Raw genomic sequence first — 115,343 nt, 5'->3', positions numbered from 1 at the left:
GAGAAAAACGCCGTATACAACTGAAAAGAATAGTCTTTCACAAGATAAACTATTATATACAAGTTTAAAATCAGAATTCAGTTCTTTCACACAAACATTTAAAAATTTAGCGGCTTTTAAAGGAAATGAGAAAAAAGTAACAACATCACAAGACGGTTATATTAATGTCAAAGCTGATGGTGGCGCGATCGCTGGAACTTTTAATATGACGATTACACAACTTGCGCAGCGTCATCAAATAGCTTCTGATGAAATTAAAGATATAAATGCAAAGCTGAATAGAGATGAAACATTAAAACTAGGTGGTAAAGAACTAAAAGTAACATCTGATATGACATATAAAGATTTAATTAATAAAATTAATGATGGAGATTATGGTGTATCAGCTTATACGCTTGGAAATAAAATTTTTATGACCTCAAAAAAAGAGGGAGAAGATGGAGTAATTAATTTTAAGGACAATACATCTACATTGTTTCAAGATATAGGGTTAGCTAATAAGGATGGCGAAGCGGTTAATGTAATCAATAAAGCGCAAAATGCTGAATATACGATTAATGGTATCGAAGGCAAGAGCTCTACCAATACAATTGAAACACTTCCAGGTGTGAAAATTGAATTATTGAAAGTAACTGAGCCGAAAGTAGAAGGAACACCAGATGCAGGTACAACAACAGAACCAAAAGCAAAAGGCATAGATCTAAAATTTACAGTAAGTGACTCAAACGTAACAGACGCAGCAAATGTTATTAAAAAAATGGTTGCGGATTATAATAAAGCTGTTTCTACAGTAGATATCTTTGCTGGTAAAGGCGGGGCGTTCCAAGGGCAAGCTATTATGCAAAGTGTGCGTCAAGCTATGAACAATGTTGTAACATTTTCACAAGATGGTAATTACTTATTCTCATTTGGTATTCAATTAAAACAAGATGGAACGATGGAAGTTAATGACGAAGCATTAACGAAAGCGTTAAAAGAAAAACCGGATGCAGCGAAGCAGTTTTTCTTTAGTTCTAACGGTTTAGGAAAAATGATGGAAGAGCCACTTGATAAGTTATTTGGTGATAAAGGTGTAGTCGGAGAGAGAGTAAAAAGCATTGACTCACGTGTAAGTGATTTAGATAAAAAGATTAAAGATATTGAGACGCAAAACTTGCAAAAACAAGATGAAATTGTGAAGAAGTATCAAAAACTAGAGAGTACATTAGCGGCGCTAGATAGCCAATTAAAAACAATTAAAGCAATGACAAAACAAAAAAGTGATGATTAATGAAAGGTAAGGAAGTGATTGTATGCAAGCATGGCAACGTTATATGCAAAATGATATTATGACGAGTAATCCGATTAAAAATACAATTTTTATTTATGAAAGATGCATTGTAGAGTTTCGTAATTTAGAAGAACTGCTACATGCTTTTAAACTACAAGAAGGAGATGCACTTCTTGAAAAGTTAGAACGTATTTTTGAAGAATTGAAGCTTCAATTAAATCCTGAAATTACGAAGGATTTATATGATAGTTTATATGGCTTATATGATTGGATTAGCATTCAAATTCAAACAATGAAAGTAACGCGTGAAGCAAAAGACATTGATGCGATTGTGAAAGTGTTACAAGATTTAATAGATGGTTACCGCGGAGCACTTGAAAATGAACAATGATATTTATCGGACGTTTGTCGGCTGTTTTAATGAAATCGGTGAATTGCAAGTGTCAGATGAAGAGTTTGCTGAGAAGAGTGAAATGTTAAATCGCTGGATGATGACATTGGATGAGGAAACGCGTGCGCAAGTTGCAGCAGAAGTAAGTCCATTCATTATTAAGGCGGCACAGCATATTCGAGATAAGCAAAAGATTTTGGAAGAAATGATTATGACAAATGATGGGCGCATGAAAGCTAATTCATTTTACGGTAAATTTTAGTGATAGAGTATAGAAACGGATTCCCCCTTTAAGAGGGGATCCATTCCTTTATTTAAATAAAGATTTCCGCTGATTGAGGTTTCATTTTATGACTGTAATGAAAAAATAGTAGTAATCTAAATAATGTGAAAATAAACTTTAGTTTGTAGACCATATAGTGAAATGTTTTATAGATTATTGCGTATATACAGTTTTTTTGTATTCTTTTTTATATTTTTGTATTTTTCTAAAGACAACAATGGAAAAATGGAATAAAATATGTAAGGGTACATGATTGTTAATATTTTAATAAACGCATATAAGAAAATAAATAATGAAGTGAAACTTCCATCAGTGGATCATTAAGTTAAAAAAGAAAGGGTGTGGAATATGCCAGATTTAGTGAGTGATGTAGGCCATTATATGAATTATTTAGTGACGAAACGAAATACTGTTTCTAGTAATATTGCAAATGCGAATACACCCGGCTATAAAGCGCAAGATGTAACATTTGCTGAGCAAATGAATAAAAGTAGTGCATTATATAAGAACAATGCTGCAGACTTAAAGGGCAATCCAGATTTATATCAAACGAATGAAATGCACTTACCGACAGTAAATACGAAAAATACATATGCAAAGATTCAAACAAAATCAATGCAAACGAATAAAGATGGAAATAGTGTGGATGTAACGACAGAAATGCTAGATTTAATGAAAGCAAATCAGTTATACGGTATTTCAATTAACGCGATTAATACACAATATGCAATTAACCAAGCGGCACGCGGACGTTAAAAGTAGAAGGAGAGACAACGATGTTTCAGGCAATTAATGCAAGTGGCTCAGGACTAACGACAGCCAGAAAGTGGATGGAAGTTACTTCAAATAATATTGTAAATGCAAATACAACGGCGGCTCCGGGGGCAGATTTATATGAGCGTCGTAGTGTAGTGCTAGAATCAAACAATGGTTTTGCAAATATGTTAGATGGGTCTCCTACTAATGGGGTAAAAATAAAAAGTATTGAAGCAGATAAAACTGAAAACTTAGTGTATGACCCGACACATCCACATGCAAATGAAGAAGGATATGTACGTTATCCAAATATTGATGTGACTGCTGAAATGACGAATGTAATGGTTGCCCAAAAAATGTACGAAGCAAATACAAGTGTATTGAATGCGAATAAAAAAATGCTTGATAAAGATTTAGAAATTGGCCGAGGATAAGGGGGAATATAGTAATATGAAAATCCAACCAATGTTAAATACGCAACCATTTGGAGCAATTCAGTCAATTGGTGCACCGAAAACTTCTCAAACATCAGTAGTTGAGGGGAAAAAGTTTATCGATTTATTGGAAGATATGAATCAAACACAAAACAATGCGCAAACAGCGGTATATGATTTACTAACTAAAGGGGTAGGAGAAACGCATGACGTTTTAATTCAGCAAAAGAAGGCTGAGTCTCAAATGAAAACGGCTGCTCTCGTACGTGATAATCTTATTGAAAATTATAAGTCACTAATTAATATGCAAATTTAGGAAAGTGGACGGGTGTGTTTAAATGGAAAAGATAAAAAATGTTATCCAATCGTTAAAAACGTGGCATAAGTTAGTAATCGGTGCTGCGCTTTTAGCGATTGTAACAGGAGCACTTTTATACTTCACCTTGCCAGATAAATATGTTGTTGTATATCAAAATTTAAATGATGCAGATAAGCAAGAGATTACAGCAGAATTATCAAAGCTAGGTGTCGATTATCAGTTAGCGGCCGATGGATCGATTCGTGTGCAAAAAAATGATGCTCCATGGGTACGAAAAGAAATGAATGGGTTGGGCTTACCGTTTAATTCTAAAAGCGGTGAGGAAATTTTATTAGAAAGCTCGCTCGGTTCAAGTGAGCAAGATAAAAAAATGAAGCAAATTGTCGGTACGAAAAAGCAATTGGAGCAAGATATTGTAAGAAACTTTGCGACAGTTGAAACGGCGAATGTTCAAATTACATTACCTGAAAAAGAGACAATTTTTGATGAAGAAAAAGCAAAAGGAACAGCTGCGATTACGGTTGGTGTAAAACGTGGTCAATTATTAACTGCTGATCAAGTTGCGGGTATACAGCAAATGATTAGTGCAGCAGTTCCTGGGGTGAAAGCAGAAGAAGTAAGTGTGATTGATAGTAAAAAAGGTGTCATCTCAAAAGGGGCAGATGAAGCGCATTCTACTAGTTCCTCTTCTTATGAAAAAGAAGTAGAGATGCAGCATCAAATTGAAGGTAAATTAAAGCAAGATATTGATGCAACGTTAATGACGATGTTTAAACCAAATGAATATAAAGTGAATACGAAAGTATCTGTAAACTATGATGAAGTTACACGTCAGTCAGAAAAGTATGGTGATAAAGGTGTGCTTCGTAGTAAACAAGAGCAAGAAGAGAGCTCTACTGCACAAGAAGGAGCAGAGACGAAGCAAGGCGCTGGTATTACAGCGAATGGCGAAGTACCAAACTATGGTACGAACAATAATCAAAATGGTAAAATCGTCTACGATAATAAAAATGGTAACAAAATTGAAAACTATGAAATAGATAAAACAGTTGAAACAATTAAGAAACACCCAGAATTAACGAAAACAAATGTTGTAGTATGGGTAGACAACGATACGTTAGTAAAACGAAAAATAGATATGACTACTTTCAAAGAAGCAATCGGCACAGCTGCTGGGCTTCAAGCTGATCCGAATGGAAACTTTACAAACGGTCAAGTTAACGTTGTAACTGTTCAGTTTGATCAGCCGAAAGAAGAGAAGAAGAAAGAACCAGAAGAAAGCGGCATAAACTGGTGGTTATTCGGTGGAATTCCAGCTGGTTTATTAGCGATTGGTGGTTTAGTATGGTTCTTCTTAGCAAGACGTAAGAGAAAGAAAGAAGAAGAAGAGGAATATGAAGAATACTTAGAAGAAGAGGAAATTGCTGCAAGTAATGAAAGTATTATGGAAATTCCTGAAGAGAAAATAGTACCAGAGCCAAAACCAGAACCAGAAGAACCGAAAGAACCGACGTTAGATGAACAAGTGCAGGATGCTACGAAAGAACATGTAGAAGGAACTGCAAAAGTAATTAAAAAATGGTTAAATGGACAGTAAGGGAGGAACAACGATGTTAGATGAAATCTCCTCCAAAGAAAAAGCTGCCATCCTTATTCGTACATTAGAAGAAGGGGTGGCAGCAAAAGTCATTGAATATATGACGGCTGAGGAAAAAGAAGTATTACTTCGTGAAATCGCGAAGTTTCGTGTATATAAACCGGAAACGTTAGAAAATGTACTAGGGGAGTTCTTGTATGAATTAAATGTAAAAGAATTAAACCTAGTGACTCCAGATAAAGAATATATTCGTCGCATATTTAAAAATATGCCAGAAGACGAACTAGAAAAATTATTAGAAGATCTTTGGTATAACAAAGATAATCCGTTTGAATTCTTAAATTCACTTACAGATTTAGAACCACTTCTTACTGTACTCAATGATGAATCGCCACAAACGATTGCGATTATCGCTTCTTATATTAAACCGCAGCTTGCTTCTCAATTAATTGAGAGATTACCAGATCATAAGCGAGTAGAAACGGTAATGGGGATTGCGAAGCTAGAGCAAGTAGATGGTGAATTAATAAATCAAATTGGGGATTTATTAAAATCAAAATTAAATAATATGGCGTTTAATGCAATTAATAAAACAGATGGCTTGAAAACAATAGTAAACATTTTAAATAACGTTTCACGAGGTGTTGAAAAAACAGTCTTTCAAAAGCTGGATGAAATGGATTATGAGTTATCTGAGAGAATTAAAGAAAATATGTTTGTCTTTGAAGACTTACTTGGTCTTGAAGATCTTGCGCTTCGCCGTGTATTAGAGGAAATTACAGATAATGGTGTTATTGCGAAAGCACTTAAAATTGCAAAAGAAGAAATTAAAGAGAAATTATTTACATGTATGTCTTCAAACCGTAAAGAGATGATTCTAGAAGAATTAGATGGCTTAGGACCGCTTAAGATGACGGATGCTGAAAAGGCACAGCAAACGATTACAGGCACAGTGAAAAAGCTAGAGAAGGAAGGAAGAATTATCGTTCAAAGAGGTGAAGATGATGTCCTTATTTAAAAACAGAATTCCGAAGAATTCTGTTTCTTTTTCTGAAGAAACGTATGAATTACAATTTCCAAAACCAATACCAGTTCACGTAGAAGAAGAAATACAAGTAGATCATGAAGAACTTCTTGCGCAGCAACAATCGTTACATGTTGAGTTAGCTCAGCTAAGACAAGAGCAGCAAATATTAGCACGAGAGCGTCAGCAGTTATTACATGATCAAGAGCAATTTCAAATACATGTACAGCAACAGATGAAAGAGATAGAATCCGCACGTATACAGTTTCAAAAAGAACAACAAGAAACAGCGTACGAATGGACGGAATTATTATGGGATCAATCTTTTCAACTAGCCGAAAAAATTGTGAATCAAGCAGTAGATGCTAGATTGCTTGATGTGTTACCTATTTTAACTGGCATCGTTCAAACATTGCCTACTTCGTTTGAAAAACTAGTTATTACTGTACATCCAGAAACATTTGAACGTATTCAAGAAGAGAAGGAAAATACGAAAGAATATTGGTTACTACAATTAGTAGAATGGAAATATGATTTCTCCTTACAGTTCGGTGAATTTGTTCTAGAAGAAGAGAAAGAGTTCTTTGAATTTAAATTTGCACCTATATTTGCGAAACTTCGCCAGAAATGGGAAGAAGAGAAATTATTTGAGGAGCAAAATGTATGAATCGACTATTAATGAATGAAAACCAAAAATGGAATACATTTATTGAAACGCCGTTTTATACGAAAGTCGGTAAAGTTCATAGTGTACAAGAACAGTTTTTCGTAGCGAAAGGGCCAAAGGCGAAAATTGGAGATGTTTGTTTCGTTGGGGAACATAATGTTTTATGTGAAGTGATTGCGATTGAAAAAGAGAACAACATGTTACTCCCGTTTGAACAGACAGAAAAAGTATGTTACGGAGATTCAGTTACACTAGTTTCAGAAGATGTTGTTATACCTAGTGGCAATCATTTGCTCGGAAAAGTGTTAAGCGCAAATGGTGAAGTGTTAAATGAGAACGCTGAAAACATTCCATTGCAAAAAATAAAACTAGATGCCCCGCCTATTCATGCATTTGAACGTGAAGAAATTACCGATGTATTTGAAACGGGAATCAAATCTATTGATTCCATGTTAACAATTGGCATCGGTCAAAAAATTGGTATCTTTGCAGGTTCTGGTGTTGGTAAATCTACTTTACTCGGAATGATTGCAAAAAACGCAAAAGCTGACATTAATGTTATTAGTTTAGTAGGAGAACGTGGCCGAGAAGTAAAAGACTTTATTCGAAAAGAATTAGGTGAAGAAGGAATGCAAAAAAGCGTCGTTGTTGTAGCGACATCAGATGAAAGTCACCTAATGCAACTTCGTGCAGCGAAGCTTGCGACATCTATTGCTGAATATTTCCGTGATCAAGGTAATAACGTACTACTTATGATGGACTCTGTTACTCGTTTTGCTGACGCGCGTAGAAGTGTTGATATTGCGGTTAAAGAGTTGCCGATCGGTGGTAAAACACTCTTAATGGAAAGTTATATGAAGAAACTATTAGAGCGCTCTGGGAAAACACAAAAGGGATCCATAACAGGTATTTATACCGTACTCGTTGATGGAGACGATTTAAACGGTCCTGTACCAGATTTAGCACGTGGTATTTTAGATGGACATATTGTATTAAAGCGTGAACTTGCAACGCTGAGTCATTACCCTGCTATTTCAGTGCTAGACTCAGTGAGTAGGATTATGGAAGAAATCGTTTCGCCAACTCATTGGCAACTTGCAAATGAAATGAGAAAAATCTTATCTGTTTATAAAGAAAATGAATTGTATTTTAAATTAGGGACGATTCAAGAAAATACAGAAAATGCTTATATTTTTGAATGTAAAAACAAAGTAGAAGGTATAAATACGTTTTTAAAACAAGGTCGATCAGATCGTTTCCAATTTGATGATATTGTTGAAGCGATGCACCATATCGTATAAGACCTCTGCCCAAGAGGTCTTATTTTTTTGTTTTTTAATATTTCACAGATTTTTTTGGAAAAAAACTATATAATAGAAAAAGAGAGCGTTATAATAGGAAGGGGCTATAAAAACAGGTGGATAAGCAGCAGTACGACACGATAAAGTTGCAAATAAATCAAGAAAAAGAACAGATTTTGAAAGAAGTGTATGAATTAACAGCTGAAAAAAGAAAAATAGAACAAAAAAAAGAATATGATTTATATGTAGTAAAATCGCGTAGTAAAGTCGTACAAACTGGGCAACGTATAATGGCTGGTATGCTTTCCTCACATACGTTTTCACCTGAAAGAATAGAAGAATGGAATCGGAAAATTAAAAAAACGGAAGATTTTATTCAAAAAAATGAAAGCCTTTTAGAACAAGTAAAAGAAAAAGAACGTGTCATTGATGAGATGTATCAAGAAGGTTGTAGAAAGCTTGCTAAAGTACGAGAAAAGCAGGAAGAAAAAATGCTTCTTGATTTGAAAATGTGTATGAATGGATGAGGTGAATATAGTGATACAGTCTGTATTACCGGTGCAACAAAGTTTACCTCCGCAAAAAGAAAAAGGGCTAGAAGTACAATCAAAAAGTGAAGATTCTTCATTCGATCGTACGATGAGAATGGAAAATAAAAAGCAGCCGAAAACGGAGAAAATGAAACGAGAAGAAGCACCAAAAGAAGAAAAAAAAGAATATATTCTTTCTAAACAATCAGTAACGAAAGAAGAGCCAATTGTAAAGAAAGAAGAAAAAAAAGAGACAGAACAGTTGTTATTAGCTGTATCTGAGCAAATGGTTGCAATTGAACAATTACGTGTGCAGCCAGAATTGTTATATCAATACATACAAAAAATACAAGAGCTGTATAAAGAATATGGAAATATAAAACTTAACGAATTACCTGCAGCTGAATTACAACAATTACAAGAGCTCCTTTCAAATATGAATATCAAAAATGCTATATGTTTAGAAGATACAATGCAAACGGTATTAGATAAAGTGACGATGCCAGAGCAAACGATGCAAGTATTGAAAGTAGTAGAAACAGAAACTTGTAATATTGCAAAGAAACAAGAAGAGTCCAAAGAATTAGATGGAGATCTTCCGAAAGCTGAGAGCGATGATGTAAAGATAGAGTTGCCAGAAGGTGATGTATTCAACGATTCAAGTTCTGCGGGTGCGGAGTTATTAAATAAAGCAACGAGTACCGATTCAATAGGGAAATCTAATAGTGGCGCTGAGAAAGTTTCATTGCCTGATTTAGGAAAGAAAATGGAAGCACAAGTAGAAGCACTGCAAAAATTTGTAGTGAAACAAGAACGTGTTTTATTTCAGTTAAATCCAGAAAAACTCGGTACATTAACAGTGTTTATGAAAAAGCATGGAGATCAAATTGATGTTCACGTAGAAATGGAAAAACACGATGCGAAAAAACGGGTTGAAATCATTTTTGATGAATTGAGACTGAAGTTAAAAGAAAAAGAAATCAATATTCAAATTAGCTATTCAGATAAAGATGAAAATCGAAAAGAACAGCGAGAACAAGAGCAAAGACAAAAACAAAAATTAGCAAGTCCGAAACATGAAAAACAACATGCAAAAGAATTTGCGGGATTATTGGAGGAATAAAGTGTGCCAACAGTTGGATTAAATACAACGAGTACAAATCATATTCCGTTACAAGCAGGAGCACAAACAAAAAATGCATCTTTTACTGGTGCACAGTCGACAGCTCAACAAGCAAACGGAGTATCAGCAAATACTCAAAAAACACCCGGTATTATGGATAAAGATGATTTCCTGAAACTTTTCTTAGCAAGCTTTCAACATCAAGACCCGTTTAATGCGATGGATATGAACCAAATGATGAACCAAACAGCACAGCTATCGCTTATGGAGCAAGTACAGAATATGACGAAAGCAGTAGATAAACTGCAATCAACGATGTATTCGACGGCTCTTGATGGAGGGATGAAGTTTTTAGGAAAGTACGTTAGAGGTGTAAGCAATAATGGAAAGCAAGTGACTGGTCAAGTGGAAACAGTTCGACTTGCTGAAAATAACGATGTGCAACTTATTGTTGATAATCAAGTTGTCTCACTTCGTTTCATAGAGAGGGTTTCTGATAAACCGATAACAGAAACTAATCCGGAAGATGAGAAGAAAGATGATATAGAAAAAAATGAAGAGGTTAAGCAAGATTAATAAAAGGAGTGTACAAAGGTTATGATTAAAGCGTTATATACAAGTATTACAGGGATGAATGCAGCACAAAATGCATTAAGTGTTACTTCAAATAATATTGCAAATGCACAAACAGTTGGCTATAAAAAACAAAAAGCGATTTTTGATGATTTGCTATACAATAATACGGTTGGTTCACGTGGTGATGGTGCTTATGCTGGCACGAATCCAAAGAGTATTGGTAACGGTGTAAAGTTCAGTGGGACATCTACAGATTTTAGTGATGGTTCTATTACTTTAACTAGTGATAAGATGGAGACAGCGATAGAAGGAAACGGTTTGTTTTTAGTTGGTGATCGTAATGCTGGAAATGTAGAGTATACGAGAAAAGGGTCTTTCGGTGTATCGAAAGATAACTATGTTACAACTACAGGTGGACAGTATGTGCTAGGTTATGGTGTGAAAACAGGAACACAAGAAATAGATTTTTCTTCACGACCAAGCCCAATTCATATTCCGATGGGATCAGCTGTTGGTGGGATTCAAACAGATAAAGCGACAATAGGTGGAAACCTTCCTAGAAACCAAAATGCATTATCTCACGAATTCACAGTTTTTGATGCGGAAGGAAACTCGTTAACGTTACGTGTAAATATTAAACAAAAGACTGAATCAGAAACTGTAGATGGTAAAGTAGTTGAAAAGCCGAAGGCAGGTGAATATACATATTCAGTTTCTGTAAGGAATGATTCTAAAAACGAAAAAGAATTTAAGCCTATTGAAGGCATGCCGGACGACAAACCCCTTATATTTGATAATTTAGGAAATTTAAAGCAAACAGATGAACCTGTACAAAAAGATCCAGTAACTGGTGAAATTACTAAAGGTGGATCGATTAAAATTCCTTTTGGTAGTGGTCTAACACTTGATTTAAGCGGATTAACAAATTATCCAACGGGGAAAACTCTTTCTACCACAGAAGTAACGGGGCGTCCAGCTGCAATTGCAAATGACTACTCTATTTCTGACGGTGGTTTCGTTATGATGAAATATTCAGATGGTAGTATGAAAGTTGTAGGACAACTAGCTGTAGCTACATTCCCGAATTCAGGTGGATTAATGAAAACAGGGAATGGAAATTACGTTGCGACACCATCAGCGGGTATTCCAGGAATAGGTGTTGCTGGTGAGAATGGTGCAGGTAATGTACGAGGGTCAGCAAAAGAAAGTTCAAACGTAGATTTATCTGTAGAATTTGTTGATTTAATGCTTTATCAACGTGGATTCCAAGGAAATGCGAAAGTAATTAAAGTGTCAGATGAAGTATTAAATGAAGTTGTAAACTTAATTCGATAATATATCATAAAGTAAAATTGTAATGTAGTAGAAAGGGTTTTTTATTCGTATGACGACAAGACAAGAGCGAATTTTACAATTGCCTTTTTTCGAAAATAAACGTGAACTTGCTGAGCAAGTGTTAAAAATGGAACGAGAAGAGCATATATATTTACCTGATCAATTTGAAATTAAGCAAGTACCTCCATATTCATTTGGCGAAAAGCAATCAATCATTGGCCGTATTCATGAGTTTTATTTCGTAAGTGTTGGTAGTGAAGGAGAATGGAAGTATCAACTGTTTAAGGACGAGATGAAGTGCCGTGAGTTTTTTATTACACTATCAGGGATAACGGATCAGCAGATTGCATTTTGGTTCAATAACATCGAGTTATTGAAAAGGTCTTAAAAGACTTTAAAAGCTCTTTTTTAGGTTTTGAGAGAGGTCCTGGCGGAGTGTGGTGGCGGTTAGTGCCTATGTGGTGCTCGACTGGTGTGTAAGACCAGAGATATGGAGAGTTACTAGGGTAGTTTAAGAGGATTTAAGCGAAGTGTAGTTGCAAAAATGGATCGATGAAAGGTTACTGGGATGGTTAATCGTTTTATGGCAGACCAGTGCCTTTTGGATAGTTTGTGATGATAGATTTTTATAAAAGGAGAGGTGAGGAGGATGGCGCAGAATAAGTATCGCGTTACATTCATTTCGCCAAGTGAGGTTGAGCAGCGGACTGTTATGGCGGCGAGTAGTTTGCCGGATTTAATTCGTAAAGTAGAGAGTATTATTGCAGATCCGAACGGTTATTTTGTAAATGATAAAAAAAATAATTGCTATTTTAAAGTGATTAAAGATAATGTTACGTTTATTCAATATGAGTTACTATTTTCGGATAAGGAAATTCATATTGAAAAATTAAAACATATAGCACCAGCTATATTGAAACAATTATTTAAAAAAATAAATGATCCAGAATTATATGCACTTGCGCTACTTGATGTTGATATAGCCACGAAAGAATATGTGCTAGAAGAAATGGATCCAGAGCTAAGAATAAGGGTAGAAACGGAGCTTTCGAAAAAGTGGGAAGCAATGCCGACAGAAATTGTAGGAGCACAAGAAGTGTTATTAGAGGCACTTGCTTCGTTTATACAAGATTAATTGTCTTTTGAAATAAATGAATCGTCCAACTATCTATATTTTTTATATAGATAGTTGACTTTTTCTCTTTTATAAAGCTTAATAATTAGATATACGGAATTAATGGAAGGGGAGCGACACCTTTATGTCACAAGCACAAAGTATTTTATTAGAAAGCGGAACAAATGAATTAGAGATTGTTACATATACTGTTGGTGAAAACCTATTTAGTATTAACGTAATGAAAGTACGTGAAATCATTAATCCATTCCCTGTTACAACTGTGCCAGAATCTCATCATGCAGTTGAAGGTGTTGTTCAAGTACGCGGTGAAATTTTACCTGTTATTAACTTAGCGACAGCTCTTAATTTAAAATCGACAAAGCCACTTGATCAAACGAAATTTATTATTTCAGAATTAAATCAAATGAAAGTTATTTTCCGTGTTGATGAAGTGCATCGTATTCAACGTATTTCATGGGAACAAATTGATGAACCAGCTTCATTGTCTATGGGACTAGAAGAAACGACATCTGGTATTGTAAAGCTAGATGGGCAAATTATTTTGCTATTAGATTATGAAAAAATTGTATGTGAAATTAGTGGTACTGGTTATGACAATAAATCACTTGCAGGGTTAGAACAGAAAACAGATCGAGCTGAAAAAGTGATTTATATTGCAGAGGATTCAGCAATGCTCCGCCAAATATTAGAAGAAACATTATCATCAGCTGGATATACGAAAATGAACTTCTTCAGCAATGGTGCAGAAGCGTTAGCACAAATTGAAAAATTAGCGAAAGAGCAAGGGGAAAAAATGTTTGAACATATTCACTTGCTAATTACGGATATTGAAATGCCGAAAATGGATGGACATCATTTAACGAAAGTGGTTAAAGATAGTGAAGTAATGAATCGTTTACCGGTCATTATTTTCTCTTCATTAATTACAAATGAATTATTCCATAAAGGCGAAGCTGTAGGAGCAAATGCTCAAGTAAGTAAGCCAGATATTCAAGAGTTAATTGGTTTAGTAGATAAGTTAGTGCTTTAAAAGCTTCTTTTTAGCTGGAATAGAGGAACTAGCCATGTGTGGAGCGGTCAGTGCTTAATAGAGCCCCATGCCATGTGAGACCAGAGATATGAAGTGGCTTTAGGTAAATGGGGGAAGTTGGGCATCAAGAGAGTTTGAGAGGAACTGGTGTACCATTTCATTTTATTTATCAAGTCGAGAGTAGAGTATCTAGCTATGTGTGGTGGCGGTCAGTGCCTAATAGAGCCCTATGCGATGTGAGACCAGATATATGGAGTGGTTTTAGGTCAGTAGAAGAAAAGAGCCTTTAATTGAGGGTTTGAAGAACTGATATACAACTCTATTTTTTTAGTAGGGAGGAGGAACTAGCCACGTGTAAGTAGTACTGGCTAGTTCCTTTTTTGCATTCTATACTCTGCTGTACAGGTAGGAAGATTAAACGTTTCTGGAGTGTTTGTGGCTTTATGAATAGTCTCTACTTCGAGATTTTCAATTCGTTTAATGAATAAATAGCGAACTTGTTTTTTGAAAATATAAGAGAGCGTACGTTTGGAATATGCTAGTAAGTTTGCGTAGTAACGCAAACTTTTTCGGTGAAAATACATCCGAAATACCATATAATATAATTAATATGTAATTATGCATATTAATTAAAAATAATTTTTCTATTTCTATACTTTCTATACATTTTTGTATGTTTATTATTTGACAGATAATTTCGAAATGTTATAATATGGATATGAAAAAATTGCTATTTTCTGAAAAGACATGGGAGTCAGATGAGAATTGTGAAAGGATGAGGGGAGAGTGACACAGATTATGTATCACCACACAGCAATCAATGTATTAAGTCTTTTACAAAACATGTCAAATAATAAAATGAACGATATGCAACTAGAAGCGGAATTTAAAAAAATAGAAAAACAATTCCAAGTAAAATATGAAGAACTAGTTGATTTATATAATAGAATGGTATTATTTCAAATAGATATAGAAAAACATGGCGGGATGCGAGCATATGAAAAATCAGAGATTACATGGCTGAAGTCTGAGCTAGAGTTACTGTATGAAGTGTATCAATTTTCCCAACGTCACGGTTTAAACATTATTAATATTTCAAAATACGTTAGTAAAAAAGAACTAAATCTTTTTCCAAAAACAGAAAGTCAATTGCAAAATACGTATTACAAATTAAAAAAATGTGAAATACCGTTTGAAAATATTGAAAAACAAAAACCAGGACGAAAGCGAAAATATACACCTGTAAAAGAATCGATTGTTGAGATAAAAAAAGAAAACAAGCAAGAGTTAAGAGAAGAGGTTCAAAATACAGAGAATGAAAAAAGCCTTGTAACAGTTATATCTGGTATTGTTGATAATTTTGAAACGATAAGCCATTGTAGTGAAAGAAAAGAGCATGAACTACATCAGTTTATGGAAGGAATCTATAAGCTTTCTAGCATGGCTGCAGAGCGTTCAAAAGATGAAAAGAATGCTCGTGGTCTCGAAGGCGAATTACATGTATTACGAGCTGAAAATGAAAGGATTAAGCGAGAAAAGGAAGAGCTTGTTCATGATATAAAAGAAATGACGCATCATTTAATTCATTTCATTACGAGTTCTGATATCGATCAAATTCGCACATTGCCTTTCTTTGTAAAAGAATGTAAACAAGATTTGCATAAATTAGGGTTATATAACGCACAAGACGGTAAAATGAAAATTATGGTTGATCGCAGTGGACAGGTTATGACTGTAACGCAGTAATAAAATTTGGGTACAAAATAAAAGGGAGATACATAGTTTATATGTATTTCCCTTTTGTTTTGTATGGAATCGTTTCAAAGAAGGAAGATGATTTTTTTAAGATTGTAGTAACTTGGAAACCATTTGCGGTATTTGATTTGCTTGTGAAACCATACTAAGTGCAACTTCAGTTAACAATTTAAACTTTAAAAAATCGCTCATTTCCTGCGCCATATCCGCATCTTCAATTCGGGATGCAGCATCTGTTAGGGCCATACTTTGGCTATTTAAATTTTCAATATTAAACTGTAAACGGTTGATCATAGCCCCGAGGTCAGCGCGGTGAAGTGATACATTTTGTAAAGCTTCTTCAATTTTACGAATCGCCGCTCTTGCTTCTTGTTCTGTTGAAATGTTGATGTCATGTTGTGTAGGGGAAGGGGAGATATGTTTCGTTACATTTACCGTATGACCAATATCATCTAACGTAACAGGCCGGTTTTGTCCGTCAAATACGGATAAATCATTAAACTCAGTCGTCTGGCCAATATAGCCAATTTGTTCTGTTAAAGACTGAAACTCTTTATTCAGTGAATCACGGTTTTTATTTGAATTTGTACCATTAGCAGATTGAACAGCTAAATCACGCATACGCTGTAAAATATTCGTCACAGTTTGAAGAGCAGCTTCTGCTGTACGTAGCATCGATATCGCATCCTCATTATTTCGAATGGCTACGCGCATACCACTCGCTCGTGCATGCATACGAGTCACAATTGCAACATTAGCTGGATTATCAGAAGCATGATTCAACTTCTTACCAGTCGCCAAATGCTCCATAGCAACATTCATACGTTTTTCATTCTCATATAGTGATTGCCTAGCATTCATACTCAAAACATTCGTACCAATACGCATAATAGACACTCCTTATCTTATAGATTTATATATGGGCTTAAAGCCTATAAACAGCTAGGAAAAGAAAAAGAGACTTATGCTTATCTTCTAGTTGTGTTTTAACATGAGAGGGGATAAAGATAGGCACTGACCGCTTCTACGCCACGCGGATGCTCTCTCCCATCAAAAAAAGGAAGGTTTTACAAAAAATAAACCTCTCCGCAAGCAGAGAGGTTTATTCATGAAGCTAACTCAAATGGTTTATTGTAATAATTTAGAAACCATTTGTGGAGTTTGGTTTGCTTGAGAAAGCATGCTGATACCAGCTTCGTTCAAGATTTTGAACTTAGTCATTTCAGACATTTCTTTCGCCATGTCAGCGTCTTCTACTTGAGAAGCAGCAGATGCCATGCTTGATGCTTGGCTCTTAAGGTTGTTTACGTTAAAGTCTAGACGGTTTAACGTAGCACCTAGAGTCGCACGATTGTCAGCAACTTTTGTAAGGGCAGCGTCAATTGCTGCAATTGCATCAGATGCATTTGGTTTAACAGCAGCTTTAGTAATTTCTTTATCTGCTGCAGGTTTCATTGAATCTGCAAACGTTGTTCCAATAAGTTGAGCAGCAGATAGAGTTGGAGAATTTTCATCGAAAAGATCAATCTTATTTTGTACTGTTGTAATATCTGCATCACTCATTAAAGGTTGGATATTTTTAAATGCTTCTTTGAACTCTTTAACAGCATCTTTGATAACAGCATCTGAGCTACCTGTACCAGGCTGAGGTGTTCCATCACCATTTAAAGTAGGCCCTGTTAAATCTGCTAAAGCTTGTTTTGCGTTCGCAAATCTTTCAAGGTCGCCTTTTGCAGAATCCATTTGTTCAGCAGTTATTTTAGAAGTTTCGTTTTTACCTGCAATTGGTGTTGTGCCACTAATTGTCAGTGTATTGATTTCTAGTGCTTTAGTAGAAGTATTGGATAAATTAATATTAATTTGTTTGCTAGTATCGGCATTATCTAACGTTTGAACTGCGATAGATTTGTTAGAACCATCAAGTAACTTTTTGTCATTAAACTCAGTATTTTTAGAGATATAATCAATTTGTTCTTTCAATGCATTAAATTCTTTATCTAATGCTGCTTGGTTTTTATCTGTATTTGTGCCATTTGCAGATTGGTTAGCAAGGTCACGCATACGAAGTAAGATGTTAGAAACTGAGTTCATTGCTGAGTCAGCTGTACGGATTAAAGAAATACCGTCTTGTGTGTTGTTAGCTGCAACACCTAATCCGCTTTCACGTGCACGCATACGAGTTGCGATTGCAAGACCTGCTGCATCGTCAGAAGCGTTGTTAATTCGTTTACCGCTTGATAAACGGTCCATAGCAGTACTCATTTTAGCTTGGTTTTGGCGCATGTACTCTTGTGTACGCATGCTATTAATGTTTGTATTAATTCTCATGATTAAGAACCCCCATTTTTTTATATTGACTTTTCTGCAAATTGAAAAACGGTAATATGCGAAAAAATCAATTTCGAGATTTATTGTAATCCCTGTCATAGCGGGTGTCAACTAAAAATTCGAATTAATAAATATAAAAAAATAACAGTTTAACAATATATTCATTTTTTTATTACAATATTATTAAAAGGATTATTGCAAACTTTAAAAAAAAACTCTAATATTAGATTATCTTTGTTTACCGAAAAGGTGATATTATGATAGTTGGAAATATAGTAAAAGAAGTGCTTGCATATAAGAAAGGACAAATTCAGCAAAAGCTAAGTAGTCCACAAGCATTCGTTAGTAGTCGTTTTCAAGAGAAGTTGCAGAGTGAACCTGCGAAGGAGACGAAGGCTACTACGCAGCCGGCAAGTGTAGAGGATATGAGTCAGCCGGTACAATCTACGAAAATAGAAACGGTCGTAAATAAAACGGAACAATCTATTCATAAAGTAGAGGAAGCGAGTAAGTCTGAAGAAAAGGCTGAAATGAAGAATGTAGATGAAGTGCAAGTCGCGCAAAAAGAGTTTGAACGACGTTTCCCAGAAACGAAAAATGAGGCTGCTGATACGTGGGGATTAACGAAGAAGTATAATATTCAAAAAATACGTTCTTCCAATGAAGGGAAGTATGAGGATATTATTGATCTTGTAAGTCGTACATACGGAATTCCGAAAACGTTAATTCAAAAAATGATTGAAGTAGAATCTGATTTTAATCCGAAAACGGTGTCACATGCAGGTGCGAAGGGTCTTATGCAGCTTATGCCAGAGAATGTGAAAGAGATGGGTATAAAAAATCCATTTTCACCAGCTGAAAGTATTGAGGGCGGCGTGAAAGAGTTAAGCGGTTATTTGAAGAAAAATAACGGCGATCTCGTACTAGCGCTTGCATCTTATAATGCAGGTCCTGGTAATGTGAGAAAGTACGGGGGCGTACCACCATTTAAAGAAACGCAAGGATATATTAAAAAAATATTAAATATCGACGTTTCAAAATAAGAGGTTTCATATATAGAGAGAACATGAAATTTTCGTGAACATGATATGGGAGTTGGCTAGATTTGAAATTACAAGATGATATTCCGTTAACAATTTATTTTGAAATCGGAAATACGAAAAAGAAAATTGAAGATTTGCTTCATATTACGAAAGGTACATTGTATCGTCTTGAAAATTCAACGAAAAATACGGTGCGTCTTATGCTTGAGAATGAAGAGATTGGAACCGGAAAGATTTTGACGAAAAACGGGAAGATGTACGTTGAAATCGTTGAATTGAAAAGGTAGGGAAGGGGATTGTCATGAGTGGCGAAAAATTAAGCCAAGAGCAAATTGATGCCCTGCTGAAGGCGGTAAATGAAGGCGAGGAAATGCCAGCTTTCGCACAAGAAGCAGGAAAGCAAGAGAAATTTCAAGAGTATGATTTTAATAGACCGGAGAAGTTCGGTGTTGAGCATTTACGTAGCTTGCAAGCAATTGCTTCTACATTTGGTAAACAGACGTCACAGACGTTGTCAGCGCGTATGCGTATTCCGATTGAGTTAGAGCCTTCTACGGTTGAGCAAGTTCCATTTACGAGTGAGTATGTGGAGAAAATGCCGAAAGATTACTATTTATATTGCGTTATTGATCTTGGCCTTCCAGAGCTTGGGGAAATTGTTATTGAGATTGATTTAGCATTCGTTATTTATATTCATGAATGTTGGCTTGGCGGAGATAGTAAGCGTAACTTTACGATGCGCAGACCACTTACCGCATTTGAGTTTTTAACACTGGATAATATTTTTATGCTCCTTTGTAAAAATTTAGAGCAATCATTTGAAAGCGTTGTTGCGATTGAACCAAAATTTGTAACGACGGAGACAGACCCGAATGCATTAAAGATTACGACAGCAAGCGATATTATTTCATTATTGAATGTAAATATGAAAACGGATTTTTGGAATACGACGGTGCGCATCGGAATTCCGTTCTTATCTGTTGAAGAAATTATGGATAAGTTAACATCTGAAAATATTGTGGAACATTCTTCAGATAAACGTAAGAAGTATACGTCTGAAGTGGAAGTGAAAGTAAATCAAGTGTATAAACCTGTTCACGTTGCAATTGGTGAGCAAAAGATGACAATGGGTGAGATTGAACAAATTGAAGAAGGCGATATAATTCCGCTCCATACGAAAGTTTCGGATGAATTACTTGGTTATGTAGATGGAAAGCATAAATTTAATTGTTTTATTGGAAAAGATGGAACGCGTAAGGCGCTCTTATTTAAAAGTTTTGTAGAGTAGGAGGATCCATATGAAGCATGAAGTATCTCCTGTGTCATTAATGGGATTAGAAGATTTTGCAGGAAAGCGAAATGAAGTAAGTAAAGCACATATTGATACTGTTTCAGATATTTCGATTGAGCTTGGTGTAAAGCTTGGAAAGGCATCTATTACGCTTGGTGACGTGAAGCAATTAAAAGTTGGCGATGTTCTGGAAGTAGAGAAAAACTTAGGACATAAAGTAGATGTATATTTAAGTAATATGAAAGTCGGCATCGGGGAAGCAATCGTAATGGATGAGAAGTTCGGTATTATTATTTCTGAAATTGAAGCTGACAAGAAGCAAGCTGCGCTTATGAAAGCGCAAAGTCAAATGCAAGATAAAGAGTAGAGGAGGAGTCATATGTCGTATATGACGACCTTATTTCAAGTCGTTTTACTGTTTGGTGCGCTCGGCTACGGTGCATATTATATGACGAAAAAGACGCGCAAGCAGCAGTTTTTTAAACAAGGTGAAAATGGCCATATTCAAGTGAAGGACGGCGTTTATTTAAATCATCAAACGAGCGCCTTTTTATTTGAAGTAGACGGCAAGCAAGTGTTCACTGTTATTAGTAATAACGGTGTACAGTCTGTGCAATTAACAGGAACAGGAAATCAGTTTCAACAAGCGCTAGAAGACGCGGTGAAGAGTGAAACGAAAAAAGTAGAGGATCCATCATGAGAATAAAGAAACAGTTATCGTTATTAGCCGTTATTTTCGTATTTTCTATCGTTTTTTCAATTATTTTTGTAAATCCAGCGTATGCAGCCCAAAACGGTTTTATTAATTTCGAAAATGGAAAAGAGTTTACGAGTAATTCAAGTGTGCAGTTATTTGCGCTCGTTACCCTTTTATCATTATCTTCATCTATCGTTCTATTATTTACACACTTTACTTATTTTATGATCGTTCTTGGGATTACACGTCAAGGACTTGGGGTAATGAATTTACCACCAAACCAAGTGCTCGTTGGACTTGCCTTATTTTTATCACTCTTTACGATGCAGCCTGTACTTGGGCAGCTAAAGAGCGATGTGTGGGATCCGATGACGAAAGAGAAAATAACAGTAAGTCAGGCTGCGGAAACGACAGCGCCGATTATGAAAGAGTATATGTCAAAGCATACGTATAAGCATGATTTAAAAATGATGCTGAAAGTGCGCGGAGAAGAGTTGCCGAAAGATTTAAAGGATCTATCCTTATTTACGCTCGTACCATCCTTTACGTTAACGCAAATCCAAAAGGGATTGTTAACAGGGATGTTCATTTATTTAGCGTTTGTATTTATAGATTTGATTATTAGTACACTGTTAATGTACCTCGGGATGATGATGGTACCGCCGATGATTTTAAGTTTACCGTTTAAAATACTCGTTTTCGTATATTTAGGTGGATATACAAAAATCGTCGACATTATGTTTAAAACGGTCGCCTGAAGCGTTTGATGCTATGTGATAGGAGTCATATAAATGAATACGTCACCAATTATAGATATTTTTCAAACCTTTTTTTATAAAGGGGTTATGATTTTAATGCCGGTTGCCGGCGTTAGTATGATTGTCGTTATTATCATCGCTGTCATTATGGCAATGATGCAAATTCAAGAACAAACGCTGACGTTTTTACCGAAAATGGCGAGTATTGTACTCGTTATTATCATTTTAGGTCCGTGGATGTTTCAAGAGTTAACGACGCTTATTTTAGATTTATTTGATAAAATTCCATCGCTATTGCGTTCGTACTAAGATAGGGGAACTGAAATGAATATGGAATTATGGGCGGCGACGTTTTTTGCGTTTTGCCGCATTACTTCATTTTTATATTTTTTACCGTTTTTCTCAGGTCGATCCATTCCAGCGATGGCGAAGGTTACATTTGGACTTGCACTTTCCATAACAGTTGCCGATCAAGTTGATGTCTCTCACATAAAAACAACTTGGGACGTTGCAGCTTATGCTGGTACGCAAATTGTAATTGGATTATCACTTTCAAAAATTGTAGAAATGCTGTGGAACATTCCGAAAATGGCCGGGCATATTTTAGACTTTGACATCGGTTTATCACAAGCAAGTTTGTTTGATGTAAACGCAGGTTCACAGTCTACTTTACTATCAACCATTTTTGATATATTTTTTCTCATTATTTTTATTTCACTTGGCGGCATTAATTATTTCGTTGCCACGATTTTAAAGTCGTTTCAATATACAGAGGCGATTTCAAAATTGCTGACGACTAGTTTTTTAGATAGTCTACTCGCAACGTTATTATTTGCGATCACATCAGCGGTTGAAATTGCTCTTCCGCTTATGGGAAGTTTATTCATCATTAACTTTGTTTTAATTTTAATCGCAAAAAACGCTCCGCAATTAAACGTTTTTATGAATGCGTATGTGATTAAAATTACATGTGGTATTTTGTTTATTGCGATGAGTGTACCGATGCTCGGTTATGTGTTTAAAAATATGACGGATGTATTGCTTGAGGAATATACGAAACTATTTAACTTTTTCTTAACGAAGTAGGGGGACGCACATGGCAAAGGATAATAAAACAGAAAAGGCCACCCCGCAGAAGCGTAAGAAATCGCGTGAAGAAGGGAATATTGCCCGGAGTAAAGATTTAAATAATTTATTTTCCATACTTGTGTTAGCAGTTGTCGTTTACTTTTTCGGAGATTGGCTAGGGTTTGAGATTGCCAATTCCGTATCGGTGCTGTTTGATCAAATTGGAAAAAATACAGATTCGACCGAGTATTTTTATATGATGGGGATTTTACTACTAAAAGTATCAGCTCCGATATTAATACTCGTATACGCTTTTCATTTATTCAATTATATGATTCAAGTCGGTTTCTTATTTTCTTCTAAAGTTATTAAGCCGAAAGCATCACGTATTAACCCGAAAAACTATTTTACGAGATTGTTTAGTCGTAAAAGTTTAGTAGATATTTTGAAATCACTGTTTTATATGGGGTTAATTGGTTACGTCGCTTACGTGCTCTTTAAAAAGAATTTAGAGAAAATCGTGAGTATGATTGGATTTAACTGGACGGCGTCACTTACTGAAATTATTAGGCAAATTAAATTTATCTTTTTAGCTATTTTAATTATATTAATTGTTCTTTCTATTATTGATTTCATTTATCAAAAGTGGGAGTACGAACAAGATATTAAGATGAAAAAAGAAGAAGTAAAACAAGAGCATAAAGATAATGAAGGGGACCCGCAAGTAAAGGGAAAACGAAAAAACTTTATGCATGCCATATTGCAAGGAACAATTGCGAAGAAGATGGATGGCGCAACGTTTATTGTAAACAACCCGACCCATATTTCGGTCGTACTCAGGTACAATAAACACGTTGATGCAGCACCAATTGTCGTTGCAAAAGGGGAAGATGAACTCGCATTATATATACGAACGCTTGCCCGTGAACAAGAAATACCAATGGTGGAAAACCGTCCGCTTGCTCGTTCTTTATATTATCAAGTCGAGGAGGATGAGACGATTCCAGAAGATTTATATGTAGCTGTAATTGAAGTTATGCGCTATTTAATTCAAACGAATGAACTTGAAGTGTAATAGCGCGTTTGGAGGAGATCTCTTTGTTTAAGATAGATTCTGCAAGAACCTATTTTTCTATCTTTTTAGCAGCGTCATTCGTAGTGGCGCTCTTAATTCCACTTCCACCATTTATACTTGATATCATTATCGTTTTTCTACTAAGTATGTCAGTGCTTATTTATATGCGAGCGACAAGTATTAACGAGTGGGATGAATTAAAGTCATTTCCGACGATGTTGTTATTAATCGGGATTTTCCGCGTATCGATTAACGTATCGACGACGCGAGCGATTTTGACAAACGGAAATGCGGGTCATGTTATTGAAGAGTTCGGTCAATTCGTAATTGGCGGGAACTTATTAATTGGTATCGTTATTTTTACAGTATTAATCATATTCCAGTTTATCGTTGCAAACGGTGCATCTCGTACAGCTGAAGTTGCAGCTCGTTTTACACTTGATTCTTTACCAGGGAAACAAATGTCAATCGATGCTGATTTAAACCAGCGTATTATTACAGAAAAAGATGCACAAGCAAAACGAAAAAAATTAAATATGGAAACAGAGTTTTACGGGGCGATGGATGGTGCCGGGAAGTTCATTAAAGGGGACGTTATTTTCGGCATTGTCATTTTATTCGTAAACATTATTTTTGGCTTAATTGTCGGAATGATGCAGCAAGGAATGAGCTTTGGTGAAGCAGCCCTTCATTATACACAGTTAACAGTCGGTGACGGAATTGTAAACCAAATTGGTTCCTTAATGCTTGCGATTTCAACTGGTATTATCGTAACGCGTGTATTTGACGGTTCACCGGATACGGTAACGGAAGGAATCTTTAAAGAGTTATTAGCACATGAAGTTGTTGTATATGCACTCGGTGGTTTATTTATCGCAATGGGTATTTTTACTCCGCTACCATTTCTACCATTTGCACTCGTTGGTGGAACAATTATCTTCTTAGGAATTCGTAATAAAAACCGAATAAAGAAAGAAAAAGAAGACGAGCTTCAAAAAGAAATAGAAATGATTCAAGGCGAAGATGAACAACTGCAACAAGTGGAAGATTCATTTGGCGTATTTACAGATAAATATCCAATTATTGTAGAACTCGGCTTAGATTTAGCAGCACTTGTAAAGCAGAAAATTAACGGGGAAACAGCTCGTGATAAAGTTGTTCTTATGAGGAAGTCGATTATTACCGACCTTGGTATTAACGTTCCTGGAATTAACTTTAAAGATAATACGAGTTTTAGACCACGCGGACGTTACATTATTCGTATTAAAGGTGCGAAGGCAGCTGAAGGTGTTTTAAAATCAGGTTACTTATTAGCACTGAAAACACCGAATGTAATGGCCGATTTAGATGCAGAGCCAGCGAAAGATCCGATTTTTGGCGAGGATGGATATTGGATTTTAGAGCATATGGTACAAGATGCTCAAATGAAAGGCTATCAAGTATTAGAGCCACTTAGCATATTAATTACGCATTTAGATGTTGTCGTTAGACGTAATCTTCATGAGTTAATTCAGCGTCAACATGTAAAAGACTTAATTAACTCCCTTGAAAATGATAACGGCGTTTTATTAGAAGAGATTAAGAAGAAAGAAATCGACTTATCACTCGTTCAAAATGTTATTAAACAATTGCTAAAAGAAGGTATTTCTATTCGTGATTTACCAACCATTATTGAAGGTATTATTGACGGAAAGGAAATTTATCAAAACCATGTTGACGGCGTAACGTCATTCGTCCGTGAATGTATTTCAAAAGTGATTTGTGAAAATGCGAAAAATCCTGACGGGAAAATATATGCGGCGCTCTTCTCAGATTCAATCGAGTTAGATGCAGACGTTGTGAACAATTCTTATCAAGGTTATTTATTAAACTGGGATTTAGACTTAGAAACGCGAGTCGTTGAACAAGTACAACGCGTATTGAAACAAGCGAGGTTAATGGGAAGAGAACCAGTATTATTAACGCGTAGAAAAGATTTCAGGTTTGCGATTGTAAGACTTCTTGAGCGTTATCAAGTAGAAGCGCAAGTACTTTGTATTAGCGAATTAGCACCAGAAATTGTTGTGGATCAAATTGCCTATATTGAATAGTAGGGGGTGAAGTAATGGAAAGTACAGAAAAGAAAGAAGCGTTAATGCGAATAAAAGCAGCTTCGAAAAATGAATTGTATCGAAAGTTATTTGACCAATATGGTACAGATTATTATTACGTTGTCGATGAAAGTGTAAAACGAAATATCCCGTTTTTTTGGAAAAAGAATTATGAAATGTTAGTTGCTTTTCCAGAGGATAAACAGGAAGAAGTAAACGAAGGCACAGCTCAATTTCATGAACAATTAATGGATGTTGTAAATGATTCTTCAGAACAAATTGTGAAGGCGAACGGAATTCAATCGGTACTACACAATTTAGAAAACGTGACAACTCCTATGTCATACGCGGCGATGCAAACAGGAAATAGTGAAGAATGGGCAAGAAAGAAAGAGAAACTATTAAAGCTGTTTGAAAAAGGTATCGTCGTTGTGAAACAGACAGAAGAAACGAAAGTAACGAAAAAGCAAAAAGCTGTGAAGAAATTCGTTCCTGTCAAAAAAGAAGAAGTAGTTGTAAAAAAAGAAAAGCAAGAATCTGTACCATTTATTATTCAAAAAGTAATTCGCATGCTAGAGCAAAACGATGTAGAACAATACTTCATTCATGCATATGCTGAAAAGTTAAAAGTGAAGTTTGAAAATGCAACGATGATTACAGAAGAAGAAGTAATCGAATATATATTGGAAGATATGAGATCTCATTTCAATACGGAAAATGTATTTGAAAAAGAAGTACAAACAATTGCATTAATCGGTCCAACTGGTGTTGGAAAAACGACGACACTTGCGAAAATGGCGTGGCAGTTTCACGGTAAGAAAAAAACGGTTGGTTTTATTACGACCGACCATTCTCGCATTGGGACAGTTCAGCAACTGCAAGATTACGTAAAGACAATTGGATTTGAAGTAATCGCTGTGCGTGATGAAGCTGCAATGACAAGAGCGCTTACGTATTTTAAAGAAGAAGCGCGCGTCGATTATATTTTAATTGATACAGCTGGAAAAAATTATCGTGCGTCAGAAACAGTGGAAGAAATGATTGAAACGATGGGACAAGTAGAGCCAGATTATATTTGTTTAACGTTATCAGCTTCTATGAAAAGTAAAGATATGATCGAAATCATTACGAACTTTAAAGATATTCATATTGATGGTATCGTATTTACGAAATTTGATGAAACAGCAAGTAGTGGTGAATTGTTGAAAATTCCAGCAGTATCATCAGCTCCCATTGTATTAATGACAGACGGACAAGACGTAAAGAAAAACATACATATCGCTACAGCGGAACATTTAGCGAAACAAATGTTGCAAACATCATAGAAAAGAGGTGAAGAATAAGGCAATTGCCTTATTCAATCGAGTATGAACGGTCTTTATATAGGTTCAATGGGCATGATGAATTACATGCAGCGCATTAATGTTCATTCGAATAACGTTGCAAATGCCCAAACGACAGGATTTAAAGCAGAAAATATGACTTCTAAAGTATTTGATGTACAAGAGACATATCGCCGCGGTGACGGAGCGGTAACAAATATTGGCTCAGTCGATTACGCTGTAGTACCAGCCGCAACGCATGTGAACTTAGTACAAGGAAATATACAAATGACAAATAGTGATACAGATTTCCTTTTAGATGACGGAACTGCTGGCACAGCTTCGTTTTTCGTTACATCTAAAAATAATGAAACGTTTTTAACGAGAGACGGTAGTTTTACATTAAATAGTGATCGTTATTTACAAACAACTTCAGGTGCTTTCGTAATGGGAGAGAATAATGAACGTATTCGTATTCCAGAAGGAGCAAAAGTAGCTGTACAAGCAGACGGTACGTTATATGATGCAGTAACACAAAACAATATTGCTCGCTTGCAAACAAAAACAGTAGGTGCAGAAGCGAATAATCGTCTCGTACAAAGAGAGAACAAAAGTTTTACACTAGCAGAAGGGAACATTGCTGATTTACCGAACGGAACAGGGACAGTAAAAAATCATATGCTAGAAAATTCAAATGTAGATATGACGAAAGAGATGGCTGATCTTATGACGGATCAAAAAATGATTTCAGCATCACAACGCGTTATGACTTCATTTGATAAAATTTATGAAAAAGAAGCGAATGAAATATTGAGATAGGGGACTTCCGTTAGCGGAAGTCTTTTTTGTTTTTGATTTAAATTTCAGAATTATCAATTGACTTTGTAGAGATTCTTTTTTATATTAGTAGGTATAACTATAACTACTAAAGAGGTGAGAGTATGACAACGGCATTATATTTAGAAGATGCATACAAAACGAGTTGCGAAACAGAAGTGATAAAAGTAGAAGGAAATAAAGTATTTGTAAAAGAAACAGTTTTTTATCCAACTGGTGGAGGGCAGGAATGTGATACGGGTGTCATTGTACAAGATGGGTCTGTATTTGAAGTTGAAAAAGTAAAGAAGGAGCAGGGAGAAATAGTTCACTATATAAAAGATGGAGCTCAAGTAAATTTAGGTCCAGTTAAATTAGAGATTAATTGGGAAAGACGTCATAACTTAATGCGTCATCATTCTTTACTGCATCTTATCGGAGCTGTCGTTTATGAAAAGTATGGAGCTCTATGCACTGGAAATCAAATCTATCCTGACAAAGCACGTATCGATTTTAATGAGTTACAAGAGTTATCGAGCGTGGAAGTAGAAGAAATTGTTAAGGAAGTGAATAAACTTATTCAACAAAATAAAGAAATTTCCACTCGTTATATGAGCCGCGAAGAAGCAGAAAATGCTGTAGGAATGATTAAAACAGCCATAAACCTCCTGCCAACTACTATACAAGAAATCCGCATTGTTACAATTGAAAATTTAGACGAACAAGCTTGTGGAGGCACACATGTGAAAAATACGAATGAAATAGGAACACTTGTTATTGATAAAGTAAAAAGTAAAGGTAAGCAAAATCGTCGCTTTGAAGTTAGAGCGATTTAGATTGTGAGGAGTACTAATGGATGAAATTATAAAGGAATTACAAAAATTAGGTTTTTCTCAGTACGAATGTAAAGCGTATATTGGATTGTTAAAACATTCCCCAGTAACTGGGTATGAAGTGAGTAAACAAACAGGAGTACCTCGTTCTATGATTTACGAGGTACTCGGTAAGTTAATGGATAAAGGAGCAGTACATATTGTACCTTCTGAACCAGTTAAATATGTACCAGTACCAGCTACTGAATTAATGAATCGAATGCGAAAAGACTTTGAAAAATCCTTTGAATTTTTAGATGAGAAATTAAATGGTTTAGAACAAGAGCGACAAATAGATGTAATTTCGCATATTCGCTCAAATGATCGTGTTGTAAAAGAAATATGCAATATAATTAATAGAGCGAAGGAAGAGTTATGGATTTCTGTATGGGAAGATCAAGTGCATGAAATTGAGCCATACATTCATCAAAAGGAAGAAGAGGGTGTACATATATTTTCAATCTTATTTGGCGCTCCAGAAACAAAAATAGGAGCGACGTTTCACCATAATTATATGACGCCCCACGTTGTTGAAAAGAGAATGGGTGGTCATTTAACTGTAATTGCACGTGACGGAGAAGAAGTATTAATTGCGAACTTCTCAAATGATAGCACTTCATGGGCTGTTACAACGTATGACCCAGCTCTAGTTCTCGTTGCTACAGAGTATGTGCGACACGATATTATGGTCGAAGAAATTACGAAGGAATTTGGAGCTGATAAGTTAGATACGTTATGGCGTGAAAATATAGATTTAGTTCATGTCGTAACAGGAAAACGAACTTTAGACGGAATGGAGGATCATAAGGATGAGTAAAGCTGAGGCTCATGTAGCTTTGCAAAGCGATGATACATTTCAGCAAGGAGTAAAAGATTGTTTACCAACTGTATTTGGTTATTTAAGCATCGGTATAGCAGCTGGTGTAATTGCAAAAACAGCTGGTTTCTCCATCATTGAAATTGCGTTTATGTCCACTTTAATTTATGCAGGGTCTGCCCAATTTATATTAGCTGGTATGTATGCAGCTGGTGCACCTGCTTCAGCAATCATTTTCACCGTCTTTTTTGTTAATTTACGCCACCTTCTAATGAGTGCTGCGCTTGCACCGTACTTTACGAAACTGCCTCTATTTAAAAACTTACTAATTGGTTCTCAAATTACAGATGAAACGTTCGGCGTTGCAGTACAGCATGCAGCGCAAAAAGGATATTTAGGCGAAAGATGGATGATTGGGCTAAATGTAACGGCTTATTTAAATTGGATCCTTGCTACTATTATCGGCGGGCTATTTGGTGAATGGATACCAGATCCGCATACGTACGGTATGGATTATGCATTACCAGCAATGTTTATCGGGTTATTTGTACTTCAGCTCATAAGTAGTAAACCGAAGTTAGCAATTCATCTTACTGTTGCAATTGTAGCAATTATCATCGCATATGTTTCACACTTATTTATGCCAGATAGTATAGCGGTTATTATCGCAACACTACTAGCTGCGACGATTGGAGTGGTGATTGAAAAATGGAAATGAGATTAGATGTAATATTACTTTTATTAGCAGCAGGAGCTGTCACACTCGTGCCACGTATTTTACCTCTACTCGTATTTAGTAAACTACAAATTCCAGACTGGGGTTTAAAATGGTTAAATTACATACCAATCGCGATATTAGCAGCACTTTTAGCGCAAGTTTTATTGATGCATGACACAATGCAGTGGGATTACCTTATTGCAGCAATTCCAGCATTTCTTGTAGCGATATATACTCGTAGTTTATTAGGTACAGTATTAACTGGCGTGATTGTGATTATTTTGTTACGTTTCTTTTTCTAAAAAGGATTACGCTCATATAATAGCGAAAGGTGTAATAACATGAAAAATATAGGGGTGGTGTTATGATACTTTTAACGATAGGAGCAATTTTATTAACGTTATTTATTTTCTTTATCATTGGATTTATTACGTTTATGATGTTTGTTGATAAGGCGACACCTCAAATTTATTACACACCTTGTGAATCAGTGACAGTGAAAGCTAAAGGTAAACATAAAAGGAAGAAAAGTTGAATGTTGGCTTTTCTTCCTTTTGTTTTATCTGATTTTTCTGTATAATTTAAGTTAGTTATCCAACTAACTTAAAAGGTGGTCATAGAAATGGCAAAACCGAATGTTGTTAATAAAGAGAAGTTACTAGAAGCAGCAAAAGAAATTATTGCAGAGCAAGGGATGGAAAAGTTGACATTAAAAGCAGTTGCAGAGAGTGCTCAAGTTACTCAAGGTACCGTATATTATCATTTTAAAACGAAAGATCAATTATTACTTGAAGTAACGGAATCGTTTTGTAAAGCGTCATGGGAACAAATAGGAAAGGATGTACAGTTAGAAAAGGCTTTGTGGTCTGCCGAAAGTAGATGTGTGAAAGATTCAATGTATCATCATTTGTTTTTTCAATTAGTAGCTAGTGGATTACAAAATGATGCGATGAAAAATAAAATTGGTGGATTGTTACATTATGAAAACCAAGAATTAACAAGAGTGTTAAATAAAAATATAGGAGGTACAATAACATCTCAAATTTCAACTGAAACGTGGAGCATTTTATGTAATGCATTAATTGACGGATTGGCATTGCAAGCATTATTCAATCCATCTTTTTCTAGCGACAAAGTATATGGTGATTTGCACCTGTTATTGGAAAAGTTCATAGAGCTACAAAAGGGAGGTAATGTCAGTGAATAATAAACTTTGGCTCACTATTTTATTTTCTATCGGCATTTGGTTTTTTGCCTCAGCGTTCTTCTTTATTTTCGGTTCTTCCGTTTTATTAGAATACACTTCAAATAGATTTTTTCTACAATTGACGTTTCTTGAATTAGGAACAGCTATAGCTTTATACTTTGTAATGTGGTTATATCAAAGATTAGATACTACAAAATATGCAGTTATTAAGTTAGGTATATGTGGTACAGCAATTGGTTTAACTTTAGATTCTTACATCTTGTATAACTCTTCTAACATATTCTCACAATTATCCTCACAGCAAATCATGTCATTTACCATTTGGATGGTGATTGCTTACGCTCTTTATTTAATAATTCCTTTCGTTATGGAACGAAAAAGACTGTTATAAAGAGGTTTTTATCCTCTTTATAACAGTCACATTCCCGAAAGAAGTAAAAAAACAGCCCAAATAAAAAACTAATAAAGGAAAGAAAACCGATACATATGGAGAACACACGATTGTTTCTCCATTCGCGCCAGAAAGTGATAAAACCTAATATACAAAGGAAAAACCAAATGGGCAGGAATAGTAACTCGCTAATTTTTTCGGGAAGTAACGCATAAAAGGTTGATAAATATAAGACCCAATTTGTAAAAAATAAAATGTAAACGATAATAGATTGTAAGTAGGGACGTTTGGAAAACTCCCTCTTTTTTACGGTTACTAAAATAATAGTTAGCGCTGAGAAAAAGGCAATGAATATGAAAATCAGTAAGAGTAATGTAAGTGTCATTTACATCTCCTTTATAAGAGAGTTTTTTACAAGAAATGAATCTATTAAATTGTATGCTTGTTTTGTAGAGTGCCCGTTATATTTTTCAGTGTACGGATTTAGAAAACCATGTTCACCGGGTAGTTGCTGTATTTCTAATAAAGGGTTCTTTTGTTGCTGCAATGTTTGAATGAAAGAGGATACTGAAAAACTAGCTTCTTTTTCAGGGAAAATAAGTAAGGTAGCACATGTTGGTTTCATATGAATATAATCACGTATACGGGAACCGTAACATCCGATAACAAAATCTATTTTCGGATTGTTACTACATAGCCATGAGATGGTAGCACCAACACTAAAGCCGATAAGTCCAATATGTGTGTAACGACTAGAAAGATGAGTAATGAATGTTTCAATTTGCTTTTTTCCATCTTCAAATCTAATATGATTCATAAAAAAATGATATGCTTTTTCTTCATCACTATAATGAAATGCATGTTGTGATTGTAGCAGATTAGGACAGAATACATCTATATGAGATGAAGTAAAGTGATGGATAACGTGATGCATATGGTCGTTCACACCATATATTTCATGAACAGCAATGAGAGCTAATTTTTTCTTCATCGTTATACAGTACCTCTATGAAACTTAAATTCTTTTTCAACAAGGCAGATGCGAAGGTGGAAGTTTTCATACCATTGCTCACGACCTCTTTTTTTCGCTTCTCTATGTAAGGCATTCCGTTTCCAATTTTCAATCGCCTCAAGTGATTCCCAATAAGAAATTGTGATTCCGAGCCCTGAATGATCTCGCGCACTTTCTACACCTAGAAACCCAGGTTGCTGCTTTGCAAGTTCCTCCATTTTGTCGGCAACATCACTATAATCTGTTGTATTATTTGATAAATTAGAAGTGAATATAACTGCATAATAAGACTTGTTTTTTTCTAAATTAGATGCCATTATTTTTCCCCCTTCATGTATAGTGTGAATAATTAATCCATAGTTTGTATTTTAGCAGGTCACAAAAAGAAAAGAAGTGGAAAATTATTATTTTTTCGACTTCTATAAGATAAAAGAAATGTATAATAAGTAATCTAAAAAAAGAAAAATGCCACTTCAAAATTGAAGTGGCATTTTTTATATTTCCTCTAAGCTATTAACTGGAACCGTTAATTCGCGTCCTGGATTTTTAACTTCATATATGCGGGCGGTTTCGTTGCTTTCGTCGACGTGTTGAATTGTAACAGGCATGCCTTGAAAACTGACATTCGCTTGTTCAGATGACACAGAAAGCTCTTTTGCACGTTGAATATTCATTTATATTCCTCCCATCATTATTATCTTTGCTAAAAAAGAGGAATAATATACCATTTCGAGACATTCTTAAAGTTTTTGTATTATTTGTAATGTTTCTTTAATAAATGAAGAGAAAATAGAATCCGGATACGATTGTATTATTTCATTTGCTTTTGTTGCTTCTTCAAGAGCTCTTTTTTTATCATTCAGTTTGACGTAACAAAGTGCACGATATGCACCTGCCGTTGTAAGCCACGCTTGATCCAGTGGATGGTTCATATAATCCGGTATAATGCCACGTTCCAATGCTTGTAAAGCTTCTTCGTAACGTTTTAATCCGTATAAAGATTTTCCTTTTTCAAGATAATACAATCCGTCGTCTTGAAAAATGGGCTGATCTTTTAGTTTTTCTCGATATTGTTCTAGATGTTTTAATGCGATTGTATATTCATTAGTAATGGTGTTGTAGTAGTAAGCTTTTAAAATATTAGTCATCGCAATGGATAGAGTATCTTCTGTAAAAATGGCAAATTGTTCAGATTTTTTTATGTAATATAAATAACGCTCTTTATCAACTGTAATGACTTTTTGGTAAGATAAAATCCGGTAAAATATATCTGTTTTATAATACACTTGATGTTTTTTTGAAAATGAGAGTGTCTCTAATATCGTTTCTTCACATTTTTCATAATCGCCACATGCTAGTAATATGATGGCTTCATATAAACATAAATCAATGTGTATAATAAGATCCATTTCTAAATGTTTCTCTTCATAATCATTTCTAATATTAGAAATAAGTTGTAAACATTCTGCATACTTTTTACGTGTGAATATCGCAAAAGATAATTTTAATTTTGTTTCCGTACTTTCTCGGTATAACTTATATTTTTCGAAAATAGAAACAGCTTTTTCTACGTAAGATTCAATGTTGTAATCTTTCATAATCACCGCAGCAGTTACGAATTGTTTGTATATACGAGCCGTATTTAAAGTAGAAGGGAGCTCTTTTTGGACGATAGGTAGTAAAGTCTCGTACACTTCATCACATTTATTTTCTTTTATGAGTTGCTCCATTTTTGTAATAAGTTCTACAATTTCTCCATCATCATCTTCTAATAAAAAACTCGCTTCACATTCAAGTTTTTCAGCGATATATTGTAATGTTTTCATGGATGGTGTAGCTTTTCCATTTTCAATTTGACTAAGCATACTTTTTGTAAGTTTCGAACCTGCCAGCTCTGTTTGTGTAAGTTTTTTTTCTTTACGTAACGCTTTAATTTTTTCACCGAGAGTTGCCATATTATTGCTCCTTTATAATTAAAAAGTTAAATTGTATTTAACTTTTTGTTGTAATAATTGGAAAGCTGATTATATAATAAGTTTAACACAATTTAACTTTTAAGGGGAGAGTGTCAGAATGGAAGATGTAAGTATAGGTCAAACTGATTCAAGAATGAAGATTGCAACGAGAAATATCATTTTAATGATGATTGGAAAAATGACGTCTTTATTAGGCGCAGGTATTTATACGTTTGCAATGGGGTTATACGTACTAAAGACAACAGGTTCAGGAATGGGGTTTGCTACTACGCTCGTTTGCGGGTCGCTTCCAAGGATGATTTGTGGTCCGATTGCAGGTGCTGTAGCAGACCGTGTGAATCGAAGATGGCTTGTCATTGGTACGGATTTATTAAGTAGTTTAACGATGCTTATTATGTTTATCCTTGCTACTATATTTGGACCATCACTTCTTTTTATTTATGTTTCAGCAGCAGTATTATCAATTTGTGCAAGTTTTTATTCTGTAGCATTAACTTCATCTATTCCGAGTTTAGTAGACGAAGGACGTATTCAAAAAGCGAGTGCTTTAAATCAAACGGCGGCTTCTTTATCAAATATTTTAGGGCCGATTATTGGCGGAGTCGTATTTGGTTTCTTTTCAATTCAGTCGTTCTTTTTGTTAAATAGCATTACGTTCTTTTTAGCGGTTATTTTGCAATTATTTATCGTATTTAATTTATATAAAAAAGAAGTGGCTGAGAGTAAAGAGCATTTCTTGACGAGTATAAAAGAAGGTTTTTCATATGTAAAACGACAACATGAAATATATGGTTTAATGAAAATAGCATTGTGGGTAAACTTTTTTGCTTGTGGGCTAACCGTTGCACTTCCATACATTATCGTCCATACATTGCATTTATCTTCAAAGCAACTCGGTACTGTAGAGGGAATGTTAGCAGTCGGGATGCTAATGGGTGCGATTGCTTTATCAGTGCGTAAAGAAGTGAATAATCCGTTTCGTTCTATTTACACTGGACTGTTTTTATTTGCAGGTTTAAGTTTATGTACAGTCTTTCCGTTGTTAGTTATTATTCCAAAAGTAGCGAGTTTTATTTACTATATTGCTTTTATGATGTTAACGGGTATAGCAATTATGGTTGTCAATATTCCGATGCAAGTACATATGCAAAAAACGACAGATCCGAGCTACTTAGGGCGTGTATTTGGCCTACTTGAAACAATTGCGACTGCAATCGCACCGCTCGGTATGATTGTATATGGATTATTATTAGATATGTTACCAACTAGCATTGTTATGATGACAATAGGTGGAGGTTTATTGTTAGTTGTATTAATTGGAGTAAGGCAACATATGGCGAAGAAGCAAGTGGATGTGTCGGCTTAAAAATAATAAAATAATAAAAATTTGACTTATCATTATAAAAATGACCAAATCAGTATTTTAGTTTTTGAAACTCTTTTTCATGTATGTTAAAGTAAAGTGAGCAGGCAAAGAAAAGGAGAAAACATCATGAAAAAATTAAGTTTTGTTATGCTTTTTCTGTTAGTCGTAATGGCTGGATGTAGTAATTATGACACATATATTGAAACAGGTATGCAATCATTGAAAGATGAAAAATATAGTGATGCAACAATGTGGTTTGAAAAAGCAGAAAAAGAGAAATCGGGAAATGAAGCGAAATCATATAAAGAAATGGCCGAGAAAATGGATCACGGAGCGACAGCATTAAAAGACGGTAAGTATTTAGAAGCGAAAGACATTGCAAATGAAGTGTTACAAATGAAAAAAGACGATGCACTTGAAACAGCTGTAACATCAAATGCGGAGAATATGCTTCAAAAAGCAAAAGATGTAGAAGAGAAAGTAAATGAAAGAGTAGCAAAACGGAGAAAAGTAGAAGAAGAAGGAATTGATAAACTCATTAAAGCTGTAGATAGTATAGATGATGTGAAAGAAAAAGAGAAAAAAGTTTCAGAAGCATTAGATAAGGCTGAAGAGGCGCAAGCAAAAATTGAAGCGAAGAAAAATAAATAGAGTTATAGTGTAAAAGACTGTCGTGTAAAACGACAGTCTTTTAATTTTTTGTTGCATAAGAAGTAATGCTATGTAGTAAAAAAGAAATAATTTTAGAATTCCATCTGTCCTCATGATGAATCGTATAAATGTTACGTTGAAATTCAAATTCAGGGATGGGTATGTAGCGTAGTTCATTTCGTTGTACTTCTTGTTCAATAGCAAGTTTAGAAATAAAGGCAACCCCATTACCGTATTTTAAAATTTGTTTCATCGTTTCTAATGAATCTAATTCAATTTCGGATTGGAATATAATGTTATGAGCTAACATCCATTTTGTAAGTAAATCTCTCGTTGTAGATGGATTACGATGCAATATTATACGTTCTTTTTCAATATCTTGTAGTGATACATTTTCTTTTTTGGAAAAATGATGTTCTTTGGAGAAAGCAAGAACAAGTGTATCAGGCATTACATTCGTCTGTTTTAAAAGTGATTCATCAAACGGTGCTGCTGAAATTACACCGAGATCAATTTCATGATTTTGTAGCATCGTTCGAATTTCAGGAGCTGTTTTTACCATAAGTGTTATTTTTATATTTGGAAATTCACATTGAAATTGATGAACAATTTCTGGTAAAAGATATGTCGCTGGTACATAACTAGCGCCAATTGTTATAGCACCTTTATGAAAATCTTTAAATTCTTGCGTGACCCGCCTAGCTTCCTTCATCAGTGCGTCTATTTTACAAGCATAATGATGTAATGCCTCACCAGCCTCTGTTAAGAAATATCTTCCAGAACGTAATTCAAATAAAGGAACACCGAGTTCCTCTTCTAAGCTTTTTATATGGAATGTAATAGTAGGTTGTTTAACTCCAAGCTGTTCTGCAACAATCGTGAGTTTTTTGTATTTCTTAATAAGCACTACAATTTCTAATTTTAAGAGATTCATGGCAAGTTGCCCCTTTTTCTTCTAACTATAGAAAAAATCTATAGAAATGAATAGTTTATTAGAAGTTTTTTAATTTAATCTTTACAGTACATTAACATTCAGTATAAATCTTCCATATAGAATGAAAGCAGGTTAAGAGTGAGGGGAGAGAGGTGAAACGATGGATATTAAAATTAGTGGATTAGAAAAATCATTTGGAAAAGTACAAGCGTTAAAGCCGTTACAAATTGTGATGAAACAAGGTGAATTCACCACACTTTTAGGGCCTTCGGGATGCGGGAAAACGACATTACTCAGAATGATTGCAGGACTGGAAGAGCCAGATAAAGGTGAAATATATTTTGGAGATACGTGCATGTATTCTTCTTCTAAAAAAATAAAAACATCTCCTCATGAACGTAATATCGGTATGGTATTTCAAGATTTTGCTTTATGGCCACACATGACTGTATTTGAAAATGTTGCATTTGGTTTAAGAGCTACAAAGCAAACGAATCAATTACGGGAAAAAGTAGAAGAGGCAATAAAGCGAGTTCGCTTGCAAGGGACGGAGAAAAGATATCCCCATGAACTCTCTGGCGGACAGCAGCAACGTGTCGCATTTGCGAGAGCAATTGTAACGAAACCACATTTCATTTTGTTTGATGAACCGCTCAGTGCACTCGATGCAATTTTGCGAGAAGAAATGAGATTAGAGCTTATGGATATCGTTCATTCTATTGGTTTAACTGCATTGTATGTTACTCACGATCAAACAGAAGCGATGTCAATGTCAGATCAAATTATTGTCATGAAACAAGGAGAAGTATTACAAAAAGGAACACCAGAAGATATTTATGTAAAGCCATCTCATGAATTTGTTGCAAAATTTGTTGGTAAGGCAAATTGGCTTGTAGAGGGGGAGAAAATGGTTCGCCCAGAGCATATAAGTTGGACAAAAAATGAAGTGTGCGAAATGTATACAGGTGAAGTTCAGCACGTTACATATGTAGGAGAACGCTATGAAGTGAAAGTAAATATGGGGGCAATCGGAATATGGACAGCTTATCACAATAGTAAGTTAAGCATCGGAAAGCCAGTATCGTTATATGTACCGAAAAAATGTATTCATCATATAGGGGGAGAATCGTATGAAGAAATTCAGTTCGCTTAAGTCGTTATTTGTATGTACTTTATTATTTTCTGCCGTAGTAACAGGGTGTAGTTCAAAGACAGGTAATGCAGATGCAAAAAGTAAAACTACGAATGAAAAGAAGATTGTTGTATATAGTGCAGGACCAAAAGGATTAGCAGAAAAAATTCAAAAGGACTTTGAAAAGAAAACGGGTATAAAAGTGGAAATGTTTCAAGGAACAACAGGTAAGATTTTAGCGCGAATGGAAGCCGAAAAGAAAAATCCAGTCGTTGACGTAGTCATACTTGCATCTTTACCAGCGATGGAAGGATTAAAAAAGGATGGACAAACGTTAGCTTATAAAGAAGCGAAACAAGCTGATAAGCTTCGTTCTGAATGGTCGGATGATAAAGGACATTATTTTGGATATAGTGCTTCAGCGTTAGGAATTGTGTATAACACAAAAAATGTGAAGACAGCGCCTGAAGATTGGAACGATATAACAAAAGGAGAATGGAAAGGGAAAGTGAATCTTCCAGATCCAGCACTTTCAGGTTCAGCTTTAGACTTTGTAACAGGATATGTGAAAAAGAATGGAAAAGATGGATGGAATTTATTTGAACAGCTTAAGAAAAATGAAGTTACAGTAGCAGGGGCAAATCAAGAAGCGTTAGATCCAGTTGTAACAGGAGCAAAAGATATGGTCATTGCGGGTGTTGATTATATGACGTACAGTGCAAAAGCAAAGGGTGAACCAGTTGATATTGTTTATCCAAAAAGCGGAACAGTTATTAGCCCACGTGCAGCAGGTATTATGAAGGATAGTAAAAATGTAGAAGGTGCAAAAGAGTTTATTGATTATTTATTATCAGATGATGTACAAAAACAAATTTCTAAAGCATATTTATTACCTGGTAGAACAGATATAAAAGCTGAAAATAGACCAAATGTGGAAGAGATTCCAGTATTAAATATTGATTGGAAAACAGTTGAGAAAGAACAAGATGAAATAGGAAAACAATTTAAGAAAGTATTTCAATAAGATGGTGATTACATGGTAAATCGATTTGGATCAGTAAGGCAAGTTGGGATGACGGTAGCGTTGTTACTTGTGGCGATGTTAATCGTCATCCCGCTTTTTCTCATTTTACTTTCTAGTGTATATGAAAATAGTAGTTGGAATTTTTTAAAGCCGTTTGAAGTGATGCAGAGTGGTGGATTAGCTGGAATTTTTCTAAATTCGATGCTTCTAGGTGTACTCGTAGTAATAGGGGCAACCATCTTTGCATTTCCATTGGCTTTCATTATGAGCAAAACAGATGTTGGAAAGCATAGCAAGTTAGATATTGTTTTTATGATTCCATTTATGACACCGCCGTATATTGGATCGATGGGCTGGATTTTGTTCATGCAACCGAACGGCTATTTTGAACAGTTTTTTCCGATGCTAAAGACGATTTCATCTTCGTTCTTTAGCTTAGGAGGTATGGTTTTAATTATGAGTCTGCATTTATTCCCATTTCTTTACTTCATGTTGAAGAATACATTACTTCAAATTGGGAGTAGTAAAGAAGAAGCGGCAGCAGTTCATGGTGGAAGCTTTTTCTATCGTTTAAGAAAAATCATATTGCCGTTATTAGTATCAAGTTATGTAATGGGTGCTTTACTCATTTTCGTAAAGACGATTGCTGAATTTGGAACACCGGCTACATTTGGACGAAGAATAGGATTTCATGTGTTAACATCAGAGATTCATAAATTCATTTCGAGTTGGCCAATTGATTTTAGTAGTGCAACAGCATTATCTTCTTTATTACTTAGTGCATGTATGCTCATTTGGTATATGCAAAACGTATTAAATCGAAAGTATTCATACGCAATGGTTAGTGGAAAAGGTGTGAAATCTAAAAGGTATACATTGTCTATATTTACGCGCATTGTAGCGTGGTTTTATGTAATTGGTTTATTAATCGTATCAATTGGAATCCCGTATTTTTCTATACTGATTGCTTCATTATCAAAACTAAGAGGTGGTGGCCTACATGTAAATAACTTTACAACAAGCCATTATGAAGCATTATTTACAATCGGATCTCCGGGATTAGAGGCCTTATGGAACAGTTTTCTTTTTTCACTTATAACAGCGATTATTGCTGTTATGATTGGCGTCTTTTTAGCACTTATGATTCGAAAGGGGAAAAAGCCTTCTGAAAAATGGCTTGATATGTGCGGTATGTTACCGAATATGGTACCAGGAATCGTGATGGTTGTAGGGCTTATTTTATTTTGGAATTCACCCTATATGCCTCTGTCCATTTACAATACACCAGTCATGGTAATCGTAACGTACGTTGTTCTTTTTTTACCTTATACGGTGCAGTATGTAAAAGCATCGCTCGGGCAAATTGATGATTCTCTTGTGCAAGCAGGAAGTATTTTTTCTGGGGATTATATGTATATTTTCAGAAAAATAATATTACCTCTTATTATCCCGGGCATTCTTGCTGGATGGGCGATGACATTTACAATCTCAATAAGAGAGTTAGTAGCATCGCTTCTCGTACTACCCCCATCGGTAGAAACGTCAGCAACATTTATTTTTGCTCAATTTGAACAAGGAGAAGTATCTATTGGAATGGCGATGGCTGTCGTTTCAGTTGGACTTACAACACTATGTTTATTACTTCTGCAACATATGGAGCAAAAACGAAAAGGGGTAGTATGATGAGGATAGAAGTATGGGGAGGAGCGGGAGAATACGGTCGCTCCTGCTACTTTGTAAAAAATAAAGAGACGAAAATATTATTTGATTGTGGTATTAATCGATCATATGAGGATAGTTATCCAAAAATAGAACGGGAAGTTGTACCGTTTTTAGATGCAGTATTTTTGTCACATATTCATGAAGATCATACGATGGGCTTACCTTTATTAGCGAAGTATGGATATAAGAAAAAAATATGGACAACTCGTTATACGAAGGAGCAACTCCCAGCTTACTATGAAAAATGGAGAAACTACAATTTGGCGCAAGGATGGCATGTACCTTATACCGATCAACATGTGAAAGATTTAAATTATGTATATATTGATGAGATTAGCAATCCGAATGAATGGGTACAGATTACCCCTACATTGCGTTTTCAATGGGGGTATAGTGGGCATGTATTAGGAGCTGTTTGGTTTTTAGTGGATATGAGTCATACATATGTATTCTATTCTGGCGATTACTCAGCAGAGTCTAACATACTACGAGCTAATTTACCTGAGAAGTTGCACGGCGATATAAAAGTCGCAATCGTAGATGCCGCTTATCATACTGATGATGTTTCGCAACATGAACGAATAAAAGAACTATGTACAGAAATTGAACGCGCCGCCGGGAATAAAGGGATAACATTACTACCATTGCCACCCCTTGGTAGGGCGCAAGATCTCGTATTGTATTTATATAAAAAATATAAAGAACTCCCCATTATAGTAGATCAAGAAATTTTGGATGGATTCCAACAGATGTTCGCATATAAAGATTGGATCAAAAATAATGAAGAACTTGAAGAGCTTATGGAGAGTTTAAAAAGAAACATAATAGTTATGGATGATGACAGCGGTACGCAACATAGTTATGGAATAGTTGTAATGAGTGATGCAAATATGCAAACGAAGCGAGCGCAGTTATATTATGAACAACTCCGGAATGAAGAACGAAATTCTATTATCTTTACTGGACATATTGCGAAAGGGAGTTTTGCAGAAAAAGTTTTGAAGGAACGTGTAGGTAAAGAATGTAGGGTGAAGCGAGTTCCATATAAAGTTCACCAAAGTATAAGAGATGTGAAAGAGATGTTAAATACATTATCACCAGAACATACGGTGTTAGTACACGCATTGAAAGAGGATACGGATCGATTACAGAAAAAGCTTAGCACAGCAGGGTATGAAAATGTATATTCACTTACTATGGAACGTATAGAAGTCATTTGAAATGTAAAGGGGATAGGTATATGAAAAAAGTATTTGTATTCGTAAGTATTTTCTTTTGTTGTTTCCTTTATAACGTTAAAGAAGGGTTTGCTGCCAGTCCAATGACACCTAGTTTTGAAGTGAAGTTATTATTAAAGCCAGAACAAGTATTAGGTTATAAAAAAGAGATAAATCAAGAGGTACTAGAATATTTCCAGGCTGGTACAAATTATGAAAGAATACAAGTGCAATTTTTAGATACGGCAAATAAAAATTTAAGTAATGAAGGCTGGTTTGCCAGAATTCGAAAGAAAGAATTTAGTAAAGATTTTGAGCTAACATATAAAAAAAGATATCCCATTCAAAATGGTGTCATTCAAGATGCACTAGAAGTGGCTAAAAATGATGGGTTTGATAGTAAAACCGATAACTATGAGGCGGAAATAGATTGGGGATTTGAGAAGAAAACGTTAAGTATTTCAAATAAGAAAAGCTACAGCGCGAAAGGATATGGAGTACTTGATTTACCAAACGAACGAGCTGCTCAAAACATGTTAATAGAAAAGTTACCAGGGAAAATGAACAAATGGTTGTATACGAATTGGGGAGAAGAAATGCTCAAGAATTCTCGCATTTATGGCCCTGTATTAATGAAAAGGTATACAGCGGGATTTGAAAATATTAAAACGAATATTGAAGTTTGGCAACTAAGTAATACAGGGAAAATAGAAGATGATTTCGTAATAGAAGTGTCGTTTAAAACAAAAGAGGAAAGTATTGCAAAAGAACAAAGAGAATTATTAATGCAGAGTTTAGATCAAAAAGGATGGCTGTTACCGAAAGATAGTTTGAAGACAGAGCTTATTTTTCAGTAAATAGTAAAAAGGAATTCATATGCCATGAATTCCTTTTTATATTTGAGTATTAAGCTAAATCAGCTGATACGAACATATCACTATTTTGAAGATTTTTAGAGCGTAAACTATAAGCAACTACTTTCTTTTTATGTTGCTTGACAACATCAACATGCTCTTCATGACTATAAATATAAAATGTAAAATCTTTTTTGCCGCGTTTTGCATTAATAATTAAAGGAGTACCCTCATTATGTGGCGGTGCATAATAGCGATCTAAAAATAAACCTTCGTTAAAATCATGAATAATTTTGGATTTTTGTTCGCCTTCTAAGTTATTTCCATTGATTGTAACAGTCGCATTCTCTTCTTCCAGTTGCGGATGTGTTTCGTACTTGCTAATAATGGATTCAATAACAGTGTTAGGAAGGCTCGAAACGATAATTTTAAATGCCCCAAATACAACTAACATAACAATAAACCAAGTCGTCATAGTATATCATCCCCTTTTTCCTATTAAATAATATAACTCATATGGTAATAGTACATATGGTGAACTTTTGTATAATTTGTGAAAAATTTTCCTAGTTTTGAACGTTTTTCAACAAATAGAGCTTTGTAAAGAATGAGAGGGAATATTTGGTATGATAAAAAGTGTAGAAGCTTTCTATATATTATAAGGGGGTTATGAAATGGGGAAATTAGATGGTAAGGTTGCTTTTGTTACAGGAGCTGCGATGGGGAACGGAGCTGGAATTGCTCATGTATTTGCAGAGCTAGGGGCGAAAGTATTACTTGTTGATATTTCAGAGACAGTTCATGAGACAGCCAAAAATATTGTAAGTAAAGGGTTAGATGCTGCAAGTTATGTAGTCGATGTAGCTGATATGGATGCTGTAAAAGAAGTAGCGAAAGATGCATATGAGAAGTACGGAAAGATTGATGTGTTAGTAAATAACGCCGGTGTTATTCGACTTGCAAATTTTTTAGATATGTCAGATGAAATGCGTGATTTTCAATTTCAAGTAAATATTAATGGGGTATGGAATTTTTCTAAAGCGGTATTGCCATATATGGTTGAGAAAAATTACGGAAAGATTGTAAATATGTCTTCTGTAACAGGAACATTGGTTGCTGATGAAGGGGAAACTGCATATGCAACGACGAAAGCAGCAATTTGGGGATTTACAAAAGCGTTAGCACGAGAAGTTGCAAAACATCATATTACCGTAAATGCAATTTGTCCAGGTTACATTATGACACCAATGGCAGAGCAAATAGCAAATGAATCTGATCCAAATGAGCCGAGTAATGTAATCGATGGAATTGCTTCAGGTGTTCCTTTAGGACGTTTAGGGAAAATTGAAGAAGTAGGTCAGTTAGCAGGTTTTTTAGCATCCGATGAATCAAGCTACATAACAGGTACACACATTGTCATTGATGGTGGTAGTACATTGCCAGAAACGGTTTCAGTCGGTGTAAAGTAAAAGGATTATGAATGAGAGTTTTAGTTCTTTGAATTATAACGCTAGAAGAAATCTGAAAGAGATTTCTTCTAGCATTATCATGTTATGTAATATTATTATTAGAAAAATCAATTTTGTTACAAAAAGTTGAAATTGAAGTATTTTAAAAGAAAAAGGTTTATAATAAAAATATAACTAATAACCACATTACTAATTATAAGGAAGTGTAACTATGAGTACTGTAACAATCGTGTATGGTATTATTCTTTCCACAATTATCGTTTTATTTTTCGTTGGGGTTTCACGTTATATTCATAAATGGAAAGAAGGCGTTGCGAAATTAAATCACATTGAAGAAGAACTTAGTGATTTAATGTTACATCATGGTAAGTAAAAAGTTTATTTTTAGCTAAATAATGTGAAAAATATCACAAAACATGCTCTCCTTATGAAGGCATGTTTTTTTGTTATGTGAATGATTAGGCACATTCATACATTTTTTCCATACGATACAGTGTGAAGATGGAAATGTTCGGAGTGGAAAAGAGGGATAAAATGAGTAGTTCAGGTTATGTTCCAGATAATAAAAATTTAAAGAAAAGCTCAGGAACTCCAAACCTTTTCTTTGATTCGAGAAAAAATATCTTTTTTAAAAGGGATGAGAAAAACGTTGCATATGAAGTTACGTCAACGCAGTTACCAGCCATGATAGGAGGAGCGTTTGTTGATTTATTTATGACAAAAGGGCATATGCGGGAACCACATTGGCATCCGAATGCGTGGGAGTTAGATGTTGTAGTATCAGGAGAAGCAGTTACATCCATTTTAAATCCGGAAACGAATCAATTGCAAAATTATCATATGAAAGCGGGGCAAACTGTCTTTATTCCAATGGGATGGTGGCATTGGATCACAGCGGTAACAGAAGAAGTACAATTACATTTGTTCTTCAATAACGATCAGTTTGAAACAGCAGAAGGATCAGACATACTTAGATTAACACCACCAGAAGTATTTCAAGCGGCATACGGTGTAAGTGCGGAAAAATTAGGGAAAGACCTTTCGCCAATTAAGGAGTCAGTTGTAATTGGTCCCTCTAACTTAAATCGAATAAAAGGTGTTAAAGAAAGTGGCGACTCAAATATAGTGGTTACGTTAAATGGGCAAATAACTTCATGTGAAATAGAATAACTCTTTCTTTTTTAGGAAGAGTTATTCTATTTTGTATAATTTTGTAATTAGATTCGCTATAATTATAATATAGAAGGGAATGTATGAGAGGGGGTATATTGTGAACATATTAAAAATTATAGGAATTGTTGCAGGAGTCATTATAGTAGCCGTTATAGCTTTCTTTGTCATTACGAAGTACTATTTGTCAAAAGAAGATCCTAATTACGTATTACAGTACATAAAAGAACATAAAGGTGATAAAACATGTTCATTATTAATTAGGAAAAATGGGGAAGTAGTAATATCCATAAATGAAAATGTAAAATTACCATTAGCGAGTATGGCAAAAATCGTAATAGCAGTTGAATTTGCTAAGCAAGTGTCAGAAGGAAAAATAAGCCGAGATGAACAAATTTCATTACAGGATCTAGAAAAATATTACGTTAAAAACACTGATGGTGGAGCGCATCCTGACTGGTTAGAAGACGCTGAAGCTAGAAAGTTAGTGAAAAATGGACAAATCGCTTTAGAAGAAGTCGCTAAAGGTATGATTCATTATAGTTCTAATGCAAATACGACATATTTGTTAGAAAAGCTTGGAATAGAAAGAGTAAATGAAAGTATAAAAGAGTTAGAGCTTACTAGTCATGATAAGTTTACTTCTTATACGGCTGCACTATATATGAGAGGATACGTAGAAAAAGAACTTCATGTGCCAGAAAATCAGTCATTAAAAACGTTACGTAACATGTCAAAAGATGAATATAATAAGCATGTGTTACAAATACAGGAATGGATGAAAGATGAAGAAGAATGGAAAAAACGGGATATTCCATTAAAGGTAGATATGGAATTTCAGCGAATTTGGTCAGATCGATTAGTGGGAGCAAACGCTAAAGATTATATGAGTATAATGGAAAAGATAAATAGTAGAAAGTATTTTCCAAAATCAATGCAAGAAGAAATCGAGAACATTTTCAAAGGAACAGTTAAAAATAGTAAGTTTGAATATGCTGGTCAAAAAGGTGGCTCTACCGCATTCGTATTGACAAAAAGTTTGTATAGTACAGATAAGAAAGGGAATAGAGTAGAAGTTGTCATTATGTTTAACGATATAGAAGATCAAATTGCATATCAAAAGTTGAAAAATAATGTAGACTATTTTATTCGAGATATTATAACAAGTGAGGAATTTAGAAATAAATTATAATAGAATAATTTTATTATGTAAACAAGATGCTATTAAAGGTAGGTGTTGAGATGAGGTTGAAGGAGTATATGCTTGAAACGTTTCCCAATTTAGAACTTAGACCACCTCTATTTTATAGTTGGGCTATTGGTATTCGCTTTAAATTAGGTATGAACTATGATTACAATAACATTTATGAAAACTGCCCATATTTAGAAGGCGTTTATAATAGAGCCATTACTTTATTTCAGTCTTTACATTCCGAAACAGACGATATGTATATTGTAGTGGATGTAGATGACTATGCAGACGGTGAAACTTTCAAACACAAATTGAATATCTTTTCTAAGTATGTAAAAGAGAAGTCTGATTTGTTTAAGTTACAGAAAAATACAATCCCTTATGTTTTTCCAGAAGACGATGAAGACGGGGTATATAAAACACATAGATATACTTTGAAATGTAAAGTTTCAGACTTGAAATACATTCCTATGATAAAAGCAATTTGTAATCAAGATATGGGAATAAAACCGCGTATTTTTCATAGGGTGTATTTCATAAATATTAATAAGAATACTATATTTCACATTTATGATGATAGAGGTTGTGATGTATTAGCTACCTCTCCTAATACAATTAGGAATATGTATCATACATATAATGATTGGATATTAGAATACGACAGAAATAAAATTGATAAAGTATTTAATTGAATGTAGTCTATTTTAAATGAGGGAAATACCATAGAGGTCTTTCCTTTTATTAATATGAAAACCAACATTTAAATTTGAAAGCACTTATTATAAAGATAAAGGGATTTGATGGTAATGTATTGAATTTGGGTAGAAACGGAAAAAGGAGATGAATAAATGACAACAATATATTTCGTTCGCCATGCCCATTCTACCTATACAAAAGAAGAACGGGAGCGTCCTTTATCTGAAAAAGGACACTTGGATGCAGAGAATGTAACAAGCTTATTAAAAGATAAACATATTGATGTAGTGATTTCTAGCCCGTACAAAAGAGCAGTTCAAACTGTACAAGGAATTGCGAATACATATCATGTATCGATACAAATAGAAGAAGATTTACGAGAAAGGTTATTAAGTTCAGAGCCAGTAGCAGATTTTAATGATGCGGTCCAAAAGGTGTGGGAAGATTGGGATTTTGCACACGAAGGCGGAGAATCGAATGATGTAGCGCAAAGGCGTGCTGTAATATGTATGCAAAATATATTAAAAACATATGAAGATAAGAATATTGTAATAGGAACTCATGGGAATATTATGGTATTACTCATGAATTATTTTGATTCAAAATATGATTTTCGATTTTGGAAAACAATTCGTATGCCCGATATATTTAAGTTGAATTTTCATAATGAGGATTTAGTTTCTGCCGAAAGGATAGAGAATACGGGTCATCAGATAAATAATTTGTAAAAGTTTATCAAAAAAAGAGGAAAGAGAGATATTATTGTAGAAGTATGACTTTGTAACATAAAAAATATGTTAAAGGAGGCTGTTTACATGTTTGAGAAAGAGAAAGAAGGGCTTATTGAAGTTCACAACGTATATGAAATTGTACCACCAGATGGAACAATTATTGGCATGGCAACGGAAGAAGAAATGGAAATTGCTGCTGAACTAGAGCTGCAGTACTATGCCCATTCTCGTTTGTTAGAAACAAATATTCAGTTAGACGGTTCCTCCTACAAAGAGTTACTTCAGGAGTTCCAGGAGTACGAAAGAAAATCAATGAGCTTTTGGCGAGCAATACATAAGCGTTTAGCTGTGCCGTGGGCATGGGTATTACGTATTGATGTTGCGAATGGCCCTATATATGTAAGTAATGGTAATGCGTATTACGAAGAAATCGATGATGAAGAAGATTATGAATAGATAAGTAAGGAAGCAGCTTTAGTTGCTTCCTTTTTTTATTTTTAGGGAGTGAACCGCTTCAATGATAATATCTGGTCGATCATTTTCAATTCCGTGGCCAGCATGTTCGGCAAGTATATATTGGCTGTTTATTGAGAGTTGTAATTGTTCATGAATCAGTTCTTGCCACATTGCTTCAAGTTGTGTCGCTTCCTCTTTTTGCATGCCGCCCTCAGTCAACTGAGTAATAGAATATTGAGGGTCTCTACCGATAACGATTAAAGGTACTTCTAATGTTTTATAGAGTTCTTTTATTGAGCAAGCACAATTTTTCCACCTAGATAGTTCAGAAGCTGTCGCTTTATATAATGTAGGAGAGGTAGAAAATTCAATGTACTGTCTTGATTGGTTAGCGAGTATTGGCTTTAGTTCATTAGAAAGCATGTCTACATCCATTTTGGAGTATGTATTATATTTTTGAAGCCACATATCATCCGAATCAGTCTGATCAGAAATTGGTAAATGAAGTTCATCTAATCGGTGTAAGTTCATGGATGTAGAATCAACTAAAATAAGTGCTTGCAACTTATCTTCATATAACATGGCAAAATGTTGTGCACATAAACCTCCATAGGAATGACCGATTAGAATGATTGGTTCGTGAATATCTAGTTTTTGTAGTAACATATGAAGTTCTTTTGTCGCTTGTAATGTAGTACGTGAATGATTCCTTAGTTCACTTTTTCCGTAACCTGGGCGGTGGTAGGAAACGACTGTAAAGTGCTGTGAAAGCTTTTCTATAATAGGAAACCAATCATAAAATGAGCAAGTCATTCCGGTTTGAATGACTACAGTTTGTTCACTACTTCCTTTCATATATACTTCTATAGTTTGCCCCAATACCTCTACAAATTTATAAATAGTAACCCCTCCTAACTAAGCTTGAAATAATTTTTGACAAGCGAAAACGATGCACCAGACACCTATACCGAACAGGACAGATGTGCTAAGTGAAAATGAGTTTTTTAGGCCGATATAGACGATAAATAATAGTAGTGCGGATGCAGGAAACCCATATAATACGCCTATAGCAAATTGACTTAATTCTTGTTTGTTCCCGCCTTCGAAAGAAATCCAAAATAGGCTCAGTAAACTTACGAGAGGAAGGGCAGCGATAAACCCGCCAATCGTACTATAATGTTTAGCTACTTCAGTAATAACACCGATAATAAGTGCCGAAACGATTACTTTAACGAGGAAATGCATACTTTGCCTCCTTCGCTAATAACGAAAAAGCTCTTTCGATTACTTGTTGTTCTTCTTTCGATAACTGCGATTCTAATATTTTTATCTTTTCTTTATCTAGTAAAGTATGCTTTTCTAATACTTCAATGCCTTCTTTCGTTAAAGTAAGGTTCACAACTCTTTCATCTTGTTTGTTTCTTTCTTTCATGATATACCCTTTTTGAATAAGGCGCTTTACGTGTTCAGAAGCGGTGTTATGAGAGAGAGTAAGCTCGGTAGCGACTTTTCCAATTGTTATATCTTTCTCACGAGAAATGATTTGTAAAATACGAATGGCTTGGTGAGAAAGGTTGTCTTCATATTCATATCGTAAGTGATAATAAATGCTCTCCCAATGCTGATTGATGTCTTTCATAATAAATCCTCCTGTTTTTATATCGTATAATAAGATATATTCGTTATTAAAGAAGTAAAATCCTTTTATTTGGATAAAAAATGTTGAAAAAGTTTATTTTTATTGAAATATAAGGTAATCTATGTGTAAAGGTATACATTCAGCAAGAGAGAGGATGAAAACTGTGAATACATTCAAATGGATGAGTCATGAACAGATGTATGTAGATGAAATACATGTTGAAAAATGTGGTCCTCTTTCAGTCGGCGTATATGGAGGAAATCAAGAGAGTGATGCATATGAACGAGGAGATGCGGTACTTGCTTGGTGGGATCCTGAATTACAATTTGAATTTGTTATGATTTTTGATACACACCACAAAACAAAAAATATTGATTATATAATAGAAGCCATTTCAGAAAGAAAAGAGAAACTAAAGGAGTTATTTTCCTACCCGATACATTTAGCTTTTCATCATACACATATGTACTTATTAGCGTTGTTTACAGATGAGTTGTTTATTGAAAAATGTGATCAAGATGATGAGGAACTTGCATGCTTAATTTGTTTGCGAAAAGGTGAATTTTTATATTGGTTATCAGTCGGTGATTGTTTCGCATATTTATTCCATTCTGAGAAAACGAAAAATGGTAAAGGGCGATTAAATAAACGGAAGAATTACGAATATATTGGTAGGAAAAATATTTTTGCAGCAAATACACCTTGTTTTACGTCAGGTGTAAGAGGATTAGAAAAAGGAATGAATCACATCGTAATGGCAACGGACGGTATTTTAGAGTGTGATAAACGAAGGTTTGATGATGACCAATCTTTAATAGAAATATTACACGACGGAAGTTGCTTACAGATTGAGCCAGTATTAACAAATGTACTGCAGTGGAAAGGTAGAGATTGTGCCACAATTATTGGATGGTCCATTGACACTGAAAATAAACGATGTGCTAATTAATATAAAAGGAGTTCAAGGTTTTTATCCTTGAACTCCTTTTTGTTAAGCAATATGGATGTGATACGTTTTTAACCATTCGTTAACTTGTAACATATATTCCATAGCACTTCTTGCTTCGAAATTGTTAATTTCTTTATTACTCTGATCGGCAATAGCAAGTAATGTGGAATGATTAATAAGAGAGAAAATAGGATTGTTTTTATTACTACACATGTCGAGTGATAAATGACGGATTGTTTGTAAATAATGTGGGTCTTGTGAAGTTGGATACGCACTTTTTCTTCTATTCCGTACATCATCAGGTAAAGCAGGCTTTAATGCTCTACGTAAAATGCCTTTTTCAATATTATCAATGCTTTTTATGTTGAAAGGAACGTTCCATAAATATTCAACTAATCTATAATCACAAAACGGTACACGAACTTCAAATCCTACGGCCATACTCATACGGTCTTTACGGTCAAGTAAGAACGGAAGAAATCTCGTTAAAAATAAATAAAACATTTGACGTTGTTTCGCAGATTTTTTACTTTCGCCTTCAAGAGTAGGTACTTCAAGTATCGCTTCTTGGAATCGTGTATCAATATATTCTTCTAGATTACATTGGTTACTTACTTCATGTAGTAGAAGAGGAGATGTATTTTTCCAATTTGTTAGCCAAGGAAACTTATCTACATATAGTAATTCTTCTTGATGAAACCAAGGGTATCCACCGAATACTTCATCAGCAGATTCGCCAGATAAAGCTACGGTCGCATCTTTTTTCATTTCGCAAAATAGTAAATATAGTGAAGTTTCCATTTCACCAGCACTCGGTAAATCTTTTGCATGGAGGGGAACGAATAAGTGATTTGCTAATTCTTCAGCATTCACAATAATATCATGATGAGATGTCCCTACATGTTCAGAAACGCGTTTTACCCAAGGAGCGTCTAAACCAGTGCGAGCAAATGTCAGTTCGAAATCTTTTGCGCTATTTACAAAGTCAATGGAATACGTATGAAGTGTTTTATTTTCAGCAGCAAATTCTTTCCCGGCTAGTGCAGTAATCCCGCTAGAATCTAATCCTCCTGATAACATACAGACGAGAGGAACATCGGCAATTAATTGTCTTTTTACTGTATCTTGTAAAATAGATAAAATATGTGATGCTGTATCTTCAGTAGAGTCTGTATGAGCTTTACTTTCTAAATTCCAATACTTCGTAACTACTTTTTTATCACGTGTAAATGTTATAGAATGTCCAGCACGCACTTCTTCAATATGTTTAAAGACGCCACATCCTGGAGTTCGAAATAAGCCTAATCCAAATATTTCATTTATGCCATCCGCATCAATTTCAGTAGGAACAGATGGATGCGCTAATAATGCTTTAATTTCAGATCCGAAAATAATGCTGTCATTTCTTTCTGTGTAAAAGAGTGGCTTTACGCCTAAATGATCACGTGCTAAAAATAATTGTTGCTTCTGATCATCCCATAAGGCGAAAGCGAAAATTCCATTTAAATGTTGTACGCAGTCTTCTTTCCATTCTAAATAAGCATGTAGTAACACTTCTGTATCTGAATGCGTTTCAAATGCATGACCGCATTTTTGAAGTTGCTCTCTAAGCTCACGGAAATTATAAATTTCTCCATTATAAGTAAGAGCATACGTATAATCACCAGCACGAAATGTCTTCGGCTGTGCTCCGCCTTCTGGATCAATTACAATTAAACGCCGGTGTGCAAAGGCCGCACGAGGTGAAAACCAAAATCCTTCAGCATCAGGACCACGATGCTGAATACTATGTGCCATCTTTTCTAAAATAACATGTTCATTGGAAAGGTCCTTATTCCAATTTACCCAACCTGTAATTCCGCACATACACATCTCATCTCCTAATTTTTAAAAGTAGATTAACGAAATAAAATGTACACTAAGTTAAAGAATGACTATATAAATAGTGTACTACATGAATCAAATTGCAGACTTGAGAAAATTTTCTTTGAATGTATAGTTATGTGAGACAATGGCTAAGGGAAAGTATTCCATTACATACAAAAGATAATAAAAAGATGAGAGAAAATATTTTTTTAGACGTTATATAGGGTGTAAAAGCTTTTACAAAAAAATAAGGGGAATCGCTACATGAAATCAAATGAGAAAAATTATATAAAAAGATTACAGCGACAAAAAGAAGATGCGCTAGAATTTGTTGTCGATACATATTTACCACTCATCAAGGGAATCACGCAAAAAGTTCTTTTTCCAGTTCAAAATGATGGACTCATAGAGGAATGTGTAAATGATATTTTCCTATCCATTTGGAATAACGCAAATAAGTTTCATGGAGAGCCGAGTGATTTTAAAAAATGGATTGCAGCGATTGCGAAGTTTAAAGCAATTGATTATTACCGGAAGGCAACTAAAAAAGTAGAAATTATTTCGGATGAGTTTCATATTAGTACGGAAAAGTCAGCGGAAGATGAATTAATTGTTATGGAAGATAGAGAAGAATTATTGATGCTTATTAATCAATTAGAACCGTTAGATCAAAAAGTGTTCATTATGAAATATTTACTCGGTATGAAGACAGAGGAAATAGGTGACAAGTTAGGGTTAACCCGGGCAGCGATCGATAATCGAGTGTACCGGGGGAAAAAGAAACTACAACAAAATGCTACGAATATTAGTTTTGGAGGTAGTGCAATATGAAAGACATTTATGAACTATTAAATGATATTGATATAGATGAAAAAGAATTTGAGGAAATTGAGGCTTCTGAAATTGAAAAAGAAAAAGTGAAGCGCAACTTAAAACAATCTATTCGTACGAAGAAAAAGATAAAAAGTTGGAAAAAAGGTGTCGCTGCTGCATCTATTTTAGTAGGATTATCAGTTGCAACGCTTGGTATCGGGTTTCCTACATATGCTGGGGGATTGCCAATTGTAGGTGATATATTCCGATTTTTAGATAATGGTAGAACAGGGTTATATGAAAATTATAAAGAGTTTTCGACTGAATTGAATATGACGAGGGAGAGTAATGGGGTTAAGGTTACCATTAATGATGCTGTGTTTGATGGTAGAACAATTACAATCACATATTCTATTGAAAGCGAAAAAGATTTAGGAGAGAAGCCGTTCCCATTTGGAAGTCCGCAAGTTAGGGGCTTTAATGGCGGAGGAGGTAGTTCGAACATTACAAAAGTTGGAGAGGGACAATATGTAGGTATGACTACGATGAGTGGTCATGGTAGGGAAAGGTTAGATGTTGCAAATGTTTGGTGGGATATAGAGGCAATTGAGTTGGATTATAAAGGTAATGCAATAAAGGGGAACTGGAATTTCGCGCTTAGTTTAAAAGCAATGGATAGTAAGGAATTAAAAGTTAATAAGGTTTCTGAAAATGAATTAATAAAAGTAAATATAGACAAAATGGAAGTAACCCCGATGTCATATATCGTTTTTTTCAATCAGGAAGAATCTAAGGCATTAAGAAGTATATGGGATAGTGCGGATGTTGAGTTAGAAATAAAAGATGATTTAGGAAATCATTATGCTGGTGAAGGAAATGGCGGAAGTAGTACAGTAGCGGAGCCACATAAAAGTAGTTGGAGTGCTACATTCAAAAAATTAAACGAAAATGCAACAAAACTTATCGTTACACCTCGCGTACACTTGCGAGTTCATACACCTGAAAATCATGGTGGAGTGGAGTATGTGAATGGGAAAGAGAAGAAAATAGAAGTACCGAAAAAAGAAGCGAAGAGTAAAGATATTGTTTTAGATGATATTGTCATTGATTTAAAGAAATAGAAGAGAGACTGCCTAAAACCGTTAGGCAGTCTTTTTTTAGTTAAGAACTAGCTACAAGTAATGCATGCGGATGCTGCGCTTTATACTCATCTTTCCACGGAATGTTTAGTTGTTCCCACGATTCGCCGCTATCAGTGGATTGAAACACACCGTTGTTATTTAAAGTGTAAAACGTGTGTCGTTCTGCTGGATTTGTCGCAAACATCGAAATGACTGTACCAATTGCAGATGGTAGTCCTTGCTGTACTTGCTCGAACGGAGTATCTTTCGTTTTACGATAAATATAAGATTCATAAGGTACACGGTGATGAGCGAGATCAGCACTCGGTGCGGCAGAAACGAGAATTGTATTGCAATCAGCTGGATCGATAGCCATGCTATATAAATAACGATGTTCAAGCCCTTCACTGCATGAAATCCAACTGTTTCCACTGTTATAACTTTCAAGATATGCGCGATCAGGTCCGCCCATAAACCCGTCACCACATGATGCATAAAGGCGATTTGGAGCTTCAGGGTGCATAAGTAATTGATGAGCATCGATGGGAGCACCGAATTTTTTATCAATCCATGTATGTCCTTTATCGTTACTTTGAATAACAGCACCAGCTTCAATTGAAACATGGATTGTATTTGGATTATTTGGGTCAACTGTAATCCAGCGGACATGATGGGTAAAAGGTCTGGGCGGGAAAGCCCACGTATAAGAAGATAATAATGATTTCATATTTTTCAGTTCCGTCCACGTTTCACCACCATTTTCTGAACGGAATAAAGCGCTCGGTTCTGTGCCGGCATAAACGACGCCATAGCCGTTAACTTGTTCATTCGGGCTTATCGTAATGGAAGTGATCGAAGAATGTAAAATACCATCTTCTTTTGGGAAATCAAAGTAACGATAAGAATCTCCAATTGGTCTCCATGAATCTCCGCTATCGTCACTTAACCAGAGACCTCGTCCAAAAGTGCCGCAATATACACGATTCTTTTGAAATGGATCAACAGCGATACAGGTAGGTTGCATATTTTGTAAGTGATACGCTGCTTCATAGTTACCATATCGTTCTTTCACTACAACAAGTTCACGTTCCATACAGAGAAATAAACGTTTCATTTTCGTAACCTCCTTAAAAATTCTTTCATTAGTAAACAATATGAAGCTGAAAAAGAAGTAGTCTTATTTTTTGTTGAGAAAAAGGACTTGTTTGAAATGTAGCGAAGTGTGTATACAGAGGAAGCGGGATAAAGATGGGGAGTTTGTTTCATACTAATGTACAGATATTATCCTTAAAGGAGCCTTAGTATGGGACATTCACATAATCATGGTAATTCTAATAATAAAAAAGCGTTATTACTTGCATTTTTACTAACGACAAGTTTTATGATTGCTGAAGTTATTGGGGGATTTGTAACAAATAGTTTAGCACTACTATCTGACGCGGGGCATATGCTAAGTGATGCGGTATCTTTAGCTTTAAGTTTACTTGCGTTTAAGCTCGGAGAAAAAACAGCAACAACTGCGAAAACATATGGATATAAGCGAGTCGAAATGTTAGCGGCATTATGTAACGGTGTCGTTCTTATTGTCATTTCAATATACATTTTTATTGAAGCAATTCGCCGTTTTACAGAACCAGTTGAGATTGCTAGTAATGGGATGCTCATCATTGCTGTACTTGGTCTGCTTATTAATATTTTATCAGCTTGGATATTAATGAGAGGCGGAGATGTGAAGGGCAATTTAAATTTAAGAAGTGCTTTCTTACACGTATTAGGAGATCTATTAGGGTCAGTCGGAGCGATAATTGCTGCGTTACTTATTAAGTTTTTTGGATGGACTGCTGCAGATGCGATTGCTAGTATTCTTGTGTCTATTTTAGTCATTATTAGTGGATGGCGTGTAACACGTGATACGGTCCATATATTAATGGAAGGTGCACCACAACACATAAATGTGGAAGAGGTAAAAAGTACATTATTAAATATTCCGGTTGTAAAAGAAGTTCATGATTTGCACATATGGTCTGTCACATCGGATTTTCAAATATTAACTTGCCACTTGATTATTAAAGGAAATGAAACACAAAGTGTATTAAAAGAGGCTACGGATGTATTAAAAGAGAAGTTTCATGTAGAACATGTCACCATTCAAGTAGAAATAGATGGTGAATTTAATCATAGTGAGACAACTTGCAAAGTATGAAAGAAAAAGGATAAGAAAAAGTGTCATAACATTTTTCGCGCGGCATACATATATATAATGTGGCCACAAATACTTTGTAAGGTAAATATTTCATTAAATTACTTTACTTATAAAGAGTCATCTTTTATAATCAAAAGTGGTAATTGATAAAGATTATCATTTTCAATGATCGTAGAAAGGAGTTTTTTAAAAGATGAGTAGTCAACTCCGTTTTGCTGTTGAAAATCGTAAGAGGCATTTAATTGATGAGTTAATTGGAGCAGGTGTGTTTAAAATTCGTGACCGACAATTATACGAGCTGTCTTTAGAGGAATTGGAAAAAGAGTACGAAGATATGGAAGATTATGCAGATATTCAGGCATAGCTATATATATTAGTAAAAAGAGAGCTGGTTACGATTTTGTGTAGCCAGCTCTCTTTTTATCCCGCTATTTGCCGGGAAGTAAGACCCCCCACCTCAAAATTCAGCGGAAGGAAAGAAGTTAGGTGAGGGATCAACAAAACCCCCACTGATTAAAGTTTCACTTTATTTCGTAGAAATTATTTTTTGTATTTCTTTCATTGGACGGAGCCAGTTTTGAGTCATCATTTGTTCCATTTGTTTTTCATCCTGCTTCTGTAATGCTTGAATGATAGAGTGATGTTCTTCAATAGATTGACTTGCTGGAATAAAGTTTTGGAAAAACAAATATTCAAGGCGTAAGACGTGAAGTTGCATATTTTCTAGAAAGGGTTCAATATATTGATTTTTAGCAATAGAAGAAATGGTATTGTGAAATTGTATATCTAGTTGTAAAGCTTGTTTTGTGTTTTGTTTCTCTATAGAGCACTGAAAATCATCATTTATTTCAGAAAGTAGTTTCAAATCAGCTTCTGTAATATTTTGAAGTGCTTGTTTTCCTATAATAGAGTGAAGACCAGCCATCGTCTCATAAATGATCGGAATGTCGTCTAACTGAATAGGAGCAATTTTTGTTTTTTGTCCAGGTACCATTTCCACTAATCCAGAAAGCTCTAATATTTGAAGCGCTTCTCTTACAGGTGTTCTGCTTACTCCTAGTGCTTCAGCCAGTTCCCCATCATTAATTTTTTCATTGGGCTTCAGTACACCTTCAATAATCCAATCTTGTAGTTGATTTAAAACGAGTGATTTTGCTGAAACTCTTCCTAGCTTTTTATTATTTTGAGGGATAGGCATAGTGAATTCAATCCTTTCATTGTATATTTTCCTTTTTCTCATGAACAAGCTTTAATTCGGGTTTCCCTTCATCCGGTTTTTGGCTTAAGATAAGCACCATTACAATGACACAAAGGGCCCCTAATAACTGAAAAGATTGAAATGGTACATGTAATATAAGTACAGAAGAAATAATAGCTGCGAGTGGTTCTGTACAACCGAATAATGTCGTTTCTTTCGGGGTTAAGTATCGTATGCTGTCTAAGTATAAATAAAATGCGATGAGTGTCCCGAAAATGATGACAAATGTGATGAGCGGTAAGGTATTTAGTTTTACATATTTCATCGTTGACAATAAAATGAATTCTTTCGTAGTAATAAAGTGTACAATCGTTACACCAATACCCCCAATAATCATGCCCCATCCAACGATAACTGAGGAAGACCATCTATCTAGTAATTCTTTTGAATATAAACTATAAAAAGCAAGAGATAATCCAGATAAAATACCCCAAACGATAGCTGGTGTAGAAACAGCTAAGTTATGAACAGACCCGTTTGTTAGTAAGAGGAAAGTGCCTACTAATGAAAGGACAATTGAAATAAAATCAATTTTTGATGGACGAACGTTCCATTTGAAAAGTAAGTATACAGTAATAAATATAGGAGCTAAATATTGCAATAATGTTGCAACGGCAGCATTTCCTTCTTTAATAGAAGCGAAGTACGTGTATTGTACAGCAAGCATACCGAATAGGCCAAACAATATCATTTTAGTAGCATCAGATCTTTGTTTCCATATGCTGAATATTTCTTTTTTTCTCGTTCCGAATGATGAAATAATGAGCAAGATAACGCCCGATATAAGCAATCGAATTGTAACTAACCATTCAGTAGAAACATGTTCATATTGAAAAAGTTGTTGTGCAGCTGTTCCAGATAATCCCCATAAACAAGCACCAATTACAACCATAATGATTCCTTTTAAACGATTTGGATTCATCATGTATTGATTCCTCCTTTCAAAAAATATATCGTATACAATATGCAATATATCACGAAATGAATAAAAAATAAACTGAAAATTCTCGCTTGGTGTAAAGCTGTTATTCAGATTAAAGAAGTTTGTTAAATAAGAGAACGATAAAATAAAAAGGCTTTCGTTTACGGAAGCCTTTCTATTTTAAATTATGAAGTGTAAGTAAAAGCTGGAATAGGATCAATGAATGTATCCCAGTTTTGTGCCATTTCTTTTTCTGTTAATAGACAATCATCTAATGATTGTTCAATTAAAGAACGGTTCATATCAATTCCGATAAATACGAGTTCGGTTATTCGATCTCCATATCGCTCGTTCCAGCTTTTCAATACTTCGGGTTCTTCTGTAATAATTTGATTTCTTTCAGTTTCAGGTAATGCCGCTATCCATTCACCGGCTCCTTGAATTGTAATAGAGGAACCCGCTTGAGATAGAAGCCCTATCATATTATTACGTGATGCGAGCCAGAAAAAGCCTTTTGCTCTTACGACATCCACAGGCCATTTTTCTAGCCAATTCATAAGGCGTTCAGGATGGAAAGGATATTTACGGCGATACACAAAGGAATTGATGCCATATTCTTCAGTTTCAGGTGTATGATGTTCACTATTTAATTCTTGTATCCAACCCGCCGATTGACTCGCTTCCTCATAATTGAATAAGTTTGTATTCAAAATTTCTTGCAGTGGTACGTTGCTAAATGAAGTTTCAATAATTTTTGCACTAGGATTTAATTTCTTAAGTAAATGATGGAGCTCTCTCACATCTTCTTTTTCTAGTAGGTCTATCTTATTAAGGAGAATTACATTTGCAAACTCAATTTGATCTATTAATAAATCAATAACTTCCCGAGTATCGTTTTCATCAATTGCCTGCTTACGGTCTAATAAACTTTCACCATCTGCAAAATCATCCCAAAATCTATTTGCATCTACAACAGTAACCATTGTATCGAGGCGACAATTTTTTGTTAAGTCAATGTTCAGAACATCGTCTGTATACGTAAACGTTTGGGCAACTGGAATCGGCTCACTTATACCGGAAGATTCAATAACTATATAGTCAATATCACCGTTTTCCACAAGACGATTCACTTCTATCATTAAATCCTCTCGTAGTGTGCAACAAATACAGCCATTTTGAATTTCTACTAGTTTTTCCTCCGTACGTGAAAAACCACCTTTTTTGATAAGGGATGCATCAATGTTTACTTCGCTCATATCATTAACGATAACAGCTACTTTTAAGTTGTTCTTATTAGTCAAAATATGATGTAGTAAGGTAGTTTTTCCAGCTCCTAAAAAACCACTCAATACAGTGATAGGTACTTTTTTCATGAAATACTCTCTCCTTTAAATCGTAATGATTACGTTTTATATTAAATGATGGAAAAGAAAAAATCAATAATAAATCATAATGGTTACGATTTAAGAATAGGAATAGACTATAAAATTTGTGCTGTAGCAGGAAGCTTTTGGACAAGCACTTGTTTACATATAAGTAAAATGGAGGCGAGAAGGATGGTCTTTAATAGGGTTTCAAAAGAATTAATAGGAATAGCTCTTATTGCTATGTTTCTCTTTTTATTATTTTTTGTAGATTTTACAAGTTTAGCAAATTTGCATAAAAGTATGCCAAAAGAATGGTTGAATGTGAATACGGTGTTTTTAAGTATTATATTTGAAGCAATACCATTTATTTTATTAGGGGTAATTGTTTCTTCTCTCATTCAAGTGTTTGTGACAGAAGATATGATTCAAAAAGTAATGCCGAAATCTCCAATTGTTGCAATGGTTCCAGCAGTATTTGTTGGAATTCTTTTTCCAATGTGTGAATGTGTCATTATACCAATTGTAAGAAGGCTCATTCAAAAGGGGTTACCACTTCATGTGGGCATTGTTATTTTACTAAGTGCACCTATTATGAATCCAGTTGTTCTTTTATCTACTGTATATGCGTTTCAAAAAAATGATTACATTGTATATGCACGCTTTGGGGTAACAATTCTTGTTGCTCTATTCATAGGTTTAATTGTGTATTATCGCTATCGCGAAAGAAATGTTTTAAAAGACGTAGAGGTATCAGTTCAAAAAAACAAAAAAAAGAGTTGGAAAGATGTTATGAATCACACTGTAGATGAGTTTTTTGATACTGGTAAGTATTTACTGATTGGTGCTTTTTTAGCAAGTGTATTTCAAACATTTTTTGATCGGAATGTACTGGATGCAGTAGCACATAACGAAGTAATTGCCCCAATTATTATGATGGGATTTGGTTATGTTTTATCCATTTGCTCTGCGGCCGATTCGTTTATAGCGGCATCTTTTGGACATGTTTTCTCTGTAAAAGCACTTCTCGCATTTCTTGTGTTTGGGCCTATGCTCGATATGAAAAATACGTTCATGTTGTTTGCATATTTTCAAAAGAGATTTGTATTCTTTTTGATTGGAATTATTATTTTATCGGTGTACACAATCGTGCAAATTACAACGTTATAGGAGATGAGAAACGTGGAGGGAAAGGAACAGAAGGCCTATCATCGCTATATTCGTGGCATTATTTTAATTGGTTTAGCAATGCTCTTATTTAAACTATTTGTAACCGGGAATATTTATAATTTTATCGCTCCAAAAATGATTAAATTTACGTATATAGCTTTTGTAGTAATTTTACTTCTTGGTTCATTACAAGTTTGGGGAGATGAGAGAGAGGAACAAGATGATTGTAATTGTTGTGTGCATCATAGGGAATTGAAGTTAGGGTTAAAAAGATATTTTGTATATGTTTTATTTGTTGTTCTAATTATTAGTGCTTTTTTATTTGGAGGTGTAACAATTGATGGAAGTTTAGCAGGAAAAAGGGGTATGAATCAAAGTGTACAGGCGATAAGTATGGAAAAGAACGAAAAAGAGGGAATACAGGCAAATTCTAATGGGAAAGAACAAGATGAAACTTCGAATTTAAAAGTGACTGATCAAGCGGAAGAACAATTAGCAAAAAGTATGTTAGGACAACGAAAGATACAAGTAGAGGATAAGGATTATGTTCAAACAATGAGTATAATTGGTCAAGATGTAAAAGGGTTTAAAGGGAAGGAAATTACATTCTCAGGGTTTATATATAATGATAAGGATGTGACAGGTGATAAAGCGGTAGTGGCGCGATACGGCATAACTTGTTGTATTGCGGATGCATCAGTCTGGGGGATGATTGTTGCAGGGGAAAACGTAAAAAAGCTCCCACAGGAAACATGGGTGAAAATAACAGGTTTGTTGGACGAAACGACATATAAAGGAGCACTATTTCCACTTGTAAAAGTAAGTAAAGTAGAGAAAATCAATACGCCTATAGATCCGTATGTATACGATGGTTTACCACAATGAAAAAGAACTAATTCTTCATATTTTCATGAAATAGACTCATAATTGCGGTAACAAAAAAATAAAGATAAGAGTAATTTGGTTTGTTAAAAATATGGGTAGAAGGAGATATGCGATGAGCTGGGTTACTCATAAACCAACATTTGAATTTGATAACTATAACCATTTTATTCGGGCAAATACGGCGTGGATTGGGCATTTAGACTTTGCATATGATTTAGTAAGGTTTGAAAAGCCGGAAGTATTAGTCGAGTTAGGTACACATTTAGGAGCTTCTTTTTTCAGTTTTTGTCAAGGGGTAAAGGATGGGGGATTAGCTACAAAATGTTTTGCTGTAGATACTTGGACGGGAGATGAGCATACAGGTCCATATGGAGAAGGCGTTTATCAAATCGTAGAGAAAGTCGTAAATACGAGTTATCCCAATATAGGTAATTTAATTCGTTCTACTTTCGATGAGGCCGTTGATCAATTTCAAGATGGAACGATAAACTTGTTGCATATTGATGGCTATCATACGTATGAAGCAGTTTCTCATGATTATAAAACATGGTTACCGAAACTTGCGAATAACGGTATTGTGTTATTTCATGATATTGAGGTGAAAGATCGAAACTTCGGCGTGTATAAGTTTTGGGATGAAGTCACAGCAAAGCACCCTCATTTTCAGTTCCAGCATTCATATGGACTCGGCGTATTATTTCCGAAAGGTTGTAGCGATAAGTTTGTGGAAATACTTAAAAATAAAGAAGAAATACAAAATATGTATAAATAAAAGTGGAGCATGCATCATTTGAATGATGCGTGCTTTTTTGTGTGGGGAATAATGATATTCCTTTAAACGGTGAGGATAATAGTAAAAAGTTTGATGGTGGCAAATATTAAAAAAGTTACTCTTTGATTGTTAAATATAAAAAATGTAACATTTTTTATATTTTCCATTGCGAAAAGTAGCATCTACTTTTACAATAGAAAAGGTGTCCAATATATTATACTGGAAAAATAAATCGAAATAATATGAAAATTTTGTTTTGTCTTCGCTAATTGTATATTACATACATGTAAGACGACACATGTCATGTTATCGACTTGTAAGGAGAGAAAAAAATGAAAAGTGTAAGATTACCATCGATGCTAGAAATCATAGTTCTTTTATTACTATTTCTTGCTGTTGTCTTTTCCTTCCAAACGATTTTTGATCTCCCAATTCAATTAGCGCTATTTATTTCATGGTTTTTAGTAATTGCGCTTGGATTAAGATTAGGATTTCGTTATCAAGAATTGCAAGATGCAATTACGAAAGGGATTTCTAACGGATTAGAAGCAATACTGATTTTAGTTGCAGTAGGTGCTTTAATTGGAACATGGATTGCTGGTGGCGTTGTACCAACATTAATCTATTATGGGTTAGAATTTATTCACCCTAGCATATTCCTATTAGCAACATTAATTATTTGTTCGATCACTTCTATCGCAACAGGAACATCATGGGGAACAGTTGGAACAGCAGGTATTGCTATGATGGCGATTGGTGAAGGGCTTGGATTACCACTTCCACTTGTTGCTGGTGCAGTTCTTTCAGGAGCTTATTTCGGCGACAAATTATCACCACTTTCTGATAGTACAGTTCTGGCAGCTTCTATGGCGAAAGTAGATGTTATTGCTCACGTTCGAGCTATGCTCGTATTAGATGTTCCGGCTTACATTATTACTAGTATTATGTTTACTGTAGCTGGTTGGATGTATGGCGGCGATAACGTAGATTTAAATCGAGTAGAGTTTTTAAAAGAAGCTTTGTTAAAGCAATTTGATATTAAAATATGGATGCTTGTTCCAGCGGTCATTGTTATTGTTCTATTAGCACTAAAGAGACCGTCTATGCCAACAATTGCAATGGGAGCTTTAATTGGTGCAATTTGGGCAACTCTTTTCCAAGGAATGAACTTTGGAGAGGCGATTGGAACAGCGTATAACGGATTCTCAATTCAATCTGGTGTTGAATTTGTGGACAAGTTATTAAACCGTGGTGGAATTAACGGTATGCTTGGATCAGTAGCCGTTATTATTTTCGGTTTAGGATTTGGTGGATTACTTGAAAAACTAGGTGTTTTAAAAGTAATCGTATCAAAATTTGAGAAGAAATTAAATTCTGCAGGTAATGTAACATTGTCTACATTAATCGTGGCATTCTTAGCGAATATATTTGGTTGTGCAATGTACGTATCATTAATTTTAACACCGAAAATTATGGAAGAAAGCTATGATAAATTAAAAATAGACCGACGTGTATTAGCACGTAACTCAGAAGTAGGTGGAACGTTAACTTCAGGTATGGTTCCATGGTCTGATAATGGTATTTTTATGGCTGGTATTTTAGGTGTAGCAACGTTCTCATACGTTCCATTTATGTGGTTAAGCTTCGTATCGTTAATTTTAGCGGTTATTTACGGATATACAGGCAAATTTATTTGGTATGTTGATGATGCTGAAAAAGGAAAAGAAGCATCATAAATAAAAAATCACCTTCTACGTGTTGTAGAAGGTGATTTTTTATTTTGTAATAGGAGTTGAAGAAGTTATCTCAACCTCATATTTAGCCATTTTTTGTTGTATCTTTTTCTGCTAATTGACGAACAAGTTCATATCCAATTCCTTTATTTGCACCTGTTATGAAAGCATATTTTTTCATATTGAATTCCTCCAGTAGTGTTATAGTAGGTTACAAGGGAAAGGATACAGCCTAAACTTAAGTTTAGGCCAAGAGGAATTTTTAAAAATAAGTATAGAATATCTACATATATGAGTGAGAATTCTTATCATTTAAGAGAAAGTCTGTTATTATAAGAGATGTAGGTATTTTATTTTCAAGGGGATGAAAAAATGGAGTACAGAATTGAAAGAGACACATTAGGAGAAATTAAAGTTCCAGCTGATAAATTATGGGCAGCACAAACACAACGTAGTAAAGAAAACTTTCCGATTGGCACAGAGAAAATGCCACTTGAAATTGTAAAAGCATTTGCCATTTTAAAGAAGAGTGCAGCACTTACTAATAAAAAATTAGGAAAGTTATCAGAAGAAAAAGCAGAAGCAATTGTGACAGCAGCTGACGAAGTGATTGCAGGGAAATGGAATGAACATTTTCCACTTGTCGTATGGCAAACAGGTAGTGGTACTCAGTCAAACATGAATGTGAATGAAGTAATTGCAAACCGAGGGAATCAAATTTTGAAAGAGAAGGGATCTGACGTACATATTCATCCGAATGATGATGTGAACATGTCTCAAAGTTCAAATGATACTTTCCCAACTGCGCTTCATGTAGCATGTGTACTCGCAGTAGAAAATCACGTGTTACCAGCAATTACGAAATTAAAAGAAACGTTAGCAGAAAAAGTAACTGCATTTGAACATATTATAAAAATTGGTCGTACACATTTACAAGATGCGACACCGTTAACATTAGGACAAGAAATTAGTGGATGGCACCGTATGCTTGAAAAAACAGAGCGTATGATTGCAGAGAGCAATACATATATGAAAGAGCTTGCGATTGGTGGTACTGCAGTTGGAACAGGTATAAACGCTCATCCTAAATTTGGTGAGATGGTATCTGAGGAAATTAGCCAATTTACAGGTAAGCAATTTATTTCTGCACCAAATAAATTCCATGCATTAACGAGTCATGATGAAGTTGTATATACGCATGGGGCATTAAAAGCATTAGCAGCGGATTTAATGAAGATCGCTAACGATGTGCGCTGGCTGGCAAGTGGTCCACGTAGTGGGCTAGGAGAAATTATTATTCCAGCAAATGAGCCAGGAAGCTCTATTATGCCAGGAAAAGTAAATCCAACGCAAAGTGAAGCGTTAACGATGGTTGTAGCACAAGTGATGGGAAATGACGCAACAATCGGATTTGCAGCGAGCCAAGGCAATTTTGAGTTAAATGTATTTAAACCTGTTATTGCATATAACTTCTTACAATCTGCTCACTTATTAGCAGATGCAATTGTTTCATTTAATGATAATTGTGCAGTTGGTATTGAAGCAGATGAAGAAGTCATTAAAGAGAATGTGAATCGTTCATTAATGCTTGTTACAGCATTAAACCCGCATATCGGATATGAAAATGCAGCGAAAATTGCGAAGCATGCTCATAAAGAAGGGCTAACTTTAAAAGAAGCAGCGCTGCAATCTGGACTACTAACAGAAGAACAATTTGATGAAATTGTCGATCCGAAAAAAATGATTGCTCCGAAAGAGTAATAAAAAACGCCAAGATTCTTCGTTTAGAATCTTGGTTTTTTTTATTACTGTAAGTGCCAAAATATATTATTTGTTAGCAGACATATGCAATATTTTCATATGTGGGCAGTTTTCTTTTAAAAGTGCAATGAATTTTTCTTCTTCTTGTGGTACGAAAGTTGTCACAGAGTCGAATAAATTATAATGGATTTCTAATTGCTGTCTAGTCCATTTCTTTGAATGAATTTTTTTACCAGAGTATTTAATGTGGCGAATATCTTCAAAGGGAATTTCAGTACGTAGTATGAAACCATGTTTTACGAAAAGAGATGATTCCGTTACGTTGTAGTGAGAGAAATAGAATGAAGAAAGATTCACGATATTTAGCAGCATCATGAGGGTGAAAAAAATAGAATTTTCATTTTGGAAGAATAGCGAAATGAAAAAAATCATGATAAATAATGTAATAAAAATGACGTGAAATGGATTTTTTTTCGCTTTAAATTTCAAGTTAGTCACCTCGGTATACGTGTACTTTAACTAAATTAAATCATAACATCGTAATAAAACGTATGAATATGCATAATTGCATATTCACACGTTTTATTATTCATGTAAAATTTCTTGATGGGATAAATTCAAAAGAAGTTTTGTAATAGTGGAGTGGCATGAAGTGACTTACAAAAATAGAAAGATAGCGTTAGTCATAATTAGTTGTATGACGGTTATGGGTAGTTGTGCAAAGAAATTTGTTGAGGATGGAAATCGAAAACATATATTTGTAGAGGTAAGTAAGGTTTTAGTAGAGACTGTAAATAGAATATATAAAAAGTAAAAGGTGTTTTCTTATATGGAAACACCTTTTTTGTAGTTAAAATTGAATGTATTTTCTCCAAATGACCATATTCACTAATCGCATATGTATTTTTAGCGATTTGCTTAATAGTAAACAAGAGTCTTGTAGAATATTCATCTTCTATTTCACATCCTATAAAATGAATTTACATAAACATATTCGCTTTTCATTGGTTAAAACCTTTTAGCAGACGTTTTTATAAAAGTTTATAAAATAGGTAAACGAAATATTGAAAAGTTTGTTTTGGTTATGTTAAGATGATGAAGTAATAATAAACGTTATTAAGATTTGTCTATTTTAAAACAAACATTTTAAAGGAGTGTTTAGTATGAGTGATATTTCAGAGAAGTTTTGGGACGCTTCAGTTGAGGAGTTGAAGAAAGGGTATGTATTTGAAGCGGAAGCAGAGGAATATATTTGTTTAGCGTGTGGAGAAGCGTTTATTAAGGGTGTTATTTATCAAGATAATCAAGTTTTGTATGAAGCAGAGAAGTTTGTACAATTGCATGTGCAAAACGAACATACGTCGATGTTTGATTATTTATTAAATCTAGATAAGAAGTATACAGGTTTAACTGATTTGCAAAAGAAGATGGTTCAGTTTTTCCATATGGGGCTGAATGATAAAGAGATTGTGAAAGAGATGGATGGGGGAAGTACTTCAACCATCCGCAATCATCGGTTTACACTTCGAGAGAAAATGAAGCAAGCGAAAGTGTTTTTAGCGTTAATGGAACTGTCAGAAGAAAAATCAAAAGTACAAACGAAATTTGTACCCATTCATAGAACAGCAACGATGGTAGATGATCGTTACAATATTACAGAAGAAGAAAATGATGAAGTGTTAAAAACTCATTTTACAGAGGGATTAGATGGACCGCTTTCTAAATTTCCAAAAAAGCAAAAGCGTAAATTAATTATATTACGTCATTTAGTGACGAAGTTTGATAGTAATAAAAAGTACACTGAAAAAGAAGTAAATGCTATTATAGAAAGCGTATATCCGGATTTTGTAACTTTGAGAAGATATTTAATCGAATACGGGTTTTTAGATAGAACAACTGATGGAAGCCAATATTGGGTGAAGTTATAATAACATAGAAAAGAATATGAATAGAAGCACACCATTACAACAAATATACAAAAAGATGGAAGTTGAAAAACAGATTTTTAATAAAAGGAGAAATGAAATTTGAAACCACCTACAAATAACAATAAAGAAGGTGCGGAGTCACATAAGTTAGAAAGTGAGAGTAAACCGATTTGGAAATCGATGTCCATGTTTTTAGTACCGTTACTATTAAGTAATGTACTACAATCAGTTGGACAATTATTCGGTATGGTAGTAGTAGGAAGATGGCTTGGAGTGAATGATTTAGCGGCCATATCGGCATTCTTCCCATTATTTTTCTTACTTGTTTCATTCGTAATTGGTATTGGTTCAGGGAGTTCCATTTTAATTGGTCAGGCGTTTGGGGCAAAAAACGAAGATCGTTTAAAAGCGATTGTTGGTACGACGCTAACATTTACTTTTATTATTGGAGTTGTGTTAGCGATAGTAGGTAGTATTTTTGCAATGGATATTATGCGCCTTATGGGGACGCCAGAAAATATTATTGAAATAAGTGTACATTATGCACGTATTTTATTTATATCGATGCCAATCTTATTTTTATATTTCGCATACACAACGTTTATGAGAGGTACAGGAGATTCTAAAACGCCATTTTACTTTTTAATTGTAAGTACAGCGCTAAATATGATCTTATTACCAATCCTTATTTTTGGATGGTTAGGTGCTCCAAAATTAGATGTGTATGGAGCAGCATATGCTTCTGTTATATCTACAGTTATTACGTTTATTGTCATGTTAGTGTATTTAAAGAAGAAAAATCACCCGCTACAATTAGATAGTACGGTAAGGAAATATCTTCGAATGGATTGGGGTTTATTAAAGTTATTACTACAACTCGGCATTCCAGCAAGTATTAATATGATATTAGTTTCATTATCAGAAATTGCGGTAATCGCGTTTGTAAATCGTTACGGTTCGGATGCAACAGCAGCTTATGGCGTTGTGAACCAAGTTGCAAGTTATGTACAAATGCCAGCCGTTAGTCTTGGTATTACAGTCTCCATTTTTGCTGCACAATCAATTGGTGCGAATCAATTTGATCGATTGCAGAAAGTTGTGAAGGCCGGAATTATTATGAACTACGTCATCGGTGGTGTGCTAATATCACTCATTTACTTGTTCTCAAGAGACATTCTAGCACTATTTTTAACGAGTCAAACTACAATTGAAATTGCTCATAGCCTAGTTATGATCACATTATGGAGTTATTTAATTTTCGGTCATGCGCAAATTATTAGTGCGACAATGCGAGCAAGCGGTACAGTATTATGGCCAACTGTTATTGGCGTCGTATCAATTTGGCTTGTTGAAGTACCTGTAGCGTATTACCTTTCTTACCATACAAGTCTTGGTATAGAAGGGATATGGATTGGATACCCAGCAGCATTTATTGTTAGCTTAATACTACAATATGCATATTATAAGCTTTCATGGCAGAAGAAACGAATTACACGATTAGTGAGTTAAACACTAAAAATGTCCCTAAGTTATTATACTTAGGGACATTTTTTATAAGTGCAGATTTACAAATAGCTTTTTAAAGTAATATCAAAATGTTGTCTAATGAGTTTATTATCACTCATATAAAATTCCCACGCTTTTTCTGGTTCACCGATAATTTCAAAAGATTCTTCTGTAATATATAAGGCGCAATTATCTTCTAGTGCAATGCCTTCTATATTACCTTGATGATTTTGTAAAAAGGAATGGAAGGCGTTCATTCTATTTAATTGATTATAATGTGGACAAAACCTTTTGTTCACAATGCCCCAGCCGTTACTCTCTATATAACCAGAACCTTCATAATCTGAGCGGATACTAGATGTGAACCAACACATAGCACCAGCGCTACACCCTGCAATGAGCGTTCCTTGCTGCAGAGCCAATAGTAATTTTTCATCGAGCTTATGTTCTTTCCATTCTGTAATCATTTGAATATAGTTCCCGCCACCGAGATAAATTAAATCAGCAGACTGAATCATTTCGTCTATTTCATATTTAGAAGGTGTATCGGCTATAATACGTAAAATTTGTACGTCACAGTGTAATTGTTTTTCGAATGTGTCTAAAAATAATTTTATATAGCTTTCATCATCATGACTAGCTGTAGGAATGAATAATACTTTCGGATACTGTTTATTTGTTAATTCTATAAGTCGCTCATTAATAGGCGAGTGATTTGAATCTTGTAAATCACCGCCACCAATGACAGCTAATTTCATAGTAAAGCACCACCTAATCATTTTCGTTATATAAAAATTCGATAGAAGAGAGTTACATTCCTTCTCTTACGTAATGAATAAGTAGAAAATGGGGTTTAAATATATTGGAATAATAAAGGTGATAGTGGCTATATAGGAAAATGAATTAGAAACAGTTTATCCCGCAATAACGGGCAGTAAGACCCCCATCTCAAAATTCAGCGGAAGCAAAGAAGTTAGGCGGGGGATGAACAAAACCCCTACTGATTAAAGTTTCACCTTATTGTTATATAATGCTTCTTACTATTGTTTCAAAATATGGAAACAATATGTTTAAATAGATATAACGAAGCATGAATTCATATTGAATGAGTGCCTATCCTTTAAAAAAGAACTGGAAATAATAGAGATTTTACAAATGAGTTTTTACTTTTAATAGGAAGTTGTATTACAATATGGTAAAATTATTTCAATATATTTATTTAATATAAAAATACAAAGAGGGAGCGTGAAAAAAGTGGATTTTCGATTTGAATTTACAACGAAGGTGAAAGAATACTTGGATGATGAGAAGGATGAAAAAATAATAAAAGATGGACATAGAGATATCATTTTTCAATATTTATATCCACTAGAGAGTGAAATTGGTATTTATAAAAATCCTAACTTTACTTTTTTTGCATCAGGAAGACGCTCGCATATCGTATTAGAAAACATTGAATTTAAAACAGAGGTAAATGTAAAAAGTAACATCATTGAAATTACAAAAATAGTGGATAATGTCGTTATTCCGTTAGATACGATCGTAGCGAAAGATCGGGAATTATTTGCACTAGGGCGCAATGAGAAGTTTAGTGTGCAAATATTAGAGCAGTATCTGTTTGAAACATTTGGAGAAAAGTTGGGTTTACAGTAAATGGGATTTGGGAGTGGATTTTAGTGTATAGCATTCATAATTGACCTTTTATTTCATTTATACTACAATTAGTAGTGTGAAAGGAGCTATACGATGTTTACTCAAAACTATAAGCTAAATGAACAAGGGTTAAACCATTTCTTTGGACCGCTTGAAGCAAAGATTATGGAGATTGTTTGGTCTAGTGAGGGTATTACGATTAAAGAAGTACAGCAGAAATTAAGTGAAGAATCACCTGTAAATTTTAATACTGTAATGACAGTTATGAACAGGTTAGTAGAGAAATTACACTTAGAAAAGCAGACTATGAAAAGAAGTGGAATATATCGTGCTGTACAAACAAAAGATGAATTCTTATCCAATCAAACGAAGAAAATGACACAGGAATTGATGGGGGAATTTGGTGATTTAGTTGTAAATCATATGCTAGATGAATTAGAGCAAGTTGATCCGACTTTAATAAAAAAGTTAGAAGATAAATTGAGCCAATTAAAAAAAGAGGATTAATGAAATGAAATGGCAAATGCGTAAAATCATATTGTTAGCAGTCATTGTTAGTTCCCTCTTTTTTAGTATGTTAGTGTATTACGTTACATATCCATTTCTGTTTCAAAATAAGGCGTTCTTTCTTTCGAATTTTTGCTTGTTTCAGTTAGAAAAACATATGAAAGAATTATCATTCATTCGTATTATAATCGCTGGATTTCTACTACTTACTGTGTTTATCGTGTGCAAAAGAATGTGGCGACAATTTTTTGATACTAAAAGATTACAAAAAGTACTTATTCCCTTCGTTCGAAAAGGAAAACAAATATATATATTGCCGACTGCGGAAGTTGCGGCATTTACAATTGGGTTATTTCGTCCGAAAATTGTCATGTCAGAAGGGATGCTTCAAACATTTTCAGATGAAGAAATGGATGCGATTATTTTTCATGAAGAATATCATCAAAATAATCGAGATCCGCTAAAATTATTTTGTTTTACGTTATTAGCAGAAGGAATGATATACATCCCGATATTAAAAGGGCTATTGCAGCGCTATCATGTGTATCAGGAGTTAGCTGCAGATAAGTATGCAATGCGGAAAATGAAATCTAAATTCGAGTTAGGAAGCGCATTATTAAAATTAATTAAAATAAAGACAATGGAAAATCGATGTGTTACAGCTTCATTTGCAAAAACAGCAATAAATTTACGAATCGAGCAAGTGTTACATGAAAAAGTTGTTAAGCTCAATATGCCGTTACATACGAATTCCGTATATGTAACAGTAGGTTTATTTTGTATGTCGGTTGTACTGATTGTCGGAGAGTGCATATAGCCTCTTTTTTTAAGTATTAACACTACTTTATGTAGTGTGTTTGGGAGGAAGAAAAGTGAAGAAACTAATTGCTATTATACTGGCCGGAGCATTAATTTGGGCCGGAGTTAATTTTTATAATGCAAAGAAAGAAGAAAAAGAAAGAAAAGCGAAACAAGCGGAATTACAGAAAACAGAAGTATTACCACAAGTAGGGTTTAAAGCACCAGACATAACATTAAAAGGATTAGACGGGAAGCTGTATTCGTTACATGATGCAAAAGGTAAACCGTATCTTATTAATTTTTGGGCATCATGGTGTGGTCCATGTGAAATGGAGGCACCTGACTTAGTTCGTATGTATGATAAATATAAAAAGGATGTTGAAATCTTTGCGGTAAATGCAACAATCGGAGATCCAGTGCAAGAAGCGAGCGCTTTTGCGGATCGTCACGGATTTAAGTTTCCTGTTTTACTAGATATGGACGGAGTAGCTGGATTAGATTATAAAGTATTTTCTTTACCAACGACGTTTTTTGTTAATAAAGATGGAATTATCGTAGAGCAAGTACGAGGCGTATTACCTCCAGAACAATTAGAAGAGAAATTTAAGAAATTAATTGAGAGTTAAAGAGGGGATTTTGTATTAATGGAGTGGATCGTGAGGTTACAACCCGTATCGCTTATAATTGGAAGTCTATTTGGATTTATGTTGATGAAACGAAAGATGAAGAACGAAAGTGTACCATATGAAAAAATGATGGATGCAGTAACAAATGCTTTTCTTATCATCGTATTTTTATGGAAATTTGCACCGGCAATTTTAAATCCAGTATGGGCTATTAGGTCGCCACTGCAAGCATTATTAGCTATAGGAAGTATGAAACATATTATAGTAGGATGCATAATTGCAAGTGTATACATTGTTTGGAAAAGTAAAAAGGAGCAATTTTCACTTCGCATTTTACTTGATACATTGCCTATTGGACTATGTATGAGTATTGTTTTCTATTTTCTATTCCACCACAAAATAGGAGTACAAACGACACTGCCTTGGGGTGTGAAAGTATATGAATCTAAATTTTTATATCACCCCGTTTTTGTATACGAGATCATCCTTGCCCTATGTCTATTGGGCTTATTATGGATGAAAAGTGAAAGGCTCGGAAATGGAAAGAACATAAGTGTTTTTCTAATAGTTGAGGGTGTTGCTCATATTATTCTTTCGCTTATTAGTGAACAGAATTCGATTTTATTTGGTTTATCGATGCAGCAAATACTCAGTTTTTGTGTTCTGAGTTTAGGGATTTTGTTCGTGCCGAAAAAATAAAAATAGCCATGTATGGAGGAATCCGCACATGGCTATTTTTATTACATCTATTAAAAAATCGGTGGAGTAACAGAAAATAAAACAATCGCATTTTTCTCAAATTGATTTACCCATTTATGTTTTAAATAAGCGGGTATTTTTACGCTATCACCCGTTTCTAATATGTATTCTTCTTCATTTAAATGTAATGTGATTTTCCCGTCTAATACAAATGCTAATTCTTCCCCTTTATGTTCTAGTACATTTTCTGATGAAGCTGTATTCGGCGGGACAGTCATAATCGCTGTTGCTAAATTGCCTGTGAAATCAGGTGATAGCATTTCATATGATAAATTATCGATAATCATTTTTTTACGTTTATGAGAGCGTACAATTAAATCGTCTGTATTTGTATCTTCAAGTAAAAAGCTAAATGTTGGAACATCTAACGCTTTAGCGAGTACTTTTAATGTTTGGATAGAAGGGTTAGCAGATCCACGTTCAATTTGACTTAACATAGATGGTGTAATATCAGCCATCTTTGCTAGGTCTTTACTCGTTAAGCCTTTTTCTTTTCTTTGTTTTTCAATTTTTTTACCAATATCTATATTTTCCATAATAAAATCTCCTTACTTATTATTAAATTTTATTTAAATAAATTAAATTAAAATTAACTTAAGTGAATAATTTATGTTAAACTATATTAAAATTAATTTAATTATAATTTATTAAATTGTAAGCTACAAGGTGATGAGGAGGAAGAGGAATGAAGGAAATAGAGAAATTAAAAGAGGAATATCCACTCTTAAATCAATTAATCGCAACAGAAGAAGTGTTTTGGGTGAATCCGAACATGGAAAAGTATGAAACGGCAATAAAAGATTCGCCACTGAATGAAGAGAATGTAAAAGATGCGGAAGAGAGGTTAAAGCGTTTTGCACCATATATTGCGAAAATTTTTCCTGAAACGAAAGAGACTAACGGCATAATTGAATCACCTTTAGTGAAAATCCCTTCAATGAAACAAGCTTTAGAGAAAAATTATGAGCAACCTATTTTAGGAGAATTATTATTAAAATGTGATAGTCATCTTCCGATATCAGGATCAATTAAAGCTAGAGGAGGCATTTATGAAGTATTGAAGCATGCTGAACAATTAGCTTTGCAGTGTGGTATGTTAACAGAAGAAGATGATTATTCCATTTTAGATAGTGATACATGTAGAGAGTTTTTTGCCACGTATTCTATCGCAGTAGGTTCGACAGGAAACTTAGGATTAAGTATTGGGATTATGAGTGCGAAGTTAGGTTTTAACGTAACGGTTCATATGTCAGCAGATGCGAAACAATGGAAAAAAGATTTATTAAGAAGCAAAGGTGTAAATGTTATTGAATATGAAGCTGATTACAGTAAAGCTGTAGAAGAAGGAAGAAGGCAAGCAGATGCAGATCCTAGCTGTTATTTTGTAGATGATGAAAACTCACATGATTTATTTTTAGGATACGCAGTAGCAGCATCGCGTTTACAAAAACAATTAGAAGAGTTAGAGATTGTAGTGGATGAAGAACATCCTTTATTCGTTTATCTACCATGCGGAGTAGGGGGCGGGCCTGGCGGAGTCGCATTTGGTTTAAAGTTATTGTATAAAGACAACGTACACTGTTTCTTTGCCGAGCCTACGCATTCTCCATGCATGTTACTCGGTTTAATGACAGGACTTCATGATAAAATTTCCGTTCAAGATATCGGGATTGACAATGTAACAGACGCGGACGGACTAGCGGTAGGAAGACCGTCTGGATTTGTCGGTAAAACGATAGAACCATTTTTGAGTGGAAATTACACAGTAAGTGATGAAGAGTTATATAGATTATTAAAAGAACTAGCTGATACGGAAAAGATTTATTTAGAGCCTTCTGCATTAGCCGGTATGATAGGGCCAGTAAAAGTATGTACAGAAGATGAGTATTTACAAAAACAACAGTTAACAGAGAAGATGAAGAAAGGTACTCATATTGTGTGGGGAACTGGCGGTAGTATGGTTCCAGAAGATGTGATGAATGGGTATTATAGGAAAGGTTTAGAATTAATACTGTAAGGAAAATGAGGCTAGTTATAGTCTCATTTTTTCATGTACATAAAAATCTTTGTTATTTTCACATATGTTCTTTATAGTATAGATATAAAGGATTACTAAGATCGAATAAATATAACAAAAAAGCTTTATTTTACATAATAAGAGGATGTGTATACGATGTCATTACAGACTAAATATATAGCGGGTATTTCGCTTGGGGTTATGGGGGTAGGTTTTGCGGCTTCTATTCCTTTTCAAGGGACGGTAGCTGGTGAGATTATTCAAGGTGGATTTGAAGCTGGGTTAGTTGGTGGACTTGCGGATTGGTTCGCAGTTACAGCATTATTCCGTCACCCGATGGGAATTCCAATTCCGCATACAGCTTTGTTACCTAAAAACCGTAAACGAGTAACGAAAGGGCTCATCAATACGTTAGAAAATGAGTGGCTAACGAAAGAAAGTATTACGAATAAAGTAAAAGAAATGCAACTAGCACAAATGGTGCTGCAAATTGCAGAGAGAGAAATGCAGTCTAATGCTGTGAAAAAAGGGATTGTAACGATTGCTGAGAAGGCGATTGTTTCAATAGATACGGAAAAATTAGCGGTTATTATTGAAAAAGAATTAAAAACGTATTTGCATACAATGAATACAAGTAACATCTTACAAGTGCTTGTTGATCAATTAGTTGTGCAAGAATATGATGAGAAGACACTGGATTACATTTTAGTAAAAGTGAAAGATTGGACAGCGCAAGATGAAGCACGCTACCAGCTCGGAAGTTTAGGGATGAAGGCGATGGAAAATATAAAAGTAGATGGATTTTTACAGTTTACATTGAAGTCGTTTATGAATATTGTAGATGAAGATAAAATTGGCGGCATTTTGCAGAAATTCATTATTAGCAATATTAACAGCTTACAAGATGCGGATAATAGCACGAGACAGCTTATATTAGCAAAAATTCGTCAAGAAATTATAAATGTAAAAGAAAATGAAGCGTTACTACAAGAATTAGAAAATTGGAAAGAAAAATGGATTTCAAATTGGAATGCTACTGACAAAATTAAAGAGATGTTGGAACAAGCGCAGCAAAAAGCAGTTGCCTTTGTAAACAATGAAGAATTTGCGGATAAGTATGTTATTCCATTTTTACAAAAACAAATGAATAAAATAAAAGATGACGAAGTGACTGTTCAAAAAATAGAAGATTGGTTACAAAAACAAGTTGTGAAGCTTGTTGAGAATAACCATTCGAAAATCGGAAAGCTTGTGCAAGAAAATCTTGATAAGTTAGATGATAAAACGTTAATTGAAATGATTGAAAATAATGTCGGTAAAGATTTACAATGGATCCGAGTAAACGGAGCTGTTTGCGGATTTATGATTGGCTTAGTGTTAGAGGGAATTAAAGCGATTATATGAGAAAAACCTTCCACAATTGTGGAAGGTTTCTTATTTTTCAATAACACTCATATTTAAATTGTAAGCTTTCTCAATGCTTAATTTATACGTTCCATTTCCAGTTTTAATCGAATTTTTATACCAATGTTCTTGTTCGTTTAATTCTGGATTTTCTTCTGAAGTATTCTCTTCTTTTTTCGTTAAATCTTCAACTTGTTCCCAAGGTGTGTTTCCGTGGGATTCTTTTTTGTTTGTTATGGCGATTAAAGATACATCGCTTTCTTTCGTTAAATGAACAGATACATTTGAACTTTCCTGTACAAACCAATTATTTTGTAATTGACCTGGATAAAGGGATAGTTCGTTATTTGAAGCACGAACTTCTACATTTTTATTTTGTGGAAGAACGAGTGTCGGTTTGACCTGTGGTGCGGAATTCCATAACGTATGTTGAACTGGTAATGATTTTAAAGTGATATACATCGTTTCCCCGGCTGTTTCAACGGAAAGAAAATCTTCTTGTTTTAAATTAAGTTTTTCATTAGCTTTCGTCGTCATTTCATATGTTCCAAGAAGATGAATTTGATTTGTATCAGTACCCTCTATTGTTAGAGGGTACTGTCCTGCATCCACTACAATTTTTTTGATAGATTCAGGTATATTAAGTTGTCCACTTGGAATATTACTCGTTTGGCGAGTGGTATGAATAGAATGACGAACTTCATCTAGCAATCCAGTTGATAATAAACAGTAAAAAGCAATGCCAACACTTCCTAAAACACCGATAAAGAAAATACTAAAAATATCATATTTAATAAATGATTGTTCCTTCTTAGAAAATAGAAGGTAAAGTAAAATTTCCACGCCAAGTATAATAAGTAAAACAGGCCACCATGCTGTTAAGGAATCTAATACCTCAGTACCTTTTATAACTGAAAATAGTAAGAAGCAACCTAATGCAATAATAGAAAGCCCCATTGAAAATGTTCCAACGCGCCATGTTCTCATTCTTTCGTACCACCTTTATTTTCTTTATTTCCAAGTAACAATTTAAAGCCGCCACCAATTAAGAGGAGTGCAACGATAGATGTTTGGAAATAGCGATAATACAGCTCGCTAAGATGAATGTTAAATGTAGTTGCGAAGTAATCATTCAAAATAGGAAGGACTGTTTGATCTAATAAATAATAACCCCCGAGTGTAATTAACCCGATACCGATCCATCTTTGATGATTGATAAAATAATCAATGATAGGTTCGTCATGTACACGTTCTTTTCCATACTTTGCAGTTTGCTGTAAAGCGTCAAAGAAGCTATAGAACCAAATGATTGGTACTAAAAATAAAAACGCTGAAAGTCTTAATAAGTCAAGTAAATAGATGGAAAGTAAAAAGGCTGCCATAAGCTGGAGGCCTCGTCGCTGTAAGCCTAAATACATATGTCCCGCTCCAGGAAACATCGCTAAAATAGAAGCGAATGTTTTACTTTTCTTTCCTTGTTCACGGTGCTCTTCAAAATCTTCAAAAATAGTGCGGTCAACTAATTGTTCACCACGTTCTTTTTTCTGGAGTTGCTGAACAACATCGAAGAAATTATAAATCCATAAAACAGGTAACGTCACGAGAAAGATAAGGAAACTTTCTTGAGATGTTAAAAGGGCAACGAAAATGATCATACTTCCGATTCCTGTACAAGCTACTAAAAATGTAAGTCCACGTTGCATAAGCCCTAATTGAAAATGACCAAGTCCAGGGATGATGGAAAGAAGAATGATATAAAATCGTTCGCTCTCTTTAGAGGACTCTGTTAATTCTCCGGTTGCTTGTTTTTTCGATTGGTTAATAATCGTGATAACTAAATCTAGTAAGTTGACCACCCATAACACGGCTAGTAAAAATAGAGAAAGAAAAGCAATATCACGCGCTCCCAATGCTATTGTACAAAATGCTGCAAAGATAAATAGAAATACAGCCCCTCCGCTATATAAAATAAACCGTCCAAATTTCTTTAAATATAAATGTCCAAGCCCAGGAATTAGCCCTAATACAAGTGCTAAAAAGGGGTTTTTATTCATGCTTTGAACCTCCGTCCTTTTTTGATGAGTCTACCGATTTGTTTACAATTTGTTGTGAGATAGAAGACTCGTTATGTTTTGAAGATTTCTCGAAATTTGATGTCGCTGTGAAAATATATTGGAATAAACCACTTACCATAAAAATAATTGTAGCTGCGGTTGCAATTATGTAGTGAATAATCGTTCGCTTTAATGAGTTTGTTTTTATATTTTCATTAGGTTGTAGCGTTTCAAAATCAATTTGTGTCATAACTTCGTTCGTAAATGAATCATCATTTATCATTGGAAGGTTTTCCTGTTGTTCATCAATACTTTCCATATAAATCGCTAAACAATGATCACATTCATAAAGGTGTTCTTCCATAGATTCACGTTCATTGCTTTCTATAACATCTAATGTATAATTGCGCCAATCTTCTTTTGAATAATGCATCATAGAAACTCTTCCTCCTTCCAATGTTTTTTAATCCATTTTCTTGCCCGATACAGTTTCATTTCGACTGTTTTCACTTCGATATTTTCCTGCAAAGCAATTTCGTGATAACTTTTTTCTTCTAAGTAATGTGCGAGAACGACATCACGGTAATTATGGGGAAGTTCTCTCAGTTTTTGAGCAATTAGTAATTTTTGTTCTTTCGTCAATAATAAATCCTCAATATTTTGAGAGGATTTTATATTTTCCTCAGTTTCTTTACATAAGGAGAGTTCTTCGTTTTCTCTAGCTTTTTTTCTCTTATAATCAATAGCGTGATTGGTGGCAATACGCGCCATCCACGTTTTTAATCCGCGAAATTGATAATTTGGGAGAGAGGCGTGAATTTTTACGAATACTTCTTGTGTAACATCTTTCGCATCTTCTTCATGTCTTAAAATAGAAAAGATAACTTGGAAAATATAGTGACGATATGTTTGCACAAGGATACGAAAAGCATGTTCGCTTCCTTGCTGTGCTTTTTCAATTAATTGTTTTTCCTCAATGGGTCTCTCCCTCCTTTTTGACGCATTCTATTATATAGACGTAAAGAATGATAAGTCACCCTACACATTTTGTAAAAAAAGAATAATATATTTTTTGCAGGAGAGCTAGATGAAAAAAGGTGTGAAAAAATGGTAAAGAGAAGTATATAATGAGCAAGTAGGAAATGTTACAGGGAGAAAGGATGTGAGTGTTAGTAGGGGAATGTCCATACTAACAAACATGAAAATTAAAATATTAATAGCAGATGATAATTCTTTTATTAGAGAAGGCATGAAAATTATTTTAAATACATATGAAGAGTTCGAAGTAGTAGATACAGTAAATGATGGGAAAGAAGCAGTGGAATATTGCAAAAAGAACGACGTTGATATCGCCCTTTTAGATGTTCGCATGCCAAATATGAACGGGGTAGAGGCGACGAAATTCATTTGTGAAGAGACGAAAACGAAACCGCTAATTTTAACGACGTTCGATGATGATGAATATATTTTGGACGCAGTGAAGAACGGGGCAAAAGGTTATTTATTAAAAAATAATGATCCAGAGCGTATTCGTGATGCGATAAAAGGAGTATATAACGGTCAAACAGTTATGCAAGATGTAGTTCTCGATAAAATTAAGTCTAATTTAATGGAAAGTAAAGAGGAAGAATGTAAAATAGATAAAAGTCTTTTTACTGAAAGAGAGCTGAGTATTATCGCATTAATTGCAAAAGGCTTTTCGAATAAAGAAATCTCGAAGCAACTTTTCATATCAGAAGGAACAATTGCAAATTATATTACGTCAGTTTTAGGGAAAACTGGACTGGAACATCGTACACAAATCGCGATTTATTATTTAACAGGGAAAGTTGATTAAAGATATGGAATTTTGGTTAATTGTAAGTAAATTAATTGTCTTTATATATATTGTGTTTAGTTACATGTATTTAAATGTTGAGAACTTACCATGGATTATACTTACTTTGCTTTTATATCTTTCTGTAAACGTGCTAATCTCTATATTTAAAAAAGATACGTACAAAAACATAGTAACTTCTGTGTCGATTGGCTTAGTTATGTTATTTACATGGAAGATTCATCCGTTTTTCATTTTGTTTTTACCATTGAACTTATATGAAATTATATTTCGTTATATAGAGAAGAAATGGCAACTCTTTATCATTATGATGATTCCTATTATATTTACAAATGAAAGCATTCGAATGACATATGGATTAATTGTTGCATTTTCTTTCCTCGTATTAACGATGGCAGAACGGTATATATCGCGCGTATTAAAGCTTGAATCACAAAATGATAAGATGCGAAAAAATATGCAGCGGCTGACGAAAAGCTTAAATGAAAATAAAGAGTACATAAGGCAATCAGAGTACACATTTAAGTTAGAAGAGAGAAATCGACTTTCTCAAGAAATTCATGATAAAATTGGCCATTCGATGACAGGTGCACTTATTCAAATGGAAGCAGCAAAGAGATTAATGGCGATAGATAAAGAAAAATCTGCTGAGTTATTACAAAATGCAATTCATATTTCGAAAGATGGAATTGAAAGCATTCGGATTACATTAAAAAATATGAAGCCACCAACTGAGCAAATTGGTATTCATCGTATGAAATTATTCATAGAGGAATTTGCCGGTAAGCATGATGTGAATATTCCTTTCGTTTATAAAGGGAACTTAGATATGATTTCTCCTATACAGTGGAAGATTATCGGTGAAAATGTCACGGAAGCATTAACAAATGCGATGAAATATGCTGATGCGACAGTCATTTCAATCGATATTCATGTACTTAACAAGATGGTAAAGGTACAAGTGAAGGATAATGGAAAAGGTGCAATGCTTGTTAAAAAAGGTCTCGGTATTATGGGGATGGAGGAACGAACGGCGTCTGTAAACGGTAAAATTATAGTAGATGGAACAAGTGGTTTTTCAGTAACAATGTTGCTACCGATATGAGAATGAATCATCTCATATGAAAAAAGTGAATAATCTCATGTGAAAAGAATGAACTTCTGCACTGAGCAGGTTCATTCTTTTTGTTTATACTAAAAGCAGAGAAACCGAAATAGGGGTGAAACGATGAATACTTTAGAAATTAAAAATTTAACGAAAAAATTTGGTGATTTCATCGCAGTTGATAATATGTCTTTATCTATTAAAGAAGGAGAAATATTTGGCTTTTTAGGATCGAATGGTGCTGGTAAGAGTACGACAATTAACATGATTGCTGGTTTGTTAAGAAGTAATGAAGGTGAAATTAGCATACTAGGAAAAAATATAAAGAAACATAATCGATTTGCGAAGATGAATATCGGTATCGTTCCGCAAGATATTGCGATTTATGAAGAGTTAACAGCTTATGAAAATGTGAAATTCTTTGCTGGATTGTACGGATTACGAGGAGCTGAATTAAAAGCTAGGGTCGAGGAAGCTCTTCAATTTGTAGGACTTAGTGACAAAAAGAAAAGCTATCCAAAGAACTTTTCTGGTGGGATGAAGCGAAGACTGAATATCGCTTGTGCAATTGCTCATAGACCGAAGTTAATTATTATGGATGAGCCGACAGTTGGAATTGATCCACAGTCAAGAAATTATATCCTGCAGTCTGTTCGGAAATTAAACGAAATGGGAAGTACGATTATTTATACGAGTCACTACATGGAAGAGGTAGAAGAGATTTGTACGAAAATAGCTATAGTAGATCACGGTAAAGTGATTGCAGAAGGAACGAAAGAGCAGTTAAAAGCAATTATTACCGATACGAAAGATATTTGGATTGAAGTGAAGTCAGTAGAAAATTTAGATATAGAACAGTTAAAAGAGATAAATGGAGTGAAAGCTGTTCAAATTGAAGAGAACGTAATTAAAGTAAACTCGGATGCAGGATTAAATAATTTAAATAAAATTGTTCAGCACTTCATTAATCATGACATTGAAATCCGTTCGTTAGAGGAGCAGGCTCCTAACTTAGAAACGGTATTCCTTACGTTAACTGGAAGAAACTTACGAGATAAATAAAGAGTAAATGAAGAAAAGGTAAAGGGAGGTTCATCAATTGAACATCTTTAATATTGCAATTATGCATATGAAAAGAGATTTCAGAGACGCAAGAACTTTAGTTTTTATGTTAGCTTTTCCGATTGTGCTTATGCTTGTGTTAGGTACAGCATTAACAAACGCATTTAATAGTGATAGTCATTCAATTAAAGATATACAGGTGCTATATAAAGATGAAGCGAGTAGCACGTTTTCTCAAGCATTTGAAGCATTTGCGAAAGAAGTTGATAAATCGGGTATTCATTTTAAAAAAGCTTCTGAAGGTATAGATGGGAAGGAAGCAGTGAAGCAAAATAAATATGCTGCTTATGTAGAATTAAATAAAGATGGCGCAAAATTGTACGGAAGTGACAAAAGTAGTATTGAGGGAAGTATTGTGGAAGGCATGCTAACAACATTTGTTGATAAGTACAATGTAGCAGCCGAAGTTGCAAAAGTAGATCCTAGTAAGGTGAGCGCAGTTATTTCAAATGGAAATCATAATGATTATATAAAAGAAACATCTTTACAAGCTGCGAAAAAGCCAGGTTCTATGGATTACTATGCAGTTGTAATGACGACGATGATTGCGCTATATGCAGCGATGGGAGCCAGTTCTTTAATTCGAGGAGAACGAATACGTAAAACAGGAGATCGTCTCATTGCTGCGCCTATAAGTAAGGCTGAAATATTCATTGGAAAAGTACTTGGGAGCCTAGTAGCAAATGCTCTGTGCATATTGCTTGTCATGTTATTTAGTAAATTTGTTTTTCAAGCGAATTGGGGCGATCATCTTGGAATTATATTTATTATTTTATTAACAGAAGTCTTTCTAGCAATTAGCTTCGGTTTAGGGATTGGATATATTACCAAAACACCTGAATCGTCTAGAGCAATTATTATGGTGGTAGTGCAATTAGCTTCTATTTTTGGCGGTGCATATTTCGTAATAGAAGAAAATTTCGTTACGAATTTATCACCATTAACGTGGGCAAATACAGCTGTTATGAAAATTATTTATGCGAATGATGTAGGGGCAGCACTGCCGGTAATAGGTTTAAACCTTGGAATTTCGGCACTCTTTTTATTCATTGCAATTATTGCATTACGTAGACGGGAGGGGCTATAGTATGAAAGATATTTTATGGCTCATACAAAAAACGTTATCTGTACTTTTGAAAAATAAAAAAGGGTTATTCATTATTATTAGTTTGCCAATAATCGGGACGCTCATCTCTTTTTCGATATACGGAAATGCGGGGCAAGGTGCGTTAAATATCGGGATTGTAAATAAAGAAAATGAGCCGATAGCAAATGATACGATAAAGTTTTTAGAAGGATTAAACAATGTGAGTGTCAGTAAGATTAAGGAGTCTGAAGTAGAAGATAAACTCACTTCTAAAAAACTTGATGGGGTTATTACATTAGAATCTGGTTTTTCAAAAAGTGTTCGAGAAGGGAAGCCAGATCATATAGAAGTTGCATCAATTAAAGGTGATCAAGTAACAGCATTTATAAAATCATATTTATATAACTATATTGATAATGTAGCAGCTATTAGTAAAGTAGCAGGAACAGATCAAAGTGTATTTGATACTATGTACGTAGGGTATCAAAAAAGTGCATTTAAAATGAAAACGGAGACGCTAGAAGATACTTCGAAAAATAAAGATATGACAAACCAAACGATGGGTTATCTTATTATGTTTATGCTGTTTTCAGCAGTGAACTTATCTGGATTTATTTTAAAAGAAAAAGAGAATAGAACGTACTTTAGATTATTATCAACACCAATTGACGGAAAGAAATTTATATTATCTAATGTCGCGGTAAATATGATGATATTAACATTGCAAATTGTAATTGCAGTACTATTTATGACGAATGTTTTTCATACAAATATTAATATGCCTTTCATAGTAATGATTGGTGTGCTTATGATATTCGCTTTAATTGCAATTGGTTTATCATTAGTCATTGTGTCTTTTTCAAAAAGTTCAGCTGCTTCAAATGCAATGCAAAATCTAGTGATAGTACCAACATGTTTGCTTGCTGGATGTTATTTCCCGTACGACATTATGCCAAATGCAGTACAAAAAGTAGCTAATTTTCTTCCGCAGCGCTGGTTATTAGACACGATAGCAAAACTACAGCAAGGAATTCCATTCTCTGAGTTGTATTTAAACATTTTAATTTTATTTGCCTTTGCGATTGCATTCTTCTTAATTGCAATTTATAAATTCGGGAGAAATAATGATGCGAGGAACTTTGTTTAACAAAAAAAGGTGTGGCGTAGTGCTACACCTTTTTTTGTGTAATTTAGAGTATCTTTTGTAATATAGGAATGCTTTTGTAGAGCACTTCGTTATGTGAAGCATGCACAACACATTCATTTCCCTCTAGGAGAAAAACGCTATGTAAAATAGCGTTTCCGTCACCATGTTTTGTCAGCATATCACCGACGACTTTGCCGTCTGTCCATTTCAGATTAGAATATGAAGGAACGACTTGTAAATATTGAATGGTTTCCTCTCCATCTCCAGCAATGAGTGTAGTTTCAATATTTCTTTTTTGTATCATAAATCTATTTTTATTTAAAGTATCGAGGAAAGGGTTTTTCGTTTTCATTTTACTATAAGGAATAAATGTAATTGAAGATCCAGATTTTATAAATAAATAATTCCCGTAATCTTTACACGGAATAACATCTTGTAATCCTGGAAAGTAAAGATGTATCGCCTCAACTGTATTCATGTTATATAAGGTGCTTAAGTAGTGAATGTATTGTTCCATATAAAAATGAACGATATTTATTTTAGAAGAGGCATGGACAGGGAGACTACCTCCAGTCCAATAACTATAATTTGCCGGAGATCCAGCGCTTGGTGTACAGAGTATGATAAGTTGATTTACATCATTTTTATATTCTTCACTTTGAACGTAAGAACGTCCAAGAAGTCCTCCCATACTATGACAGATTAGATTTAGTTTATCGCGCCCTGTAATTTTTTTAGCATAAGCAATCGTTTGTAATAAATATTTTTTTGTAGAAAAAATAATCCGCTGACGCCAGTCATAAAAACAAATAAATAGGTTTTTATTTCGTTCATAGCCCATACTTTCTAACATCAAAATAAATGGCTCATAAACAAATGCAGATAGTCCGAAGCTCCAATCACCAGTACCCGGAATAATAATATTATTCATTGAACCGAAAAGTCCTGGGACAAAAACAATAGGTGTTTTTCCTTTTCTCATATTCTTCGCTCCTTTACCTGTTTAACATCGATGAAAATGAAGAAATACATTCCGTATGAAAATATATTTAAATGAAACACTACAGAGTAGAATGTAATTTGAGCGGAAGGAAATCAAAATGATTAAAAAAATATTGCGAGCTACTTCTATTATTGTTGCTATTGTTGTTTTTATTTTAATTTGCATGCATATCGATGTTACCTTAGGTAGAAAAATGGAAGCCGGGAAAAACATGCCGACAGAGTATGCACCTCATTATAGTGACTTTCAATTATATGTAGAAGGGAAGTCATTTTATAAACAGTTATTTACTGATATAAGAGAGGCGAAGAGATCTATTTATACGTACTTTTTTATTTTGTCAGATGATAAAAGTAGCCATACTTTTTTAAATTTATTAAAAGAGAAGGCAAAAGAAGGAGTAAACGTCTATTTATCAGTGGATCGGATTAATGATTTATCATTTGAAAGAAAGATGATAAGTGAATTGCGGGAAAGTGGTGTACGTTTTACATATAGTAGAAAACCTGAATTACCATTCGGGTTTTATTCACTTCACCATCGTAATCATCGCCGTATTACGACGATTGATGGAGAGATTGGTTATACGGGTGGTTTTAATATAGGGGATGAGTACTTAGGAAAAGATAAACGATTTGGATATTGGCGTGACTATCATGTGCGACTTAGAGGAGAAGGAGCAAAAGATTTAGAAGAACAATTCGCTTTAGATTGGAAACGAGATACGAAAGAAGAGATAAAAAGAAGTACGAATAAAGCGAGTAAAGGGAATACATTACATACGATGGCTAGTTACAATGGACATCACGTCGCTGAAAAATATATAGAATTAATAAAAGAAGCAAAGCATTCAATTGTCATTACAACACCTTACTTTATAGCCAAAAATAAAGAAGTAATGAATGCTTTAATGGAAGCACAAAAACGTGGAGTTACTGTAAAAATACTTTGGTCATATAAACCAGATATTCCTCTTGTTAAAGAGGCGGCGTATCCGTATATTCGCCAAGCTGTTAATAATGGAATTAAAGTATATGGTTATAAAAAAGGGATGTTTCATGGCAAATTAATGCTTATTGATAATGAACTAACTGTTATTGGTACGACAAATTTTACTTCGCGAAGTTTCAATATAAATGATGAAATGAATTTGTATATTCATGGTGGTTCAATTGTAGGACAAGTTAATGAGGCGTTAACGGAGGATTTTCATAATTCAAAAGAAATGACGAAAGAATTTTTTGAGAAGTTATCGTTTTGGGAGCGTTGTAAGGAAAAGTTGGGGGGATTGGCTGATTTTTATTTCTAAAGTTTAAAGAAAGGGGGTCTTTTATAGACACCCCTTTTTTATGAGAAATAATTATTTTTCATGCACGAGCAATGAAGCATCATCATTAATCAACGTCCCCACATGTTCACCTAAGCAAATTCTTTTCATTACTCCAGGCTCATCAAAGTTAAAGACGTGTGCTGGTAAATTATAATCACGGGCAAGTAATAAAGCGGCTTGATCCATTACTTGTATGTTTTGCCTAACAATATCGTTATAATTTAGTTTTTTGTACATTTTTGCTGCTTTATTATGTTTTGGATCACTAGTAAAGACGCCATCTACTCCTTGTTTTGCGACTAATATTGCATCACTATTCATTTCAATGGCCCTTTGAACACTTGGATAATCTGTCGTAACGAACGGTTGCCCGTTACCACCTCCAAAAATAACGATATACCCGTTATCTAAATGGTGGACTGCACGTAGGCGAATGTATGGTTCAGCTACAGCATTAAACGGGATGGAAGTCATAACGCGCACTTCTTTATTTGTTTTACTTGTTAAAACACCGCGTAGCATTAAGCTGTTAATGATTGTACCTAACGTACCGATATTGTCAGCTTCTACACGATCGATTCCCCATTCTTCCGCTAGATGACCTCTAAAAATGTTCCCGCCTCCAATGACGATAGATACCTCAATACCTAAATCAACGATGGATAAAATTTCGTTTGCGATATGTTCTAATCGTTTGGAGTTAAAGCTATTTCCGGTTTGATCGGCAAGTGCACCGCCGCTTAATTTAATTAAGACACGTTTATATGGCCTCATAACAATTCCCCCTATATAGATCGCAATAAAAAAGGAACAAAGGCGAATGCCTTTGTTCCTTTTTAAGAAAATGAAAAAGAAAAGAAGAAGATAGAACGAATTTTTGCACATAATTTTTCATATCATCCACTCCTTTTCATTTTGATTTGTTGTAAGTATATATCTTTTTGATTATACAAAACAATCTGATTACTTATCAAGTATATTTTATAGTTTTTTAACAAAATGGTGTCAATGAAAAAAAGAAGAAAAATATTTGAATTTTTTGTGACGAACTTGTAGGTTTTTGTATGATTTTGTAGGTTCGCTTATAAGATGTGTGAGTAGCTTTTATAAATTCAAATTGAAAGCGTTCGCATGAAGGGGATGAACATAAATGAAAAAATTCGGATTGGCAACACAAATTTTTGTCGCGCTTGTTTTAGGGATTGTAGTAGGGGCAGTCTTTTATGGCAATAAAACGGCGATTTCTTATATTACACCAATTGGGGATATATTTATTCACTTAATTAAGATGATTGTAGTACCAATTGTTATTTCAGCATTAATTGTTGCAGTAGCTGGTGTAGGCGATATGAAGAAGCTTGGGAAACTAGGCGGGAAGACAATTCTTTATTTCGAAATCATTACGACAATCGCTATTTTAATGGGGTTACTTGCGGCGAATATATTCCAGCCGGGTACTGGCGTTGATATGAATAACTTACAGCAAAGTGATATTTCTTCTTATAAACAAACAGCAGATGCTACAGAGAAGCAAGGATTCGCTGAGACGATTGTTCATATCGTACCGAAAAACGTATTTGAATCGATTGCACAAGGTGACTTATTACCGATTATTTTCTTCTCAGTATTATTCGGTTTAGGAGTTGCAGCAATTGGGGAAAAAGGAAAGCCTGTTTTTAACTTCTTTGAAGGTGTACTCGAAGCGATGTTTTGGGTTACAAATCAAGTTATGAAATTTGCACCATTTGGTGTATTCGCATTAATTGCTGTTACAGTTGCAAAATTTGGTGTAGCAACACTACTTCCTTTAGGAAAACTAGTGCTAGCTGTATACGTAACTGTTATACTATTCGTTGTGATTGTATTAGGTATAAATGCAAGAATGGTTGGCGTAAACATTTTTACGTTAATGAAAATTTTAAAAGAAGAACTTATTCTTTCATTTACGACAGCAAGTTCAGAAGCTGTTTTACCCAATATAATGAGAAAAATGGAAGAGTTCGGTTGTCCAAAGGCAGTTGCCTCTTTCGTAATTCCGACAGGTTATACATTTAACTTGACTGGATCGGCTATTTATCAAGCGTTAGCGGCATTATTTGTTGCACAAATGTACGGTGTGCACATGTCACTGACAGAGCAAATAACGTTATTATTCGTTCTCATGTTAACATCCAAAGGTATGGCGGGAGTTCCAGGTGCATCGTTCGTTGTTGTATTAGCAACGTTAGGTTCAATGGGGTTACCACTAGAAGGTATCGCGTTAATTGCGGGGATTGACCGCATTTTAGATATGATTCGCTCATCTGTCAATGTATTAGGGAATGCATTAGCGGCCATTGTTATGTCGAAGTGGGAAGGCGAATTCGATAATGAGAAAGCAAAACAATATGTAGAAACAGTCAAAGAAACAAAAGCAGCATAAGAAATCGTTAAGGAGTGAATAAGTATGGCAACATTAACTGAAGTTAAAAATGGTGTTCGAATTGAAAAAGATTTTTTAGGTGAAAAAGAAGTACCAAACTATGCATACTACGGCGTACAAACAATGCGTGCAGTTGAAAACTTCCCAATTACAGGATACAAAATTCATGAAGGTTTAATTAGAGCATTCGCAGTTGTAAAAAAAGCTGCAGCGCTTGCGAATACAGATGTAGGAAGATTGGAATTGAACAAGGGCGGCGCAATCGCAGAAGCTGCTCAAGAAATTCTTGACGGGAAATGGCATGATCATTTCATCGTAGACCCAATCCAAGGCGGAGCAGGTACTTCAATGAACATGAATGCAAATGAAGTCATTGCCAATCGTGCTCTTGAATTATTAGGAATGGAAAAGGGAGACTATCATTATATTAGTCCAAATAGTCATGTAAACATGGCGCAATCCACAAACGATGCATTCCCAACGGCGATTCATATCGCTACATTAAACGCATTAGAAGGTTTATTACAAACGATGGGCTATATGCACGATGTATTTGAATTAAAAGCAGAACAGTTCGATCATGTAATTAAAATGGGTCGTACACATTTACAAGACGCTGTGCCAATTCGTCTTGGGCAAGAATTTAAAGCGTACTCTCGTGTGCTTGAACGTGATATGAAACGAATTCAGCAATCACGTCAACACTTATATGAAGTGAACATGGGAGCAACTGCAGTTGGTACAGGCTTAAATGCAGATCCAGAATATATTGAAGCGGTTGTAAAACATTTAGCTGCAATTAGTGAACTACCACTTGTTGGTGCAGAAGACTTAGTAGATGCAACGCAAAATACGGATGCATACACTGAAGTATCAGCAGCACTGAAAGTATGTATGATGAACATGTCTAAAATTGCGAATGACCTTCGCTTAATGGCATCAGGTCCACGTGTTGGTTTAGCAGAAATTATGCTACCAGCTCGTCAACCAGGTTCATCTATTATGCCGGGGAAAGTAAACCCTGTTATGCCAGAAGTAATTAATCAAATTGCATTCCAAGTAATTGGTAACGACCATACAATTTGTCTTGCTTCAGAAGCGGGACAATTAGAATTAAATGTTATGGAACCAGTACTAGTTTTCAACTTACTTCAATCAATTAGCATTATGAATAACGGTTTCCGTGCCTTTACAGATAATTGCTTAAAAGGAATTGAAGCGAATGAAGATCGCTTAAAAGAGTATGTTGAGAAGAGTGTAGGAATTATTACAGCCGTGAACCCTCATATCGGTTATGAAGCAGCAGCTCGCGTTGCAAAAGAAGCAATCGCGACAGGGCAATCCGTTCGAGAACTTTGTGTGAAAAATGGTGTACTGTCACAAGAAGACTTAGAATTAATTCTAGATCCATTCGAAATGACACACCCAGGGATTGCAGGAGCAACTCTTTTAAAGAAAAATTAAAAGAAGAGGGGGGACAAGCCCCTCTTTTTTGTTTACAATATAGAAATGCTATATATGAATAGAGGTAGGGATGTTATGAGTAAGTTTACAGTAGCTTCTAATGGTTCATTAGAAACGACATTAAGAGGAGTAGAAGTATTATCAACACCACTTTTAAATAAAGGGGTCGCTTTCACGCAAGAAGAAAGAGAAGAATTAGGTTTAAAAGGGTTATTACCGCCAGCAGTTTTAACATTGGAAGAACAAGCACGCCGCGCATACGAACAATTTTGTTCTCAGCCGGATGATTTATTAAAGAATGTATACTTAACAGCGTTACATGATCGAAATGAAGTATTATTTTATCGTATTTTAACAGATCATTTACGCGAAATGTTACCAATCGTATATACACCAACTGTCGGTGTAGCGATTCAAAGATATAGTCATGAATATCGTAAACCACGTGGTGTGTATTTATCAATTAACGATCGGTCAGGTATTGAAGAAGCGTTCGCCAATATTGGTGCAACAGCAGAAAATATTGATTTAGTCGTTGTAACTGATGGGGAAGGTATATTAGGAATTGGTGACTGGGGCGTTGGTGGTATTAACATCGCCATCGGAAAATTAGCTGTTTATACGGCCGCGGTTGGAATCGATCCTAGTCGTGTATTACCGGTAATTTTAGATGTAGGTACAAATCGTGAGGAACTATTAAACAATCCATTTTATATTGGAAATCGTCACCCTCGTATAACAGGTGAAGCTTACGATGAGTTTATTGATACATTTGTACAAGCGGTAAATAAACAATTCCCGAAAGCACTTTTACATTGGGAAGACTTTAGCTCTCGAAATGCACGAAAAATTTTAGATAAATATCGTCATGATATTTGTACGTTTAATGATGATATTCAAGGTACAGGTGCAGTTTCACTTGCTGCTGTGCTATCGGCAGTGAAAGCTTCGGGTGTACCACTAAGTGAACACCGCGTTGTTGTATTTGGTGCTGGTACGGCTGGAATCGGTATCGCAGATCAAGTTAGAGATGCAATGGTCCGCGTAGGTGTATCAGAAGAAGAATCGTATAAGCGTTTCTGGTGTATTGATCGTAACGGATTAGTTACAGATAATATGAAAGATCTTCTTGATTTCCAAATGCCGTATGCAAGAAAAGAAGCGGAAGTAAGTGAGTGGAAGCAAAATGGTGTAATCGGACTTGCTGAAGTTGTGAAACATGTAAAACCGACAATTTTAATCGGTACATCAACTGTTGCAGGCGCATTTAAAGAAGAGATTGTTAAAGAAATGGCTTCTCACGTAGAAAGACCAATCATTTTACCGATGTCGAACCCGACGCCACTTGCTGAAGCAAAACCAGCCGATTTAATCAAGTGGACAGAAGGAAGAGCGTTAGTTGCAACAGGAAGTCCATTTGAACCAGTTACATACAACGGTGTAACGTATGTGATTGGACAATCAAATAACGCACTTATTTTCCCAGGTCTTGGTCTTGGAACAATTGTCGTACGTGCAAGCGTCATGACGGATGGGATGTTCGCAGCAGCAGCTGAAGCAGTTGCGAGCATGGTAGATACAAGTCAGCCAGGAGCACCTATTTTACCAGAAGTTGAAGAGTTACGTAATATCTCGGAAATGGTAGCAATTGAAGTAGCGAAAGTTGCTGTTGCAGAAGGTGTTGCTAGAGAGAACTTAAGTGATAACGATATCAAGATTGCAGTGAAAGAAGCAATCTGGGAGCCTGAGTATCGCCAAATAAAAGCGGTAGAAAAGGTTAGAATATAGAAATAAAGCCCGTTTATAAATATAAGCGGGCTTTCACTTTTATTATTGAAAAAAGAATATAGGAAGTGGCACCTTTGAATTGGAATCAATTATGGAAGAAAGACATATCCCTTTTAATTATATTAATGGTTGTTGTTCCGATTGCTGGAGAGCTTAATTTTCATCCTTTTAATGATACGTTTCGCGTTAGCTTTGGTACGCCGTTATTCTTCTTTTTATTACTATTTTTAAGAAGAATACCAGCAGGAGTTGCAGGTATTGTTGTTGGTATATGTGTAGTCTTATTCCGCGTATGTCTTGACTGGGTCATGCAAGGTTCATTTCATATGACAGAATCATTTTATTTGCGCTATCCTGTGTTTTTTTATTATTTTATTTATGGAAGTCTTTTTTCACTCTGTAGGGTGAATAAGTTTCATCAGAGACCAATTATTATTGGATGTCTTGGAATTTCAATTGAAATTGTTGCAAGTATGTCGGAACTTGCGTTTTATCACATTTTAGTACTAGGTACAACAATAACAATTTCTGAAGTAAATAAACTCATCATTATTGCTATTTTTCGTAGCTTTTTTGCACTTGGCTTTTTAAATATGATGAATTTATATGAAACGAAATTAAAAGAATCACAAGTGCGAAAAGAAAATGAAAAAATGTTAATGCACTTATCCAATTTATATGTAGAATCTGTTCATTTGAAAAAAACGTTACAAAATGCAGAATTAATTACACAAGAAGCGTATCAATTATATCGGAATTTACAAGTAAGCGATCATTCGAATGGTAAAACTGCATTGAAAATAGCAGGAGAAGTGCATGAAATAAAAAAAGATAATCAAAGGATTTTTGCAGGATTATCTAAACTGTTATTAGATAAAAATGTGGCTGAGTACGTAGAAGGTCATGAGCTTACAGAAATGATTGTAAGAATAAATGAAAAGTATGCTGAAATGCTAGAGAAAGATATACGTTTCTCTAAACATATAGGAGGCGAGCATGCTGCATATCACGTGTATACAGTACTATCAATTTTTAATAACTTAGTTGCGAATGCAGTTGAAGCAATTGAAGATAGAGGCCTCATTCGTATTAAGTTATATAAACGAGAGCAACATGTAATCTTTGAAGTAATTGACGATGGCCCTGGTATTGCGCAAAAGTATAAGAAATTAGTATTTAAGCCCGGGTTTACTTCAAAGTATGATCAAACAGGAACACCGTCCACAGGTATTGGACTTTCTTACATAGATGAAATGGTAACAGAGCTCGGCGGAGAAGTAAGATTAGAAGGCAATGAAAATGGGAAAGGGTGTAAGTTTATCGTTTGTTTACCGGAGTGCAGTTTAAAGCGGGAAGGGGAATAGGTTTGTTTTATTATATTGTAGATGATGATGAAGTTTTCCGTTCGATGCTTTCGCAAATTATTGAGGATGGCGATCTTGGGGAAGTAATTGGAGAATCGGAAGATGGAGCTTTTGTTGAAGCAGAACAGCTAAATTATAAAAAAGTGGATATTTTATTTATTGATTTACTCATGCCGATGAGGGACGGTATTGAAACAGTTCGTCATATAGCGTCTTCATTTACTGGAAAAATTATTATGATTTCTCAAGTTGAATCGAAACAGCTCATTGGTGAGGCATATACACTTGGTGTAGAATATTATATTACAAAACCACTAAACAAAATAGAAGTAGTATCTGTTGTACGAAAAGTGATAGAGCGTATTCGTTTGGAACGCTCTATATATGACATTCAAAAATCATTAAATAATGTGTTTCAGTGGGAAAAGCCACAAATGCGTAGTGAAACAGTGCAAGAAGGGAAAAAGATATCAGATTCAGGACGCTTCTTACTATCAGAACTCGGTATTGCGGGAGAGAACGGAAGTAAAGATTTACTTAGTATGCTGGAATATTTATACGGACAAGAAAAGGCGCAAACATTTGAATTTGGATTTCCTGCGTTAAAAGATATTTTCCACCAAATTACACTGAAAAAATTAGGGGGACTAGCTTCAGATGCAGATATAGAGAAGGAGAAAAAAGCATCTGAACAACGTGTAAGAAGAGCGATTTATCAATCATTGAATCATTTAGCTTCCCTTGGATTAACAGACTTTTCAAATCCGAAATTTGAAAGTTATGCTCCGAAGTTTTTTGATTTCACTGTAGTTAGAAAACGGATGACAGAAATGACAAAGGATGGGGTAGCGACTTCTGGACATATACGAATTAATACGAAAAAATTTATTCAAGTGTTGTACTTTGAGGCGAAACGACTGATAGAGATAGAGTGAAAAGGTGCTTATAAATAAGCATCTTTTTTTGTTAAATCAACATTTTATATTTTCTCGTGAAGCATGTAAAATGTTAAGTAAGAGAAAATGGTTTTACATTAAGGAAGTGTTAAAACAATGAGTTTTACATTAAATAAATCGATTATTAAAGAAGTATGTGGAGAAACCTCATATAAAAGAGGCGAAGCTTATTATAAATCAAATAAAGTAATCGTGAATTACTATGATGAAACGAAAGAAATTTGTGAGGCGACAGTAAAAGGGAACGAGGATTTTCGTGTTACAGTAGAAAAAGCTAAAAAAGGTGATGTTGTTGCGAGATGTAGTTGTCCTTCATTAGCGTCTTTTCAAACGTACTGTCAACATGTTGCAGCCGTACTAATACAAATAAATTATAACCAACAAACGGGTGGAATGGGCTCTGTTAGTAGCAGAAATGATCAATTAACAAACGGGATGTTTCAGTTATTTGCAGACAAACCACTGAGGCCAAAAAGTAAACAACATCGGTTTGATACACGTGAAATATTAGATGTTGCGTTTATATGTTCACCAGTAGCGAAGAAAAGCGGTGGGGCTCTTCTTGGAATTCAGTTAAAACTTGCGAAAACATATTTTATAAATCATATTAGAGAATTTCTTTCTAAAGTGGAGAAGAGAGAGGCTTTTCATTGTTCCAATGAATTTACATATACGCCAGATGTACACAGTTTTAAACAAGAAACAGACGCGATTATACAACAACTTATTAAAATATATCATAACGAAAAAATGTATGAAGATGCACTAGAAGTACATGCGAAACAAGATGAAAGTATGATATTTATACCGCCAGCTTCATGGAATGATATGCTCTCTGCACTTTCTAGAGCCGAGTATGTACAGTTGAACCAAAATGAGCAACTGTTCCAGGGATTACACATTTCAAAAGGGTTATTGCCATTACATTTTGAGTTTATGAAAGGGAATAATGGCGGGTTTACCCTTCATATAGACGGTCTAAATCGTGTTCGAGTTATGGAGATGTATAACAACGCTCTTTACGATGGGAAATTATATCATTTACCTATGGAAGATTGTATGCGACTTATTGAATTGCAAAAAATGATGAGTCGCTCAAATAGCAATCAGTTTTATATTCCTGAAAATAAGATGGAACATTTCGTAGCGAAAGTTGTGCCTGGATTAATGAAACTTGGAACAGTGCGCATTGATGAAGTCATATCCGATCGTGTTGAAACGCCGTCGTTAAAAGCAAAGCTATATTTAGATCGAGTGAAAAATCGTTTGCTAGCAGGTCTTGAATTTCATTATGGAAACGTCGTGATTAATCCGCTAGAAGAAGACGGGCAACCTTCTGTTTTTAATCGTGATGAGAAAAAGGAAAAAGAGATTTTAGACATTATGAGTGAAAGTGCCTTTGCGAAAACAGAAGGCGGTTACTTTATGCATAATGAAGAAGCTGAGTATAACTTTTTATATCACATTGTTCCAACGTTAAAAGGTTTAGTTGATATTTACGCGACAACAGCAATCAAATTACGCATTCATAAAGGGGATACAGCGCCACTTATTAGAGTGAGAAGGAAAGAAAGAATTGATTGGTTGTCATTTCGTTTTGATATAAAAGGAATACCGGAAGCTGAAATTAAAGGTGTATTAGCGGCTCTTGAAGAAAAACGGAAATATTATCGGCTTGCGAATGGTTCTTTATTATCGCTAGAGAGCAAAGAGTTTAATGAAATTAATCAGTTTGTAAAGGAATCAGGTATTCGAAAAGAATTTTTACATGGGGAAGAAGTGAATGTTCCGCTTATTCGGAGTGTAAAATGGATGAATGGACTACATGAAGGTAATGTTTTAAGTTTAGATGAGTCTGTTCAAGATTTAGTTGAAAGCATTCAAAATCCGAAAAAGTTAAAGTTTACAGTACCGCCAACTTTACATGCTGTAATGAGAGAGTATCAAGTATACGGGTTCGAATGGATGAAAACACTCGCCTATTACCGTTTTGGCGGTATTTTAGCAGACGATATGGGACTTGGAAAAACGCTGCAAAGTATTGCTTATATAGATTCTGTTTTGCCTGAAATTCGGGAGAAGAAGCTGCCTATATTAGTCGTTTCACCGTCCTCGCTCGTTTATAATTGGTTTAGTGAATTGAAAAAATTCGCCCCACATATTAGAGCGGTTATTGCAGATGGAAATCAAACAGAACGACGAAAAATCTTAAAAGACGTAGCGGAATTTGATGTCGTCATTACGTCATATCCATTACTGAGAAGAGATGTAAGGTCGTATGCGAGGCCATTTCATACACTATTTCTTGATGAAGCACAGGCGTTTAAAAATCCTACAACCCAAACTGCAAGAGCAGTGAAAACAATTCAAGCTGAATATCGTTTTGGACTAACGGGAACGCCTGTCGAAAATTCATTAGAAGAGCTATGGTCTATCTTTCATGTCGTATTTCCAGAATTATTACCAGGAAGAAAAGAATTCGGTGATTTAAGGCGTGAAGATATTGCAAAGCGCGTAAAACCGTTCGTATTAAGACGATTAAAAGAGGATGTATTACAAGAGCTTCCAGATAAAATAGAGCATTTACAGTCATCGGAGTTATTACCAGATCAAAAGAGACTATATGCTGCTTACTTAGCGAAATTAAGGGAAGAAACATTAAAGCATTTAGACAAAGATACGTTACGTAAAAATAAAATTAGAATTTTAGCTGGCTTAACGAGATTAAGACAAATATGTAATCATCCTGCTTTATTCGTTGATGATTACAAGGGGAGTTCAGCTAAATTCGAGCAACTGTTAGACATACTAGAGGAATGTAGAAGCACTGGTAAGAGAATTTTAATCTTTTCTCAATTTACGAAGATGCTGTCCATTATTGGTCGTGAATTAAATCGTCAAGCAATTCCATACTTTTATTTAGACGGGAATACACCTTCGCAAGAACGTGTAGAACTATGTAATCGGTTTAACGAAGGAGAAGGAGACCTATTCCTCATTTCTTTAAAAGCTGGTGGTACAGGTCTTAACTTAACAGGCGCTGATACGGTTATATTATACGATTTATGGTGGAATCCAGCTGTTGAACAACAAGCAGCAGATCGGGCATATCGAATGGGGCAAAAAAATACAGTACAAGTTATTAAATTAGTAGCACACGGAACCATTGAGGAAAAAATGCACGAACTGCAAGAGAGTAAGAAACATTTAATCGCTGAAGTGATTGAGCCGGGAGAAGAGAAATTATCATCCATCACGGAGGCAGAAATTCGAGATATTTTAATGATCTAATAAAGAAAGCTATGCCTTCAAATGTATGAGGGCATAGCTTTTTTGTTGTAATAATTATATTTTGTTTTGTACAAAGTAAAGAAATCAAATGTTATTTCAATTATTTCTTTGTACCTTTACTTTTGTATGGCTTTGCTGCTTTCTTTTTCTTTGCGCTTGATTGCCAACGGTTCCATCCTTTACTTCCTGTACCTTGTCCTACACCTTTTTTCGGTTTTGCTTTCGTTTTACTCATATAATCACTCCGTTATATAAAAATCTTATTTGATAATAGTCAATGATTTAGAAAATACTCTTTATAAATGACTATGTTTGTTTTAAGTAAAAACAAACTGCTTGAATGCTATAGTATATCATGAATTTGCAAGTAAACTGAAAGGAATTACAAAGAAAATGAAAATAATACGAAATACTGCGGATTCTATATTTCGGACGATTACATTAATTGTTGTATATATGTTAGTTTCTGTTAGTGAAACGTTTTTTGGAATGCCCAGACAAAAGAAGTAAAGAAGGTATATTGGAAACAATCAATAAAGCCGTAAAATAAAGAATTGAAAAATATTTTAAAACTTTTTGTTGACTTTATTTATTTTTTGTATAGAATAATCATTAATAAAATGTTTCAGAGATGTGACAACAAAACGACTATGAAAGGACGAGTAGTAGTAGGACGTAGTCTAAGCGAGTCAGGGGTGGTGTGAGCCTGATACGAAGCCTATTATGAAGAACCTCCTGGAGTTGCTAACCGAAATCCTTGACAGGAAAGTAGACTTAGCCGGGAACTTCGCCGTTACAAGAAGAACAGTATCGAGATATTTCATCTCCGTATTGTATAAGTGAGCAACCTCTGTTGCTAATTTGGGTGGTACCGCGGAACCAAAGCCTTTCGTCCCAGTTTTTTGGGGAAGAAGGGCTTTTTTTTGTTGGCTTCTTTTCACAACATCCAAACATTTTAGGAGGAAACCACCATGTATCAATCATTAATGACAGTAAGAGAGACTCAAATCGCAATTAAGGAAGTTAAAACATTTTTCGAGGATCAATTAGCAAAACGACTTGAACTATTCCGTGTATCTGCACCATTATTCGTAACGAAAAAATCAGGACTAAACGATCATCTAAACGGTGTAGAACGTCCAATTGAATTTGATATGTTACACTCAGGGGAAGAATTAGAAATTGTGCACTCACTAGCGAAGTGGAAACGATTTGCACTGCATGAATATGGATATGAAGCTGGTGAAGGTTTATATACAAACATGAACGCGATCCGTCGTGATGAAGAACTTGATGCAACACATTCTATTTACGTTGACCAATGGGATTGGGAAAAAATCGTTCAAAAAGAATGGCGTACTGTAGATTACTTACAAAAAACAGTACTAACAATTTATGGAATATTCAAAGATTTAGAAGACCACTTATTTGAAAAGTATCCGTTCCTTGGGAAGTATTTACCAGAAGAAATTGTATTCGTTACTTCTCAAGAACTAGAAGATAAATATCCAGAATTAACACCGAAAGATCGTGAACATGCAATTGCAAAAGAACACGGTGCAGTCTTCATTATCGGAATTGGTGATGCACTTCGTTCAGGTGAAAAGCATGATGGACGCGCAGCTGATTATGATGATTGGAAATTAAACGGTGATATTTTATTCTGGCACCCAGTACTACAATCTTCATTCGAATTATCATCAATGGGAATTCGTGTTGATAGTAAATCACTTGATGAGCAGTTAACGAAAACAGGTGAAGACTTCAAACGTGAGTATGATTTCCATAAAGGTATTTTAGAAGACATACTACCATTAACAATTGGCGGTGGTATCGGACAATCGAGAATGTGCATGTACTTCTTACGTAAAGCACATATCGGTGAAGTTCAATCTTCTGTATGGCCTGACGATTTACGTGAAGCTTGCAAGAAAGAAAACATTCATCTATTTTAATAGAAGAGAGAGAATAGCTTAAATATAGAGCTATTCTCTCTTTTTTACTGTGTAAACGAATGGTTTACAGTGAGTTTTACTAATGGTTTCTTTCTTTTATATCTCTTTTTATGTAATAATTTGTTAAAGGAGTTAATGACAGTAAATAAGAATCTATAAAAAACTATAAAAATTTACAATTACAGGTTTTATATTTTACAGAATTCAACCTATAATATTTTCAGGTGATGAAAAGGGGGGAAAAGGATGAAAACAACACGTACTTGTAAAATCAATTCTATTACAAAAGAACAAACGGAAGCTTTAATTACTTTGATCCGTACGTTCGAAAGTGCAAAACGATATAGTTTTAATCGTTTGATTGAGGGCGAAAACGAGAAAGAATTGATAAAAAAACTACAACCTAAATATTTGTTAAATAAACGTTTTTGTGAAGATGCGATTTTACAAGCGCAAACGATCCTTTTCTCTCAAAAAGAACTTCTTCCTGTTTACCTAGAAAATAATCAAAAAAAGTTAGAAAAGACGTTACAAAAAATAGATGATTATGAAAGTGGTAAAAAAAGACCTAAACAAGTTTTATTAGAAACTTGTTTAATTGGTTTAAGAAAACGAAAACAAAAATTAGAGCAAAGAATAGAAACGTATGCAAAACATATTAAAAATGAAACATTACCTCCTATTATTTTTGGTGGGAGGAAAAATTTCTATGAAAGAATGAAAAACAAGATATCCAATCAAGAATGGAAAGATTTGCGTACACGACAATTATATTCTCGTGGAGATAAAAGCAAAAAAGGGAATTTGAACATGCGCATTACAGTTGATGACTGTGGGCAAGGATGGTTAGAAATTGCAAATCCATTAGGACGAACAAATGGAAAAACAAAAAGCCCACGAATCAAAGTTCCGATTATGATTCCATATCGTTTTTATCATCAAATTACAAATGTCGTTATGGGAAAGCAAATCGGTGTAAATTCAAAAGGAAAACCGATTATAGAGCATCAAAAATATAGTGTAGAAATCATTCGTAAACAAAATGAATTTTATGTAAATATTACGTTTGACGAAACGGAAATAGGTCGTGTATTAGATTTTAAAGAAACACCACAATCTGATTTAATTGCAGGGATCGATGTGAATCCGGATCGAATTGCAGTTAGTTTATGTACAAAACAAGGTAATTTTAAAGGTTCAAAAATTTTTTATCTACACAATCTGAATACATTTTCAACAAATAAACGCGCAACGATAATTGGACAAATCGTACAACAAATTAAAACATGGTTATTGGAAAACAATGTAGGTGGAATTGTTTTAGAAGATTTAAAGTTTCAACAATCTCATGATACTGATAAATACAGTAATCGTAATTTCCATCAATTTACGTATAAAAAGATGTTGAACAGTTTAATTCGTATGGCTCTTCGTAACGGATTTTCTGTTAAAACAGTAAACCCCGCTTATACAAGTGTGATCGGAAAATTAAAATATAGTAAAAATTTCGGTATTAGCGTTCATGAAGCAGCCGCATTCACGATCGCAAGACGTGGATTAGAATTGCAAGAACAATTACCACAAGAATTTATATTATTATTAAAAAACCAAATTACAACAAAACTGCGTATTCTTGTTGCTTCCATGGAAGAAAGTAAAAAGAATACGCAAAAAGTATATAAAAAATGGTTACAAACAATTCAAACGTGGAAAGAATATCATAATTGGAAATTGTGGAGCATTCTTCACAAAACTGTTTATATGAACAATCAACAATTCGTATTTAAAATTTAAATGAGAAGGGGGGTACTGGTTTATTTCTTATAACCTCTTGCATACTACTGACTTGGATGAATGGTAGTATGCAAGGACAGATCGTTCCTAACAGGAACCTGCCGTCATTCTTTCACAATAGGTGGATGAAAAGGTCACAACCCTTACGGACAGGAAAAAGGTGAGATTCCTTTTCGGTAGTTGGCATTTGACTTGGTTCGCCAACAATTTATAGATTTTTATAAGAATTTTAAACCAGGGGACGTTATGAGCTTAGGACAACAACTTAAAAGATTACGAGAGTCAAAAGGGTTTTCGCAGGAAGATGTTGCTAAAAAGATTGGTATAACGAGGCAAGCAGTGTACAAGTGGGAGAATGATAAAAGTTGTCCTGATATTGATAATTTAATTTTACTAAGCGAAATGTACAATGTTACGCTCGATGCGTTAATAAAAGGGAATCAAAACATTAAAGAAAAAATACATATTGATGAAGAAGATGAGGATTTTGAGAAAGAGAACGAGTTTGGTTTTTATATTGGATTTGGATTACTAATTATGAGTGCGTTCATTGATTATGAAAAAATACAGGTGGTTGTATTAGTAATTGCACTATTCATGATGGTTTTTTATTCGGATGTGAAGAAAGTTATTTTGAATGAGTTTAGATCGTTTTTTTAAAGAATATAATATGATAAAAAGTGAGAAGAGTAAGTTATATTTCCTAGGAAAGAGTATAACAAGAAAATAAATTGTTTTATAATGATTTTAGGATATTAATAGTATGTTAAAAAGCTCAAACAAGTATAACCCCGTTCTAAAGCTAGGACGGGGTTCAAAATCTAAGTTTTATTAAGTGTAAAGTTCTTTCAAATATTTTTACTTCAGTAAAGGCTTCTAATAAAACATTAATTATTTATTACCGAGTTCTTCCGCTAAACCGATTAAAATGCCTTCAGTTCCACGAATGTAGCAGAGACGGTAAGAGTTCTCGTATTGAACTACTTCGCCAACGAGCTGAGCACCATGCTTAGTAGTAAGCCTAGATACCATTTCGTCAATGTCTTCAACGGTGAACATGACGCGCAAATAACCGAGGGCGTTGACAGGAGCTGCCCGGTGATCTGCTATAGCAGGCGGGGTAAGAAATCGCGAAAGTTCAATGCGGCTATGGCCATCTGGAGTTACCATCATAGCAATCTCTACGCACTGCGAACCGAGTCCAGTTACGCGACCAGCCCATTCGCCTTCGACAGTGGCGCGCCCTTCGAGTTTTAACCCAATCTCCTCGAAGAAAGAGATTGCATGATCAAGGGATTCTACAACGATGCTGACATTGTCCATTCTGAGTAATTTATTTTTTGACATTGTCTTTATCTCCTTATATGTAAAAGTGTATTATCTAATCATCTTCTTAATTATACTATTAAAAAGTTACAAATTCCTTTCAAACAAAAAATAGCTTGTCACAGTATAGGAAAATGTGACAAGCTGTTTTTAGATATGTCATATAGTATCTTGTTAACAAACAATACCGCGATTTCCTCGAAAAATGTTTCTACGCTGTATGCTCTTAAAGGGCCCGATCGTTGTATAGAATGAAGTGTATTATTTAAATGATAAATACATTTCTTATTACTCTATATGCAAATAGCTTTCTATTTATATAGGAAGGAAGTAGATTCATATAATTTGTTTTAAGTTTTACTAGTAGAAATTAGCTCATCTGCACTAAAGGCTCAATTTTCGCCATAAATGATTGATGCAGCGCCTCGACACCTGTTACTAAATGAAGGCGGTCAATAACGACAGACACTTTAATTTCTGATGTACTTACCATTTTAATATGAATATCTTCTTCTTTTAAAGTAGTGAACATATTCGCAGCAACACCTGGATTAGATACCATACCAGATCCTACAATTGATACTTTTGCTAAATGATTTTCATATTCTACTGATTCATAGTGAAGTGCCTCTTGATTTTGTTCCAATACCTCTAATGTTTCTTTTAAATCATTAGAATGGATGGAGAAGGAGAGATGAACAGTTCCTTCATTTGTAATACTTTGAATGATGATATCTACATTAATATGTGCCGCTGCTAATGTAGCGAAAACTGTTGAAAGCGAGCCTTGTTCCAATCCTTTCAATGTGATACGTGTAATATTATCTTCAAATGCAATACCTTTAACGATTGATTGTTGTTCCATGTTACATTCTCCTTTTACAATTGTTCCGTTTTCTTGTTCCATACTTGAGCGAACTTCTAAAATGACATTATGATTTTTAGCAAACTCAACAGCACGTGGGTGTAATACACCAGCACCGAGATTTGCAAGTTCTAACATTTCGTCATAAGAAATTTCATCTAATTTATAAGCATCTTTTACAACTCGTGGATCCGTCGTATATACGCCGGTCACATCTGTGTAAATATCACATTTTTTTGCGTTCAGTGCAGCAGCTAATGCAACAGCAGTTGTATCAGAACCACCGCGTCCAAGCGTTGTAATTTCATGGTTTTCACTAACGCCTTGGAAGCCAGCTACGATAACAATCGTACCTTCAGCAAGATAAGATTGAATTCGATCTGTATGAATGTCAGTAATCCGTGCACTATTATGTACAGATTCTGTCGTAATATCAGCTTGCCATCCTGTTAATGAAATCGCGTTATAACCTTTTGCTTGTAATGCCATCGTTAATAATGAAATAGTGACTTGCTCTCCTGTTGATAGAAGCATATCCATTTCGCGTTTACTCGGATTTTCTGTAATCGCGTTAGCAAGTGCTACAAGTTCGTCTGTACTTTTCCCCATTGCTGAAACGACAGAGACGATACTATGTCCTCGTTCATATTCTTCAATAATTAAATTTGCTACATGTTGAATGCGTTCAACGCTTCCGACAGAAGTGCCACCAAATTTTTGTACAATCGTTTCCATTACGAATTCCTTCTTTCATCCATTTTTAAGAATAGATTAGGACATATATAAATCCCAATATTCCTGTAGTTACCAGAGAAAAACAAAAAACACCATCTCAAATAAGTGAGGATGGTGCTGTTACAGGAAAAGGGAAACAGAAAACGGAGCTAATAAAAAAACCGCCAAAAAAGGAATACCATAAAAATGATATCTCTTTTTTGTAGATAGCTCTTCATACGTACACGTCTGTACATATGACAGTTCTGTTTCTATTCGAAAACAGCCCCAATCGATACATACAGAGAAATATATCGATTTCGGCAATACTTCCTTTCATCTAATTTCATAGACATCTCTGTGTCTCCATTAGAATACTCATAAGTATCGCAACCTCTATCTCACGTTTTAGGCGAGAGTGTTTGATTTATGAAGTTGTTGGTAACATTTGTTTTATAATAATTTAAATTTTTCGAGGAATCAAGTGTTTTATATATATTTTAAAAATTCTATCTTTTTATGAGGAAGTTTGTGAAAAATGTAGCAAAATAAATTTATTACATGTACATTAAAATTATAGTTCATTGGAGGTGGAAGAATGAAAGGGAAAAAGCCTATTTATGTTTCAGCAGAAATGAACACAACAATGGAGAAATTATGGGAATACACGCAAGAACCACATATACATACAGAATGGGATGCCCGCTTTACTGAAATTTCATATTTAGAGAAAAAAGAAGGAGAACCACAGAAATTTTTATATAAAACAAAAATCGGATTTGGACTTGAAATAGCTGGGGAAGGGGAATCGATAGGTGAAATAAGAAAAGAAACAGGTGAACGGATTTCTTCTTTAAAATTTTGGACAGAAAATCAATTATCACTTATTCAAATAGGACGTGGTTATTGGAAGTATACACCCCGTAAAGAACACATTCATTTTGAGACGCAATATAATTATGATACGAGGTTTGGTCGTATAGGGAATGTAATAGATTTCTATATGTTTCGGCCGTTATTAGGCTGGGCAACTGCTTGGAGTTTTGATGCTTTAAAATTATGGTTAGAAAAGGGGCTTCACCCTAGATTACTAATTAGAAAAACAATGACATATTGGCTCGTATGTTTTTTATTTGCATTTGTATGGATGTATCAAGGGATCTTCCCAAAAATAATTTTCAGTCATCCAGAAGAGATGAAGATGCTTTCTGCGATTATTGGTTCAACTGGAAATAGTATTGCAATTCTTAAAGTAATAGGGATGTTAGAAATTGCTTTTGGTATCATATGGCTATTTCCAGTTCCAAAACAAAAATTATTTATACTACATATTTTTATGTTAATAGCTTTAACGATAGTGGCAGGATTTACGAATATCGTAAGCTTTACAGAGCCGTTTAATCCAATTACATTAAACGTTTTACTAATGGGGGTATCGATTGTCGGTTATATAAATAGTTTTGATTTACCAAGTGCAAAAAATTGCAAGAGGAAGAGAAAGGGATAATGTATGGCTAATATGTATGAAAGACTATTAGGGGATTCTTATAAAAAACTTCATCCAAAATTACAGAAACGCTATGAGATTACAGAAGAAAATAGCTTCATAGGTGAAGGAAAGATGGATGAAATTTACGGAGGTTCTTTTTTCGTTAAATTGATTTTAAAGATTGCATCGAGGTTTCGTATGTTTTTCTCAGAACGGGGAAAAAAAGTGCCTTTTGTAATACATAATACTGCTGGACTAGATAAAGATGGGATAGAAATTGTAAAGTGGAATCGCACGTTTTATTTTCATGATAAGGAAAGATATTTTAATGCGGTTATGCAACTGGATGAAGAGAATAATGAAATTGTAGATTATTTTGGTGAACCACATTTACTCGTCTCTACATTGAATTTTCATATTGATGAGTTAGGGGCAATGCATATTTCTTCAAAGAAACAATGGGTCTATATGTTTGGAAGAAAAATCCCTTTACCAAAGCTTTTATACGGAGAGGCAAAAATTGTTGAAAGTTATGATGAAGAACTACAATGTTTCCGAATTCATGTTCAAGTACGAAATCCGTTAATTGGTTCATTATTTTCATATAGGGGAACATTTGTGGAGAGGAAATAAATGATATGAAAAATATAATAGTTGGGCTTGCTTGTTATATTATTTTTCTAATATGTGAGTGGTCAAATGTAAACCCAGTTGAAGCAATTATTTTATTATCTATTTTGTTATGTATACCGATGTCTTTTTGTATTATTGATAAAAGAGCACGAAATGGATCGTATTTATTATTTTATAAATCCGTATCGTTTTTATATCCGATAGCAGCGATTTGTGCAATGTTAGCTTTCGTAACAAATCAATATATCTTTGCGATAATTTGGTTTGTATATACGGGGATCGTTGCGTTATTTGGTATAAATAGATTACTAGAAAGAGGATGGACACCGTTAGAAGAGACAGCTATCGATAGTGCGTTTATTTATTTGTTTTTAGGTGGTTTTTGGTTTTTTGCTTCTGTAGCAAAGATTTCGATTATGCAGTTTACTTCTGACATTGTTTTACTCACAGCTGCACACTTTCATTATTCGGCGTTTCTATTGCCATTATCAGCTGGTTTAATAGGGCGGAAGAGAGAAAAGAGCAGTAAAGTATATGATGTAATTATGTTTACTATAGTCATTTCACCGATGACAGTTGCGATTGGAATTACGTACTCAAGGGTATTTGAATTTTTTGCAGTGTTCCTATATTTATGTGCGATTTATGGGTATGGAATTTATGTTTGGCTGGCGAAATTTAATGCTATCAGTGCAAAAATCCTCCTAATCATATCGTCTAGTACGCTCATGGTAACAATTATGTTTTCACTTATATATTCGTATGGGAATTTGAAACATGTAATGACGATTACAATTGCCCAAATGGTTTGGATTCACGGTGTTGTGAATGGAATTGGAGTAGCGTTACCGGCATTTGTCGGCTGGATGATTGAAAAGAGTGTTCCGAACTATAAATATTACGGGAAACCAATGAGCAGATTAAGAGGAAAGGCGACAGTTGGTGAAGCGTTTTTACATAACAGAAATGTAATAGATAGTAAGGAATACAACGGTTTAGTTGATAAAATGAATGATTTTCATAGTGAGGCATTTGACGTGACGAAGATACCTTTAAGCATTATTCGGTTTTATGAAAATACAATAGAGTATGAGTTACAATCGCATATTAAATGGACTCGTTCGTTCCGCCTGTTAGCATTTTGTTATGAGAAAATGAGTAAGCGTGTAGGACAAATACATTTAGGAATGGGCGGCAAGTGGGAAACAATGCACGGCTCTATCATAGGGGTAATGGATGAGAAGGATGGAAGGGAGAATGTAAGAGCTTGGTTAAGAAAAAATGAAGCAGGAGCATCTATTTTTGTAGCTCTTTACTCAAAACATACGTATAAGAATGAGACATATATGAATATCGCATTACCTCTACCATATTCGAATATGACGGGGATTTTAAAATTACGTAATGATAATAATAATTTAATTATTACTAGTAAGCTGAGAAGAAATGGTAAGGGAGATGAGGGGATTTATTTACATACTCGTTTCTTTACAGTACGGTTACCGTTAGCAGAGACGTTTATTATTAAAGAGGGCACCAATCAAATGTTAGAAGCTAACCATAAAATGTGGATATTTGGAGTTAAGTTTTTAGAAATTGATTATGAGATTAAGAAAATAGAGGAGAAGTAAGAAAAGCTTGGAGAGATTCCAAGCTTTTTTACGTATGGGTAATTGTCATAGCGACTTGTTTATCTAAGTCTTTGTCCCAAACACGTTGAATTTCAAACGTACCTTTTTCAAAAAATAATGGAAATCTTTCTTTAAACCAATCTTGCATAGGAAGTTTTAGTGCTGTATCGATTGGTACCCATAATAATTTGCCTTCAGGAGGATTCGAAAGGAGTTCACCTTTAAATGAATCTGTCCAATAGTTAAATACCATATATCGAACATTTTCTTTCGGATTTACATATTCATCTAATCCCTTAAAGGTTAAAGTTGAAACAAGTAATCCAGTTTCTTCTTTTACTTCTCGTTTAGCAGCTTGAACGATACTTTCTGGAAAATCTACTTTTCCGCCGGGAGCGATGTAACCAGGGAAGCCAAGATGATTGGGGCGCTGTATTAACAATACTTTGTTATTCTGCTGAATCATACACATTGTATACATACGGTGCTCTATATCTTTCCAATTGTTGCTCATATGAATCTCTCCTCTTAATAAAATCTTATAGTTTTTAACTATAGTTATGTATGACAAAAAATACAATAATAATACAAAATTATACATTTTTTAATTGACTATTACTAATTTTCAGAACTATAATTAGTCTGTTACATAAATACATCGTACTTGAGAGGGGAATATATTCTATGAAAAATAGAATAATCGCAGCAGGAGTAATTGCAGCTAGTATATTATCTTATTCATCTAGTAGTTTCGCGCAAACGAAAAATTTTCCAGATGTCCCAGCTAAACATTGGGCAAAAGACTCTATTTACTATTTAGTAGAGAAAGGTGCAGTTACAGGTAACGAAAAAGGAATGTTTGAGCCAGAAAAAGAAATCACTCGTGCAGAAGCAGCTACAATGATGGCTAAAATCTTAAACTTACCAATCGATAAAAATGCTAAACCATCTTTCGGTGATTCTCAAAACCAATGGTATACCCCATTCATCGCAGCTGTAGAAAAAGCTGGCGTTGTAAAAGGGAAAGGAGCGGGCGTATTCGATCCAACTGGGAAAATTGACCGAGTTTCAATGGCCTCTCTTATTGTAGAAGCTTACAAATTAGATTCTAAAGTAAATGGTACTCCAGCAACTAAATTTAGTGATCTAGAAAAAAGTTGGGGTAAAGCAAAAGCTAACATTCTAGTTGAATTAGGGATTTCTATTGGAACCGGTGACAAATGGGAGCCCGAAAAAATTCTAACTAAAGCAGAGGCAGCTCAATTTATAAAAAAGGCAGATTCTCTTAAAATAGGTAACCCTTTAGTAGAACAGGTAATTATTATTGATCCGGGCCATGGAGGAACAGACCCTGGGAAGGCAACGCAAGGATTACATGAAAGTGATATTGTATTAGATACATCTAAAAGATTACAAAGTTTAATAGAGAAACAAACTCCATTCCGCGTGATGTTAACACGTGAAACAGATATTCGCCTTGATGAAAAACAAGGAGAAGACCTTAAAAAGCGTGTGGATTTCGCAAAGGAACATAATGGAGATATTTTTGTAAGTATCCATGCAAATGCTTCTCAAAAACATGATGGATATGGAACAGAAACTTTTTATTATAAAGGATCTGAAAAGAAAGAATTAACCGAACGTGAAAAAGATAGTTATATGTTAGCTAATAAAATACAAAAGAGATTAGTTAAAGCTCTAGATACAAGAGATCGTGGTGTAAAATCAGAAGATTTTTATGTACTAAGAGAAAATGAAATGCCAGCAGTACTAACGGAGCTAGCATTTTTAGATAATAGTACGGATTATGAGAAGTTAGCTTCAGAATCTGGAAGACAAATAGCTGCTGAGGCAATTTATGAGGGGATTTTAGATTATTATGAGTGGAAAGGCTTTGATGTTTCTAAATCCCGTTTAACAAAATAATAATGTTGATTGCTAAGCCCATCGTCTTTATATAGATGGGCTTTTTATGTGATTTTATGTAATTTTGTATCGAAATAAAAAGATATATCGTATTATGTTAATTATAAATAAAATAATGGTAGATTAGTTGATTTTTATCACGTATACTTTTACTGTTGACTATTTAAGAGTTTGTTAGTTTAATAGGGAAAATTATACGATAAAGGGAGGCAAGTTAACACGGGACAAGCATATAAAAAACGTGTTAAAAAATTTATGAAAAAAGTTATTTCTAATGTGTTAGCAGTGACAGTCGCGCTTCAAGTAGTGATGGCTCCAGCAACTTCGTTTGCATCTACAAAAGAATTTCCAGACGTTCCAAAAAATCATTGGGCACTTGAAGCAATTACTGATTTAACGTCAAAAGGAATTATTGCAGGTTACGATAATGGTAAATTCGGCTTCGGAGATGTTGTAACTCGTGAGCAAGTAGCAGCATTAATGTATCGCGCATTAAAACCAGAAGCAAAAAGTGATTACAAAAATCCATACTCTGATATTAGTGCAGGAACGACAATGTTCCCAAAGGAAATTTTAGCATTAACAGATATGGGGATTTTTGTAGGTGATGATAAAGGAACGTTTAGACCGAAAGAATCATTAACCCGTGCTGAAATGTCTGTTATTTTGCAAAGAGCATTTAAATTAGAAGTAAAAGCACCACATACATTTAACGATATAGATGCATCATATTGGTGGGCAAAAGAAGCAATTAGTGCATTGCAATCTAATGGTGTGTCAATAGGGAATGAGCTTGGAGGATTTGATCCATCAGGTGTATTAACACGTGAAAGCTATGCACAATTGTTATATAGAGCGATGCAAATTAAAAAGGATGTTCCTGCTGAACAGCCTTCATATATTAATCTAGATGTGACATTACCATCTAACGTAACAGCGCAAGAGATTGATAATTATATTCAAAGATTCCATCCAGATAGCCCGTTAGTTGGAATTGGACAAGACTTTATTAAAGCGCAAAATGAGTATGGTGTGAATGCACTATACTTAGCTGCACATGCAATCTTAGAATCTGGTTACGGTAAATCAGAAATTGCATATCGTAAACATAATTTATTTGGTTTAAGAGCATATGATCGTGATCCATTTGCATATGCAAAATATTTACCGTCATACGGACTAAGTATTTCATATAACGCTGATTATGTAAAAAAGAACTACTTAGAAGATGGTGCAAGATATTTCAAAGGTTACACATTACCAGCAATGAATGTTATGTATTCAACAGATACAGCATGGGCTGGGAAAATCGCTAATATCATGGAACGCATTAAGCCTTTTAATAAAGCGGATTACCAAAATGCAAAACGACTACCGAAAAACCCTAATACATTAAATGTAGAAGTATTAAGTGAAGCGATTCCTTATACAGATTATGCAAAAGATGCAAAAGCTACTGTCCAATCGGTAGGATCTTACTATCAAGTGCCATTCCCGTTTAACAATCCAATTAAGAGTGTACCAAATGTGACACAAAATGAAGTTGGAAAATTAGAAAATGGTACAAAAGTAAATGTATATCGTGAAGATCCAAATGGCTGGGTAGAATTTTCATTTGAAAATGCTCAAGAAAAATATTGGACATTGAAGAAGAACTTAAAATTATAAATAAAAAGGTGTTTTCATTTATGAAAACACCTTTTTATTTATATTCATCAAGTAATATTCCATAGTATGTAATATCCATAGGTTCACCAGA

Annotated in this window: 121 protein-coding genes, 2 pseudogenes, 1 riboswitch and 1 other annotated feature (2 of these 125 only partly in view); of the genes and pseudogenes, 91 read left to right on the top strand and 32 right to left on the bottom strand. The window is 34.6% G+C overall.

Annotation, left to right across the window (positions count from 1 at the left end; translation table 11 throughout):
- From ACTFRS_RS10000 to ACTFRS_RS09915, 18 genes are all read left to right on the top strand, one after another.
- A protein-coding gene (locus ACTFRS_RS10000) for a flagellar hook-associated protein 2 (RefSeq protein WP_139867943.1) crosses the window boundary here: on the top strand, positions 1-1,270 show its 3' portion. 110 nt of this gene lie to the left of the window's left edge; only the last 1,270 of its 1,380 coding nucleotides appear in the window; the start codon falls outside the window, past its left edge; it ends in the stop codon at positions 1,268-1,270.
- Between the two features lie 22 nt (positions 1,271-1,292).
- On the top strand, positions 1,293-1,661 hold the full coding sequence (locus ACTFRS_RS09995; protein ID WP_001149509.1) for a flagellar export chaperone FliS: 369 nt from the start codon (positions 1,293-1,295) through the stop codon (positions 1,659-1,661).
- A complete protein-coding gene (locus ACTFRS_RS09990) occupies positions 1,651-1,923 on the top strand; it encodes a hypothetical protein (RefSeq protein WP_001058076.1) in 273 nt (90 codons plus the stop codon). The genes ACTFRS_RS09995 and ACTFRS_RS09990 overlap by 11 nt, the downstream gene beginning before the upstream one ends.
- A 369-nt stretch (positions 1,924-2,292) precedes the next feature.
- Positions 2,293-2,700, top strand: a complete 408-nt coding sequence (gene flgB / locus ACTFRS_RS09985; protein WP_002020944.1) for a flagellar basal body rod protein FlgB — start codon at positions 2,293-2,295, stop codon at positions 2,698-2,700.
- A gap of 20 nt (positions 2,701-2,720) precedes the next feature.
- Positions 2,721-3,134, top strand: a complete 414-nt coding sequence (flgC, locus tag ACTFRS_RS09980; protein ID WP_139867941.1) for a flagellar basal body rod protein FlgC — start codon at positions 2,721-2,723, stop codon at positions 3,132-3,134.
- A gap of 16 nt (positions 3,135-3,150) precedes the next feature.
- Positions 3,151-3,450 carry a flagellar hook-basal body complex protein FliE gene (gene fliE, locus ACTFRS_RS09975; protein WP_000701682.1) on the top strand — a complete coding sequence of 100 codons (300 nt, stop codon included), beginning with the start codon at positions 3,151-3,153 and terminating at the stop codon, positions 3,448-3,450.
- 22 nt (positions 3,451-3,472) lie between these two features.
- Positions 3,473-5,050 carry a flagellar M-ring protein FliF C-terminal domain-containing protein gene (locus ACTFRS_RS09970; RefSeq protein WP_139867939.1) on the top strand — a complete coding sequence of 526 codons (1,578 nt, stop codon included), beginning with the start codon at positions 3,473-3,475 and terminating at the stop codon, positions 5,048-5,050.
- A gap of 13 nt (positions 5,051-5,063) precedes the next feature.
- Positions 5,064-6,068, top strand: coding sequence for a flagellar motor switch protein FliG (locus ACTFRS_RS09965; RefSeq protein WP_000883362.1), 1,005 nt, complete (start codon positions 5,064-5,066; stop codon positions 6,066-6,068).
- On the top strand, positions 6,055-6,741 hold the full coding sequence (locus ACTFRS_RS09960) for a FliH/SctL family protein (RefSeq protein WP_440023688.1): 687 nt from the start codon (positions 6,055-6,057) through the stop codon (positions 6,739-6,741). The genes ACTFRS_RS09965 and ACTFRS_RS09960 overlap by 14 nt, the downstream gene beginning before the upstream one ends.
- Positions 6,738-8,042, top strand: coding sequence for a flagellar protein export ATPase FliI (gene fliI, locus ACTFRS_RS09955; protein ID WP_139867937.1), 1,305 nt, complete (start codon positions 6,738-6,740; stop codon positions 8,040-8,042). The genes ACTFRS_RS09960 and fliI overlap by 4 nt, the downstream gene beginning before the upstream one ends.
- A gap of 116 nt (positions 8,043-8,158) precedes the next feature.
- Positions 8,159-8,569 carry a cytoplasmic protein gene (locus tag ACTFRS_RS09950; RefSeq protein ID WP_070168636.1) on the top strand — a complete coding sequence of 137 codons (411 nt, stop codon included), beginning with the start codon at positions 8,159-8,161 and terminating at the stop codon, positions 8,567-8,569.
- A 10-nt stretch (positions 8,570-8,579) separates the two neighbouring features.
- The gene (locus ACTFRS_RS09945) at positions 8,580-9,695 is read left to right on the top strand and encodes a flagellar hook-length control protein FliK (protein ID WP_042511913.1); all 1,116 of its coding nucleotides are present in this window, start codon (positions 8,580-8,582) and stop codon (positions 9,693-9,695) included.
- 3 nt (positions 9,696-9,698) lie between these two features.
- Positions 9,699-10,271: a flagellar hook assembly protein FlgD gene (locus tag ACTFRS_RS09940; protein ID WP_440023691.1), complete on the top strand. Its 573-nt coding sequence runs from the start codon at positions 9,699-9,701 to the stop codon at positions 10,269-10,271.
- A 21-nt stretch (positions 10,272-10,292) separates the two neighbouring features.
- Entirely contained in the window at positions 10,293-11,606 is a 1,314-nt protein-coding gene (flgE, locus tag ACTFRS_RS09935) for a flagellar hook protein FlgE (RefSeq protein WP_139867934.1), read from the top strand.
- Positions 11,607-11,655: 49 nt separating this feature from the next.
- A complete protein-coding gene (locus tag ACTFRS_RS09930) occupies positions 11,656-11,994 on the top strand; it encodes a DUF3964 family protein (RefSeq protein ID WP_000213335.1) in 339 nt (112 codons plus the stop codon).
- 261 nt (positions 11,995-12,255) lie between these two features.
- Entirely contained in the window at positions 12,256-12,741 is a 486-nt protein-coding gene (locus ACTFRS_RS09925) for a hypothetical protein (protein WP_048551727.1), read from the top strand.
- A gap of 124 nt (positions 12,742-12,865) precedes the next feature.
- Positions 12,866-13,774, top strand: coding sequence for a chemotaxis protein (locus ACTFRS_RS09920; RefSeq protein ID WP_000075958.1), 909 nt, complete (start codon positions 12,866-12,868; stop codon positions 13,772-13,774).
- A gap of 798 nt (positions 13,775-14,572) precedes the next feature.
- Positions 14,573-15,520 carry a DNA-binding domain-containing protein gene (locus ACTFRS_RS09915; protein WP_440024587.1) on the top strand — a complete coding sequence of 316 codons (948 nt, stop codon included), beginning with the start codon at positions 14,573-14,575 and terminating at the stop codon, positions 15,518-15,520.
- A gap of 96 nt (positions 15,521-15,616) precedes the next feature.
- On the opposite strand, the gene ACTFRS_RS09910 is transcribed toward ACTFRS_RS09915, so the two are convergent.
- A complete protein-coding gene (locus tag ACTFRS_RS09910) occupies positions 15,617-16,417 on the bottom strand; it encodes a flagellin N-terminal helical domain-containing protein (protein ID WP_440023694.1) in 801 nt (266 codons plus the stop codon).
- 240 nt (positions 16,418-16,657) lie between these two features.
- The gene (locus tag ACTFRS_RS09905; RefSeq protein WP_139867928.1) at positions 16,658-17,857 is read right to left on the bottom strand and encodes a flagellin N-terminal helical domain-containing protein; all 1,200 of its coding nucleotides are present in this window, start codon (positions 17,855-17,857) and stop codon (positions 16,658-16,660) included.
- Between the two features lie 257 nt (positions 17,858-18,114).
- Here ACTFRS_RS09905 and ACTFRS_RS09900 point away from each other — a divergent pair, with 257 nt between their 5' ends.
- From ACTFRS_RS09900 to ACTFRS_RS09810, 19 genes are all read left to right on the top strand, one after another.
- The gene (locus ACTFRS_RS09900) at positions 18,115-18,900 is read left to right on the top strand and encodes a transglycosylase SLT domain-containing protein (protein WP_440023696.1); all 786 of its coding nucleotides are present in this window, start codon (positions 18,115-18,117) and stop codon (positions 18,898-18,900) included.
- Between the two features lie 62 nt (positions 18,901-18,962).
- Positions 18,963-19,187: a flagellar motor switch protein FliN gene (locus ACTFRS_RS09895; RefSeq protein ID WP_000775712.1), complete on the top strand. Its 225-nt coding sequence runs from the start codon at positions 18,963-18,965 to the stop codon at positions 19,185-19,187.
- Between the two features lie 14 nt (positions 19,188-19,201).
- The gene (gene fliM / locus ACTFRS_RS09890; protein WP_000012366.1) at positions 19,202-20,188 is read left to right on the top strand and encodes a flagellar motor switch protein FliM; all 987 of its coding nucleotides are present in this window, start codon (positions 19,202-19,204) and stop codon (positions 20,186-20,188) included.
- Positions 20,189-20,198: 10 nt separating this feature from the next.
- Positions 20,199-20,558, top strand: a complete 360-nt coding sequence (fliN, locus tag ACTFRS_RS09885) for a flagellar motor switch protein FliN (RefSeq protein WP_332280642.1) — start codon at positions 20,199-20,201, stop codon at positions 20,556-20,558.
- A gap of 12 nt (positions 20,559-20,570) precedes the next feature.
- Positions 20,571-20,891 carry a hypothetical protein gene (locus ACTFRS_RS09880; protein WP_000121176.1) on the top strand — a complete coding sequence of 107 codons (321 nt, stop codon included), beginning with the start codon at positions 20,571-20,573 and terminating at the stop codon, positions 20,889-20,891.
- Complete coding sequence (locus tag ACTFRS_RS09875; RefSeq protein ID WP_001220586.1) at positions 20,888-21,646, top strand: flagellar type III secretion system pore protein FliP; 759 nt, start codon at positions 20,888-20,890, stop codon at positions 21,644-21,646. Before ACTFRS_RS09880 ends, ACTFRS_RS09875 begins: the two co-directional genes overlap by 4 nt.
- A 33-nt stretch (positions 21,647-21,679) precedes the next feature.
- Complete coding sequence (locus ACTFRS_RS09870) at positions 21,680-21,955, top strand: flagellar biosynthetic protein FliQ (RefSeq protein WP_001098085.1); 276 nt, start codon at positions 21,680-21,682, stop codon at positions 21,953-21,955.
- Positions 21,956-21,970: 15 nt separating this feature from the next.
- Positions 21,971-22,732, top strand: a complete 762-nt coding sequence (locus ACTFRS_RS09865) for a flagellar biosynthetic protein FliR (RefSeq protein ID WP_001055694.1) — start codon at positions 21,971-21,973, stop codon at positions 22,730-22,732.
- A 10-nt stretch (positions 22,733-22,742) separates the two neighbouring features.
- Positions 22,743-23,789 (top strand): flagellar type III secretion system protein FlhB, encoded by a 1,047-nt coding sequence (flhB, locus tag ACTFRS_RS09860; protein WP_001030104.1) that lies wholly within the window; start codon positions 22,743-22,745, stop codon positions 23,787-23,789.
- A 23-nt stretch (positions 23,790-23,812) separates the two neighbouring features.
- Complete coding sequence (flhA, locus tag ACTFRS_RS09855) at positions 23,813-25,879, top strand: flagellar biosynthesis protein FlhA (protein WP_098228859.1); 2,067 nt, start codon at positions 23,813-23,815, stop codon at positions 25,877-25,879.
- 14 nt (positions 25,880-25,893) lie between these two features.
- Positions 25,894-27,204, top strand: coding sequence for a flagellar biosynthesis protein FlhF (gene flhF / locus ACTFRS_RS09850; protein ID WP_440023699.1), 1,311 nt, complete (start codon positions 25,894-25,896; stop codon positions 27,202-27,204).
- Positions 27,205-27,246: 42 nt separating this feature from the next.
- Positions 27,247-28,020, top strand: coding sequence for a flagellar basal-body rod protein FlgG (locus ACTFRS_RS09845; protein WP_139867922.1), 774 nt, complete (start codon positions 27,247-27,249; stop codon positions 28,018-28,020).
- A 122-nt stretch (positions 28,021-28,142) separates the two neighbouring features.
- Positions 28,143-28,853 carry an alanyl-tRNA editing protein gene (locus tag ACTFRS_RS09840; RefSeq protein ID WP_098299138.1) on the top strand — a complete coding sequence of 237 codons (711 nt, stop codon included), beginning with the start codon at positions 28,143-28,145 and terminating at the stop codon, positions 28,851-28,853.
- Positions 28,854-28,869: 16 nt separating this feature from the next.
- Positions 28,870-29,706 carry a TrmB family transcriptional regulator gene (locus ACTFRS_RS09835; protein ID WP_431084836.1) on the top strand — a complete coding sequence of 279 codons (837 nt, stop codon included), beginning with the start codon at positions 28,870-28,872 and terminating at the stop codon, positions 29,704-29,706.
- A complete protein-coding gene (locus tag ACTFRS_RS09830) occupies positions 29,699-30,424 on the top strand; it encodes an AzlC family ABC transporter permease (protein ID WP_000029966.1) in 726 nt (241 codons plus the stop codon). The genes ACTFRS_RS09835 and ACTFRS_RS09830 overlap by 8 nt, the downstream gene beginning before the upstream one ends.
- The gene (locus tag ACTFRS_RS09825) at positions 30,415-30,726 is read left to right on the top strand and encodes an AzlD domain-containing protein (protein ID WP_440023700.1); all 312 of its coding nucleotides are present in this window, start codon (positions 30,415-30,417) and stop codon (positions 30,724-30,726) included. Before ACTFRS_RS09830 ends, ACTFRS_RS09825 begins: the two co-directional genes overlap by 10 nt.
- A gap of 62 nt (positions 30,727-30,788) precedes the next feature.
- Positions 30,789-30,959 (top strand): DUF3951 domain-containing protein, encoded by a 171-nt coding sequence (locus ACTFRS_RS09820; protein WP_000602230.1) that lies wholly within the window; start codon positions 30,789-30,791, stop codon positions 30,957-30,959.
- Between the two features lie 87 nt (positions 30,960-31,046).
- Positions 31,047-31,631 (top strand): TetR/AcrR family transcriptional regulator, encoded by a 585-nt coding sequence (locus ACTFRS_RS09815; RefSeq protein ID WP_139867919.1) that lies wholly within the window; start codon positions 31,047-31,049, stop codon positions 31,629-31,631.
- Positions 31,624-32,022 (top strand): DUF5367 family protein, encoded by a 399-nt coding sequence (locus ACTFRS_RS09810; RefSeq protein WP_440023701.1) that lies wholly within the window; start codon positions 31,624-31,626, stop codon positions 32,020-32,022. The genes ACTFRS_RS09815 and ACTFRS_RS09810 overlap by 8 nt, the downstream gene beginning before the upstream one ends.
- A 26-nt stretch (positions 32,023-32,048) precedes the next feature.
- Here ACTFRS_RS09810 and ACTFRS_RS09805 read toward each other — a convergent pair.
- The 5 genes and pseudogenes from ACTFRS_RS09805 to ACTFRS_RS09785 form a co-directional block, all read right to left on the bottom strand.
- Positions 32,049-32,407, bottom strand: a pseudogene (locus ACTFRS_RS09805) (hypothetical protein).
- Entirely contained in the window at positions 32,408-33,013 is a 606-nt protein-coding gene (locus ACTFRS_RS09800; protein ID WP_440023702.1) for a dienelactone hydrolase family protein, read from the bottom strand.
- 2 nt (positions 33,014-33,015) lie between these two features.
- On the bottom strand, positions 33,016-33,351 hold the full coding sequence (locus ACTFRS_RS09795; protein WP_139867911.1) for an antibiotic biosynthesis monooxygenase family protein: 336 nt from the start codon (positions 33,349-33,351) through the stop codon (positions 33,016-33,018).
- Positions 33,352-33,528: 177 nt separating this feature from the next.
- Positions 33,529-33,708 carry an H-type small acid-soluble spore protein gene (locus ACTFRS_RS09790; protein ID WP_071723071.1) on the bottom strand — a complete coding sequence of 60 codons (180 nt, stop codon included), beginning with the start codon at positions 33,706-33,708 and terminating at the stop codon, positions 33,529-33,531.
- Positions 33,709-33,774: 66 nt separating this feature from the next.
- The gene (locus tag ACTFRS_RS09785) at positions 33,775-34,989 is read right to left on the bottom strand and encodes a helix-turn-helix domain-containing protein (protein WP_440023703.1); all 1,215 of its coding nucleotides are present in this window, start codon (positions 34,987-34,989) and stop codon (positions 33,775-33,777) included.
- Between the two features lie 118 nt (positions 34,990-35,107).
- Between ACTFRS_RS09785 and ACTFRS_RS09780 the strand changes: the two genes are divergently transcribed.
- On the top strand, positions 35,108-36,376 hold the full coding sequence (locus ACTFRS_RS09780; RefSeq protein WP_440023704.1) for an MFS transporter: 1,269 nt from the start codon (positions 35,108-35,110) through the stop codon (positions 36,374-36,376).
- Between the two features lie 126 nt (positions 36,377-36,502).
- Entirely contained in the window at positions 36,503-37,027 is a 525-nt protein-coding gene (locus ACTFRS_RS09775) for a DUF4398 domain-containing protein (protein WP_000736430.1), read from the top strand.
- Positions 37,028-37,067: 40 nt separating this feature from the next.
- On the opposite strand, the gene ACTFRS_RS09770 is transcribed toward ACTFRS_RS09775, so the two are convergent.
- Positions 37,068-37,961: a LysR family transcriptional regulator gene (locus ACTFRS_RS09770; protein WP_139867903.1), complete on the bottom strand. Its 894-nt coding sequence runs from the start codon at positions 37,959-37,961 to the stop codon at positions 37,068-37,070.
- Between the two features lie 160 nt (positions 37,962-38,121).
- Between ACTFRS_RS09770 and ACTFRS_RS09765 the strand changes: the two genes are divergently transcribed.
- From ACTFRS_RS09765 to ACTFRS_RS09745, 5 genes are read left to right on the top strand one after another with little or no spacing between them, the layout of a single operon-like run.
- On the top strand, positions 38,122-39,114 hold the full coding sequence (locus ACTFRS_RS09765) for an ABC transporter ATP-binding protein (protein WP_440023705.1): 993 nt from the start codon (positions 38,122-38,124) through the stop codon (positions 39,112-39,114).
- Entirely contained in the window at positions 39,092-40,117 is a 1,026-nt protein-coding gene (locus ACTFRS_RS09760) for an ABC transporter substrate-binding protein (protein ID WP_139867899.1), read from the top strand. Before ACTFRS_RS09765 ends, ACTFRS_RS09760 begins: the two co-directional genes overlap by 23 nt.
- Before the next feature lie 12 nt (positions 40,118-40,129).
- Complete coding sequence (locus tag ACTFRS_RS09755) at positions 40,130-41,800, top strand: ABC transporter permease (protein ID WP_431084841.1); 1,671 nt, start codon at positions 40,130-40,132, stop codon at positions 41,798-41,800.
- On the top strand, positions 41,797-43,059 hold the full coding sequence (locus ACTFRS_RS09750; protein WP_016717094.1) for an MBL fold metallo-hydrolase: 1,263 nt from the start codon (positions 41,797-41,799) through the stop codon (positions 43,057-43,059). Before ACTFRS_RS09755 ends, ACTFRS_RS09750 begins: the two co-directional genes overlap by 4 nt.
- A 20-nt stretch (positions 43,060-43,079) precedes the next feature.
- A complete protein-coding gene (locus ACTFRS_RS09745) occupies positions 43,080-43,913 on the top strand; it encodes a hypothetical protein (protein WP_242293509.1) in 834 nt (277 codons plus the stop codon).
- Positions 43,914-43,962: 49 nt separating this feature from the next.
- Here the strand turns inward: ACTFRS_RS09745 and ACTFRS_RS09740 are convergent, their stop codons facing one another.
- The gene (locus tag ACTFRS_RS09740) at positions 43,963-44,385 is read right to left on the bottom strand and encodes a YfmQ family protein (RefSeq protein WP_139867891.1); all 423 of its coding nucleotides are present in this window, start codon (positions 44,383-44,385) and stop codon (positions 43,963-43,965) included.
- A gap of 199 nt (positions 44,386-44,584) precedes the next feature.
- Between ACTFRS_RS09740 and ucpA the strand changes: the two genes are divergently transcribed.
- The 7 genes from ucpA to ACTFRS_RS09705 all read left to right on the top strand — a co-directional run bounded on the left by ucpA (position 44,585) and on the right by ACTFRS_RS09705 (position 49,624).
- Complete coding sequence (ucpA, locus tag ACTFRS_RS09735) at positions 44,585-45,379, top strand: SDR family oxidoreductase UcpA (RefSeq protein WP_000517016.1); 795 nt, start codon at positions 44,585-44,587, stop codon at positions 45,377-45,379.
- Positions 45,380-45,590: 211 nt separating this feature from the next.
- The gene (locus ACTFRS_RS09730) at positions 45,591-45,752 is read left to right on the top strand and encodes a hypothetical protein (protein WP_000109006.1); all 162 of its coding nucleotides are present in this window, start codon (positions 45,591-45,593) and stop codon (positions 45,750-45,752) included.
- A gap of 161 nt (positions 45,753-45,913) precedes the next feature.
- Positions 45,914-46,549 carry a cupin domain-containing protein gene (locus tag ACTFRS_RS09725; RefSeq protein WP_139867889.1) on the top strand — a complete coding sequence of 212 codons (636 nt, stop codon included), beginning with the start codon at positions 45,914-45,916 and terminating at the stop codon, positions 46,547-46,549.
- A gap of 100 nt (positions 46,550-46,649) precedes the next feature.
- Positions 46,650-47,741, top strand: coding sequence for a serine hydrolase (locus ACTFRS_RS09720; protein ID WP_440023706.1), 1,092 nt, complete (start codon positions 46,650-46,652; stop codon positions 47,739-47,741).
- Between the two features lie 50 nt (positions 47,742-47,791).
- Entirely contained in the window at positions 47,792-48,433 is a 642-nt protein-coding gene (locus ACTFRS_RS09715) for a DUF3885 domain-containing protein (RefSeq protein ID WP_242293511.1), read from the top strand.
- A gap of 156 nt (positions 48,434-48,589) precedes the next feature.
- Positions 48,590-49,165, top strand: coding sequence for a histidine phosphatase family protein (locus ACTFRS_RS09710; protein ID WP_242293512.1), 576 nt, complete (start codon positions 48,590-48,592; stop codon positions 49,163-49,165).
- 87 nt (positions 49,166-49,252) lie between these two features.
- The gene (locus tag ACTFRS_RS09705; RefSeq protein ID WP_098921463.1) at positions 49,253-49,624 is read left to right on the top strand and encodes a hypothetical protein; all 372 of its coding nucleotides are present in this window, start codon (positions 49,253-49,255) and stop codon (positions 49,622-49,624) included.
- An 18-nt stretch (positions 49,625-49,642) separates the two neighbouring features.
- Here the strand turns inward: ACTFRS_RS09705 and ACTFRS_RS09700 are convergent, their stop codons facing one another.
- From ACTFRS_RS09700 to ACTFRS_RS09690, 3 genes are read right to left on the bottom strand one after another with little or no spacing between them, the layout of a single operon-like run.
- A complete protein-coding gene (locus tag ACTFRS_RS09700) occupies positions 49,643-50,479 on the bottom strand; it encodes an alpha/beta hydrolase (RefSeq protein WP_318160776.1) in 837 nt (278 codons plus the stop codon).
- Positions 50,480-50,539: 60 nt separating this feature from the next.
- Positions 50,540-50,869 (bottom strand): DUF3147 family protein, encoded by a 330-nt coding sequence (locus tag ACTFRS_RS09695; RefSeq protein WP_000545632.1) that lies wholly within the window; start codon positions 50,867-50,869, stop codon positions 50,540-50,542.
- Positions 50,853-51,263, bottom strand: coding sequence for a MarR family winged helix-turn-helix transcriptional regulator (locus ACTFRS_RS09690; RefSeq protein ID WP_016717103.1), 411 nt, complete (start codon positions 51,261-51,263; stop codon positions 50,853-50,855). The genes ACTFRS_RS09695 and ACTFRS_RS09690 overlap by 17 nt, the downstream gene beginning before the upstream one ends.
- A 121-nt stretch (positions 51,264-51,384) precedes the next feature.
- Between ACTFRS_RS09690 and ACTFRS_RS09685 the strand changes: the two genes are divergently transcribed.
- The gene (locus ACTFRS_RS09685; protein ID WP_139867878.1) at positions 51,385-52,212 is read left to right on the top strand and encodes a protein phosphatase 2C domain-containing protein; all 828 of its coding nucleotides are present in this window, start codon (positions 51,385-51,387) and stop codon (positions 52,210-52,212) included.
- Positions 52,213-52,254: 42 nt separating this feature from the next.
- Here the strand turns inward: ACTFRS_RS09685 and asnB are convergent, their stop codons facing one another.
- A complete protein-coding gene (gene asnB / locus ACTFRS_RS09680; RefSeq protein WP_242294620.1) occupies positions 52,255-54,078 on the bottom strand; it encodes an asparagine synthase (glutamine-hydrolyzing) in 1,824 nt (607 codons plus the stop codon).
- A gap of 264 nt (positions 54,079-54,342) precedes the next feature.
- Between asnB and ACTFRS_RS09675 the strand changes: the two genes are divergently transcribed.
- On the top strand, positions 54,343-54,909 hold the full coding sequence (locus tag ACTFRS_RS09675; RefSeq protein ID WP_440023707.1) for a sigma-70 family RNA polymerase sigma factor: 567 nt from the start codon (positions 54,343-54,345) through the stop codon (positions 54,907-54,909).
- The gene (locus ACTFRS_RS09670; RefSeq protein WP_242294621.1) at positions 54,906-56,012 is read left to right on the top strand and encodes a DUF4179 domain-containing protein; all 1,107 of its coding nucleotides are present in this window, start codon (positions 54,906-54,908) and stop codon (positions 56,010-56,012) included. Before ACTFRS_RS09675 ends, ACTFRS_RS09670 begins: the two co-directional genes overlap by 4 nt.
- Before the next feature lie 40 nt (positions 56,013-56,052).
- Here ACTFRS_RS09670 and ACTFRS_RS09665 read toward each other — a convergent pair whose 3' ends face one another.
- The gene (locus ACTFRS_RS09665) at positions 56,053-57,126 is read right to left on the bottom strand and encodes a glycosyl hydrolase (protein WP_440023708.1); all 1,074 of its coding nucleotides are present in this window, start codon (positions 57,124-57,126) and stop codon (positions 56,053-56,055) included.
- A 189-nt stretch (positions 57,127-57,315) separates the two neighbouring features.
- Here ACTFRS_RS09665 and ACTFRS_RS09660 point away from each other — a divergent pair, with 189 nt between their 5' ends.
- Positions 57,316-58,215 (top strand): cation diffusion facilitator family transporter, encoded by a 900-nt coding sequence (locus ACTFRS_RS09660; protein WP_139867868.1) that lies wholly within the window; start codon positions 57,316-57,318, stop codon positions 58,213-58,215.
- Between the two features lie 193 nt (positions 58,216-58,408).
- Positions 58,409-58,579, top strand: coding sequence for a Fur-regulated basic protein FbpA (fbpA, locus tag ACTFRS_RS09655; RefSeq protein ID WP_000098301.1), 171 nt, complete (start codon positions 58,409-58,411; stop codon positions 58,577-58,579).
- Between the two features lie 162 nt (positions 58,580-58,741).
- Here the strand turns inward: fbpA and ACTFRS_RS09650 are convergent, their stop codons facing one another.
- The 3 genes from ACTFRS_RS09650 to ACTFRS_RS09640 form a co-directional block, all read right to left on the bottom strand.
- The gene (locus ACTFRS_RS09650; RefSeq protein WP_440023709.1) at positions 58,742-59,413 is read right to left on the bottom strand and encodes a GntR family transcriptional regulator; all 672 of its coding nucleotides are present in this window, start codon (positions 59,411-59,413) and stop codon (positions 58,742-58,744) included.
- A 16-nt stretch (positions 59,414-59,429) separates the two neighbouring features.
- On the bottom strand, positions 59,430-60,395 hold the full coding sequence (locus ACTFRS_RS09645; protein ID WP_242294626.1) for a DMT family transporter: 966 nt from the start codon (positions 60,393-60,395) through the stop codon (positions 59,430-59,432).
- Positions 60,396-60,580: 185 nt separating this feature from the next.
- Positions 60,581-61,768: a GTP-binding protein gene (locus tag ACTFRS_RS09640; RefSeq protein ID WP_000757655.1), complete on the bottom strand. Its 1,188-nt coding sequence runs from the start codon at positions 61,766-61,768 to the stop codon at positions 60,581-60,583.
- Between the two features lie 183 nt (positions 61,769-61,951).
- Here ACTFRS_RS09640 and ACTFRS_RS09635 point away from each other — a divergent pair, with 183 nt between their 5' ends.
- The 4 genes from ACTFRS_RS09635 (at position 61,952) to nhaC (ending at position 66,322) form a co-directional block, all read left to right on the top strand.
- The gene (locus ACTFRS_RS09635; RefSeq protein WP_000231711.1) at positions 61,952-62,929 is read left to right on the top strand and encodes a permease; all 978 of its coding nucleotides are present in this window, start codon (positions 61,952-61,954) and stop codon (positions 62,927-62,929) included.
- Between the two features lie 12 nt (positions 62,930-62,941).
- A complete protein-coding gene (locus ACTFRS_RS09630) occupies positions 62,942-63,814 on the top strand; it encodes a TIGR03943 family putative permease subunit (RefSeq protein WP_014893868.1) in 873 nt (290 codons plus the stop codon).
- Between the two features lie 112 nt (positions 63,815-63,926).
- Positions 63,927-64,586 carry a class I SAM-dependent methyltransferase gene (locus ACTFRS_RS09625; RefSeq protein ID WP_074615382.1) on the top strand — a complete coding sequence of 220 codons (660 nt, stop codon included), beginning with the start codon at positions 63,927-63,929 and terminating at the stop codon, positions 64,584-64,586.
- Between the two features lie 332 nt (positions 64,587-64,918).
- The gene (gene nhaC, locus ACTFRS_RS09620) at positions 64,919-66,322 is read left to right on the top strand and encodes a Na+/H+ antiporter NhaC (RefSeq protein ID WP_139867864.1); all 1,404 of its coding nucleotides are present in this window, start codon (positions 64,919-64,921) and stop codon (positions 66,320-66,322) included.
- A gap of 100 nt (positions 66,323-66,422) precedes the next feature.
- On the opposite strand, the pseudogene ACTFRS_RS09615 reads toward nhaC, so the two are convergent.
- Positions 66,423-66,500 (bottom strand): annotated as a pseudogene (locus ACTFRS_RS09615) (SDR family NAD(P)-dependent oxidoreductase); the annotation flags it as partial.
- 191 nt (positions 66,501-66,691) lie between these two features.
- Between ACTFRS_RS09615 and fumC the strand changes: the two are divergent.
- Positions 66,692-68,080 carry a class II fumarate hydratase gene (fumC, locus tag ACTFRS_RS09610; RefSeq protein ID WP_139867862.1) on the top strand — a complete coding sequence of 463 codons (1,389 nt, stop codon included), beginning with the start codon at positions 66,692-66,694 and terminating at the stop codon, positions 68,078-68,080.
- A 66-nt stretch (positions 68,081-68,146) separates the two neighbouring features.
- Here fumC and ACTFRS_RS09605 read toward each other — a convergent pair whose 3' ends face one another.
- The gene (locus tag ACTFRS_RS09605; RefSeq protein WP_139867860.1) at positions 68,147-68,569 is read right to left on the bottom strand and encodes a PH domain-containing protein; all 423 of its coding nucleotides are present in this window, start codon (positions 68,567-68,569) and stop codon (positions 68,147-68,149) included.
- 163 nt (positions 68,570-68,732) lie between these two features.
- Here ACTFRS_RS09605 and ACTFRS_RS09600 point away from each other — a divergent pair, with 163 nt between their 5' ends.
- The 3 genes from ACTFRS_RS09600 (at position 68,733) to ACTFRS_RS09590 (ending at position 71,517) form a co-directional block, all read left to right on the top strand.
- Positions 68,733-68,894, top strand: coding sequence for a hypothetical protein (locus ACTFRS_RS09600; RefSeq protein WP_033678361.1), 162 nt, complete (start codon positions 68,733-68,735; stop codon positions 68,892-68,894).
- 349 nt (positions 68,895-69,243) lie between these two features.
- The gene (locus tag ACTFRS_RS09595) at positions 69,244-70,008 is read left to right on the top strand and encodes a DUF2087 domain-containing protein (protein ID WP_001280298.1); all 765 of its coding nucleotides are present in this window, start codon (positions 69,244-69,246) and stop codon (positions 70,006-70,008) included.
- Positions 70,009-70,107: 99 nt separating this feature from the next.
- Positions 70,108-71,517 (top strand): MATE family efflux transporter, encoded by a 1,410-nt coding sequence (locus tag ACTFRS_RS09590; protein ID WP_139867856.1) that lies wholly within the window; start codon positions 70,108-70,110, stop codon positions 71,515-71,517.
- A gap of 56 nt (positions 71,518-71,573) precedes the next feature.
- Here ACTFRS_RS09590 and ACTFRS_RS09585 read toward each other — a convergent pair whose 3' ends face one another.
- Positions 71,574-72,272 carry a peptidase E gene (locus ACTFRS_RS09585; RefSeq protein ID WP_000762133.1) on the bottom strand — a complete coding sequence of 233 codons (699 nt, stop codon included), beginning with the start codon at positions 72,270-72,272 and terminating at the stop codon, positions 71,574-71,576.
- A gap of 496 nt (positions 72,273-72,768) precedes the next feature.
- Between ACTFRS_RS09585 and ACTFRS_RS09580 the strand changes: the two genes are divergently transcribed.
- The 5 genes from ACTFRS_RS09580 (at position 72,769) to ACTFRS_RS09560 (ending at position 75,800) form a co-directional block, all read left to right on the top strand.
- Positions 72,769-73,167 (top strand): DUF3942 family protein, encoded by a 399-nt coding sequence (locus ACTFRS_RS09580; RefSeq protein WP_014893865.1) that lies wholly within the window; start codon positions 72,769-72,771, stop codon positions 73,165-73,167.
- A gap of 93 nt (positions 73,168-73,260) precedes the next feature.
- Complete coding sequence (locus ACTFRS_RS09575) at positions 73,261-73,674, top strand: BlaI/MecI/CopY family transcriptional regulator (RefSeq protein ID WP_016717115.1); 414 nt, start codon at positions 73,261-73,263, stop codon at positions 73,672-73,674.
- A 4-nt stretch (positions 73,675-73,678) separates the two neighbouring features.
- Complete coding sequence (locus ACTFRS_RS09570; protein ID WP_440023710.1) at positions 73,679-74,491, top strand: M56 family metallopeptidase; 813 nt, start codon at positions 73,679-73,681, stop codon at positions 74,489-74,491.
- A 55-nt stretch (positions 74,492-74,546) separates the two neighbouring features.
- The gene (locus ACTFRS_RS09565; protein WP_440023711.1) at positions 74,547-75,101 is read left to right on the top strand and encodes a TlpA family protein disulfide reductase; all 555 of its coding nucleotides are present in this window, start codon (positions 74,547-74,549) and stop codon (positions 75,099-75,101) included.
- An 18-nt stretch (positions 75,102-75,119) separates the two neighbouring features.
- Positions 75,120-75,800: a prolipoprotein diacylglyceryl transferase family protein gene (locus ACTFRS_RS09560; protein WP_139867850.1), complete on the top strand. Its 681-nt coding sequence runs from the start codon at positions 75,120-75,122 to the stop codon at positions 75,798-75,800.
- Between the two features lie 50 nt (positions 75,801-75,850).
- Here ACTFRS_RS09560 and ACTFRS_RS09555 read toward each other — a convergent pair whose 3' ends face one another.
- Entirely contained in the window at positions 75,851-76,396 is a 546-nt protein-coding gene (locus ACTFRS_RS09555) for a helix-turn-helix domain-containing protein (protein ID WP_103141672.1), read from the bottom strand.
- A 149-nt stretch (positions 76,397-76,545) separates the two neighbouring features.
- Here ACTFRS_RS09555 and dsdA point away from each other — a divergent pair, with 149 nt between their 5' ends.
- Positions 76,546-77,877, top strand: a complete 1,332-nt coding sequence (gene dsdA, locus ACTFRS_RS09550) for a D-serine ammonia-lyase (RefSeq protein WP_139867846.1) — start codon at positions 76,546-76,548, stop codon at positions 77,875-77,877.
- Between the two features lie 156 nt (positions 77,878-78,033).
- Positions 78,034-79,281: a DUF445 domain-containing protein gene (locus ACTFRS_RS09545; protein WP_000058334.1), complete on the top strand. Its 1,248-nt coding sequence runs from the start codon at positions 78,034-78,036 to the stop codon at positions 79,279-79,281.
- Between the two features lie 30 nt (positions 79,282-79,311).
- Here the strand turns inward: ACTFRS_RS09545 and exsE are convergent, their stop codons facing one another.
- The 4 genes from exsE to ACTFRS_RS09525 are packed head-to-tail and all read right to left on the bottom strand — an operon-like array spanning position 79,312 to position 82,250.
- Positions 79,312-80,268 carry an exosporium protein ExsE gene (gene exsE / locus ACTFRS_RS09540; protein WP_139867844.1) on the bottom strand — a complete coding sequence of 319 codons (957 nt, stop codon included), beginning with the start codon at positions 80,266-80,268 and terminating at the stop codon, positions 79,312-79,314.
- On the bottom strand, positions 80,265-81,335 hold the full coding sequence (locus tag ACTFRS_RS09535) for a hypothetical protein (RefSeq protein ID WP_440023712.1): 1,071 nt from the start codon (positions 81,333-81,335) through the stop codon (positions 80,265-80,267). Before ACTFRS_RS09535 ends, exsE begins: the two co-directional genes overlap by 4 nt.
- On the bottom strand, positions 81,328-81,771 hold the full coding sequence (locus tag ACTFRS_RS09530; RefSeq protein ID WP_139867841.1) for a hypothetical protein: 444 nt from the start codon (positions 81,769-81,771) through the stop codon (positions 81,328-81,330). The genes ACTFRS_RS09535 and ACTFRS_RS09530 overlap by 8 nt, the downstream gene beginning before the upstream one ends.
- The gene (locus ACTFRS_RS09525) at positions 81,768-82,250 is read right to left on the bottom strand and encodes an RNA polymerase sigma factor (RefSeq protein WP_001195477.1); all 483 of its coding nucleotides are present in this window, start codon (positions 82,248-82,250) and stop codon (positions 81,768-81,770) included. Before ACTFRS_RS09525 ends, ACTFRS_RS09530 begins: the two co-directional genes overlap by 4 nt.
- Before the next feature lie 283 nt (positions 82,251-82,533).
- Between ACTFRS_RS09525 and ACTFRS_RS09520 the strand changes: the two genes are divergently transcribed.
- The 5 genes from ACTFRS_RS09520 to ACTFRS_RS09500 all read left to right on the top strand — a co-directional run bounded on the left by ACTFRS_RS09520 (position 82,534) and on the right by ACTFRS_RS09500 (position 87,633).
- Positions 82,534-83,172: a response regulator transcription factor gene (locus ACTFRS_RS09520; protein ID WP_000694106.1), complete on the top strand. Its 639-nt coding sequence runs from the start codon at positions 82,534-82,536 to the stop codon at positions 83,170-83,172.
- A 4-nt stretch (positions 83,173-83,176) separates the two neighbouring features.
- Positions 83,177-84,277, top strand: a complete 1,101-nt coding sequence (locus ACTFRS_RS09515) for a sensor histidine kinase (RefSeq protein WP_139867839.1) — start codon at positions 83,177-83,179, stop codon at positions 84,275-84,277.
- A gap of 123 nt (positions 84,278-84,400) precedes the next feature.
- On the top strand, positions 84,401-85,339 hold the full coding sequence (locus tag ACTFRS_RS09510; protein ID WP_098299115.1) for an ABC transporter ATP-binding protein: 939 nt from the start codon (positions 84,401-84,403) through the stop codon (positions 85,337-85,339).
- Between the two features lie 37 nt (positions 85,340-85,376).
- Complete coding sequence (locus tag ACTFRS_RS09505; RefSeq protein WP_139867837.1) at positions 85,377-86,486, top strand: ABC transporter permease; 1,110 nt, start codon at positions 85,377-85,379, stop codon at positions 86,484-86,486.
- 1 nt (position 86,487) lies between these two features.
- The gene (locus ACTFRS_RS09500) at positions 86,488-87,633 is read left to right on the top strand and encodes an ABC transporter permease (RefSeq protein ID WP_242294088.1); all 1,146 of its coding nucleotides are present in this window, start codon (positions 86,488-86,490) and stop codon (positions 87,631-87,633) included.
- 43 nt (positions 87,634-87,676) lie between these two features.
- Here the strand turns inward: ACTFRS_RS09500 and ACTFRS_RS09495 are convergent, their stop codons facing one another.
- A complete protein-coding gene (locus ACTFRS_RS09495; protein WP_139867833.1) occupies positions 87,677-88,615 on the bottom strand; it encodes an esterase/lipase family protein in 939 nt (312 codons plus the stop codon).
- A 118-nt stretch (positions 88,616-88,733) separates the two neighbouring features.
- Between ACTFRS_RS09495 and cls the strand changes: the two genes are divergently transcribed.
- Positions 88,734-89,945, top strand: a complete 1,212-nt coding sequence (gene cls, locus ACTFRS_RS09490) for a cardiolipin synthase (RefSeq protein WP_139867831.1) — start codon at positions 88,734-88,736, stop codon at positions 89,943-89,945.
- 51 nt (positions 89,946-89,996) lie between these two features.
- On the opposite strand, the gene pyrH is transcribed toward cls, so the two are convergent.
- Complete coding sequence (gene pyrH / locus ACTFRS_RS09485; protein WP_001248049.1) at positions 89,997-90,740, bottom strand: UMP kinase; 744 nt, start codon at positions 90,738-90,740, stop codon at positions 89,997-89,999.
- Positions 90,741-91,116: 376 nt separating this feature from the next.
- On the opposite strand from pyrH, the gene ACTFRS_RS09480 reads away from it, so the two are divergent.
- The 6 genes from ACTFRS_RS09480 (at position 91,117) to ACTFRS_RS09455 (ending at position 101,251) form a co-directional block, all read left to right on the top strand.
- Positions 91,117-92,388, top strand: a complete 1,272-nt coding sequence (locus ACTFRS_RS09480; protein ID WP_000713289.1) for a cation:dicarboxylate symporter family transporter — start codon at positions 91,117-91,119, stop codon at positions 92,386-92,388.
- Positions 92,389-92,412: 24 nt separating this feature from the next.
- The gene (gene aspA / locus ACTFRS_RS09475; protein ID WP_000224205.1) at positions 92,413-93,852 is read left to right on the top strand and encodes an aspartate ammonia-lyase; all 1,440 of its coding nucleotides are present in this window, start codon (positions 92,413-92,415) and stop codon (positions 93,850-93,852) included.
- A gap of 75 nt (positions 93,853-93,927) precedes the next feature.
- Complete coding sequence (gene malS, locus ACTFRS_RS09470; protein ID WP_440023713.1) at positions 93,928-95,640, top strand: oxaloacetate-decarboxylating malate dehydrogenase; 1,713 nt, start codon at positions 93,928-93,930, stop codon at positions 95,638-95,640.
- A 65-nt stretch (positions 95,641-95,705) separates the two neighbouring features.
- Positions 95,706-97,004 carry an ATP-binding protein gene (locus ACTFRS_RS09465; RefSeq protein ID WP_440023714.1) on the top strand — a complete coding sequence of 433 codons (1,299 nt, stop codon included), beginning with the start codon at positions 95,706-95,708 and terminating at the stop codon, positions 97,002-97,004.
- A gap of 2 nt (positions 97,005-97,006) precedes the next feature.
- Positions 97,007-97,939, top strand: a complete 933-nt coding sequence (locus tag ACTFRS_RS09460; protein ID WP_242294090.1) for a response regulator — start codon at positions 97,007-97,009, stop codon at positions 97,937-97,939.
- A 117-nt stretch (positions 97,940-98,056) separates the two neighbouring features.
- Positions 98,057-101,251 carry an SNF2 helicase associated domain-containing protein gene (locus ACTFRS_RS09455; RefSeq protein WP_440023715.1) on the top strand — a complete coding sequence of 1,065 codons (3,195 nt, stop codon included), beginning with the start codon at positions 98,057-98,059 and terminating at the stop codon, positions 101,249-101,251.
- A 100-nt stretch (positions 101,252-101,351) separates the two neighbouring features.
- On the opposite strand, the gene ACTFRS_RS09450 is transcribed toward ACTFRS_RS09455, so the two are convergent.
- Complete coding sequence (locus tag ACTFRS_RS09450; protein ID WP_000047591.1) at positions 101,352-101,486, bottom strand: DUF3934 domain-containing protein; 135 nt, start codon at positions 101,484-101,486, stop codon at positions 101,352-101,354.
- A 406-nt stretch (positions 101,487-101,892) separates the two neighbouring features.
- Positions 101,893-102,151: a binding site (T-box leader), on the top strand.
- A 71-nt stretch (positions 102,152-102,222) separates the two neighbouring features.
- Here ACTFRS_RS09450 and asnA point away from each other — a divergent pair.
- From asnA to ACTFRS_RS09435, 3 genes are all read left to right on the top strand, one after another.
- Positions 102,223-103,206, top strand: a complete 984-nt coding sequence (gene asnA / locus ACTFRS_RS09445) for an aspartate--ammonia ligase (protein ID WP_061657015.1) — start codon at positions 102,223-102,225, stop codon at positions 103,204-103,206.
- 246 nt (positions 103,207-103,452) lie between these two features.
- Positions 103,453-105,000: an IS200/IS605 family accessory protein TnpB-related protein gene (locus ACTFRS_RS09440; protein ID WP_440023716.1), complete on the top strand. Its 1,548-nt coding sequence runs from the start codon at positions 103,453-103,455 to the stop codon at positions 104,998-105,000.
- Positions 105,001-105,246: 246 nt separating this feature from the next.
- Complete coding sequence (locus tag ACTFRS_RS09435; protein ID WP_440023717.1) at positions 105,247-105,660, top strand: helix-turn-helix domain-containing protein; 414 nt, start codon at positions 105,247-105,249, stop codon at positions 105,658-105,660.
- A 231-nt stretch (positions 105,661-105,891) separates the two neighbouring features.
- On the opposite strand, the gene ACTFRS_RS09430 is transcribed toward ACTFRS_RS09435, so the two are convergent.
- Both ACTFRS_RS09430 and ACTFRS_RS09425 read right to left on the bottom strand, forming a co-directional pair.
- Entirely contained in the window at positions 105,892-106,347 is a 456-nt protein-coding gene (locus ACTFRS_RS09430) for a VOC family protein (protein WP_000041939.1), read from the bottom strand.
- Between the two features lie 349 nt (positions 106,348-106,696).
- Positions 106,697-107,926 (bottom strand): aspartate kinase, encoded by a 1,230-nt coding sequence (locus ACTFRS_RS09425; RefSeq protein WP_440023718.1) that lies wholly within the window; start codon positions 107,924-107,926, stop codon positions 106,697-106,699.
- Between the two features lie 199 nt (positions 107,927-108,125).
- A riboswitch (Lysine riboswitch) is annotated at positions 108,126-108,312 on the bottom strand.
- A gap of 191 nt (positions 108,313-108,503) precedes the next feature.
- Here ACTFRS_RS09425 and ACTFRS_RS09420 point away from each other — a divergent pair.
- From ACTFRS_RS09420 to ACTFRS_RS09410, 3 genes are read left to right on the top strand one after another with little or no spacing between them, the layout of a single operon-like run.
- The gene (locus ACTFRS_RS09420) at positions 108,504-109,412 is read left to right on the top strand and encodes a DoxX-like family protein (RefSeq protein WP_048551852.1); all 909 of its coding nucleotides are present in this window, start codon (positions 108,504-108,506) and stop codon (positions 109,410-109,412) included.
- A 3-nt stretch (positions 109,413-109,415) separates the two neighbouring features.
- Complete coding sequence (locus ACTFRS_RS09415) at positions 109,416-110,027, top strand: DUF4166 domain-containing protein (RefSeq protein ID WP_440023719.1); 612 nt, start codon at positions 109,416-109,418, stop codon at positions 110,025-110,027.
- A 5-nt stretch (positions 110,028-110,032) separates the two neighbouring features.
- Entirely contained in the window at positions 110,033-111,658 is a 1,626-nt protein-coding gene (locus tag ACTFRS_RS09410) for a YndJ family protein (RefSeq protein WP_431084855.1), read from the top strand.
- 28 nt (positions 111,659-111,686) lie between these two features.
- On the opposite strand, the gene ACTFRS_RS09405 is transcribed toward ACTFRS_RS09410, so the two are convergent.
- A complete protein-coding gene (locus tag ACTFRS_RS09405) occupies positions 111,687-112,172 on the bottom strand; it encodes an 8-oxo-dGTP diphosphatase (RefSeq protein ID WP_440023720.1) in 486 nt (161 codons plus the stop codon).
- A 170-nt stretch (positions 112,173-112,342) separates the two neighbouring features.
- Here ACTFRS_RS09405 and ACTFRS_RS09400 point away from each other — a divergent pair, with 170 nt between their 5' ends.
- Both ACTFRS_RS09400 and ACTFRS_RS09395 read left to right on the top strand, forming a co-directional pair.
- Complete coding sequence (locus tag ACTFRS_RS09400) at positions 112,343-113,584, top strand: N-acetylmuramoyl-L-alanine amidase (RefSeq protein WP_139867809.1); 1,242 nt, start codon at positions 112,343-112,345, stop codon at positions 113,582-113,584.
- 255 nt (positions 113,585-113,839) lie between these two features.
- Complete coding sequence (locus ACTFRS_RS09395; protein ID WP_139867807.1) at positions 113,840-115,252, top strand: S-layer homology domain-containing protein; 1,413 nt, start codon at positions 113,840-113,842, stop codon at positions 115,250-115,252.
- Between the two features lie 34 nt (positions 115,253-115,286).
- Here ACTFRS_RS09395 and ACTFRS_RS09390 read toward each other — a convergent pair whose 3' ends face one another.
- Positions 115,287-115,343 carry the end of a GNAT family N-acetyltransferase gene (locus ACTFRS_RS09390; protein WP_242294097.1) on the bottom strand. It continues 477 nt past the right edge of the window, so only the last 57 of its 534 coding nucleotides appear in the window; the start codon falls outside the window, past its right edge; the stop codon is at positions 115,287-115,289.

The organism is Bacillus cereus group sp. MYBK139-1, assembly GCF_051916915.1.
Classification (GTDB): domain Bacteria; phylum Bacillota; class Bacilli; order Bacillales; family Bacillaceae_G; genus Bacillus_A; species Bacillus_A pacificus.
Note: the sequence above shows the minus strand (reverse complement) of the source record. Positions and strands in the feature narration are given on the sequence as shown.

Bases quoted from the DNA above. Each gene is read 5' to 3' on its own strand.
- ACTFRS_RS09995 (WP_001149509.1), top strand. From the start codon at position 1,293: ATGCAAGCATGGCAACGTTATATGCAAAATGATATTATGACGAGTAAT.
- ACTFRS_RS09990 (WP_001058076.1), top strand. From the start codon at position 1,651: ATGAACAATGATATTTATCGGACGTTTGTCGGCTGTTTTAATGAAATC.
- flgB (WP_002020944.1), top strand. From the start codon at position 2,293: ATGCCAGATTTAGTGAGTGATGTAGGCCATTATATGAATTATTTAGTG.
- flgC (WP_139867941.1), top strand. From the start codon at position 2,721: ATGTTTCAGGCAATTAATGCAAGTGGCTCAGGACTAACGACAGCCAGA.
- fliE (WP_000701682.1), top strand. From the start codon at position 3,151: ATGAAAATCCAACCAATGTTAAATACGCAACCATTTGGAGCAATTCAG.
- ACTFRS_RS09970 (WP_139867939.1), top strand. From the start codon at position 3,473: ATGGAAAAGATAAAAAATGTTATCCAATCGTTAAAAACGTGGCATAAG.
- ACTFRS_RS09965 (WP_000883362.1), top strand. From the start codon at position 5,064: ATGTTAGATGAAATCTCCTCCAAAGAAAAAGCTGCCATCCTTATTCGT.
- ACTFRS_RS09960 (WP_440023688.1), top strand. From the start codon at position 6,055: ATGTCCTTATTTAAAAACAGAATTCCGAAGAATTCTGTTTCTTTTTCT.
- fliI (WP_139867937.1), top strand. From the start codon at position 6,738: ATGAATCGACTATTAATGAATGAAAACCAAAAATGGAATACATTTATT.
- flgE (WP_139867934.1), top strand. From the start codon at position 10,293: ATGATTAAAGCGTTATATACAAGTATTACAGGGATGAATGCAGCACAA.
- ACTFRS_RS09930 (WP_000213335.1), top strand. From the start codon at position 11,656: ATGACGACAAGACAAGAGCGAATTTTACAATTGCCTTTTTTCGAAAAT.
- ACTFRS_RS09925 (WP_048551727.1), top strand. From the start codon at position 12,256: ATGGCGCAGAATAAGTATCGCGTTACATTCATTTCGCCAAGTGAGGTT.
- ACTFRS_RS09920 (WP_000075958.1), top strand. From the start codon at position 12,866: ATGTCACAAGCACAAAGTATTTTATTAGAAAGCGGAACAAATGAATTA.
- ACTFRS_RS09915 (WP_440024587.1), top strand. From the start codon at position 14,573: ATGTATCACCACACAGCAATCAATGTATTAAGTCTTTTACAAAACATG.
- ACTFRS_RS09910 (WP_440023694.1), bottom strand. From the start codon at position 16,417: ATGCGTATTGGTACGAATGTTTTGAGTATGAATGCTAGGCAATCACTA.
- ACTFRS_RS09905 (WP_139867928.1), bottom strand. From the start codon at position 17,857: ATGAGAATTAATACAAACATTAATAGCATGCGTACACAAGAGTACATG.
- ACTFRS_RS09900 (WP_440023696.1), top strand. From the start codon at position 18,115: ATGATAGTTGGAAATATAGTAAAAGAAGTGCTTGCATATAAGAAAGGA.
- fliM (WP_000012366.1), top strand. From the start codon at position 19,202: ATGAGTGGCGAAAAATTAAGCCAAGAGCAAATTGATGCCCTGCTGAAG.
- fliN (WP_332280642.1), top strand. From the start codon at position 20,199: ATGAAGCATGAAGTATCTCCTGTGTCATTAATGGGATTAGAAGATTTT.
- ACTFRS_RS09880 (WP_000121176.1), top strand. From the start codon at position 20,571: ATGTCGTATATGACGACCTTATTTCAAGTCGTTTTACTGTTTGGTGCG.
- ACTFRS_RS09875 (WP_001220586.1), top strand. From the start codon at position 20,888: ATGAGAATAAAGAAACAGTTATCGTTATTAGCCGTTATTTTCGTATTT.
- ACTFRS_RS09870 (WP_001098085.1), top strand. From the start codon at position 21,680: ATGAATACGTCACCAATTATAGATATTTTTCAAACCTTTTTTTATAAA.
- ACTFRS_RS09865 (WP_001055694.1), top strand. From the start codon at position 21,971: ATGAATATGGAATTATGGGCGGCGACGTTTTTTGCGTTTTGCCGCATT.
- flhB (WP_001030104.1), top strand. From the start codon at position 22,743: ATGGCAAAGGATAATAAAACAGAAAAGGCCACCCCGCAGAAGCGTAAG.
- flhF (WP_440023699.1), top strand. From the start codon at position 25,894: ATGGAAAGTACAGAAAAGAAAGAAGCGTTAATGCGAATAAAAGCAGCT.
- ACTFRS_RS09845 (WP_139867922.1), top strand. From the start codon at position 27,247: ATGAACGGTCTTTATATAGGTTCAATGGGCATGATGAATTACATGCAG.
- ACTFRS_RS09840 (WP_098299138.1), top strand. From the start codon at position 28,143: ATGACAACGGCATTATATTTAGAAGATGCATACAAAACGAGTTGCGAA.
- ACTFRS_RS09835 (WP_431084836.1), top strand. From the start codon at position 28,870: ATGGATGAAATTATAAAGGAATTACAAAAATTAGGTTTTTCTCAGTAC.
- ACTFRS_RS09830 (WP_000029966.1), top strand. From the start codon at position 29,699: ATGAGTAAAGCTGAGGCTCATGTAGCTTTGCAAAGCGATGATACATTT.
- ACTFRS_RS09825 (WP_440023700.1), top strand. From the start codon at position 30,415: ATGGAAATGAGATTAGATGTAATATTACTTTTATTAGCAGCAGGAGCT.
- ACTFRS_RS09820 (WP_000602230.1), top strand. From the start codon at position 30,789: ATGATACTTTTAACGATAGGAGCAATTTTATTAACGTTATTTATTTTC.
- ACTFRS_RS09815 (WP_139867919.1), top strand. From the start codon at position 31,047: ATGGCAAAACCGAATGTTGTTAATAAAGAGAAGTTACTAGAAGCAGCA.
- ACTFRS_RS09800 (WP_440023702.1), bottom strand. From the start codon at position 33,013: ATGAAGAAAAAATTAGCTCTCATTGCTGTTCATGAAATATATGGTGTG.
- ACTFRS_RS09795 (WP_139867911.1), bottom strand. From the start codon at position 33,351: ATGGCATCTAATTTAGAAAAAAACAAGTCTTATTATGCAGTTATATTC.
- ACTFRS_RS09790 (WP_071723071.1), bottom strand. From the start codon at position 33,708: ATGAATATTCAACGTGCAAAAGAGCTTTCTGTGTCATCTGAACAAGCG.
- ACTFRS_RS09785 (WP_440023703.1), bottom strand. From the start codon at position 34,989: ATGGCAACTCTCGGTGAAAAAATTAAAGCGTTACGTAAAGAAAAAAAA.
- ACTFRS_RS09780 (WP_440023704.1), top strand. From the start codon at position 35,108: ATGGAAGATGTAAGTATAGGTCAAACTGATTCAAGAATGAAGATTGCA.
- ACTFRS_RS09775 (WP_000736430.1), top strand. From the start codon at position 36,503: ATGAAAAAATTAAGTTTTGTTATGCTTTTTCTGTTAGTCGTAATGGCT.
- ACTFRS_RS09770 (WP_139867903.1), bottom strand. From the start codon at position 37,961: ATGAATCTCTTAAAATTAGAAATTGTAGTGCTTATTAAGAAATACAAA.
- ACTFRS_RS09765 (WP_440023705.1), top strand. From the start codon at position 38,122: ATGGATATTAAAATTAGTGGATTAGAAAAATCATTTGGAAAAGTACAA.
- ACTFRS_RS09760 (WP_139867899.1), top strand. From the start codon at position 39,092: ATGAAGAAATTCAGTTCGCTTAAGTCGTTATTTGTATGTACTTTATTA.
- ACTFRS_RS09755 (WP_431084841.1), top strand. From the start codon at position 40,130: ATGGTAAATCGATTTGGATCAGTAAGGCAAGTTGGGATGACGGTAGCG.
- ACTFRS_RS09750 (WP_016717094.1), top strand. From the start codon at position 41,797: ATGATGAGGATAGAAGTATGGGGAGGAGCGGGAGAATACGGTCGCTCC.
- ACTFRS_RS09745 (WP_242293509.1), top strand. From the start codon at position 43,080: ATGAAAAAAGTATTTGTATTCGTAAGTATTTTCTTTTGTTGTTTCCTT.
- ACTFRS_RS09740 (WP_139867891.1), bottom strand. From the start codon at position 44,385: ATGACGACTTGGTTTATTGTTATGTTAGTTGTATTTGGGGCATTTAAA.
- ucpA (WP_000517016.1), top strand. From the start codon at position 44,585: ATGGGGAAATTAGATGGTAAGGTTGCTTTTGTTACAGGAGCTGCGATG.
- ACTFRS_RS09730 (WP_000109006.1), top strand. From the start codon at position 45,591: ATGAGTACTGTAACAATCGTGTATGGTATTATTCTTTCCACAATTATC.
- ACTFRS_RS09725 (WP_139867889.1), top strand. From the start codon at position 45,914: ATGAGTAGTTCAGGTTATGTTCCAGATAATAAAAATTTAAAGAAAAGC.
- ACTFRS_RS09715 (WP_242293511.1), top strand. From the start codon at position 47,792: ATGAGGTTGAAGGAGTATATGCTTGAAACGTTTCCCAATTTAGAACTT.
- ACTFRS_RS09710 (WP_242293512.1), top strand. From the start codon at position 48,590: ATGACAACAATATATTTCGTTCGCCATGCCCATTCTACCTATACAAAA.
- ACTFRS_RS09705 (WP_098921463.1), top strand. From the start codon at position 49,253: ATGTTTGAGAAAGAGAAAGAAGGGCTTATTGAAGTTCACAACGTATAT.
- ACTFRS_RS09700 (WP_318160776.1), bottom strand. From the start codon at position 50,479: ATGAAAGGAAGTAGTGAACAAACTGTAGTCATTCAAACCGGAATGACT.
- ACTFRS_RS09695 (WP_000545632.1), bottom strand. From the start codon at position 50,869: ATGCATTTCCTCGTTAAAGTAATCGTTTCGGCACTTATTATCGGTGTT.
- ACTFRS_RS09690 (WP_016717103.1), bottom strand. From the start codon at position 51,263: ATGAAAGACATCAATCAGCATTGGGAGAGCATTTATTATCACTTACGA.
- ACTFRS_RS09685 (WP_139867878.1), top strand. From the start codon at position 51,385: ATGTGTAAAGGTATACATTCAGCAAGAGAGAGGATGAAAACTGTGAAT.
- asnB (WP_242294620.1), bottom strand. From the start codon at position 54,078: ATGTGCGGAATTACAGGTTGGGTAAATTGGAATAAGGACCTTTCCAAT.
- ACTFRS_RS09675 (WP_440023707.1), top strand. From the start codon at position 54,343: ATGAAATCAAATGAGAAAAATTATATAAAAAGATTACAGCGACAAAAA.
- ACTFRS_RS09670 (WP_242294621.1), top strand. From the start codon at position 54,906: ATGAAAGACATTTATGAACTATTAAATGATATTGATATAGATGAAAAA.
- ACTFRS_RS09665 (WP_440023708.1), bottom strand. From the start codon at position 57,126: ATGAAACGTTTATTTCTCTGTATGGAACGTGAACTTGTTGTAGTGAAA.
- ACTFRS_RS09660 (WP_139867868.1), top strand. From the start codon at position 57,316: ATGGGACATTCACATAATCATGGTAATTCTAATAATAAAAAAGCGTTA.
- fbpA (WP_000098301.1), top strand. From the start codon at position 58,409: ATGAGTAGTCAACTCCGTTTTGCTGTTGAAAATCGTAAGAGGCATTTA.
- ACTFRS_RS09650 (WP_440023709.1), bottom strand. From the start codon at position 59,413: ATGCCTATCCCTCAAAATAATAAAAAGCTAGGAAGAGTTTCAGCAAAA.
- ACTFRS_RS09645 (WP_242294626.1), bottom strand. From the start codon at position 60,395: ATGAATCCAAATCGTTTAAAAGGAATCATTATGGTTGTAATTGGTGCT.
- ACTFRS_RS09640 (WP_000757655.1), bottom strand. From the start codon at position 61,768: ATGAAAAAAGTACCTATCACTGTATTGAGTGGTTTTTTAGGAGCTGGA.
- ACTFRS_RS09635 (WP_000231711.1), top strand. From the start codon at position 61,952: ATGGTCTTTAATAGGGTTTCAAAAGAATTAATAGGAATAGCTCTTATT.
- ACTFRS_RS09625 (WP_074615382.1), top strand. From the start codon at position 63,927: ATGAGCTGGGTTACTCATAAACCAACATTTGAATTTGATAACTATAAC.
- nhaC (WP_139867864.1), top strand. From the start codon at position 64,919: ATGAAAAGTGTAAGATTACCATCGATGCTAGAAATCATAGTTCTTTTA.
- fumC (WP_139867862.1), top strand. From the start codon at position 66,692: ATGGAGTACAGAATTGAAAGAGACACATTAGGAGAAATTAAAGTTCCA.
- ACTFRS_RS09595 (WP_001280298.1), top strand. From the start codon at position 69,244: ATGAGTGATATTTCAGAGAAGTTTTGGGACGCTTCAGTTGAGGAGTTG.
- ACTFRS_RS09585 (WP_000762133.1), bottom strand. From the start codon at position 72,272: ATGAAATTAGCTGTCATTGGTGGCGGTGATTTACAAGATTCAAATCAC.
- ACTFRS_RS09575 (WP_016717115.1), top strand. From the start codon at position 73,261: ATGTTTACTCAAAACTATAAGCTAAATGAACAAGGGTTAAACCATTTC.
- ACTFRS_RS09570 (WP_440023710.1), top strand. From the start codon at position 73,679: ATGAAATGGCAAATGCGTAAAATCATATTGTTAGCAGTCATTGTTAGT.
- ACTFRS_RS09560 (WP_139867850.1), top strand. From the start codon at position 75,120: ATGGAGTGGATCGTGAGGTTACAACCCGTATCGCTTATAATTGGAAGT.
- ACTFRS_RS09555 (WP_103141672.1), bottom strand. From the start codon at position 76,396: ATGGAAAATATAGATATTGGTAAAAAAATTGAAAAACAAAGAAAAGAA.
- dsdA (WP_139867846.1), top strand. From the start codon at position 76,546: ATGAAGGAAATAGAGAAATTAAAAGAGGAATATCCACTCTTAAATCAA.
- ACTFRS_RS09545 (WP_000058334.1), top strand. From the start codon at position 78,034: ATGTCATTACAGACTAAATATATAGCGGGTATTTCGCTTGGGGTTATG.
- exsE (WP_139867844.1), bottom strand. From the start codon at position 80,268: ATGAGAACATGGCGCGTTGGAACATTTTCAATGGGGCTTTCTATTATT.
- ACTFRS_RS09535 (WP_440023712.1), bottom strand. From the start codon at position 81,335: ATGAATAAAAACCCCTTTTTAGCACTTGTATTAGGGCTAATTCCTGGG.
- ACTFRS_RS09530 (WP_139867841.1), bottom strand. From the start codon at position 81,771: ATGATGCATTATTCAAAAGAAGATTGGCGCAATTATACATTAGATGTT.
- ACTFRS_RS09520 (WP_000694106.1), top strand. From the start codon at position 82,534: ATGAAAATTAAAATATTAATAGCAGATGATAATTCTTTTATTAGAGAA.
- ACTFRS_RS09515 (WP_139867839.1), top strand. From the start codon at position 83,177: ATGGAATTTTGGTTAATTGTAAGTAAATTAATTGTCTTTATATATATT.
- ACTFRS_RS09510 (WP_098299115.1), top strand. From the start codon at position 84,401: ATGAATACTTTAGAAATTAAAAATTTAACGAAAAAATTTGGTGATTTC.
- ACTFRS_RS09500 (WP_242294088.1), top strand. From the start codon at position 86,488: ATGAAAGATATTTTATGGCTCATACAAAAAACGTTATCTGTACTTTTG.
- ACTFRS_RS09495 (WP_139867833.1), bottom strand. From the start codon at position 88,615: ATGAGAAAAGGAAAAACACCTATTGTTTTTGTCCCAGGACTTTTCGGT.
- cls (WP_139867831.1), top strand. From the start codon at position 88,734: ATGATTAAAAAAATATTGCGAGCTACTTCTATTATTGTTGCTATTGTT.
- pyrH (WP_001248049.1), bottom strand. From the start codon at position 90,740: ATGAGGCCATATAAACGTGTCTTAATTAAATTAAGCGGCGGTGCACTT.
- ACTFRS_RS09480 (WP_000713289.1), top strand. From the start codon at position 91,117: ATGAAAAAATTCGGATTGGCAACACAAATTTTTGTCGCGCTTGTTTTA.
- aspA (WP_000224205.1), top strand. From the start codon at position 92,413: ATGGCAACATTAACTGAAGTTAAAAATGGTGTTCGAATTGAAAAAGAT.
- malS (WP_440023713.1), top strand. From the start codon at position 93,928: ATGAGTAAGTTTACAGTAGCTTCTAATGGTTCATTAGAAACGACATTA.
- ACTFRS_RS09455 (WP_440023715.1), top strand. From the start codon at position 98,057: ATGAGTTTTACATTAAATAAATCGATTATTAAAGAAGTATGTGGAGAA.
- ACTFRS_RS09450 (WP_000047591.1), bottom strand. From the start codon at position 101,486: ATGAGTAAAACGAAAGCAAAACCGAAAAAAGGTGTAGGACAAGGTACA.
- asnA (WP_061657015.1), top strand. From the start codon at position 102,223: ATGTATCAATCATTAATGACAGTAAGAGAGACTCAAATCGCAATTAAG.
- ACTFRS_RS09440 (WP_440023716.1), top strand. From the start codon at position 103,453: ATGAAAACAACACGTACTTGTAAAATCAATTCTATTACAAAAGAACAA.
- ACTFRS_RS09435 (WP_440023717.1), top strand. From the start codon at position 105,247: ATGAGCTTAGGACAACAACTTAAAAGATTACGAGAGTCAAAAGGGTTT.
- ACTFRS_RS09430 (WP_000041939.1), bottom strand. From the start codon at position 106,347: ATGTCAAAAAATAAATTACTCAGAATGGACAATGTCAGCATCGTTGTA.
- ACTFRS_RS09425 (WP_440023718.1), bottom strand. From the start codon at position 107,926: ATGGAAACGATTGTACAAAAATTTGGTGGCACTTCTGTCGGAAGCGTT.
- ACTFRS_RS09420 (WP_048551852.1), top strand. From the start codon at position 108,504: ATGAAAGGGAAAAAGCCTATTTATGTTTCAGCAGAAATGAACACAACA.
- ACTFRS_RS09415 (WP_440023719.1), top strand. From the start codon at position 109,416: ATGGCTAATATGTATGAAAGACTATTAGGGGATTCTTATAAAAAACTT.
- ACTFRS_RS09410 (WP_431084855.1), top strand. From the start codon at position 110,033: ATGAAAAATATAATAGTTGGGCTTGCTTGTTATATTATTTTTCTAATA.
- ACTFRS_RS09405 (WP_440023720.1), bottom strand. From the start codon at position 112,172: ATGAGCAACAATTGGAAAGATATAGAGCACCGTATGTATACAATGTGT.
- ACTFRS_RS09400 (WP_139867809.1), top strand. From the start codon at position 112,343: ATGAAAAATAGAATAATCGCAGCAGGAGTAATTGCAGCTAGTATATTA.
- ACTFRS_RS09395 (WP_139867807.1), top strand. From the start codon at position 113,840: ATGAAAAAAGTTATTTCTAATGTGTTAGCAGTGACAGTCGCGCTTCAA.